This window comes from Coleofasciculus sp. LEGE 07092 (assembly GCF_015207375.1).
GTDB lineage: Bacteria > Cyanobacteriota > Cyanobacteriia > Cyanobacteriales > Coleofasciculaceae > LEGE-07092.
The window spans coordinates 1-81,623 of sequence record NZ_JADEWY010000009.1; the positions used below are offsets into that span (position 1 = coordinate 1).

The window sequence follows — 81,623 nt, forward strand, 5'->3', positions numbered from 1 at the left end:
GGACTTGAAAGGTACGGACAATTAGGTGACTGATAACCGCCTCGGCACCAGCGAGGGGATCTACTCCCTGTCCGTGGCGGTATGCTTCTAGAGCTTCGTTACCGGGATCGTCGGGGAAGCGGGCAACCACTGCGATCGCTTCAGCATTAGCTTTATGAATCAACACCTCCGCCGCTCGTAACAAGCTGCCAGGATTACCAATTGTCCCCCAACTGGCTCCCGATGGAGCAGTTCGCAGTTCCACGTTTAAGGGAGCGTCCGTCACTACATAGTCGGTCAAATTCAGTCCTAAGGTAGCGCGGGTGGCATCTGCTGCTTGCAGGTGTCGCAGCCGCAAGTCGGGTTCAATGCCTTGATCGAGAATCAAACCCACCCGATTTTGATGCACAGGGCGTAATCCCCAGCATTTATCAGCAAATTTGTCAAGTCCATACCCTTCTACATACAGGCTGTTGGGTAAGTTCCAGTACAGTTGAGCACCGTTGAGGACGTTGGGGTGAGTAATCAGGCGATCGCTTATTTTGGCGATCGCTCTGGCTACAGGTAGGGCGTCCCCCGCATACCCACCAATTGACGCTCCTACCCCCGTAGGCACGATTAAAACAACAGTGTAAGGACGCACAATAAGAATTATGATTCAGAATTCATCATTGACTCGGAGTGTTGGTGACAATGGCTTCAATATGAGCCTTTTGCTGCTGGGTATCGACGCGGGTAATCGCCCAGCGTAGGGGTTCTCCTCGTTTTTGCAGTTCGGCTTCAATGGCTTGATGCAGTTGGTTGGGTGTTTCTTGCAGGTCAATCTCAGCAGTAATGAAGTGGGTTGTCATTTGAGAATTCCTCTCGGTGTAGTGGTAGTGTACTTAAATTCAAGGCTGACCGAATTGGCGATCGTAGACCTCATCTTCTTTTTCTGACTCAATCTTCAGGTTAGAGCGGGGATATGCCACACAGAGCAACACGTACCCTTCCTTTTGTAATTCTGGACTGAGTCCCATACCATCGCTCTGGTCTACCTTTCCTTCTAAGAGTTTGGCAGCACAGGTGGTACAAACTCCGGCATTACAGGAACTTGGCAAATCTATGCCAGCCGCATAAGCTGCCTTGAGGATCTGTTTATCCTCTGGGGCTTCGATGGTGTGAGTAGTGCCTTGGTGATTGATTTGGACGGTATAGGTCTGGGGCATTGCGTAAATTCTCAAGCTTGAGACTCCGAACCTTTTATAGTACCTGAACTGTGTTGTGTACCTCAATTGCTGAGGAGACAGCCACGGCGTCTGGCACAGAAATCTATGAGAGTTTATTGGACATCCTCAGGTTGCTTCTCACCAAGCGATAAGCGATCACGTTTGGGCATATCCTCCAGCCACTGGCGTCGGGTGGTGGCAATTTTATAGGGAGCCTTCTGTTTTGTCTCGTCGTAGTAGAATGTCTGTCCTAGCACTGGCTCGTCTGCTTCAAGTTCGACATTAATGACTTAGACCTCATACCAAGCACATTTGCTCCTTACAACATTCGGGAATAGGCAGTGCTCAAGTATTCAGAAACTCTTGAGAGTACCCAGATGATCCCCTAAATGATTAAGAAATCTTCATAAAACACAGGTATTATAGAAATAAATCTTTGAAATCCTCTTCAATAAACATCGTGACTCCACAACCCTTACTGGAAACAAATACGCTTGAAAAGCACGTTTGGACTTGGCAAGGTCATCAAATTCAATACACCCTCATGGGAACTGGCAAACCCCTAGTACTCATTCACGGTTTTGGCGCGTCTATTGGACATTGGCGCAAAAATATCCCCATCCTTGCTGCTGCTGGTTATCGCGTGTTTGCCATCGACCTTTTGGGATTCGGAGGTTCTGACAAACCCCCACTGGACTATTCCCTGGAGTTGTGGCAGCAACAGTTAAAGGATTTCTGGGATACTCATATCAGTGAACCCACTGTATTTGTCGGTAACTCTATCGGGGCGCTGCTAAGTCTCATGATCGTGACGAACTATCCAGAGATGGCGGTTGGTGGCGTTTTGATTAACTGTGCTGGAGGTCTAAATCACCGTCCCGACGAGTTGCACCTACCCCTGCGATTAGTTATGGGCGCGTTTACCAAACTCGTGAGTTCCAAAATTACTGGACCATTCCTGTTTAACCTCATCCGCCAAAAACCCCGGCTCCGCCGCACCCTCAGCCAAGTTTACCGCGATCCAGAAGCCATTACAGAAGAATTAATAGACTTAATCTACACACCCTCCTGTGATTCTGGTGCGCAACAGGTCTTCGCTTCTGTACTTACCGCTCCTCCGGGTCCTTCACCAACAGACTTATTATCCAAAGTAGAGCGTCCCTTACTAGTTATTTGGGGAGAAGATGACCCTTGGACTCCCATTGCAGGTGCGGAAATTTATCAACAGCAGCGTCAGATGGGACGAGATGTGGAATTTTTTACAATTCCCAATGCCGGTCATTGCCCTCACGATGAGAAACCCGATGCCGTTAATTCACTGATTCTTGATTGGTTGAATAAGGCATAGATCTGGGGAGTAGGGAGTAGGGACAGATTGGGTATAATCTGCTGGGCAATTTTGTGATTTTTAAAGGAGAGAGATTACCGACCATCTCTCTCCTTACGGATATTTATCTGGAACCCATTACTTATATCCGTAAATATACGCGCATTTTAGGAAAAATTTATCCAGAAATTAAGTAGTTGCCTCGAAGATTTTACAGCTAAAAATCATCACAATTAAAGGGGAATCAGTCCGATGACTTATCATTCACCTATTCTGGTTGTTGAGAGTCTTATCCGGTTGCATCTAGTAGAAAGCTCCAATGAATATCGAAGACATCGCTCAGTACTATATTGCTACTCCCAACACTGAACTCTCTTCCTCTGTAATTAGGAGTTTTCGCCAATTTATTGTTGATTTAGCGCAAGTTGAACTTCAGGGAATCGATTGTCAGTATGTTGATTTTGTACCCTACATGAAAGGAGCGGAACTCTGTTTAGAAGATATTCATGCTGATTTCAACCAAGGAAAATTACTCATCAGCACTCAGTTTAATAACTCCGATCTTCTCGGTTCAGACGTTAATATGCTGTTCCGCTGCATTCATGAAGTCCATCACCTCAAACTCAATGTTGACTTTGGCTTAGAAGGAGAGTTTGCGACTGCTGCTCATATTATTTCTCTCACCGATAACCTGTTATTCAAGCAACTTTTATTTAGCGAGACATTGGGGCAAATCTCCGTGCGTATTTGTACCGAAAAATTCCCCGATTACCAAAAAGTTATTCTCTTCAATTCAGACGTATTGCGGTGTTTGAATAAAGACTGGAAATTCCTTACTCCTGCAAAAAGCACTCTAAAAAATTAACGCACTTTCAGAGTCCGCAATCGATTTAACGCCGCCGCCAGCTCAAAGCGACGGAATAGAACTAAGTCTCCTTCGGGCAAGTTTGAGAGAATATCCAATCCGTTGGACTCAATATCTGCCATAACACGATTCAGGATCTCTGGCATAGTATGCCGTCCGTTGATACACTGCCGTTTGGCATAGACAATTGCTTGAGCGATCGCTCTTAACTGCCCTTTTTCGACAATCTGTTCCACTGCCGCCACATCAATTTCCTCAGTGCCAAATACCACCTCATCCACATCCCGGACTTTCAACTTGACCTCACGCTGCCCCCGACTCGGGTCAATACTTTCGGGTGAGGGAATGCGGGGGGCAATATCACCAAACTCTGTACCCCCTTCGGCAAGGCGTTCCGTTTTGTGTTGCTCGGCGATCGCTTTGGCTTTTTTGGTAACGTCGTGGGGTTGAAAGTTGTCCATCGCAATCACGGTGTCCGCGACATCAAAATAATCGCCGCTACCACCCATCACTAAGAGAGTTGAAACCCCATAGTCAGTATACAACTGTCGCACCTTATCAATAAACGGGGTAATCGGTTCCTTCTCTTTAGCAATCAATTGCTGCATCCGGTGATCGCGAATCATGAAGTTTGTCGCGGCTGTGTCCTCATCGACTAGTAACAGTTGGGCATCCGCTTCTAGTGCCTCAATAATGTTTGCCGCTTGGGAGGTGCTGCCGCTGGCATTCGGGGTCGAAAATTGACGGGTGGAGCGACCTTGGGGTAGCTGATTAATAAAGGGTGAAATATCGACACTGGCAATACTACGACCGTCTTCAGCACGAATTTTCACGGCAGATGATCGAGTCACGACAAATTCTCGCCCATCTCCAGGAATGTGGTTATAAACACCAACCTCAAGTGCGCCGAGTAAGGTAGATTTGCCGTGATAACCGCCGCCAACAATTAAAGTAACCCCTTCTGAAATCCCCATTCCCGTCACGACTCCCCGATTAGGACAGGTAAAGGTGACACGCAGCGCTTCTGGAGATTGGAAGGGGATGGCATCATCGCGCAAGGGGCGATCATTAACGCCACTCATCCGAGGCAAAATTGCACCGTCAGCAACAAACGCCACTAATTCTCGTTCATCTAGCTGCTGGCGCAACCAGTCGGCATCTTCAACGGTTTCGACGTGTTGTTGAATCGCAGTAGCATCTAGAGATTTGTACTTGAGGGCGTCGTCAACGAGTTGGGGAATATCTTTGCACAGCATCTCCGCCGCTTGCCACCCCGATATACGGCGACCTCGTGCTGGTAATCCGACAACGAACCGTACTTCTACCAGTTCGTCGGTGATGAAGGCGGAGGTACGCTCAAGTACTGATTGTCCCACCTGAGTGATCGCAATGAGTCCGCTGTTGCCTGTGCCTCGGCGATCGCTCATCGTTTTTGCCACTCGGTCAAATTGGCGTGTCAGGTAATCTCGGAGAGCAATTTCTCGGCTGGGGGTGCGATAGAGTTCAGGGGGAAAATCGGCAATGGACTGGGGAATTTGCACTCGCACCTGACTGGGGCTAGCAAAGGGATCGCCTTGGACGCGATCAACAATGAGGGTGAAATGGGGGAACTGGTAACGTCCCTTGATATCTTTGTAGGCTTTGTAGCCGCGATCGTCGAGTTGTAGCAGTAACTGGTGCAGGTTTTCTGAATGGGTCATGGGTCATTCATCGTGGGTCATAGATTGTTCGCGAAAAACTAATGACTAATGACAAAGTATCAAGATTTTAACAAGCTTGCCTAACTTTAAAACGATGAACCCGGTTGCTTCAGGAACTCAGCTTCTGCTGGTGTTGTCTGGCGACCTAAAATTGAGTTGCGATGGGGAAAGCGTCCGAAGCGTTCGATGACTCTAAGATGGCGGTCGGCGTAATTGATGCCGTCAGAGCAGTTGGGATCATCTTTAAGGGTTGAGAACAACTTGACGGACTGATGCTGATCTTTGAGATTCTCGCTGTGTTCAAAGGGCATATAAATGAACCATCGCTGAATGGGAAGTAATTCCTGAGCAAAACCGCACTCAATGGTATGTTGGGCGGTTTCGAGGGCTTGGGAGTCGGTTGCAAAGGCTTGGGGCTGTCCGCGAAACATATTGCGGGGGAACTGATCGAGCAGGATAATGAGTGCCAGACAACTGTGGGGGGCTGTTTTCCAGTTATTGAGTTGACCCCCTGCGGCTTGCTGGTAATCGTGGAGAAAGCGCGATCGCACGTCTTCGTCAAAGGCTGGATTTTTGGTAAACCACTGCTTGCGCTTTTTTCCGTAATCTGCATCATCTGGCTTACCAAACCAAAACTCTAAAATTTCCTTAACTTGTGACATCAATTTGTGTTCCTGTTATTGGCGTTAAAATCAATCCTCAACTAGACTTATTGATCACTAGTCTATATGACTAGATGCACCCATATCGGATAGTATCAATGGAAATCTAACTATCGTTAGGAGACTCCCTTTAACTTTTCAAGAAAAAAGTACACACTTATAGATGTGACAGTGGCATTGCAGTCTATTTGTACCCAATTTCTGTACAACAATTGATAGGCTGAAGAGATTCATCCTGTGTAGATTGGAGTCTCCCTTGTTTTTCAGCGTTGTCATTCCCACTTACAACCGCCTCCCTATTCTGGAAAAGTGCCTGAGAGCGTTGGAACACCAACACCTCAGCAGCGATCGCTCTGTCATTGACTATGAAGTAGTGGTAGTGGACGATGGCTCAAGCGATGGAACCTTAGACTGGTTGGAGTCTCACAAAAGCGAATTTCCCCATGTACAAAGGTTTGCTCAAAATCACTTAGGACCGGCAGCCGCTCGAAATCTAGGCGTTGAGCAGGCTCAGGGGGATACCATTATCTTTATTGACAGCGATTTAGTGGTTACTGAGCATTTCCTGCAAGCCCATGCCGATGCCCTAATGGAAGGACAGAAAAAATGGGGAAGCGATCGCTTCTTCACCTATGGCTGGGTAGTCAATACCTGTAATTTCGATAACCCCACCTCCGAACCCTACAAGCTAACGGATTTTTCAGCGGCTTATTTTGCGACGGGAAATGTAGCGATCGCTCGGAAATGGCTCGAAAAAGCTGGACTCTTTGATACCCGCTTCCAACTCTACGGTTGGGAAGATTTAGAACTGGGTGTCAGACTCAAACAACTCGGCTTAAAACTAATAAAATGTCCGGCTGCTGTCGGTTATCACTGGCATCCCCCCTTTGCTTTAAACCAAATTCCCCCCATGATAGACCGAGAAATCCAACGGGGACGCATGGGGGTTTTGTTCTACCAAAAGCACCCGACGTGGGAAGTACGGATGATGATTCAGATGACATGGCTGCACCGTCTTCTTTGGGGAATCCTTTCTCTGGGTGGTAGACTCAACGAACGGACAATGGCTCCTTTTCTACAATGGTTGATTGACCGAGGCAAGCCCCAGTTAGCATTAGAAGTTGCCCGCATTTTTCTCAACTGGTATAACGTGCAGGGGGTTTATGCCGCGTATTCCCAAATGCAACAGTAAAGATGTTCCAGATAACTCAAGTGGATTTCAGGAGATTCATAGCAGAATGCTTAATCAGTGGAGGTATTAATAATGAGCTTATTTATATAGACTCTACCCTTATCACAAAAAACTTTGATTGTTAGCCTGGAATTTTTGGAAGCTTGAGCTTTGAACTTTGGATTAAAGCAAAGAAACCATTACTCAGTCACATCAGACATCCGTCGCAGATTCAAAATGTCGCTCATTTTTTTAATCTGAGTACAGCTTTGCTGCAACTGCTCGTAATCGCGAATATCAATACACAAGTCAATAATCGCGGGTTTACCGTCTTGAGTTTTCACCTGAGCTTTGCGGATGTTGATGTGTTGGTCGCTCAAGCGAGAGAGGATATCTTTGAAGACTCCCACTCGATCGAGGACTTCAATTTGTAAGTTGACTGGATAGGTTTGAGGGCGTCCATTATCGCTATCCGTTGGATTCCAATTGACTGGGATGAGTCGTTCTCCTGGCACATTTTCCACGTTAGAACAACCTTGACGATGAATCGAAATTCCGCGCAAGCGAGTAACAACGCCAATAATCGCTTCCCCAGGAATAGGATTGCAACACCCGGCAATACGGTGCATTAGTCCTTCTACACCTGCAATGGGTTCATCTTTAGCCGTACCCGAATTGGCAGGCATTTTAGAGACTGAAGCAGTGGATACAAGGGTTTCTTCGATTGTTTCTGTCGTTTCAATCGGTTGTGTCTCTGTCACCTCGCCTCGCAGTCGATTGAGGACTAAGTTGAGAGTCACCTCACCGTATCCCAGCGCCGCTAGTAAATCTTCGACACTGTGGTAATTGCAGCGTTCGGCAACGGAGTTCATGGGTTGAGATTTGAGTAAGGATTCAAAGCCCTTTTTACCGACTTCCTTCTCCAACAGTCCCCGACCTCGGGCAAGATTTTCATCACGATTTGATCGCTTGTACCATTGCCGAATCCGGTTACGAGCGCTGGGAGTGACGACAAAATTTAACCAATCTAAACTCGGATGGCTATTTTTCTGGGTGACAATTTCTACAATATCCCCATTCTTCAATGGCGTATCCAGCACCCGCCACTGACCGTTAATTCTCACACCAGCACAGTGATGTCCCACCTCCGTGTGAATTCGATAGGCAAAATCAACTGCCGTTGCTCCCCGGTTTAGAGCCATCACATCCCCATTCGGGGTGAATACATAGACATCATCCTCAAATAAATTATCTTTAACGCTGTCGATGTATTCCTGAGCATCTTTTAAGTCACTCTGCCATTCCAGCAACTGCCGCAGCCAAGTAAATTTTTCATCTTCCGTGGATAGTCGAATATGGTTCGAGCCACCGCTTTCCTTGTATTTCCAGTGCGCGGCAATTCCATATTCGGCAATGTGATGCATTTCTAGGGTGCGAATTTGGATCTCAATGGGACGCCCGTGAGTCCCGATGACACCGGTATGCAGCGACTGATAGCGATTCGGTTTGGGTAAGCCGATGTAGTCTTTAAACCGACCCGGAATCGGTCGAAAGGCATCGTGAACTACAGCCAATGCACGGTAGCACTCTTCTTTTGTCTTTACAAGCAGTCGCATGGCAGCAAGGTCGTAGATTTCGTGAAATCCTTTTTGCTGCCGCTGCATTTTCTGGTAAATTCCATACAAGTGCTTGGGACGAGCGCTGATATCGAGTCCCTGGATGCCAACCTCCTCAAGACGCTGCCGCAGAATTTGCGTGACCTTTGTTAATCGCTCTTCCCGATCTGAACGTCGTTCAGCTACCAGTGCTTGCATCTGGCGGTAGGCTTGCGGTTCGAGATACTTAAACGCTAGATCTTCTAATTCCCATTTAAAGCGTCCAATTCCCAGGCGATTTGCTAGGGGTGCGAAGATATCGCGGGTTTCCTGAGCGATCGCCCGCTGTTTTTCTGGCTTCAAATGTTCTAAGGTGCGCATATTGTGCAGTCGGTCTGCCAACTTCACCACAATCACCCGAATATCTTTTGCCATTGCCAGAAACATCCGGCGGAAGTTTTCGGCTTGGCGCTCGGTTTTGCTAGAGAAGTTGAATTTAGACAGCTTGGTGACGCCTTCTACGAGCTGCCGTACTTCGCTTCCGAACCAAGATTCAATTTCTTCAAGGGTAACGTCAGTATCCTCCACCACGTCATGGAGCAATCCAGCCGCTATCATAGTACTGTTGCCGCCTAAATCTCTTAATAAACCGGCAACGGCGACTGGATGGGCAATGTAAGGTTCCCCAGATGCACGGTACTGGGTTGAGTGGAGTTGGTAGGCAAATTCAAACGCCCGAACGACTAAAGCCGTGTCGTCAGGCAGGGTTTGTTCGTTGGTTGAGGACGCTGTTGATAAACAGTCCTTTAACCAGTCAGGAACTTCAAGGTTGTAAGTAGACGTTGAAGTTAGAGTCATGGCATCCATAGTTACTTTCCTTAACCGATAAAAAATAGCTGTAGGAGTTGTGTACAACTGTAGGGAGATCTCCCGTGGGGCTGCTTCCCCCCTCGGTTTCACTCCTCCGGCACCTGCTGCAATGATTGAGACGGGATGTTAAACAGGGTTTGACGTTATCCTCCTTGATGAGACTACTCCAAGGTCTTGCCAGATGAGCGATTGAGCAGAACTTGATCGAGAGACAAGGGTTTGCCGATACGACAGTGGTAGAGCGAGGAAGCCTTTCGGTTCATCGCTCCTGGGTAGGAAAAGCTGGTTTTAAGGTTTATGCCTTAGCGCTAGCTTTAATATCAGCAATTACTTTGAAAAAAGAAAAGATTCTTTACATTAATTTTAGACCAACGAGGTCAATCATGTTAGCACCGTCACAAAGTCAGCACTATCAGAAATTTCAACAAGCCCTAGAGCAGCTCTACGATAGGATGGCTTCTCCCGATTTAGAGGTAGCAACCATTCTAGAACCTTTCCAGGCAGTTAAACAGCTCTACTACGACCGAATTGCCAGTCTGAGTGCGGATAACATAGCACCGGACTTTACCTCTCGGTGGCAGTCTGTTCAGACAGAAATTCACAAACAGATACGACTGTTAGAGACAGATATGATGCTATTGCAGGCTTCGCGGAGTTCTGCAACATTTAACTCTAGGGCTTCAGGCATTCGTGATCGCCTCAACACCCTGATTCAGTATTGCCAGAGTTTGCTTCAATTTTAGCGCGATCGCTCCATTCGCAGTAGATTAATAAAATTGGACGCTTTGAGGAAAAATAACCCGTGCAATGTCCCAAATGTAGAACAGTGTCCCTGGTAGACGGCTCCCTATCCGATAAGTTTGCTGTCAAGTCCTGCCAGGAATGCAAAGGCACCTGGATTCCGGCTAACGAGTACGAAGGGTGGCAAGCACGTCAAACCTACAATCAAACCGTATCGGATTTACCTCCCGATTCACTAGATATACAATTTGTCAAGTCTCCTTTTGATACCAAAGCAGCATTATGTCCAGAGTGCCAGCGTTACCTGTCTCGCGCTAAAGTCAACCTGAAAACACCGTTTTATGTGGAACGGTGTCCCCAATGCCGGGGGATTTGGTGCGATAAGGGTGAGTGGGACATTCTGGAACGGCTAGGATTGCACACCACCATTGAACAGCTTTTTACCAATGAATGGCAGACTAAGGCACGAGAACGACAACTTTGGGAAAAAGAACGGCAAGCGACTGCGGACAAATTAGGCAGTGAACTGGCATTCCAGGTATTTGAATTGGCAGAACGGTTAGCGAATCATCCGAATGGAGATTTTGGCGTTGCCTATTTAATGCGGCGCGTTGCAGGTAATGTGCAACCGCAAAATCCTAAAAGTGAGAGATGATTCAAATCTTACAAGCAAGTGACCTTTCGCTTTATGAGGTCGAAGAAAAGTTTAACCTACAGCAAGAGCTTCCTCAATATGCCTTGTCTGATGAGTTCACCATTGCCAATCGAGAAAATGGACTCTATCAGGTCTTGCAGATTTTGAAGCGGCTTAAGGACTTGGCGCAGCAGGACTAGAGGGAACCGTTTGGAAATTGGAACATTTTTGCATAGGATTGAGCAATCAAGTCACCGATGACTCGTTACCTTTTCCCTGTCAAGCATGACTGAAGCCCTTTTTTGCGTCGAAAATTTGCGGATAGCTTATCCCACTCAGACAGCAGCCGTTACCCGATGGGCGGTGGATGATGTCTCATTTACCCTGAATCCTGGAGAACGATTGGGATTGGTGGGAGAGTCAGGGTGTGGTAAGTCAACTTTGGGACGAGCGGCAATGCGACTGTTACCGCCATCTAGTCAGATTGAGGGAAAAGTCTGGTTTGAGGGGCGGTCGGTTTTTGATCTCACAGCGACTCAGTTACGCCAGTTTCGTGGGGAAGTGGTGGCGCTGGTGTTTCAAGACCCGATGACTCGCCTCGATCCCCTGATGACGATTGGGGAGCATTGCATTGAAACATTAAGAGCGCATCAATCCCACTTGTCTCGTAAGGAGAGTAAGGAAAAGGCGATTGAAACGCTAGAAGCAGTAAAGATTCCGGCTAATCGCTGGTCGCAGTATCCCCACGAGTTTAGTGGTGGGATGCGACAACGGGTAGCGATCGCTTTAGCGCTATTGCTCAATCCTAAGCTGATTGTTGCCGACGAACCCACTACCAGTCTGGATGTTACCGTATCAGCACAGATTTTAGCAGAATTAACTCGATTGTGCCGGGAACGGGATATGGCACTGTTGCTAATTTCCCACGACCTGGCAATGGTAGGGGAGTACTGCGATCGCATCGCGGTAATGTATGGCGGCAAGATGGTAGAAATGGGTGCATTTGGGGACATTTTGCACAAACCCCAGCATGAGTATACGCGATCGCTCTTGGCAGCAGCGTTGCACATTCAAGCCGTGGGAGATGAGGAGCGGGGGAGCGGAGGAGCGGAGGAGCAGGGGTGCAGGGGTGCAGGGGAGAGTTTGATTGCCTCACCTTCTTATCTGAACACCTCACCTATACTGCGGGTGAAAAATCTAAAGCAGTATTACACCTTAGAAGGAAATTTTATCGCTCAATTCTTTTCTAAAGAGCGTCAACTTATCAAAGCAGTCGATAATGTCAGTTTTGAACTGTATCCGGGTCAGGTATTGGGACTCGTGGGAGAATCAGGATGTGGCAAGAGTACTCTGTCTCGCACAATTTTGCAGCTTATTGCTCCGACTTCTGGAACCGTTGAATTTCAGGGAACCAACTTAACCCAACTAGATCGAAAATCTCTGCGGGAAATGCGACGGCAAATCCAAATGATATTTCAAGATCCCCATGCTTGTCTTAATCCGTTGATGACGGTGGGACAAAGTATTGCTGATCCACTCTTTATTCACCACATGGCAGATGCTATGGCAGCAAAACGTCAAGTAATTGAGATGCTGGAACGGGTGGGGTTAACTCCGACAGAGGAGTACTACCATCGATATCCAGCAGACTTATCCGGGGGACAGCAACAACGAGTAGCGATCGCACGGGCTTTGATTACTCGCCCAAGTTTGTTAATCTGTGATGAACCCGTGAGTATGCTGGATGCTAGTGTGCAGACGCAGGTACTGGAGTTGATGCGATCGCTGAAGGATGAATTTAAATTAACGTATTTGTTCATTACCCATGACCTTTGGGTAGCGCGGTTCTTTTGCGATGCGATCGCTGTTATGAATAAGGGTAAAATTGTGGAAATGAGAGCAACTGAGGAACTCTTTACCAATCCCCAACACCCCTACACTCAAACACTCCTACAAGCTGCTCCCCTACTAGCAACACATCCGGGTAAGTAGGGGTGCAGAGGAGTTAGTCATTTATTCAATTCCCGTAGGACAGGCATCTTGCCTGTCTCAGCTATTAACTAACTCTTTATTTGTGGGAAAGGACATAAAGTAACCCAATAACAAAGCTGCGTCTCAAGCATTCTCTTGAGACATTTCTGCCAGATACTGTCTCACCCAAGCGCGGAAAGCTTTCTGAAAAATTCTTGGACTTGCACTTATATTTTGTTCAATGAACCCAGGTATTTCTTTAGCCGGAAATGTCCCAAAAGCCAGGCTTGTATCAGTTTCTTTGTAGGTTCCTGATTCAAGCTGATAGATGTGCAGTACAGTCATGTCATAGAGCCAAATTTCAGGAACTCCTAGAGCGGCATAAATGGCTTGTCTTTTGAGGGAAGGGCTGGTATAGTCTACTTCCAGGATCAGGTCTGGAGGCGGGTCTTTAGAAAGGTTGATGTTCGGCTTTATATTCCGAATCGCTGGCTCATTCTGAATATAGAAGCAATTATCAGGCTCTGCTCCCTTCAATAAATCTTTTCGTTTCCAGGTGGTTGAACCGAGAGCCTCGCAATCCATATCCAATTCTTCTGCTAGGTATTTAATCAAATCCCTGATGATTTCTTTGTAGTATTCGTGTTTCTGCGATGGCATTCTAATTTCAAGTGTTCCTCGGTCATAAGCTAATCTTGCAGAACGATTATCGCCTAGTTGTTCTAGAATACTTTCAAACTCTTCCCAACTGACGTTATAGCGTAGTTCTCGTGTTTCTCTGTCTTCCTCGTCGCTTCTCTCCTGAATTAATGCCTGAAAGCGCTCATCTTCTCGAATGCTATCAAAGTCTGAGTCAATTTTTGCATCCTCTCGGTATTCGTCAGGACTCAGATTAAGGGCTTGTTGTAAGTTCTCGATAGCTTGCTCAACATTACCTTGCAAGGCATAGCAGCAAGCCTTGTTGTAAAAAGCATCGGCATAGTTAGGTTGAAATTCTAGGACTTTGTTAAAGCTAGCGATCGCTTCTCTGTAGCGCCCCAAGTTTCCCAAGGCTACACCTTGATTGTACCAAGCGTTGTAGAATTCCTGATTTTTTTTTATAGCTTCCTCGTAGCACGTTAGGGCTTCTTCATCACGTCCTAACTCATCAAGTGCTAAACCCCAATTATTCAAAGCTTGATAAAGGTCTGGTTTAATTTCTAGAGCTTTGCGCCAGCTATAAATTGCATCTTCAAAGTGTTCCAAGTGAAATAGCGTATCACCTCGGTTGTACCAAGCTTCGTAGAATTCATCTTCTTTTCCTTTCAGGGCTTTATCATAGCTCTTGATTGCATCTTCATAACGTCCCAACTGAAACAGTGCATTGCCCCGGTTGTACCAAGCGTCGGAGAAATCTTGTTTTTTCTGTAGGGGTTTTTCGTAGTTTATTATCGCTTCTTCATAACGTTCTAACTTGAACAGCTCGTTGCCCTGGTTATACCATGCATCTTCCTTGTCAGGTTTGATTTCCAGGAGTTGTTCGAGTTTAGCTGTTACTTCCTTATTGCGCTCTAATGTTGCTGTACTCATTGCAGTATTTATTCCATTCAAGTTTTGCCAAATTCGTCATCTAAATTTTAATGCTACTTTCCCTCACTTCTCTTGACATCCCCAATCAACGCCTGAAACCGCTTATTCTTCCGCAACCGCTCCAAATCTGGATCAGTTTTCGCAAACGGCAGGTACTTAGCCGGATTCAGTTTAATCGCCTGTTCAATATGATTAACCGCTAACGTCACATTCCCCTGCATTGCATAACAATACCCCTTGTTATAAATCGCATTTACATGATTGGGATTAACCGCTAACGCCTTATCAAAATTTTCCATCGCTTCCTTATAGCGCCCCAACTTCACCAACGCATAGCCCCGATTGTCCCAAGCTTCATAGTTCTCCGGCATACAGACTAACGCCTTATCATAACTAGCGATCGCTTCCTTCAAGCGACCCAATCGCCGCAGTGTCAACCCCCGATTATTCCAAGCGTGAGTCTCATTAGGGTCAAATTCTAGGGCTTTCTCAAAGCATATCAAGGACTCTTTTTGCTTCCCCAACTTAGACAGCATATTCCCTCGATTAATCCAACTGCCTACATGATCTTGCTTAATTTCTATCGCCTTGCCAAAACTGGCGATCGCCTCTTCAAGTTTATCCGCTACCATCAAGGCACAGCCTCGGTTGTACCAAACTTCCGGGTCATCCGGATTAAGGTAAAGGGCTTTATCGTAACTTTTAATAGCTGTTTGCACGCGACCTAAGTTCGTGAGTACATTACCCCGATTACTCCACGCTTTATAGTAATTTGGGTTAATTTCTATAGCTTTCTCATAGTCAGTCAGCGCCTCTTTATTACGACCCAAAAACGCCAAAGAATTTCCCCGATCGCCCCAAGCCTCGTAATGGTCGGGTTCAATCTCAATCACCTTGTCAAAACTTGCGATCGCTTTTTCATGTTGCCCCCACTCCGCCAGAGCAATACCCCGATTTAACCAAATTCGAGTATCATCCGGCTTCAATTCACTGGCTCGGTCAAAACTAGCAACAGACTCCTCGTAACGCTGCAAATGTCCCAGTGCCAATCCGCGACAAGCCCAAGCATCCACATTTTCAGGCGTTAGCTGAACCGCATCATCAAAAAGGGCAACGGCAGCATCAAAATCTCGCGACTCTAAACAGCGCACACCCTGTTGAAAAATAAATTTAGCAGCGTTTGGGTCAGTCATTGGATTGTAGATTTTAGATTTTGGATTGAGTAGGGAGTAGGACAAAATTTTTACCCCACTCCTTACTCCCTACTCCCGTTCGGCTGACGCTCACGGCGGAAGCCCACTCCCTTTCTCAAAGTTACGGCTTAGAACGCAACTTGGTATAAATACCTTGGGCAAATTCTAAGGCGACCGATAACTTACTGGTTTGTTGCGGATACTCCACGACTGGGCGAGCAATAACCACTAACGGGATACTCAATTGAGCAGCAACGTGCCGTTTCACCGCTTCTCCCCCAGCTACTCCTGATGCTTTAGTTACAACTAACGAGATATTCCAGCCACACCAAAGCGCCTTTTCCAATTCAGCGGTTACAGGGGGGCGTAGGGCAATCAGACGATCAGAACTAAATCCAGCGGCTATGGCGGCTTCTAGGGACGTGACAGCGGGTAAAATGCGGGCGAATAGAGTTGAGCGGTTTTGCCAATTGCGAAACAAGGATAAGGCTTTGTAACCGACTGTGAGTAGTACCCGCTGCTGGTCGAGGTAATCGCTTTCTAACAAAGTCTGAAAACTGTCTAGGTAAATGACCTGTGGGTTATCCCCTTGAGACTCAACCGCTGGACGCTCAAAGCGTAGATAGGGAATTTGCAACGATTGTGCTGCCTGAATTGCCCTCTGAGAAATTTCCACCGCAAATGGATGGGAGGCGTCGAGAATCGCACTAATTTGCTGCTGCCGCAAAAACTGATTGAGCTGGCTGGCATCCAAACGCCCTACCTGCACCTGTAACGTTGGCGTTTTGGGATAAAGTGCCTCGGCTGCTGCTGTGGTGACAGTTACGATACAAGGTAATTTTAAAAAAGCGATCGCCTCGGCTAACTGGGTACTCTCACTCGTTCCGCCAATCAGCCAGAGGCGTCTGCTAATAGGTAACACGCTTTTCAAACAAGCGACGATAGTGCAATAATCAGTGTCCCTTCAGAGCTTTGGTAAAATTTTTGCGATAGGACTTATTCATCACGAGCAAAGCGGGCCACAACAGGGACAAGTAAAGACGATTGGGCAGACTGGGGTTGAAGTTCGTGCGATTGAACCCCTTCCAGAACTTCCAAACCCCGTAGCCGTAAACTCCCAATAGAACCAGAATCAATAAATTTAAAAATGGATTCATTCAATCAACCCCCATGACGACTGAGCGGCGGCTTCCAGTACTTGAAAGCAAAATATAGCATTAGCCCAGCGAGTAGGTAACGCTCATTTCTCAATTTTAACCGCACCTATCCCGTTAGACTGGAGTGACCCAGAACTAGAGCTTGGAGGTTGCATTGCCTTTTCCCAATCTCCAATTCCCCAGATAAGCTCTAGGGTTTGACCCTAGTTCAACAGAATTTCTCAAGTTCTGTCCTCTAGAAAATATCACCCCTATGGGTTGCACCGTAAAGCTTTCAGGCTTTCAGTTCAGCTTTATCCAGGGTAGGTGGAATTGATCCCGGCTACAACTCAAAGTAGCATTAGATTCAGTTCCAGTCTATCGATTGTTCAGTTGTGGGGACACCGTTAGGAGAGAGTGACCAGCTAAATGTTTCTTTTTTCACTTTTTTCATCGGAGACTGTTAAAGACAAACAAACCGTGAATTATACGGCAGCAAAGCCGTAAAGCGCAAGAACTTAGGAGGACTTATGCGAGCAGTGCTGATGGCAGGCGGTTCGGGAACACGTCTGAGACCGCTGACCTGCGATCTTCCCAAACCGATGGTTCCGGTGTTAAATCGACCGATCGCCGAACACATTATCAACCTACTCAAGCGACATCAGATTACAGAGGTCATTGCCACACTGTACTATCTCCCCGATGTTATGCGGGACTACTTCCAAGACGGCAGTGATTTTGGGGTGCAACTGACCTACGCCGTAGAGGAAGACCAGCCGCTTGGCACTGCGGGGTGTGTCAAAAATATTGCCGAATTACTCGATGATACCTTCTTAGTGATCAGTGGCGACAGCATTACTGACTTCGATTTGACAGCCGCGATTGAATTCCATAAAAGCCGAAAATCCAAAGCGACGATCGTTTTGTACCGCGTTCCCAATCCCGTTGAATTTGGGGTGGTGATTACGGATGAGGAAATGCGCATCCGTCGGTTTTTAGAAAAACCTTCAACTAGCGAAATCTTTTCAGATACCGTTAACACAGGCACCTACATCCTAGACCCCTCTGTTTTAGAGTACCTTCCCGAAAACACAGACAGCGACTTTTCTAAAGATTTGTTTCCCTTGCTCCTAGAAAAAGGGGAGCCGATGTATGGCTATGTTGCTGACGGATACTGGTGTGATGTTGGACATCTAGATGCTTACCGGGAAGCGCAATACGACGCTTTGCACAAAAAAGTAAAGCTAGACTATGCCTACGAAGAACAAAGCCCCAACTTGTGGGTGGGGCAAAACACATCCATTGACCCGAGCGCCAAGATTGAAACCCCAGTCCTGATTGGTAACAATTGCCGCATTGGTCCGGGAGCGCGGATTGAATCGGGTACGGTAATTGGCGATAACGTTACCGTTGGCGCTTACGCAGACCTGAAGCGACCGATTCTCTGGAATGGTTCAATTATCGGTGATGAAGCCCACCTGCGTGCCTGTGTTATTTCTCGAGGAACGCGAGTAGACCGTCGCGCTCACGTTTTAGAAGGTGCTGTCGTTGGTTCCCTTTCGACGGTGGGAGAAGAAGCACAAATTGGTCCGAGCGTGCGTGTCTGGCCCAGTAAGAAAATTGAATCGGGTGCCACGTTGAATATGAATCTCATTTGGGGAAATACTGCTCAACGCAATCTTTTTGGTCAACGGGGTGTCCAAGGTTTAGCCAATATCGATATTACTCCAGAATTTGCGGTCAAGTTAGGAGCGGCTTACGGTTCTACCTTAAAACCGGGTTCTCAGGTGGCAGTCTCCCGCGACCAGCGGAGCATCTCTCGCATGGTTTCCCGGTCCTTGATTGCTGGTTTGATGTCCGTCGGCATTCACGTCCAGAACCTGGAAGCAACCGCGATTCCGATCACTCGCTTAGTTGTTCCCACCCTAGCCGTTGCAGGTGGCATTCACGTAAGGGTACACCCCGATCGCCCCGATTACATCCTCATCGAAATTTTTGACGCTAAGGGCATCAATATCTCGAAAGCGAAAGAGAAGAAAATTGAGGGTGCTTACTTCAAGGAAGACTTGCGGCGATCGCCTATTGCTGAAATTGGCAATGTCAACTACCCCAGTCAGTTACTTGACCTCTACAGCACTGGCTTTGAGCGACATCTGAACATTGAAGCCATCCGCAATAGTGGCGCGAAGTTAGTGATTGACTACGCTTATGCGGTTTCCGGTGCTGTTCTGCCGGTGCTGCTGGCTAAGTTTGGTTGTGATGCGGTCGTTCTCAATGCCAGCTTGAACCAAACGTCTCTCTCGTCAGATGAACGGGAGGGATTACTAACTCAGTTGGGTCAAGTGGTCGAGGCACTGAAAGGGAACTTTGGCGTGCAGGTATCTGCCAATGGGGAGCAAATGATTCTGGTGGATGAATCAGGAATGCCTGTACGGGGTGAAACCCTGACGGCACTGCTGGTGAGTGTCATTCTGACAGCACATCCCAGAAGTACGGTGGTGGTTCCGGTACATGCATCCGGTGCTGTTGAACAGATTGCCCGACGGCACGATGGCAGAGTGATTCGCACCAAAGCCAATCCGGCAGCGTTGATGGAGGCATCTCAAACGAATCCCAATGTGGTGCTGGGAGGCTCTGAGGAAATGGGCTTTATTTTCCCGCAGCTCCATCCCGGCTTTGATGCGATGTTCTGCATTGCTAAACTGGTCGAGATGCTGACTATCCAGGAGCGATCGCTCGGTCAGATTCGCAGTGAACTTCCTCGTGTTTGCCATAAAACCTACACGATGCGCTGCCCTTGGACGGTGAAAGGCGCTCTCATGCGCCATCTGGTAGAAACTCACCCCAACGAAAACTTAGAACTCATCGACGGGGTGAAAATTGTCGAACGCCAAACAGACAGTTGGGTGCTGATTCTGCCAGATGCCGGAGAACCTCTGGTGCATATCTTTGCTAACAGTGATGACCGTGAGTGGGTAGACGAAAATCTTCGGAAGTACCGCAACTACGTTCAAGAGTTCGTTGAACAAGAAAGTGGGGCAGAGATTCCTAGAGCCGAAGCTTTGATCTAGGCTATCTGTCACCTGAACGATTGGGTCGTTCCATGGCGACCGGATACTGAATCAAACTGAGTACTTTTGTACTATAATTAAGGAGGATGCTGGACAATTCTAGCAGACTCCTTTTTTTCAGATAGATTTAACTTGCTCATTGATGAAAGTGGCAATGGTACACTAGTTCAGGTGTAGATTTTTTGAAGCTGACTAGAACGTAACACGCGCCACTCGAACAAATAGCGATCGCATTCATCGCCAGGAGACTTGAACCATGAATAGCTGCATCTTGATGGCACAAATCATTCAAGATCCAGAACTCCGCTATACCTCTGACAATCAAACTCCCATTGCCCAAATGCTGGTGGAGTTTCCCGGTATCAAGGCAGAAGACCCACCAACGACGTTAAAAGTAGTCGGCTGGCGCGAATTGGCGCATGACATTAAGGAAAATTATGCAGTAGGCGATCGCATTGTCATAGAAGGTCGCTTGGGGATGAATACGATCGAGCGATCGGAAGGGTTTAAAGAAAAGCGTGCTGAATTAACGGCTTCCCGAATTTACAAACTGGGAGCGGATACTGAGTTAGAACCTCAAGTCTCTACCTCTTCGACAGCGTTGCCGACTCCGGCACCCACATCAACTCCAAAATCAAATAACGTTGTTGTCCCCATGAGGGCGCGTAGCTCACCAGCACCAGCATCTGTTCCTAGCAGTACCGGGAGAGATTATTTATCTTCAGTCGATGAGCCAACCTTTGAACCTCCGGCTACTGTTCCAACGTCAACGTCTGTCACTTCAGAGAGTGAGAAAGACTTGGATGATATTCCTTTTTAATCCCTTTCTCGTTGGGGAGTAGGGAGTGGGGAAGATTGGTGCAGATAGTTTTACGGTTTTGACTCCTCCCCTGTCTAGGAGAGGTGATCAAGATTTCTGGCTTCCCCTTCCAGTGTATGTAGCAAGCAAAGAGCCGAAAGGATTGCTTTTTGTAATCCTTTCTATTAAATTTATCTATAGTCGGTTGTCGAGCTTGTAAAAACTCCCATTGTGTTTCAGCTTCTATATCCACTGGTTCATGCTATAGAGCCTTTTCTGATTCCGGTATGCTTTTGTTTAGCATGGGGATTGGTTGTTCTCTTCGTCTTGACCGTCTGGTCGGCAATGAGAGACAGTGTAGCTAGAGCAAAACGGATGCATCAGATTCCTTGTGCCTACTGCCAGTTTTTCACGAATGATCACCGTCTCAAATGTACGGTAAATCCATCAATTGCCAGTTCTGAGAATGCCATTAATTGTCGGGACTACTGTCCTGTGAATAAACAGATTCCCACAAACCAGAACCTAGCTTGATGCAAAGCTCGCTCGCACCTGTCGGTATTTAAACCCAACTGCTAATTTCCGCCGTTGTGAGGGAACGTTCTAACTTGACATATTCCCGTTTTGATGATTCTAGGATGTGTTTCATCGCCACAGCTTTGCCCTCATCGGCGGCGAGAAAGGCAGCATTCATGGCGATGGAGCGGGTATTGCCGCCTGTAACGCTGAGGTTGCCGAGTTTGGTATAGTTGGGGCTTGCTGGTGGGGGTTTATTTGGGGAAGATGCAAGACCAAATTTCGGCTCGGGATTTGCCGTCGGGGAAGGGGAATTTAACGATAAAGCGGATACGGCGTAGGAAGGCTTGGTCGAGGGATTCTTTCAGGTTAGTGGTGAGGATGGCTAGTACCGCTACCGATGAAAAACCTAATCCCCCAGCCCCCTTCCCTGCGAGGGAAGGGGGAGTAAAAATCTTACTCACCTCTTCTCGGGAGGGGTTAAATGGACAGGACTTACGCAGCACCGCCATCTGGTAGCAGCGTTTTTGTATCAGGCATTAGTCAGCACAGATCAAGCTGTAGCCATTTCCTCACCCTATGTGGCAGCCGTTGAATTTGAGGGAATAGAAGCGGGAGAAGTACGAGAACTCGAAACGGGTAAACCTCAGCGTCAAAACTGCAACCAAGGAATTGGGAATGGTGCAGAAGGTTGCGATCCCGGTAACTCCCGTCCTCATGGCGGCAGTAATGATGAGGGAAGACGGACACCTGGAGGTCGTCGCTAAGGTTTTTTATTTCTTACTCTATCAGTGGCAGGTATTCTTGTACAGGGTGTATTTATCCATTCAAGAGTTTTTGGGATAGACAGCTCATGTTGCCCGAATTTCAATTCAGGGCTTAACTCAGCAACATTCAACTTAAGGGTGATGATTGTTTTGTGGGCGATTGCTAAACTATACCTACACCTATAGATATGCCCATGAATCGATTTTTGCCAGATTCCAATTCTAACTCTTCTCCCTATAAAACTCCTCTAGGAGTTCCTCAACAGAATAAAACTGTACATCCCCCAGAAGATACTGCAACAGCAGCTCCCAAAACAGTTCGCAAAGTCAAGAACATCTACATCATCCTCTTAGTCATTGGCTTAGGTTTGGGGATACTTACCTCTGTGGGGGTTGTCGCTGTTATTGAGCAACTCGGACTGACTGAAGCCCCTGTAGAGGTAGAAAAAACTCTTCCCCAACCCGAGGTGAACTAGAAAGAGGGTGTGTACTACACTGCCTCTTTTCTCTGATCGTCTTTCTGATCGTTTTGTTTCTTTCCCTTCAGAAAGTATGTTGTCATTCTTCCCTTGCCTTTAACCTGAATGACTCCTCGTTCTTCAAATAAATAGCGATCTTTTAAGCGCTTATAAGTTTTTTCCGTTACCTGAATTCGATTGGCTACCCCGTGAGACTCCATCCGTGATGCCATATTCACCGTGTCTCCCCATAAGTCATAACTAAATTTTTTAATTCCAATCACTCCGGCTACTACAGGACCAATATTGATACCCATGCGAATGCTGAGAGAGAGATTATTTTCAATGTTGAATTGGGCAACAATTTCTTGCATATCCAGCGCCATTTTTGCGATCGCTTCCGTGTGATTTTCTTGTGGTGTAGGCAATCCGCCTACAACCATATAAGCATCACCAATTGTTTTAATTTTTTCTAACCCATAGCGTTCGCTCAGTTCATCAAAGGCAGAGAAAATCTGATTGAGTAAATCCACGACTTGGGTAGCAGAGAAGTAAGTTGCCAATTCCGTAAAGCCCACAATATCTGCAAATAAAACTGTTACTTCTTCAAAGCTATCTGCAATAGTCTTTTCAGATTGTTTCAATCGCTGGGCAATAGGTTTTGGCAAGATATTCAGTAGCAGGCGTTCTGATTGTTCTTGTTCGGAATGCAGGGCTTCTAGCCATGCTTTACGCACTGTAATGTCTTCTACTGTGCCTTCATAGTAAATCAGATCACCGTGGCGATCGCGAACTGCCCTTGCCTTTTGTGCAATCCAAAGTCTGCTACCATCTTTGCGATAAACTTGCGACTCAAAATCAGAAACAGAATCGTGCTTTTCCAGTAATTCTATCAATTCGCTATGACGTTTAGGCTGAACGTACAATTGGCGATCAATATTCGTGAGACTAGCGCAAAGTTCTGCCGGTGAGGCGTACCCATAGATATTAGCTAAGGTGATATTAGCACTCATATAACGTCCGCTGGGAGTTGTCTGGAAAATACCCTCAACTGAGTTATCTACAATCCGACGGTATTTCTCTTCTACTTGCTGGATCAGAGCAGCAGATTTTTTTAATTTAATGATAATGTAAATAGAAAAGCTTATGACTAAGATGAGGGTACATAAGTACAACAAAAACCGATAAAATTTACTTTTTTCTAGAGCTTGTTGATAAAATACGTTATAAGTTTGAGAAATTTTTTCACTCCGTTGACTTGCAGGCAGTTCTGCAATCTGCTTCGCCAAATCATCCACCAAGGGTTTATTCTGTAAGACGATTTCGGCATAAGCGATGGCGCGTTCCAAATCAACCTCTGGATAAACTTGGGCTTGTCTTTGTCGAAGTTTCTCGATTTGCTGATTAATTCGGTGAGTTAGATATTGGTTTTTAGGAGACTGATTATATTTGAGGACATTTTTTAGAAGATCATTAAGTTCTAAAACCAATTCATAATCCCCAAGTTCTGTCGATGCTGTCACCAACAAATCGCTAACGGTTATGGGAAAATCGTTCAGAGACTTTTTCAGAATTTTGTTATGAGATTTAAATTCTCGAATGAGTTTTTCTCGGGCTTGCGATAGTTTTATATAAGCTTGCAGATTCTGGGCAATTTCTTCATGTCCGCGCCGATTGATGAAATATGGAATTTCTTTCAAATTGCTTTGCAATTGCTGCAAGTCTTGTAATGCTCTCAAAAGAGAATCATACTCACTGAGCTGTCCCTCGCTTGCTTGCAAAACATCTTCATTGATTTGGCTATTTAGCTTATTGATTTGGCGCAAATTGCTGATATAATAAGCGTGTTGATCCAAATTTATTCCCAAAGCTTTAATAAACAGAAACACAAATACAAATACTCCGCCTGTAGCAATCATTATATTTCGCACAGCGGAGAATTTCATAAGCAGGCTAGTGTCAATTAACTCAACAGAACTTGCGCACGGGGATGCTCCTCTACCTCATTTTCTCCTTTTACTTCCCATAGCTTACTCTTGCGAACAGACTAGAGAGATGGAAAGAAGGTTTTCATGGTTTTGTTGTACGCGCTCTGAGGCATAAATCCCTCAATGGCAATATAAGAGGGTGTTCTTTTCCCCTATTCCCCTGTTTCGTCACTTGAGAAGGAAATCAGGGGAATAAGGGGAAATTTATAAAGAATTTTTGTTACTGAGGTTAAGATTCAAGCTAATCTAACCCTAGACTGATGACAATTGCTGAAATTACTATTACTTCTAATGCAGGAATTCCCCATTAAATCTTGTGGCTAGAGCGGGAGAGACTATCAATTCCAGATCGGTTGGAGATTGAGAACAAATCCGGGCAAGACATTTTCTCCTGATAAATGGGTGGGAAATTTCAAGACTTCAACAATCTGTTCTTGACGGTAAATTTCTACGCTATGGTTTTGGTGGTTAATCAACCATCCCAAACGAACCCCATTTTCTCGATATTCTTTCATCTTCTCTTGAGTGAATTTCAAACTCTCCTTAGCAGACATTAACTCCACGACAAAATCGGGACAAATTGGAGGAATTTTATCTTTTTGTTGGGGTGTAAGAGCATCCCATCGTTCTTGTTCGATCCAAGCTACATTAGGAGAGCGATCGCTACCTTGAGGAAGGTGAAAGCAGGTGGATGAGTCAAAGCAAACCCCTAATTTTGCCCGTCGATTCCAAATACCCAAATCAATGTAAATTTCAAAGTTGAGGTTTCCCGTTTCTCCGCCAGTAGGGAGCATTATTATTAACTCTCCCTTGGCATTGCGTTCAAATTTAACCTTAGGGTTAGTTCCGCAGAGTTGGTAAAACTGGTCGTCGTTTAGTTCGATGATAGGGTTGAAGTTTACAGTGACAGCGTGCATAGTGGTTTTGGCGATCACAGATTGTTAATTAACCATTAGATGTAACGTTTAGCAGAGAAGGGGACTGTATCGAGATAATCCTTAACTACTAACGAAGCTTCGAGTTTACCAGCTAGTCTCACTTAATGGACTCATGCAAGGCGGTATAAGTTTCCCAGTCCTTCTTCTGCTTACCTATCTTTATCTGAACGAGTAGATTAATACTACCACCCGTTACGAAGGAACAATTTTCCTTTCTTTTTCGCCATTTTCGCCGTGGTAAACAACTCCGCAAATGGTAGACAAAAGTAACCACCCAATCGTGTTGACTCGCAAATCAAACAAGGTGACATCAACGGCATTGAATAAGATACAACCCCCAAAAGCGATCAGATAACTGAATAAAATAACTCGGTCTTGATGAAGTCGAGATGACCAGTGGGCAACTAATAAAACCCCTTGAATCAATACCCAGCCAACTAAGCTAAAAAACAAGACTGTGGCTGGTATTCCTGTTTCAGCCGCAAGCATTAGCAGCAAATTGTGAGGATGACCCAGCCACAGGTTCATTTGCTGTTCGTAAAGCGGCGTAAAATTCCGTAAACCCCAACCCATCCAAGGACGCTGCTGGGTTAGAGACATGGCAAAGCGCCACTGAGTCACCCGCATCAACGCCACCGGACGGTCAGGATATAACTGGTCGGTCAGTCTTGCCCAAAAATAGGCGGGTACAATAACTCGTAGCCCTGTTCTTAGGGGTGGGGGACTAAACGCTGCCCCAAGTACAGCAGCCCCTGCCCCTGCAACTCCTGCCACCAAACAGCGCCAGCCTTGGTAAAGGGCAAACGCTAGACTTGCAAAAATTGCTACTCCCCAAGCGTTACGAGAATTGGTTAAAACAAGGGCGATCGCATTAATAATAACCGCTACTGTCAAAAACCCAAGTTTCCAGAAAAACCTCTGTCCCCTGACTGCTGAAACCAGCTCTACCCATAACCCCAGCCCCAAGCTAAAAACAATCACCAAATAAGCTGCCAGGATGTTAGCGTACATAAAAACAGACGCCATGCGACCTGGAGGGTTTCCCTGGGCTTCCAATACCCAACCCAAGACAGCTTGCCACTGCACTGGAGTCGTCCAGCCCCAAACCATCTGCCCAACGCCTAAAATAACTACGGGAATTGAAGAAATAACCAGAATCCAAGAAAGACGTCTTAGTTGCTGCGGGGTTTGCATGAGGACACTAAAGGCAGCAAACAAGACAAAGAAGGGAACGAAATTTGCCAAGCCTGGGAAAGCGTCTAAAGGCTTATCGGCAAAGCTGGATGCCACAATCAGCCAAAGACTCCAAATTGCGAATCCCCAGTTCAGGGGATAGCGGATAATCTGGCGATACCTTTGCCGCCACACCCCGGCTAAACTCAAAAACAATGCCAAAGCTCCCAAAGTTGGCAGTAAGGGGAATATCAGCACCCCTATCTGAGCAACATTCCAAGGGATTTGTAACCTTGGATTGGGATGCCAATCGAAAAGCTTTTGAATTTTTTTAGGGTAGCGGGGCATAGCCCATTTTGAATGCGTGAACTTTAACTTAACTCCTACTCCCCTATGCTTTAAACTGGCTCCCAACATTCACTGCGGGTGAGACGAATTTGCGCTAAGGCAAAGATAGTGGGAATAATGCGACCATAATTCGTGGCGATCGCTCGCCAGCCTATATCCGCAAAGAAATACCCCCATAATATCGGTCCCATAAAAGCAAATAGTGTTCGTGTCGCCCCATATCGTGCGGCGTTTACCGCCATGCCGCGCCGTGCTGCTTGTAGCGCCAATTGACCCTGAAACTGAGTCGCTGCGGCTGCACCGCCTCGAATCAAGGTTTCTTTGGCAACTTGATAGCGAGCAAAATGGAAGGCAACCTGACGGGCAATTTGTTGCAGCAGGAACGGCTTCAACACAGAAGTCACCGCTAAGGCGGAACCCCCCTTAATCAACACATCCATGGGATTGTGCTGAAGCTGAACAGGTAGAGGTTCCGAAGGTTTAACTTGTGCTAGCGATCGCTGCACTCGCACAGTCAGGGATTTCTGTTCTGAGACAGGCAAGCGCTTCCAAGCTCGACCTATCAAATTGAGAAATACTTCTGCCTCTAAATCGGTAGTTGTTAGCTGTTTCGAGTAAGGAATCTTTAGATAGCGACAAACTTGAATAAGAGCTTGTCGATAAGTAAACTCATGGGTGCGCCCTTGCAGTACAGTCATCCCATCTGCCGCCAAAAAGCGAAATCGCTGCTCTATGGCATCTAACCAAGTTTGGCGGTCTTGACTTTGAACGTCAATAGGCTCAGGCGTTTGAACATAATCAAGGGGATTGAATCGACGACGGAATAAAATTTCCGTCAGTTGTTGCAACTCATCTTCAGTTGCTAATTCTAAGGCAGATCTCAGCTCATCCAAATTTTTTGCCCTCCACAACCCCAGATCCATCATTGTCAACTATTCTACTTCTAGAATTCAACTCCAACAGGAACATCTATCGTGTTTGATGTCACTATTATCGGTGCGGGGCTTGCCGGACTCACCTGCGCTCAACAACTCCACCAAGCTGGCTATCGGGTTGTCGTGTTAGAAAAATCCCGTGGTGTAGGGGGACGAATGGCAACACGACGCCTTGACAATACCTGCGCCGATCATGGAATACCGGCAGTAGAGGCACGGGGAAAACTGCTACAACAACTAATCGAACAGTTGAGCGATCGCGGCATCCTCCAACTCTGGACAGATACCGTTAATGAATTTCCTACTCCACACTCATCCGTTACATCCGTTACTCAATCCCCTGCCAAATTCCCCCGGTACGCAGCACCAATGGGAATCACTGCCGTTGCTAAATTTCTGTCTACGGGTTTGGACATTCGGCTCAATCAACGAGTAGAAGAAATTACCGCAACCAAGGAACAAAACTGGCACCTTACCTGTGACTCACCTGATGAACTGACGACTAAGGCACTCGTCATTGCCATCCCCGCCCCCCAAGCTCTAATGCTACTGACACCCTTAGCTGAAACAGGTTTATCAGCAGACTTTCTTAATAGCTTGCATTCTGTAAAGTTTAACCCCTGCCTTAGTGCGATCGCAGGTTATCCTGTCCAACATCAGCACGATCTAGAATCATTGAAATTAAGCTGGAAATCCTTGACCATTCTCCAAGATACCGATTTAGCGTGGATTGGCATCGATAGCAGCAAACGCCCTCATGCACCATCACCCGTCTTCGTCTTGCACAGTACAGCCGCATTTGCCCAGCGTTACTTAGATACCACGGATTTAAAGCCCGCTGGACAACAGATGGTATCCCGTGCTGCACAGTTGCTATTTCCTTGGCTCGAAACCCCTGATTGGTTACAAGTTCATCGGTGGCGCTATGCCTTTCCCAAAACCCCTCTTAATCACAACTGCCTTGCGACTACAGCCCCCTTGCCTCTAGTTTGCTGTGGAGACTGGTGCGGGGGCAATCTAATCGAAAGTGCAATGAACTCCGGTTTAGCAGGGGCTGTCCAAGTCAATAGTCAGTTACAACAATTATCTCTGCCAAGGGAATATTTTTGGGAGGTATTTTCGTCTAGGGAGTAGGGAGTAGGGAGTAGGGAGTAGGGAGTAGGGAGTAGGGAACTCTGGCAGGAGAAAAGTTCATAAAAATTTAACCCAATTATTGCATTCTTCATTGAAGATTTACGAAGAATATTGGAAAGAAGGATTAAATTTAAAAGTAGTAAAAGGCAAGGTCAGTAAATTTACACAATCAGAGCGGGTGCTACAAAACTTCATAGTTAATAGCTCATAGCTATGAACCATGAACCCTTAACGTCTGAATCTCCTACGCTTTTAGATAAGTAAAAAGACTCAAGACCGAGGCTGATAATTTTCCTAGGGAACTACCAAATCATGACCAGCTCGATCCTCAAGAAATACATTGTTACCCCCCTTGTACTCTCCGGAGCCGTTTTCGCTGCCCTAACCCTACCTCTCAATAAGTTTGGCTCCAAACCAATCGTTATCCAAATGCAAGGGGAGCCACTTGCTTTCGGTCAAGTAGAGGAGTTTGCCCCCCTCTACCTGGGAGTAACGGGTATGTTGAGCGCAGGTGTGGGTGTTGTAAGCGTGGCACTAGCGGGATGGCAAGAATCTTCTCGCAAATCGGCTGAGACGCAGAAGAAAATATCACGTTTGATGGAAAATATCCAGGACAAGCAACAACTCCTGGAGTCACTCAAACAATCGCAAGCCGAGTTAAATACCTCCAGTTCAGAGCGATCGCTTGATGAGGAAATTGCCCATCAAAACACTCTAGAATCCCAACCTAGTCATTTCACAAACCCGGTTTCTGTTGCGGAAAACACAGAAATGCCACTGACGCAACAGCAAGATATCGAATTTTTCCGGACTATGGCAGAAGAGTTGCTCGAGGCTACAACCGTCAACCCAGAAAATTATACTCAATTGCAGTCACCTCTAGTAGTGAACTCGGAAGACAAGGAGAATGAGGAAGTCATTGTTCCCTTGCATGAGAGTAAAGTAGTGCGACTCAATTCAGTCACATCACCTCAGGTGCAAGCGATCGCTGCCAAGTTTGCCTCAGCTCAAACCTTCTTCGGTTATACTCAGACGAAGAATTCAGCCCAGTCATTATCTGTGAGTGCGTCTTCAGTCCCAACCGTGGAGGTTGAACAAATTGATGGTCAACTCGAACAACTAATGGAGCGCATTACCTTCATGCGAACAGCTCTGCACTCTGCACCCCAGCCCGTCGCTTCCATCATTCAACCAAACAACGACTCGCCTCCCAACTTTGCGGTAATCAGCAAGAATTGATAAGCTGCGCGGCAAATTGTAAGGCGTCTTCGTAACTGGAAACTTTCCCCTCAATTCTGGCTAGCTGAACTTCAGTCAGTAAGGTTCCGATTGTGGGACTGGGGCGCAAATTCAGGGCTTGCATCAAATCCTTACCAGTCACTAAGGGTGTGGGATGGGCAACTTGGTCATCCGGTGTGAGATAACGGTTTATCAGAGGGGCGATTTCATCTACAGGCGTTCCCTCTGCCACTGCCAAAACTGCCAAAGCTGGAAAAACTGAACCCACGTTTTGAAAGAAAAAATACTGATCTCGCAGGGGCATCTGAGATGATGGGTGAGACAGTAGCTGGGGCAAGTAGTGAAGTGTAATAACAACAGCTCGAACCTCAGCGCGACTGTACTTTAAACGCCACAGGAGTTCTTGTGCAGCTTCTGGTACGGATGGCAACAGATTGGCTAATTTTGCCAGACTGAGTAAGGATGACGATTTACCACTAACGGCAGTTTTCAGTTCTCTGCCTAATTCAGTCCTGTTTTCTGTCAGCATTTCTGCGGCTTGCTCAACGGTTGCCAATTGCCTCACACCTGGTTCTGTGGCATCAGGAAGCCAGGTTTGCAATACGTTATCGTCCCAAGCGGCTATAAGCCAGGGTGTGCCTTGAGGAGACTTGAGGAGATAGTTCAATTCAACTTGCACCCGTTCGGCAGCGACTTGTGCCAGTAAGGGGGCTAGCTGGCAAATCGTTGATCGCGTTGTCGGTTCGATGGTGAAACCGAGTTGGGCAGCTTGTCGGTAAGCTCGCAGCAAGCGTAAGGGGTCATCTTGCAGGTTTTTGGCGGATACCATGCGGATGACTTTTGCTTGGCAATCGGCTACACCTTGTAGGGGGTCGATGATTTGGTTGGTGTGAGGGTTGTATGCGATCGCATTAATCGTAAAATCTCGGCGATGCAAGTCCGTCTCTAAGCTATCTCCTTCCTGTTGAGCCACATCCACCGTTGCCCCTTCAAAAACGACTCTAGCAATTTGTCGCTGGGCATCGAGTACTACAAACCCAGCATTGTAGTATTTGGCTAGGTTTCGCGCTATCTTTACAGCCTCTGCTGGCACGACGAAATCTAAGTCGAGGTACTCTGCACGTCTAGAAAGCAACGCATCTCGCACAGCACCGCCAACTAAGCAAGCTTGGGATGGCAATTGCTCCAAGCTAAAGGGTAAAGTTTGAGGAGAGAGAACACGGAAGTGAAGAGTCATGGATCAGGTGTACGGTGTCAGGTTATATAGCCGAACTCATTTGCCTACACTACACCCTACACCCCATACCCTTTTCCTACTGAGATGTATTGCACTCAACCCATAGAGACGCGACCTATTCCGTCTCTACTTCATTACAAAAATCAACCTAAATACGGGTCAATTTCTGCCTTGCCTGAGCTAGGCTAACAAAAAGGACTTGGAGTTTGTGCAATGTGTATTTGCGTTAACTGCCACTATGTAGATCGCTGTACCACCTATCATGCTGTGGAAACGCAGCATGAGGTGCCGCATTTAACTGAAAACCCCAATTTTGAAGCCATTGAACCTACGATTAACGTCAATATTCGTCCTCAGGAAGATTTTGTGGAGATGGAATGGGATGTTGTTGGTTGTGAAAGCTTCAAAGAGGAACTTGGGAAATGGGTGAAATTGCGTCCGGGTGAGCTAGTGCCGACGTGATGGAAGAATTGAGTAGAGGCGCGGTATAGTGCGTCTCTACACCTGACCAAAGATAATACAGGAGTTTAGGAATTCAGAAGAATTAATGAATTCTTTGTCCCATCCTGTTCATTGACAGACTTTGATTGATTGCGCCAAGATTGTGATCAGAAATAAATTTTTGTAAAGGCTTGACTGGATGTCTTTTGAGCTTCTATCACTGGAGACGATCCAGGAACTGGCAAGACAATACGGCTACTGGGCTGTTTTCTTTGGGATTGCTTTAGAAAATACTGGAGTTCCTTTACCAGGAGAAACGATTACCTTAGTGGGTGGTTTTCTTGCAGGTAGCGGCGAACTGAATTATTGGTTGGTGCTAGGTAGTGCCATTACTGGAGCAGCACTCGGTGATAATTTTGGCTACTGGATCGGTAGAATCGGAGGTTTACCCTTTTTAATGCGAGCGGGACGCTTGTTTCGCATCTCGGAAACCCAACTAACAGAAGCTAAACGGCAATTTAGTGAGAATGCGGCGAGAGCTGTATTTTTTGGGCGCTTTGTTGCACTGCTGCGAATTTTTGCCGGACCGATGGCAGGTATTGCTGAGATGCCCTACCTCCAGTTTTTAGCCTGCAATTTTGCGGGTGCTACCCTTTGGGCATCGGTGATGGTGAGTATCGCCTTTTTTGTCGGACGCATCGTCCCTGTAGAAATATTAATCTCTCGGATAACTCAGTTTGGAATTGTGGCGTTGTTGCTGGTGATTGCCTGGATTGCGATTCGCCCATGGTTGGAGTCTCGTAAAGTTAAGCAGTCATCGGTGAGCGATCACCCTTCTGCATCAGGGGAGTAGATTAAAACTTCATAGGGGAAAAAGGAAAGGAGAAAATTAATTCTACCTTTCTTTTTTTGCATACCCAAATTGTATAAGATTATGCAAAAAATGCTCTATTCTTTCCAGGTGTAAACCTCATTCTCTATAGATTTATTTATTGCTGATATCATTGATGCATCTGTACCCCAATACAATGGTTAATTGTATCTATTTACACCAATTAAAATGTCTACAATTTGTATAGGATTAAGACAAGTCTGAAATCCTAGTGACGACTCCAAACACCAAGTGGGGCTTTCCGCGAAGAAAGCGAACAATAAAGATAGAAATTTTTAGGTCGAGTTGCCGAGCCAGGAGCATCAGTCATTGGTCATTGATTCAGCAAGAGTGCTGCTGAGGAGTTTTATGGTTCAAGCCTATATTGAAAACTTGCAAGAAATTGAGACAACCCGAGAAATCAATGCCGCTGTAATTAACGTCAGTGGTCGGCAGCGTATGCTATCGCAACGTATAGCGCTATTCTGTTTCAGGTTTGTGTGTTCTCAAGACCAAGCTGAACGGCAAATCTGGCGTACTCGTTTAATTGATACCGTCAATTTGATGGAAACGTGCCATGAGGGACTAATTTTCGGTAACTCCAGCATGAACCTACCAGGGATCACCTCTGAAGTTATTCGTAAAATGTATTTTGAACGACCGTTGAAGGTCGATCGAAAGGTACGCCAGTACATTGCCTATGTGCGAAGTTTAATTCAAGTCTCTGAGGTTGAACTCACTTCAGAGAATCCCTATTTTTGCTATATTTTAAAGGCAGCCTCTCATGACTTACTAGAGGTTTTAGATGCGGTAGTTAGTCAGTATGAGAAAGAGAGTAATGCTCAATTACTAGCACTCTACGAAGAGCAAGAAGAACTGTATGAAAAAATTACCAAAACAACAGCATTTGCTCAATCTCAAGCTCAACAGTTAGAAAAATTACTCATTGAACTACAACAGAGTCACTTACAAGTCATCCATACTGAAAAAATGTCGAGTCTTGGTCAGTTGGTGGCAGGGATTGCTCATGAAATTAACAATCCCGTCAATTTTATTTGTTCGAGTTTAATTTTTGCTCACCAGTACGCCCGAGACTTGCTGAAGCTCTTGCAACTCTATACTCAAGACTCTCCCTCACTCCTGCCAGAACTTCAAGCCGAAGCGGAGGCGATAGAACTTGATTATTTGATTCACGACTTTCCTAAACTTTTGGACTCGATGCAAGTAGCAGCGGATCGTATTTTCAATATCGGCAGGACGATTAAGAATTTTTCTCGTGTTGACGAAGCTGAAATGAGTCTTGCAAATCTACACGACGGCATTGATAGTACGCTGGTTATCTTACAGCATCGGCTCAAGCCTAATGGTGAGTTTACAGGCGTTGAAGTGGTTAAAGAGTATGGCGAATTGCCCTTAGTTGAGTGTTATGCTGGACAGCTTAATCAGGTGTTTATGAATCTTTTAAGTAACGCCATTGATGTTTTGGAAACTCAATCAGAGCCACGGATTATTAAAATTAGCACAGACCTTAAACAGTCTCAAGTCGTTGTCCAGATTGCCGATAACGGACCGGGTATCAGTCCAGAGGTGAAAAATAGAATTTTTGACCCGTTTTTTACAACTAAACCCATCGGCAAAGGTACGGGTTTGGGATTATCAATCAGCCACAAAATTGTGGAAGAAAAGCATGGGGGAGTACTGAGTTGTGTGTCACAACCGGGACAGGGAACGGAGTTTTGGATCGAACTGCCGATTCAGAAGGCAAGTTCACGAAGCACGATGGTGAGTGCGGTTGCTCAAAAGGGTAATGGGTGAGCCAGGAACTTGAGTTTGTGGTGATTGTAGCTTCCTATTGTGCAAGAGAAATAGACACTGAGCCTTGGCAATAGCGAAAGTTTTGTGATGTATTGGATTCAGGAACTATGCCGGGGGTGTATCTAGGTAGGAAGGAAAAACGGCACAGTTGCGATCGCCTAATCGGGAACTTTGCAAACTGGGGAAGCTTTATGGAACTGCTACACGCTCCAGGAGATAGTATTGCCCAACGTTATTGCATTTTAAGCACGTTGGGGCAAGGGGGGAGCGGGATAACGTACCAAGCAAAAGACACGCAAACCCGTCAGCAAGTGGCACTGAAAGCCCTGTCCCTCCACCGACTGACGGACTGGAAAATGCTAGAGCTATTTGAACGGGAAGCCCTGGTGCTGGCTAAACTGAATCATCCTGGCATTCCCAAATACTTGGATTATTTTCATACAGATACATCTCAAGACCGCTCGTTCTATATTGTCCAGCAGTTGGCAGAGGGACAGTCTCTTGATGTTTTAGTAAACAAGGGCTGGCGAACTAACGAACGGCAAGTTCGGCAGATAGCCATACAGATACTAGAAATTTTAGTGTATTTGCAGGCATTGAAACCGCCAGTGATTCATCGAGATATTAAGCCACAGAATATTATTCTACATACCTCTCCTCACCAAGGGGGGGCAAAGGGGGGTCAGGTATTTTTAGTCGATTTTGGAGCCGTACAAGATACCTATCACAGTACATTCATGCGGGGCAGTACGATGGTAGGAACCTACGGTTATATGGCTCCCGAACAGTTCCGGGGGCAAGCGGTTCCGGCAACCGATTTATACGGTTTAGGTGCAACCTTACTATTTTTGCTCACCCACCGTTCTCCGGCTGATTTACCAACGGATAGGCTGAAAATTGATTTTCGTTCCCGCGTCCAGATTAGCGAGTACTTTGCTGACTGGTTAGAAAAAATCCTGGAACCCGATGTCAAGGATAGATTCTCCTCGGCACAAGAAGCGTTAGCCGCACTGCGTAGTAAGCGGCGCATTAATACCGAATCGAGTTCCTCTACACCCTGGAAAGCGATCGCAGGCGTGGGAATTGCTACAGTTGTAGCTGTCAGTATTCTCAATCAGTACAAGTATCCTATCCTCAGCGCCATGGGATTTACGCCCAGAGCCCTATACGAGGGAATTATGGGCGGCGATATTGAAACCGTTCGATACTATTTAGACCGAGGCGTTAATGTGAATGCCAGGGAATACCAAGATCATACGCCTCTGCACTGGGCAGTCAGCAATAACAAACCCAACATCGCAGAACTTTTAATCGATAGAGGCGCAGATATTCAGGCTCGGTACGATGAAGATGGTCATACCGTTCTGCACATTGCCGTGCAGCATGACACAAAAGACATGGCAGAACTGTTGATGAATCGGGGTGCAGATATCCATACCAAGGATAACTTCGGCAATAACTGCCTGCACTTAGCTCTCATGAAGTCAGACGTATCCCACTACTACGGCATGGTACTCACAGAAAAGACGCCCTCAATCGAGATAGTAGAACTGTTGATTGAGCGAGGCGTCGATATCCATGCCAAAAACAATCGTGGCGAAACCCCTCTCTATTTTGCGCGATCGCAATCTCAGGAAGCGGCAGAGTTGCTGCAACGTTATGGCGCAACCGAGTAAATTGATGGAACAACTACACCAATCGGGAGACATCATCGCCCAACGCTACCGCATCCTGACTCTGTTGGGACAGGGGGGCGTTGGTACAACCTATGCCGCCCAAGACTTAAAAAACAGTCAAACAGTAGCGTTAAAAGCTCTTTCTCTCCGTCGGATGGCGGACTGGAAACAGATGGAACTGTTTGAACGAGAAGCCCGCATTCTCGCTCAACTCAAACATCCTGCCATTCCCTATTATCTAGACTATTTCCAAGTAGACACCGATCGCGATCGCAGTTTCTACATCGCCCAGCAGCTAGCACCAGGGAAATCGTTGGCGGTGTTGATTGAACGCGGTTGGCATCCTCATGAAGCACAGGTCAAACAGTTAGCGATTCGCCTCTTGAAAATTCTCATCTACCTACACCAACTAACACCCCCTGTTATTCATCGGGATATCAAGCCGCAAAATATTATTCTGAACCGTAAAGGACAAGTATTCCTCGTGGATTTCGGTGCGGTGCAAGATACCTATCACCACACAGTTACAGGTGGCAGCACCATCGTGGGTACATACGGTTACATGGCACCGGAGCAGTTTCGCGGACAAGCGGTAGTGTCTACCGATTTGTATGGGTTGGGAACGACATTGCTTTTCCTGTTAACCCAACAATCCCCTGCTGATTTACCCCAGCGCCAACTCAAAATTGATTTCCGTCCCCACGTTGACATTTCTAGGGAGTTTGCTGACTGGTTGGAGAAAATGCTCGAACCTGTTGTAGATGATCGATTTTCCTGTGCCAGCGAAGCTTTAGCCGTGTTGCAGGGAAAACAGGCGCTAACCCAATCTACCCCACCCAGACTTCGACTTCGCAAACCTCAGAACAGTAACATCCGTTTGACCAAGAATGAGCAGACAATAGTGGTAGAAATGCCCCCGGCTCGATTGCGCAGCAGAATCAGTCAGGTTTTTGCCCTCATCAATCTGATTTGGAACGGATTGTTAGCACTGACCATTTGGATGATTATAGAACTTTCGTTGTTCATGCAACCTTCTAATCTTATCCCCGTGGGTATTTGCGTATTGATTGGATTGTGGCTGCTGACTCAGTTTCTCTATGGCACGTTATCTCGGACAAAACTAGAAATTGATTCTCAGCAATTCCAGTTACAGAAGTGGTTGCTAGGTTCACGCTATCAAAAGGTTAAGGGAAAAACAGCAGAGATTAGTCAGGTAGAACTTAGGGAAATCAGTTTGCCGTTGAGTAAAAATCTGGTCAACTTCTGTGTACTGAGGTGGAAGTGGAAGCCGTTGGGTTTTGGGACGTTTTTGACGCAGGCGGAGAAAGAGTGGTTGGTGAAGGAGATGGGGGCGTTTCTGGAAAAAATACGTTAGTGAGAGGCAATATTAACACTGAAGTAGGATTGTAGCCCCAAAATTATATGCCTTGATTGGTTGGGCTGTCACTGAGAGTTGATAACTGATCCCTTAAACTCCAGCAGGTACACTAACTCCCAAAAACTCCTGCACCCGCTCTAAGTAAACGTCCGGAGCTTCCAGCATGGGGAAGTGAGCTGTCTTAGGAATCTCCAAATACTCAACCTTTTCACTCAATGATGCTGCTGTACGCCCCAGTTCTGGCGGAATAATTTTATCGTATTCGCCAGATATTAATAGAGTGGGAACCGTTAGCCCAGCAAACTTTTCGGGCATCACCTCAGAAGCATACTTGCTCACCGCTGTCAACATTGTCCCCAAGGCTGCCTGATAATCTGCTAGCAAAAAATCTTCTAAAAAGGCTCGCCTCACTTCCCTAGGCAATGGGCGGTGCAGAAATCGTGCCATAAACAGGGAATCGGCAAACGGAATCTGCAAGAACCAGCGAGGACGGAATTTCACCACATAGCCACCAAATTTATGAAAAGCAGCAAAGGCTTTCTCTTCGTATTCAAAAATACCACTACAGGTCAAAATTGCTCGCTCTACGCGCTCAGGATAGCGGTTGAGAAACATCGTCGCCGCTGACGCTCCCAACGAGTGGGCATTGATATAGACACGCTTCAGTTCTAAAGCCTCTAACAATACCGCCAAATCGTCGGCATAGTCTTCCATTTCATAGAGCAACTCTATCGGCTCTTGAGGTAATCGCGATCGCCCGAATCCCCGCAGATCGTAGAGCAGGCAGTTAAATCTATCCGATAGAGCTTTAGCAGTACTTTCCCAGTAACGAGCAGAGCCGCTCCAACCGTGGATGAAAACCATCACCGGCTTTTCTTTAGACTGAGCCGATTGAGGTATCCATTCGTAGTAATGCTCGACACCCCGAACTTGAATGTAAGACATTTTTTGTCCGTTGTCCTTTGTCTTTTGTCCGTGTCCGTTGTTAAAAACCAATGACTAGGCAGGGGATTTGATAACGGATGTAACGGATATTTTAGCGGTGGTCAAAGACCAATGACTAATAACTAATAACCACTAAGCTGATTCTGGCTTGGGTAAGGACGATGGATGAAGCAGTAGTTCTGCCGTTGAGCGCTTCTCGACCATTTCCCGCGTGATTGTGCAGCGAGTCACATCCTTACGGGAGGGTAACTCGTACATCACATCCAGCATCAATTCTTCTACAATACCACGCAGCGCCCTTGCGCCTGTTTTGCGGCGGTAGGCTTCTTGAGCGATCGCTCGAACGGCATCTTCGGTAAACCCTAACTGCACCGAATCCATTTTCAGCAGTTTCTGGTACTGCTTCACGAGGGCGTTACGGGGTTGGGTCAAGATTGCTATCAGCGCTTCTTCATCAAGCGGGTCAACTACAGCCGTCACCGGCACCCGACCAATGAACTCCGGAATCATACCGAACTTCACCAAGTCATCTGGCTCTAAATGCCGCAGAATATCTGCTGTCCGTTTCTCCCGAGACGGATTATCTCCCCCCTGAATAAAGCCCATAGAACGCTTACCAATCCGCTGTTCTACTACCTTATCTAGACCAACAAATGCCCCACCGCAAATAAAGAGAATGTTGCTCGTGTCGATCTGAATGCAGTCTTGATAGGGATGCTTTCGCCCCCCTTGGGGGGGTACGTTAGCAACCGTTCCCTCTAACATCTTCAGTAACGCCTGCTGGACTCCCTCACCAGAAACATCTCGGGTAATTGAAGGGTTTTCGCTCTTGCGGGCAATTTTGTCAATTTCATCAATGTAAATAATTCCCCGTTGGGCTTCTTCTACATCTAAGTCCGCCACTTGCAGCAGTCGCAGCAAGATATTTTCTACATCTTCGCCAACATAACCAGCTTCCGTCAGTGTCGTGGCATCTGCTACCGCAAACGGCACATCCAATACACTTGCTAGGGTTTGAGCCAGCAGGGTTTTACCGCACCCCGTTGGACCCAATAGCAGAATGTTAGATTTTTGCAGTTCTACTGAATCCTCTATTCCTGCCTTACCATTATTTGTAGCTGCCTTAGATTGAATAAAACTCAGGCGCTTGTAGTGGTTATAGACAGCGACCGATAGCACTTTTTTGGCTTCGTCCTGACCGATAACGTGCTCGTCGAGAAACTTTTTTAGTTCTCTCGGTTTGGGCATCTGATTCAGTGACAGACCGGCAGTACGAGTGCGGCGTTTTTGAGGAGGTTCGGAGCGGGGAACTTGCTGGGGAGCCGGGGTGCTGGAGTCAAGCAACTCCTCATCTAAAATTTCGTTGCATAGGTCAACACATTCATCACAGATGTAGACTCCGGGTCCGGCAATTAACTTGCGCACCTGCTCTTGAGACTTTCCACAAAACGAACATTTTAGATGGGAGTCGTACTTAGACATAAGGAGCCTCTTATTTAATAGAAGTGACAGTGGCTTCGCTGGGAAGGTTCTGTCGGGAGATGATCTGGTCAATTAGACCATACTCTTTTGCTTCAGCCGCTGACATAAAAAAGTCTCGTTCGGTATCAGCGGCTATTTTCTCATAGGGCTGCCCCGTATGGTGGGCTAGTAGTTCGCTGATCTGACGTTTGTGAAAAAGAATTTCCTTGGCTTGTATCTCAATGTCAACGGCTTGCCCTTGGGCACCGCCCAGAGGCTGAGAGAGCATAAACCGTGCATTTGGAAGGGATATCCGCTTGCCCGGAGCTCCTGATGCCAGCAGAAACACTCCCATATCAGTTGCTGCACCAAAACAAATGGTAACAACATCGGGGCGGATCTGTTGTATTGTGTCATAAATCGCCATTCCCGCGATCGCAGCCCCAAGTCCCATCAAGGGTCCACCCGGAGAGTGGATGTAAAGCTGAATTTCCTTGGTTGGGTCTTCGGCTTCTAAATAAAGGAGTTGAGCAATAATGGAGTCAGCCACTACATCATTGATTTGGGTTCCTAGGAAAACGATACGCTCTCGCAGAAGCCGTGAGTAGATATCAAAAGCCCGTTCCCCCATACCGGACTGTTCTATCACCATCGGCACCACATTGCTCAAGTTAGCGGAGTCACTCTCCGGGGAACTCAAGCTTTTGATTTCGTAGTCAGGGAACTGGGATTGCAGCATACAACAAATGTTCAACTAGAGTTAACAACCGTGCTGTCTGACCCAGCACTAAGGGCAATCTTTTGTGGTGTGGCAGGGTTTCGCTTCACACGCCAAGGAGATGGTCTTACGATCATTATGCCTTAGCTGTTTAAGGACTAGGGTTGTCAGCTATCGCCAGAAAACTGTTGATAACACGCCCTATGCCTCAACCCTCGGCTTACTTTGACTTGTGGCTGTCTTGACAGGTTCATTCAGTTACCTCTTGAACGGGAGTTTGTTGTTGCTCATTTTCTCCTGCTGCTTCCTCAGTTGGGGCTAAAGCTTCGGAAACAACCTCCTCTGCTGATACTTCAATGGTTTGGGATGATGCATCCCTTGCTTCTGAATCGGCGGTTTCTTCAGGAGTCAGCGACCCTTGAGGAACTAGTTCAATCGTAGCGTGTTCTTCCAACCATTGAATGGCTTTTTCTTTGCGTAAATCAGATGCGACGAACTCCCGCAACCGCTGAAGATCGATATCCTGCCCAGCCAACTGTTTCATCAATTCTTGACATTTAGCTTCAATCGCTTCTGGTTCGATGGTGAGAGATTCACGTTTAGCAACTTCCTGAACTGCCATGGACTGCCGGAGGCGTTCAATTGCATCAGGACGGGTTCGCTCCCGCAATTGCGGCATCATTTCGGGAGTAAACAACGTTTTAATATCCATCCCATAGTTTTCCATCTGGATGGCTGTCTGGGTGAGAATTGTCTGCACTTCCTGCTCAATCAAGCTTTCAGGCAGATCCATTTCCACCTGCGCAAGCAGGGCTTCTAGGAGGGCGTTCTCCTTATTCACTGCCGTTTCTTTCTCGGCTTTTTCAGCAAATTGCTTCCCTAAGGATTCCCGCAATTCTTCCAGACTTTCTAGTTCACTGATTTCTTGAGCAAAGTCATCATCAAGTTCTGGCAACTCTTTTTCTTTGAGTTCTTTGAGGGTGATGGTGAATTGTGCTACCTCACCTGCTAGATCCTCTCGGGCATAATCTTCAGGAAACGTTACAGAGACTTCTTTGGTTTCCCCAGGATTCATCCCGACAATTCCCGCAACGATATCGCCAATAAACCGTCCTTCCTCTAGCTCAATTTGAAAATCACTAGCCTCACCGCCTGAAATTTCGACCGCCTCTTTTCCCTCACCTATCAAGAAACCTTTGTAATCAATCACTGCCACATCTCCCATCTGGGCAGGACGCGATTCGACTGGAATGAGAGTGGCTTGCTGAACGCGACGCTCTTCTAAGAACTTGTCCACGGCATCGGCATCAGGTTGCACTTCCTCAGCTTTAATGCTTAAGCTGCCGTAATCGCCCAAATTGACTTGAGGAGGCACATCTACCGAGGCTGAGAACTTCAGGGGCTCTCCTGGCTCAAAATTACCAATCAACTCCTCATAGGAGGAGACTAATCTGTAGTTTCCCAGTACTTCAATAGTTTCTTGCGCAATTGCCTGCTTGAGCCCCGTTTGCACCAAATCTTCCAGAGCCGCTTCTTTAATACGCTTTAGTCCCAACCGCTGGAGCAAAATCTGACGGGGCACTTTTCCTTTGCGAAACCCAGGAATATTGGCAGAGCGGGCGAGGTTTTGTACGACCTTGTCGTAAGCTTGCTTGGTCGTTTCGGCGGGAATTTCAATTTCCAGACCGATTTGGCTCTTCGGGAGCTTTTCCTGAGTAACTTTCATTGATACTTACAATCGTTTGGAGACAACTTAATCTTAATAGAATAGTAGAGTTTTCTCGTGCTGAGGGATGGATAATTTAACGTCTGAAGATGAGGCTAGGGGGTTTTCGATTTTAGAAGTTAATGCCGCCTCTTGTGGTATGCTAGTTGAGCGACCAACAAGTACAGTATAAGTAGCCAGCCATCCTTTACTACTCGGTAGGAAAGAAACCATCTACATTGTTTGGCATGGTTTCCGTATCTGATGATAGTACATTCAGAGAGAGTGCTGCGTTAGCCAAGCGATTTCGTTAGGGATAGCGTTGCTGGATGCTGGTGACAGAGAAAGCCATTGAGCTGAGATTGCTTTCACGGCTTGGTAGCTCGCGGTTGTCAGATGTCAGGGGGATTGGATTGCTTCCAATCGAGCAAGGCAAAGGTTCTCACACAACCCAGTACGGGTTGGTGTAGCTTTGCTCGTACAGTCAGTGTAGTAATTTCTCTACAATACCTGTAAGGCTGGAACTCTCCCAAGGAAAATTGACGAAAAACTGAGTTGGCTGTGTTAAGACAGGTAGGTAATCGTATTTAATTTGTTAGAGTTCAAGGCATTTTGCAGGAGTTTTGCCGTAAATGCGCCAAAAATATCCGGAAAAGTTAAAAAAAACTTAATTATTTTGACAAACTTGGTTGAGTCACGGTTGGAAATATTTGTTTGTTCAGGAATTGGAGGAAACTCATTTGTCTAGTCAAGTTCGCGTTGCCATATTGGGCGCAACGGGTGCAGTAGGTACAGAGCTACTGGCATTACTCGACAGTCGAGACTTTCCCCTTGCCGGGCTAAAGCTGTTGGCATCCTCCCGTTCGGCTGGACGCACCCTTCCTTTCCGGGGCGAACAGTTGTCGGTAGAAGCGGTAACTGAAGAGTCTTTTGATGGGATCGATTTGGTTCTAGCATCCGCTGGCAGTTCGACGTCCAAAGCTTGGGCTTCCATTGCCGTTGAGCGAGGCGCTGTAGTGATTGACAACTCCAGCGCTTTTCGGATGAATCCCCAAGTTCCCCTAGTCATTCCCGAAGTCAATCCCGAAGCAGCGGCAAACCATCAAGGGATTATTGCCAATCCCAACTGCACCACTATTTTGATGGCTTTAGCCGTTTGGCCCCTCCATCAAGTTCAACCCGTGCAACGTATTGTTGCTGCCACCTATCAATCGGCTAGCGGTGCTGGTATGCGGGCAATGGAGGAACTCAAAGCCCAAGCCCAGGCAATTTTGCAAGGGGAAACCCCACCGACGAAAAGCTTTCCTTATCCGTTAGCCTTTAACTTGTTCCCGCACAATTCCCCCCTAAACGAGCAGGGATATTGCGAGGAAGAGATGAAGATGATTAACGAAACCCGCAAAATATTTAATGCTCCCCAGCTAAAAGTTAGTGCGACCTGTGTCCGGGTTCCCGTACTCCGCGCTCACTCAGAAGCGCTTAATCTAGAGTTTACCGAGCCAATGTCAGTAGCTAAGGCACGAGAGGTGCTATCTCACGCCCCCGGAGTCCGAGTAGTAGAAGATTGGCAGATGAATTACTTTCCCATGCCGATTGACGCTACCGATTGCGATGACGTGTTAGTGGGTCGAATTCGGCAAGACCTTTCTCATCCCTGCGGCTTAGAACTTTGGTTAAGTGGCGACCAAATTCGCAAAGGAGCGGCATTGAATGCTGTGCAAATCGCTGAGTTGTTAGTGGAGCGCAATTGGCTTCGACCTAATCTAGTAACAGCTAGTCATTAGTCATTAGTCCTTTGACGAATGATCAATGACCCATAAGTGAAGAGGAGTGACAAGAGGGTGGTCAATTTTGGACGTGTACTGACGGCGATGATTACGCCGTTTAAAGAAGATGGCAGCGTAAATTACGAGGTGGCAGAGCAGTTGGCGGCTCATTTAGCTGATAATGGCACCGATACGCTAGTGGTTTGCGGTACGACCGGCGAATCTCCTACCCTGGAACGGGATGAGGAGTATGAATTATTTCAGGTGGTACAAAAAGCTGTAGCGGGCAAAGCCAAGGTGATTGCCGGAACAGGATCGAATTCTACCGCAGAAGCGATCGCTGCCACGCAAAAAGCCGCTAAACTAGGATTAGATGGCTCATTACAAGTTGTTCCCTACTACAACAAACCTCCCCAAGCTGGACTGTATAAGCATTTTCAGGCGATCGCCCAATCTACCCCCGACCTGCCGCTAATGCTCTACAATGTACCAAGCCGTACCGCTCAAAACCTTCAACCGGAGACGGTTGTCCGTTTAGCGGAACTCCCCAACATCATAGCCATCAAGGAAGCCAGTGGTGATTTTGACCAGGCTAGCCAAATTCGGCGTCTGACTCCACCAGATTTTGCCATCTACTCTGGAGATGATTCCTTCACGTTAGCCCTGCTAGCCATTGGTGGTACTGGAGTTGTCAGTGTTGCCTCTCATCTAGTTGGCAAATATCTTCAGCAGATGATTGAAGCTTTCCATTCTGGTCAAACGAGTACGGCTCGCGAGATTCACCTTAAACTTTTTCCCCTATTTAAAGTCTTGTTTTGTAGTGCTAATCCTATCCCTATCAAAGCAGCACTGCGGCTTCAAGGATGGGAAGTAGGCTCTCCCCGTCTGCCCCTGTGCGAACTGCAACCTGAGTTAGAACAAGAATTAAAGGCTGTTTTACTAGAACTGTCTCTGCTTTAAATAAGTGCGGATATTACTACTCTAAAGCTCTTGCAATAAGGAAACAAAATCTAGCCGATGAATGACTCATAACTTTAATGTCTCCACCCATCTTAAATTTTTGGGCATTTTAATAGCCAATGGGTAGAGAGGAGAGAAAACAAAACCTAACTATCAAGTATCATTGCCCTCAAGCGAACCTATTAAGACTCGGTTTTTTCTCGAAAAAGTACGGGCAGCTAGGACTAGGGTGGGTGAGAGAGATATTTTTGTCCTCAACGCCGCCTTTTCTGCCACTCCATTGTAGAAATTCCAGCTTTTAAAAGCTATAAATCGAGTTGCTATTAAAGTTTTTTACCAACGAGCAATAGCATCAAAAAATGCAAATTGGTAGTCGGTTTGAATGTTGAACAAAACGAGAACCTTACACCTCAAAGGAGGAAAATGACTAGCACAAAATCCACCCCAGCTCTCAAAATTATCCCCCTCGGTGGGCTGCATGAAATTGGCAAAAATACCTGTATTTTTGAGTTCAATGATGAAATTATTCTATTAGATGCAGGAATTGGCTTTCCCAATGATGAAATGCATGGGGTAAATATCGTTCTGCCAGATATGACCTATCTGCAGGAAAACCGTCACAAAATCAAGGGCATGATTGTTACCCATGGTCACGAAGACCACATCGGCGGCATTCCCTATCACCTCAAACAGTTTGATATTCCCATCATTTACGGTCCTAGGCTAGCAATGGCTCTGCTGCAAGGCAAACTCGAAGAAGCCGGTGTAGCAAACCGTACAGTATTGAAAAGGGTTACCCCCCGTCAAATGGTACGCATCGGCTCCTCGTTCATGGTTGAATACATTCGCAACACACACTCAATGGCGGATAGCTTCACCGTTGCCATTCACACCCCCATTGGAGTCGTAATCCATACAGGAGACTTTAAAGTTGACCATACCCCTGTAGATGGTGAATTCTTTGATTTCCAACGATTGGCAGAACACGGAGAAAAAGGTGTCCTCTGCCTGCTGAGTGATTCCACCAACGCTGAAGTTCCGGGACACACCCCTTCAGAACGCTCGGTCTATCCCAATCTCGACCGAGTCTTCTCCCAAGCACCCGGACGGCTACTGGTGACGACCTTCGCCTCATCCGTTCACCGACTGCAAATTATTCTGGAATTGGCTCAAAAGCACAACCGAGTCGTTTCGGTGGTGGGTCGCTCGATGCTCAACGTCATCGCTCACGCTCGCAACCTTGGATACCTTAAGTGTCCGGACAGCTTATTTGAGCCACTGCACGCTGCCAACAGCCTGCCACCCGAAAAAGTGCTGATTTTAACGACAGGCTCTCAAGGCGAACCCCTAGCAGCATTAACCCGCATTTCTAAAGGCGAACACCGACAACTGAAAATCCGCGCAGGCGACACAGTTGTATTCTCTGCCAACCCCATTCCTGGTAATACCATTGCTGTGGTGAATACCATAGATCGGCTGATGATGCAAGGGGCTAATGTCATTTACGGGCGCAATCAGGGTATCCACGTTTCCGGTCATGGCGCTCAGGAAGACCAAAAGCTAATGCTGGCTTTAACTCGACCCAAATTATTCATGCCTGTTCACGGGGAACATCGGATGCTAGTGCAACATGGCAAAATGGCACAAGCGATGGGTATCCCTGCTGAAAATATGGTGATTACCAATAACGGCGATATTGTGGAATTAACCGAGGATAGCATTAGTGTTGTCGGACAAGTTCCCTCTGGCATTGAGCTAGTTGATCGGAGTGGCATCGTTCATCACGAAGTACTTAAAGAACGGCAGCAACTGGCAGGAGATGGTGTCGTTACTGTGGCAGCAGCCATCAGTTGGGAGGGCAAACTGCTTGCCGAGCCAGAAATTCACCTGCGCGGTGTCGTATCGGCTGTTGAGAAATCCCTCCTGCAACAGTTGGCGATTAAGACCATTGAACGGACGTTGAGCGATCGCTGGACTAACTTTGCCAAGTCCATAGATAATCAACAACCAGAGATTGACTGGGTAGGATTGCAGACGCAAATTGAACGCGATTTAGAGCGCTTATCCCGACGAGAACTCCAAAGTCGTCCCATGGTCGTCTTCTTACTGCAAACTCCAGAGAAGCCACCAGTTAAATCAGTAGGACGTCGCCGCCAGCGCACCGCTGCGAAGGCAGCATCTTAGCGATCTGAGATTGTGAATTTTAAATTATGAATGATGGATGCTAAAACTCTATTCATCATTCATAATTCTTTCCATGAGCCAAGCCAAGGAGCTACACGAGTCTGATGGGTGGCGTCAAAAAAGCCGCACGATTGTAAACTACGTTGTTAGACCGCAAGTGGCAAGTGCGGCACAATTATAAGTTGTACTGCTCTATTCTATTCAAGTAGCAGTAAGCATTATTAGCTATGAGGAGCAAATGCGTGGGTGGCTAAGTTATATAAGCAAAGTCAAGACTGTCGAACAGCAGGTTGAAGCTTACAAGCAACTTAAGCAACAATTAACAAATTACTGTGCTATTAAGTACATTAACTCATTGACAAAAAGTGCGCCTCCTTAACTTGTCAAGAATGAAGCGCTAGACTCAGGAGATGTTAGTACTTGGCGAGTAGAGCGGGATGTTGAGAGCGATCGCATTGGCATCCGAAGCAACAGAGGGGTTGTTCTAGTAAACGTGCTGTGCCACCTTTGCTAGCTGCTGCATCCCCGTTGCAATTTCTCCGTCACTTGCTGTCAAGCTGATCCGAAGACACTGCTGCTTGTGCTGCCACTCTTCGTGCAAACCGGGGAAGAAGGTGCTGCCAGGAACTGCAATCACTCCCACCTGTTTTAACCGCTGATAAAAGTCCCAATCACTAATCGGCAAATCTTGCAGCCACAACCAGGCAAAAATTGCCCCCTCCCCGCGATGCAACAACCAAGGCAAATCCTTGGGCATGGATTGATCGAGGGTATTTTCTACAACATCAAACTTTTTCTGGTAATAGGGACGAATCACGTTCGTGGAACTACTAACTAGTGCGCCAGAGGATATCGCTCGTGCAGCAATTGCTTGTCCATAGCGAGAGGAATGAATGCACAAATTCGTCTGGAATGACTGCAAAATTTCAATAACATCGGCAGAACCAATGGCTATGCCAATCCGTTCCCCTGGTAATCCCGCTTTAGAAAGACTCATGCAGTGGACGATATTTTCACCAAAAATGGGTGTCATTTCTGTAAAGTTTAATGCCGGAAACGGGGGGGCATAGGCTGAGTCAATGAACACTGGCACGTTGTAAGTGGCTGCCATTGCTGCTATTTTTTGCACCTCTTCATCCGTGAGGACGTTTCCTGTTGGATTGCAGGGGCGGGAGAAAATCACGCAACCTGTCTCTTCGGTAATCTTCAGTTGGCTGAAGTTGGGACGATATTTAAAGCGGTGGGCTGTCTCGTCAATGTCAAGGGTTGGTTTGTAGGCAACGACAGCTTCCGGGGTTAAGCTAACTCCGCCATAACCCGTATAGTCTGGACTTAGGGGTAAAACAATTTGTTTTAAGTTCCCCTCGGTTGTATAGCCGCCAAAGGCATTGGCAGCGTAGAAGTAGATGGATTGAGAGCCTGGGGTAATCAGTATATTGCGATCGCTCAAACTTAATCCATAGCGTTGATTAAAATCAGAGACGATCGCTTCAATTAATAGCTGATATCCTTGAGATGACCCATAACGGCAAACTACTTCACCGTATTCAGCACTTTCGAGCAACTGAGCAGTACAATCCCGCCACAGTTGTTCTACCTCCGGCAAAATCACCGGATTCCCAGCACTCAAATTAATAAAATCCTGTCCCTGCCCAGCTTTGAGGGTTTCGATAATATCTTTCATAATTGCCCGGACACCTGTAAGGTTAGACATTTGGGTGCCGAATTGAGTCAGATTCATAGAGGTGAATGTAACAGGTTTTTTAGAGTGTTTTTTTGGTGTAGGGTGTAGGGGAAGAGACGAGGGGACAAGGAGATTTTTGAGGTGTTACTCTTCACTCTAGCTCCCCAGCCATTTTTTTGAACTCTATAATGAATGCGCTAATCTTAGGGTTGTGTACATGCAACCTAGTTACTCCCAGCGATCTCTCACGCTTGGGTTTCTTCCCTAGGGGCTAGTCTACCTGTAGAAGTTGAGCAGATAGCAACGGACTGGGTGTCATCCCGTTAATGTTGCAGAATAAGGCAGTACATAAGCTCACATCTTGCACCATTGTCAGTAAACTCGAAAACCCGCCCAGAGTTCGAACTCCGGGCTAATAGCTCAAGTCCATTTCAATGGACTAAAACTCTTATCCAGTCGTATGCCAGACGAATGCCAGCTATGAGACAGTGGTTAAAACCACTGGCGGGTTGTTGCCACTGCTCCTTCACAAACTTGGCTCCAATCCCAAAGAGGAAGGTGAAAAGATGCTAAACAATGGCAATAATTTCCAAGATAATCAGCCTGGTGTTCTCTACAGGCACGGTGACGTTCTACTCAAGCAGATTGACAGCTTACCAGTTGGTGTTCAAAAGCGAGTTGGGACGACTCTGGCTCATGGTGAACTCACAGGACACAGCCATCGCATTCAGCAATCTCATACTGTTCAGTTATGGGTGCATGGTAATGACCTTTTTCTGGAGGTTAAACAGCCGAGTGCCAAGCTAATTCATGAAGAGCATCAGGCAATTGAGTTACCCCAACGCCGGTGGGGAACGTCAACTTGTCTGCGTTCCCTTTGAAGATGATGAGCCTTTGATGGTTTTGAAAGTTACCTGTCCCTCCACTGGATACACACATATCCTGCGTGTTCCCCCTTACATACAGAGTTGCCATCAAGCGGCTGCGTGGATCGCAGGCTTCGATAACCCCGATGATTATAACCCCCTGATTGAGGCACAAGATAGGAATTAGATTGATTGTAACAAGCGTGCGATCGCTCCCTCCCTATAGGCTTTGCCTTAGAGCAGTTACGCATATCGGCTGCAAAAAATCAACTGTAATGCCAAACTAGTTAGCAGTGATTTATGCTCGGTTAGTGGGAACACTGAGAGAGTAGCGCGATCGCTCTATCCAGTTCTCGGATGTATTGAATGTCTCGCAACGAAGCAAATACTCGAAAAGAAATAATAGATAAGGCATTAGAGAAAGCTGGATGGAGTCTAGATGATTCCAACCAGGTGGGGATGGAAATCCCAGTCGATGGCTATGATGCCGAACCTTGGAATGGGGTGACGGACTACTGCCTCTATCTTCCCAATGGGGAAGTAATTGCTGTGGTTGAGGCAAAGCGACAAAGCCGCGATCCACGGGTGGCAGAACAGCAGGTAAGGCATTATGTAACAGAGATTGAGAAGCACCAGAGTTTTCGTCCCTTTGCCTTTATGAGTAATGGGGATAGGATGTTTTTCTGGGATGTGGGGAATGAAAACAAGCGTCCGGTGGCTGGGTTTTTCTCCCTGAGAGACTTACAGAATTTGCTCTACATCCGCCAGAATAAAATCCCCTTGCAACAGTTGAGTGTTAATTTAGCGATCGCAAATCGCGCTTATCAACAAGAAGCAATTGGGCGGGTTAGCGAACGGTTTGATGAGGGGCATCGACGGGCGCTGGTGGTGATGGCGACGGGGACGGGGAAAACGCGCACGATTATGGCGCTGATTGAAGTATTCCTGAGAGCGAATCAAGCGCGGACGGTGCTGTTTGTGGCGGATAGGGATGCGTTGGTTAGGCAGGCGCTCGATGAGAATTTTAAGGTTTATTTGCCAAGTGAGCCAAGAGATAGAATCCGGACTTACAACGTTGATTACAGCAAGCGGCTGTATGTGGGGAGTTCTTTTGAGCGGTATATGCAGAATGCTGAGTTTAAAGTCAGCAAATCTGCGACGCTGATTGAAGTCTGTAACCTGATTGATGCGCTGAAAATCTCTGAACAGAATCAGGATGTTCAGGGGGATTTGTACGAGTACTTGCTTAGTAAACTCAGCACCGCAGGACGTAACGGACAGTTTCGCACGCCTCGCCATATTATTAGGATGATGGTGCGGATGGTTGACCCCAAACCGAAGGAAAGAATTGGGGACTTGGCGGCGGGGACTTGTGGGTTTCCGGTTAATGCCTACGAGTACATTCTAGAACAGCACAGCGAACCAGATGAGCAGGGGAACCCGCAGTTAATTGGGGATTTGCTCAGTGACGAGGAACGGGAATGTTTACAGACTGAGGCGTTTACTGCCTATGACAATGATGCCGGAATGACGATGTTGCGGATTGGTTCGATGAACCTGATGCTGCACGGCATTAAGCATCCCCGCTTTTTCTACATGGATACCCTATCTAAGGCGTTCAATGATGAGAAAAGCTTGGATGTGGTGCTGATGAATCCCCCGTTTAAGGGGAAGATGGATGAGTCGGATATTAACCCCACCCTGCCAACGAAGTGCAAGAAGACAGAACTGCTATTTTTGCACCTGATTGAGCGGGTGTTGGATATGGGGGGACGCTGTGCGGTAATTGTCCCGGATGGGGTGCTGTTTGGTTCGAGTAAGCAACATCAGGAGATTCGCAAGAAGATTATTGAGACTCATCGCCTGGATGGGGTGGTGTCGATGCCGTCTGGGGTGTTTAAACCGTATGCAGGTGTTTCGACGGCGGTGCTGCTGTTTACTCGTGGCGGTACGACGGATAAGATTTGGTTCTATGACATGGAACACGATGGGTTTTCGCTGGATGATACAGCGGTTTCAGACTCGATGTGATACACCCAAACAAGAGTAGAACATGGCTTTCTCATGGCTACTGTACTACACCGTGTTAGAAAGTGCTGTAAGCGGCAACCTGTAGCGGAGAATGATATCCCGGACATTCTCACCTGTTGGAAGAATCGGTTTAATCCGGATTTCAGGAGTCAAAGAGTACAACGCCTGAGTGAGTTAAAATCTAAAGTTGCGCCGATGAAGGCTGAACGGTTGAAGCTGCTCAAGGAAATCAATCGCCTGACATTTGAGAATGCTGTTGCACCCGCCGATGATGAACCAACTCGTGTCGCTTTGGAAGCAGATAGGCAACGACTGGCACAACTGCACGAGCAAATGGCACCCCTGCAAGCGGAAATCAATCAATTGAATCGCCAGTTTTGGGTGACAAAGGCGCAGGTGAAGGGGAATAAATACGACTTATCAGCGAGTCGTTACCGTCAGATTGAGCAGGATGAGCCTTATTATGAGTCGCCACAGGTAACGATGGAGCGGTTGCTGAAATTAGAGCAGGTGATGGCGGAGGAGGTGCGAGAATTGGAGAGACTATTAGAGTGAGGGACTAAAGATGAGTACAGCCACGCAACCCCTAACTCTGGAGGAGTTCTTAAAACTCCCAGAAACTAAACCCGCCTCAGAGTTTATTAACGGAGAGATTGTTCAAAAACCTATGCCACAAGGGGAGCATAGCCGATTACAGTTTAAATTTTGCGCGGTTGTTAACGAAGTCGCCGAACCTGAGAAAATTGCGATCGCCTTTCCAGAACTACGCTGTACCTTTGGGGGAGACGCAATTGTTCCAGATGTTGCGGTGTTTCGGTGGGAGAGGATTCCGGTTCGTGCTTCTGGGAGAATTGCCAATCGCTTCGAGGTTCATCCCGATTGGTCAATAGAAATTTTATCCCCCGATCAGAGTCAAACGAAAGTATTGGGGAAATTGCTCCACTGCTCCCAGCATGGTACAGAGTTAGGGTGGTTAATCGATCCAGAAGAGGAGACTATTCTAGTTGTGTTCTCCGATCAACGGGTGCAATTGTTAAGGGGGAATGCTCAATTGCCAATTTTGAAGGGAATTAGCTTGGAGTTGACAGTGGAACAAGTTTTTGCTTGGTTAACACTCTAAGACCCAAGATGAAATACTACACACCAGGAAACCCGATCGCACCCGCCGATGATGAGCCAACCCGTCTCGCTTTGGAAGCGGATAGGCAACAATTAGCACAACTGCACGAGCAAATGGCATCCCTGCAAGCGGAGATTAATCAATTGAATCGCCAGTTTTGGGTGACAAAGGCGCAGGTGAAGGCGAATAAATACGACCTTTCAGCGAGTCGTTACCGTCAGATTGAGCAGGATGAGCCTTATTCTGAGTCGCCACAAGTGACGATGGAACGGTTGATGGAATTAGAGCAGGTGATGGCGGAGGAGGTGCGAGAGTTGGAAAATTAAGATCTTGCACCAGTCGCAATAACCCGCCAGGGGTTTAAACCCCTGGCTAATAGCGAAAGTCCTCTTAAGAGGACTAACTCCTCAATTAACCAGGTTTGGAGTCCATTTTAATGGACTTTCGCTATGAGCCGTGGACTTGAGTCCACGGCGGAATATGCTGTTTACTGAGAATGGTGCAAGAGGTGAGATGAGGTATTTTATGAGTCGCCACGGGTAACTATGGAGCGATTGCTGAAGTTAGAGTATGTGATGGAGAGGGAAGCGCAAGAACTAATGCGCTATATAGAGTCCAAGTAACAGTGTTGATAACATGATGACATCGGAGGCGCAGAAACTACCCAAAGGTTGGCAATGGGTGAGGCTAGAAGAACTATGTAATACAACTAGCGGCGGCACCCCTTCCCGCAAAATATCTTCTTATTATGGTGGTGAGATTCCTTGGGTAAAATCTGGCGAACTAGAGGATTGCCTCATCTATAAAACAGAGGAAAAGATTACTCAAGAAGCCGTTAATAATTCTAGTGCTAAAGTTTTCTCATCTGGAACTTTATTAATTGCACTTTACGGTGCCACAGTTGGAAAGCTAGGGATTCTCCAAGTAAATGCTGCTACTAATCAAGCAGTTTGTGCAATCTTTCCAGGAGAGTATATCTATCGAGATTACCTTTACTTCTACCTATTATCACAACGAAACCAACTATTAGAACTTAGTGCTGGTGGTGCCCAAGCAAATATTAGCCAAGAGATTATTCGTAGACTTGAAATTACTCTGCCGCCGTTAGCAGAACAAAAGCGGATTGCTGCGATCGCACAAAAAGCCGACAGACTCCGACGCACCCGACGCTACGCCCTACAACTCAGTGACACCTACCTACAATCCTCAAGCAATACTACGAGTGGATTAAACACTATTAGCACGGGTATCGTAAAACAGTGTATTGTTCCCATTCCACCCCTACCCCTCCAAGAAAAATTTGCCCGAATCGTCCAAAAATTTGAACGCCTCCGCACCCAACAACGGGAAGCCGAACGCCAAGCAGAGTATTTATTTCAGACCCTGCTGCATCGTGCCTTTCGGGGTGAACTGACTCCTCAACACGCCAATGATGAGCCTGCATCCGTCTTATTAGAACAAATTGGCGCAGAACACACACAAGCCGAAGCGGAAGCCAAAGCCGCTACTCAGGCGATGGGTGACGCTGCTGAGTATCTTGGCACGAAAGCAAAACAGCAAGACACAGAACCCATCCAGCTAACGATACCAGGAATGGAATAGGGAGATGAGGGGGACGACGTTTGGATCTGACCCATTTGCTGATTATTTGGGTTTGGTGCTGTGGGGATTGAGTGCAGATGTGGCGAGTCGCAGTTTGAGTAATTTACCGGGGGGAGAGGGAAAAAAGGAGTGAGTTTTTGTTATTCGATTATGGGTGTCAATGCGATCGCTTCAGAGTACAATAGAGGTACTTCTGCCCCTAACTTGGAATCAATAGCTGTAGTTTTATCGGATTTCTTCCGGTTGCAATGAAAGCAAGCTTAGGAATTATCGGCACACCATTATTCGGTTGAAACCTGTTGCCCTTTTAATTCAGCCCAAATATCTTCTAGGCTGAGTGTGTCTAGCCATTGATGGCGATCCCTAGTGTAATTATCTGTTCCAGAATCAAATTGTTTGATAAACCGAACAGCATCGACATAGCCCAAAGCTGCAATTAGTGCTTCAAAACCTTTTTGGTTCAATTCTACTGGGGTCATTTATTTTCTCCTTCTACCTGAGAAATTTCCATAAACCATTGCATAGAATTAGCAACAGTAACGTTGAGTGAAGTTTGATTTACTGATGCTTTCCGCAACAGGCGATCGTCAGTCGTCAAAAAAATATCGACATTAGCTGACTCAGCACAGCTTAAATGAAGTGCATCAAAGGATTTGAAGCCCAGTGCAACAAGCTCTTTTGCCCGCTCTAGCATTGCTACAGTTACGATGATTCTAGTTTCGGCAATCTTCAAAGAAGCCATAACCCGTTGCCTTCTGAGCAAATCGGGAGTTTTTGCAATTTCCGACTCCAAGGCTGTGCTGCTAACAAGTTGCCATGTCTTAGCTTGACACCCAGCCGCAATCTCCAAAACTGCCTCGGCTTCTAGGCGGATACGTGGCTGAGTCCAGTCATCAAATGGACGGTTCAGGCAACAGACATCCATATAAATCCTGTATTGCTGCTCCATAAACTCATTCTATTGAATTGAACCAAGGTTGGGTACAGCAAAAATCCAACTGGGCAATGGGTAAAAGTTGCGATCGCTGATTGTTTCTCGATTTTCGTTTAAGTCCCGCTAATGAGATGACCGTTTGACCCGCATCATTCTGGCTGACTTTAGCAAGACTTAAGGTATCTACGAGACTGACACCATCAGCTAACTCAAGTGTCACCAAAAGATTCTGACCTACCACTGCTCTGAGAGAGTCTAGCTCAATGCTAAACACTTCAGTTGCTTCATCAATGCTCTGAATAAAGTAAAAGTTGCCACTAGCAGCCCTTGCCATGCCGATTAGCAGGTCTTCATTAAACCCTTGGGCAAAACCCAACGTAGTTGTGATTACACCTTCCTCAGCTTTTTGCCCCGATGTCGCCGTGAGAACCTTGGGGTCACTTATGCCCATATTGGCGTGACCATCGGTAAGTAGGAGAACACGGTTGATTTTTTGGGGATCGAGTTGACTTTTGACGTGTTCGCAGCCTTGGAGCCATCCCCCCGATAAGTTAGTAATACCGCCTGCTCTAACCTTGCGTATCGAGTTTTTAATTGTGGTTTTGTCAGCCACAGGCTGGGGGGGTACAACGGTGTCCACTGCATCGTCGTAAACAACGACTGAGAGCATGTCGTCTGGCTCAAGTTGATCCACTACAGACTCAGCAGCTTGAAGCGCGTGACGCAAGGAAGCACCTGCCATCGAGCCTGAGCGGTCAATCACCAAAGAAAGGTTAAGGTTACGTCGGGGAGATTCAGGTATATCAGCACGAAACCTGAGCAGAATACTCGTCTTTAATGATGATCCTGCGGGTATGATAGCCTGATCAAAGTCGTAACTCGTCTGAATCATTTCGTAATACCCCTCCCGGTTGTCAACGATAAGCCACAAGCCCTACAAACCGATTGTAAATCTGTTCGTCCCACTCCCGTCACCCCATCCAGGCGTTGGCGAAGCGATCGCACTTTCAACAACCATCCTTCACCAATTGCTCGAGCGCCTCAGTCTGAGTGGGCAACGCTGCTGTCAGGACTTCACTGCCTTCGGCAGTAACCAACACATCATCTTCAATGCGAATACCCCGCACGTCAGAAAATTGTGCCAAACGTTCCCAATTGACAACCTCTTGATACTTGCCACGTCGTTCAGGGTCGTTTAAAATTGCGGGAACTTGATAAAATCCCGGTTCAATTGTCACCAGCATTCCCGGTTTTAAGGGTCGGTTCAGGCGCAGGAAACCTAAGCCAAAGCGATCGCTCCGGACTCGTCCCTCCTCATATCCTGCTAAATCCCCTAAATCTTCCATATCGTGGACATCTAAACCTAGCAGATGACCAACGCCATGGGGGAAGAAGAAGGCATGGGCATCCATTTCAACTAAATTCGATACCTGTCCCCGCAAAATTCCTAAATCTACCAATCCTTGGGCAATTGTCTCTGCGGCTAACAAATGAATATCTCGGTATTCTACACCAGGGCGAATTTTGTCAATACAAGCATCGTGCGCTGCTAAGACAATATTGTAGAGGTCACGCTGAGTGGAAGAAAACTTACCAGTAACAGACCAAGTACGGGTGACATCCGCCGCCCATCCCATCTCGGTTTCCGCACCGACATCGGCTAAAAGTAAATCTCCCGGTTGCAATGGGTGGTGATACTGTTCGTTGTGCAGTACTTCACCATGAACCGTGACAATACTGCTGTAGGCACAGCTCATATTGTGGGCAATAATAACCCCTTCCATCGCCCCCCGTACTTGGGCTTCCAGCTTGGCGCTAGGGGTTGCCCGCATTCCCGCTTTATGAGCCTCTACAGTAACAGCCGCTGCTTTGCGTAATTCGGATAAGGCATCTGCATCATGGCACAATCGCAAGGAAGCGATCGCTTTCGCTAAATCTCGGTCAATTCCTTCTGGGGCGTTAGCTGGTGCTACGGGTCGATTTAACAGTTGAGCTTGTTGGTTGTGAATGGTAGGATTCTGAACGGCAAGGGTAGCTGCACCTGCTGTCCGCGATGCCAGTTCTGACAGAGGAAAAGCCGCATCTGCCCCCATCGCTTCAGCAATTTCCTCTCGTTTGGGCATCTCTCCATGCCAGAGGCTACTTCCGGGAGGTGCTTCATCCACAAACAGTTCTAACTTCCCGTCCTTGAGGTAAATCGCTGCATTTTCGAGCGGTAAACCTGCAAAGTAGAGAAAGTGACTGCTAGCCCGAAACGGGAAGGAATTTGCCGGAAAATTGCGTGAACTCGAACGTCCCGACCAGAGAATTACAGGAAAATCAACGAGCTGGGCGAGGCGTTGGCGTCGGTCGCGCAGGGTTGTTGCTAGGGAAGTGCGATCATGAATCTCCATAATATGGAGGGTAGCATAGGAACACGCATTAGCCTATGGCGAACAAAGTGACCAGCTACCAATAGTGTACTAGACAAGAGCGTATCGCCATAGCAGTAGATGTATCAAAAAAATAGAAATTTAAGAGCTACTTTTTGAATCAATCTCTTGAAAGACTTCTTTCGCAACAACCATTGCATTAATTGCCTTGGGAAATCCAACATAAGCGGACATTTGTGTAATCAGTTCGACAATCTCCTGACGGGTACAACCGACGTTTAATGCTCCTTGAATGTGAAATTTGAGCTGCGGTTGTGTGTTTCCGAGAGCAGTTAAAGCCGCAACAGTCGCGATCTGCCGCGATTTGAGATCGAGTTCGGAGCGTGACAGGACATCCCCATAAGGGAACTCGATCGCAAATCGAACTAACTCCGGTGATGTATCTGCAAGACTTTCGCGAAATCCTTCATATCCTGTAGAGTTAATCCGCTCAATCAGTGATAAGCCTGCTTGAAATCGGTCTGTATTCATAATTGGGTTTTCCTGAGCGAGAGCGTTTGTAGAAACAGGACTCGATCTGAATGGGAGAAAGTTGCCTATCCAAATCGTTGTAACTAAAGCTATGCCAATTAAGATTGCCGAGATTTTCCTGAGTTTCATCTGAATTACTCAAGCCGTTAATTTTATGTTTGGGGTGTGAGTTTATTCTAAATTAGTGAATAAAATAAGACAATAGCGTTTTAATTCACTACTCTCATGCCAAAAAATCAATAATCCATGAGTCGCCAAGAAGATTTAGAGGTATTTGTTAAAGTTGTCCAAAGCGGTAGCTTGGCAAAAGCGGCTGAAGAGTTGCAACTTAATCCATCAGCGGTAAGTCGTCGCATTAGCCATCTAGAAAAGCGACTGGGTGTGCGATTGTTGAATCGAACGACTCGCAGCCTGAGTCTGACTGAAGTCGGAGAACGCTACTTGAATCGCTGCCTTAGGATTCTTGAAGAAATTGAAGAAGCTGAACGAGAAGCACAGCAACACAGCAACGAACTACAGGGAACGTTGCGTATTAGTTGCTCTACCTATTTTGCCCATCGCTTTTTGCTAGCCAAAATTTCGCGGTTTCTCAAGCAAAACGCACAAGTCTCTATTGAGTTGATGTTGACGGATGATGTCGTCGATCTGGTGAGCGATCGCATCGATGTTGCCATCCGCATTGGAGAACTTGCCGATCCGTCGCTGGTGGCTAAAAAGTTGATTAGCGATCGCCGAATCCTTTGCGCGTCGCCTCAGTATCTTGATCGCTATGGCATTCCTCAAACGCCAGATGACTTGGTACACCACCGTTGCTTGAGTCTAAACGCTCAAAAGACAACACTCAACCAGTGGCGGTTTCGCGATAAATCTGGGTTGCGAGAGATTCAAGTACGAGGAAACTTTCAAGTCAATAGTGGTCAAGCGCTTTACGAAGTATTGTTGACAGGATTGGGTATCGGTCGGGTCACACAGTTTCTAGCTCATCGCGAACTGGCATCAGGTCAGCTCGTGCGTTTGCTTGAAGAGTATGAGGAGGATAACGAGGTGGGGATTTACGCGGTGTTTCCAAGTCGGCATTATCTCTTACCTAAAGTTCAGTGCTTCGTGGAGTTTCTTCAGAAGAGCCTTCTGCATTTTTGCCGCTAGATGCTGAACAGCAAGATATTATCGGGGTATATATCCCCAAAAACGTCCACTTCACCTACCGCAAGATGTTGGGCATAGGAAGGGATCTAATAAAAATAGAGAAGCAGGAAAGGAGTAGTTTATTCGGGGTCATCATCTTCGATTGTGTCCACCCCTTCTGCTTCGTATTTTCTCTCTTTCTCTGTTTTAGGGTCGCTTACTTTTTGGTCGGCGTCTTCAGCTTGGTCTTGTTCAACAGACTGATTATTTACGTCCTGTTCCGTGGATTCCCCCTCTTGCCGTGACTGTCCGCAGGCAGTGAGTGTGAATCCACCACTCATTAGCAATAATCCCAATAAAGCTAAATTGACCCAAATAGGTTTTCTAGAGTTCGGTTTTTTTTCAGACATCAGCTACCGTTAAGCATTGCCGTTAACATTGCCTTGTTAGACGTTACAAATGCTCAAAAGGTTTCTAGTTATCATGTTCTGTGCCGGTAAGCATGATTTCTTAGGTGGCTTAATGCAAAAAAGTAATGTGTGTTACAATTAACGAAAGCTAAGTTTAACCCGCAACTCAATTAAGGCTTGAGATTTTCGCTACAGAACCTACATTACTTAGGCTTTTCAACGGATTTACTAGATTGCGTAGCTTTTGCTGCATAAGTTTTTTTCGGATGCGAAGAAATTACAGGCTTTGCATCAGACAAAAGCGATGCGATGTTTTCGCATATATCCCTATTATGTCAGATTCCGAAAAATGGGGGTCAAATCCTGATTTTTGCGTTAGGTGTAGTTGGCTGTAATGACGGAAATTCGTCAGAATTTCGGAAAGTGACAGAAGAGGGATAGATAAAACCTTACAGTTTCGAGAGGCTTTGAAATTTCAAACAAGTCTCTTGATAATCTGACAATGAATTGAAGAAAATTAGTTGAATGGCAATTATAAAAGAAACAGCTTTAGTTTACTGCGAAAATCAATTTGGTCTAGCGGATGGAAAAACGGCAGCAGGGTTAGTTCGACACTCTGAAATCTATACCATTGTTGGAGTTATTGACAGTTCATTAGCTGGTAAAGATGCAGGGGAAGAACTGGGGGACAAAAAGAGTAATATTCCCATTTTTGCCAATTTAGATGAAGCTTTAGGTAAACTTGCAGAAGTTCCTAATTGTTACATTTATGGAAAAGCGCCCTTAGAGGTCGATATATCCACTGAGGAAAGGCTTTTAATCTTAGAAGCCATGAAAAATGGTATGGATATCATTAACGGCCTGCATCAATTCTTCACTGAAGATAAAGAGTTTGTCTATCGGGCTGTCCAGTGTGGTGTCCAAATTAAAGATATCAGAAAACCTCCAAAAATAAAAGATTTACATATCTTTACTGGGCAAATATCTAAAGTAAATGTTCCTGTAATTGCCGTTTTAGGTACTGATTGTGCTTGCGGGAAAATGACTACCGCAGTAGAACTAAACAAAGCTTTAAAAAGCCTAGGCGTAAAATCGGTAATGATTGCGACAGGGCAAACTGGCTTAATGCAAGGTGCAAAGTATGGCGCATCAATCGACGCTCTGGTTTCCCAATTTGCGATTGGTGAAATAGAAAATGCTGTTGTTGAAGCTTTTGATAACGAAAATCCCGATATTATTTTAGTTGAAGGACAAAGTGCAGTCAGTCATCCCGCTTTTATGAGTTCTGTTGGCATTTTAAAGGGAAGTATGCCCGATGGCATTATCCTCCAACATCCCCCTGCCCGAAAATTCCGGTGTGATTTTCCTCATTTGGCTATGCCTACCCTTAAAAGTGAAATTAAACTAATTGAAGCTATTTCCCAATCTAAGGTTATTGCCATCACGTTAAGCCACGAAAACCTAACAGACCAAGAAATACCGAAAATTATTGCGGATTATGAGAACTGGTTTCGATTGCCAACAACAGATGTATTGAACTACGGGTGCCAAAAACTCATTGAAACTTTAAGTGAGCGTTTTCCCAACCTAAATCAAAAAATTAAACGAGAGAATTTGGAAACAATGCCTGTATTGGCGATGAGATAGACACAAAATGTCTGGATAGATATAGATGAAAGCATTAATGCCAAGAATAGAAATTGCCCTATCTCAAATACGGCATAATGCTCGGATACTATCTGAACTTTATGGGCAGAAAGGAATTTCCTTAATGGGAGTCTCCAAAGCAACACTAGGAGAGCCCTCCATCGCTAAGGCAATGATTCAAGGCGGAGTAAAATTCATTGCCGACTCTCGCCTTGAAAACATTCAAAAAATGAAAAATGCTGGAATTTTGACTCAGTTTATTCTTCTTCGTACTGCTTTTAGTCAGGCAGAATCTGTTATTACAAATGTGGATATTAGTCTCAATACAGAACTAGAGACTGTAACAGAACTTTCTCATTATGCAAATGTACAGAATAAGCTTCATCAAATAATTATTATGGTAGAGTTGGGCGATCTACGAGAGGGAATACTTCCTTGTGATCTTTCCCAATTTGTTAAAAAAACTCTTGATCTATCCAATATCAAAATTATTGGAATTGGTTGCAATTTAGCTTGTTATGGCGGAATTAAACCAGATAACCAAAAAATGAGTGAATTATCTCAATTAGCTAATGGTATCGAAAAAGAATTTCAGATTAATCTAGAAATAATTTCGGGTGGAAATTCGGCAAACTATGAATGGTATGAATCGGCACAACAAGTCGGGAGAATTAACAACCTACGTTTAGGCGAATCAATTCTTTTAGGGTGTGAAACCGTCAATCGAAAAGCTATTCCAGGTTTGTATACCAGTGCATTCAAGTTGATTGCTGAAGTGATCGAGTCAAAAGAAAAGCCATCTTTGCCATTTGGCGAAATCTGCCAGAATGCTTTTGGAAATGTTCCTACATTCCTAGATAGAGGTATTCGTCGGAGAGTTATTATCGCTTTAGGAAGGCAGGACATTCTGGTATCTGGCTTAAAACCTAATAAGGATCTGGAAATATTAGGATCTAGCAGCGATCATGTTGTTCTCGACAGCAATAACTATGATTTAAAGGTTGGAAGTGAAGTGAAGTTTAACCTAGATTATGGTGCGCTTCTTTCGGCAATGACTTCTCCTTTTATTAAAAAACAATTTATAGGCTGTTCTTAAATTGCTCGTATTCAAGCATTACAGAATAACAGCTATCCCTCTTCTGTCACTTCCCGAAATTCTTACGAATTTCCGTCATTACAGCCAACTACACCTAATGGAAGAATCAGGGTTTGACCCCCATCTTTCGGAGTCTGACAGAAGAGGGATATTACTCAACATTCTGACAATGCCAGTGCTTTCTGAGTAAGGATTAACCGCCCCAGTACTTTTCAGCCTCGGAATAGATTATAGTAGTTAACGTTACTTAACATTGGCGGCAACCATGCAGGCAACCCCAGTTGCAGCAAACGTTCTTTTTCCCGGTACTTACTGGCAGTGGCGAGGACAGTCGATTTACTATGTCAAAGCTGGTGAAGGGCGATCGCATCGTCCTCCCCTGCTGTTAATTCACGGTTTTGGAGCGTCTACAGACCATTGGCGCAAAAATATTGCCGAACTACAGAATGATTTTGAAGTTTGGGCGATCGACCTGTTGGGGTTCGGACGTTCAGCAAAACCGGACTGGCAGTATGGTGGTGATTTGTGGCGAGATCAGTTGCACGACTTTATTACCCAAGTTATCGGTCAACCTGTGGTGTTGGCAGGAAATTCCTTGGGTGGCTATTCAGCGTTATGTGTCGCATCTCAGCGTCCCTCCTCTGCTGTGGGTTTGGTGTTGCTCAACAGTGCAGGTCCTTTTACCGATACCAAGGTTCCTAATCAACCTAATCCCTTGCAAAAATTCGTTAAGGATTTGATTCGCTCAACCTTACTGCAACCTTGGGCAAGTTTTCTGCTATTCCAATACGTGCGGCAACGTGCAATGATTCGCAAAACACTCTCTCAGGTTTATCTTGATCAGAGTGTGGTGACAGACCAACTGGTGGACGAAATTTATCGCCCTTCGTGCGATCGCGGAGCGCATAAGGTCTTTGCCTCCGTCTTCAAGTCACCCCAAGGGGAAAAAATTGACGTTCTCCTCGATCAGTTAACCTGTCCATTATTGCTGTTGTGGGGAGACGCAGACCCTTGGATGAATGCCAGAGAGCGGGGGGCAAAGTTCCGTCACTACTATCCTCAACTCACCGAACACTATCTCAGAGCCGGTCATTGTCCCCATGATGAAGTGCCAGACCAAGTTAATGCGCTTTTAAAGGAGTGGGTGCTTACTATTTGCTAAAAATAAAAATCTTGAATGAGTCGGGACACGGGTAGTATCGTAATCCTTGCAAAAACCACTATCGAAAACTGCTGTAGTAATCTGTCCCGGTATCCATGACCCGCAGTTAACGCCGGAGTTTCTAGTCGGGTTGCAGCACTGCGCAATAGGAACTCTACCGAGTGATTGGATGCAGAGAGTATTGGTTTTTCCGGCTCAGGAGTATCCCGCGTATTCAGCGATTCACATTTTGGATTATTTACGGCGTCATATTGATTCTGATGATAGTCAGAGCGATCGCGTAACAACATCCCTTATTTTTATCAGCTTTAGTGCGGGAGTGGTGGGTGCAATGGGTGCAGCGTGGGGATGGCAGGCGTGTGGTGGAACGGTGAAGGCGTTTGTGGCGTTGGATGGTTGGGGTGTTCCCTTGTACGGAAATTTTCCCATTCATCGGCTCAGTCACGATTATTTTACTCACTGGAGTTCAGCACTATTAGGAGGAGGGGAGGATAGTTTTTATGCCGATCCCGCTGTTGAGCATTTGGAGTTGTGGGGAAAACTGCATAATTGTCAGGGGTGGTGGGTTCATCGGGTTGAAGGGGGTGTGGAACGACGGTACATTACGGCGGCTGAGTTTATTGTGCAGTTGTTGGAGGGGTGTGGAGTGTGGTGAGAAGAAGACTTCAAAATACAATCAATAAGGACAATGCTCTTTCCCCAATCCCTACCTTCAGTCAGTGAGTTCATCCACACCTTCCTATGATGGAGTCGATTAATAAGCTTCCTCGCCAGTTCAGTATCGGGTTAATGTTCCCGATTCTCTTTCTGAACGTTTGGCTTCTACTTCTGTTGGCTCGGCAGCTACAACCTCTGTCCAGCATTCTAATCACAGCGACTTTGATCGCATTTTTGCTAGATTATCCTATTCGTTTCCTGCACCAACAGGGAGTCAACCGAGGCATAGCGGCGGGATTGGTGTTCCTGCTGTTTTTGCTAATCTTAAGCACCTTGGTACTATTCTTGGGACCTCTCATTTTACAGCAAGCCAATGAACTGTTAACCCGGCTCCCGGAATGGATTAAGTCAGGTCAGCAGCAACTTCAAAGCCTTGAAAGTTGGGCAATTGCTCAACAATTACCGATTGATTTGAGCAACACCTACAATCAGCTAATTGGACGATTAACTAGTGTACTTCGCTCTCTTACCAGTCAACTGATTAGCTTAATTTTCAATACCATTGGCAGTATTGTTAATGTTTTCTTGACGTTAGTGTTTTCCATCTTCCTGGTTTTGCGAGGAGAAAGCCTCTGGAATGGCATTTTGAGCTGGCTCCCTGAGCAATGGAACCGTCAAATCCGCCAATCTCTGCCGTACAATTTCGAGCGGTTTATTGCCGGTCAAGTCATCTTGGCAACAATAATCGGCGTTGCTCAGACAACGGCACAGTCAATATTGGGTATACCATTAGCTGAACTCTTTGGATTTGGAATTGGAGCAGCGAGTCTAATTCCCTTTGGTGGCACTACTACCATTGTTGTAGTGAGCTTGCTGCTTTCGCTCAACAACTTCTGGTTGGGGGTTAAGGTTTTAGTGGTAGCGATCGCAATTAATCAAATCTGCGAAAATGTCTTAGGTCCGCGCATTGTGGGGGAACTGACAGGACTCAATCCTGTATGGATGCTGATTTCCCTAGACCTTGGAGTTAAGCTTGGGGGAGTTCTCGGATTGCTCGTTGCTGTACCAATCGCCAGTTTTATCAAGGCAACCTTTGACACTATCCGAGCTTCTACATCTAGAACCCAGCCTACACTCATAACCGCAGAAATTGCCCCAGACGCTGAAGGGAGTAATCAGACTCAAAGCTCAAGTTACAATTCACCAAATTAGTAGAGATGTTGCAAGCAAAGTCTCTAGGTTAATTCCTAAGTCTTACCCTATTGATTTCAGTCGTGCCGCCATCGCTTAACCGCTTCTTGCAATCTTAGGGGCAACCCCCTGTCATATTGAGGATAAACAGGCAGGCGCGGCACCAATTCCCACCCCGCAGGTTCTAAGATTTCCTTTAATTCCTGAATGTGGAGATGGGAATAATCGGGATTCACTTCATCTTTGGGTACAATTCCCCCCAAATCCCTAACTCCGGCATCCAAACAGGCAAGTAACCCCTGAGAGTCTGAGACTAAGTTTGGCGGAATTTGCAGGGTAATGTCTGATGGCAAAATGTGACGTGCTTTAGCAATAACATCGGGTAGCTGATGGGAGTTAAAGGCAGAAGCATCCCAGCTTTGCTGACTGCCGGGACTGTGAGGTTGTAGGATAACTTCTTGGATGTTACCGTATTCAGAATGAAATCGAGCGATCGCCTCTAAGGTATCCCACCAATCCGCAGGTGTTTCCCCAATTCCCAGTAATAACCCTGTGGTAAAGGGAATTTCCAATTCTCCTGTCCAAGCTAGCTGTTGCAGACGCACCTCTGGTATTTTACTAGGAGCGTGACGGTGAACGGTTTGTAGCAGTTGAGGTGTGAGCTGTTCCAGCATTAACCCCATGGATACATTCACCTGTTTGAGCGATCGCATTTCCTCAAAACTCAACGGTCCGGCATTAGTATGGGGTAGAAATCCCATTGATAGCGCCAGTTCGCACAAGTCATAAATACGCTGAAACCAAGACTGACGCTGGGGTGAGTTGGGATGCACTTCACCACTGAGAATGAGAATTTCGCAGATACTCTGATTCTGAAGCAGTTTTAATGTCCGTTCAGCATCTGTCAACGTCAACCACGGGCTTTGACCTGGATCAGTGCGAAAATTGCAGTAGGTACAGCGATTAAAGCATTCGTAGGTGGGAACGAGGGTATAGGCAGGGCTGTAGGTAACGGTTCGGGAATCGGAAATGGGCTGGGGACTCTTGTTTTTCAACTTATTGAGATTAGTTGAGATTAGTGAAAGATGTGAATTGAAACGGACTAAAATTCTTATGCAGCCGTCATTCGACGACTTTAACTATGAGACAGTGGTTTTAACCACTGGCAGACTTCTGCTTTCTGGCTGCTGCCAACTTTGGCAACAAATTCTCCCCCAAATGCTTCAAATCTTTATGTTGACATTGAAGCCTATTCATGTATAGCGATTTGAAAGTCCTGAGAACGACTTCTGTCTTAGTCGCCTCCTTACTCAGTCTACCAATCCCCAGCGCTTTTGCCTTTTCTGACACTCAAAGCCATTGGGCAAACAATTGTATTAATCAGATGACACCGCGCCAGCTCGTGAGTGGTTATCCAGATGGTAGCTTTCGCCCCAACTCCACCATTACCCGCGCCGAATTTGCCGTTTTGATGCTGAATGCTTTCCCAAATGCCCCAGTTAAGCGCAGTGGGATAGCCTTTAAAGATGTACCGTTTGGTTATTGGGCGCATCGGGCTATTCAGGAAGCTTATCAACGGGGCTTCTTCTCTGGTTATCCCGGTGGAGTTTTTCAACCCAGCCAGCCGATTCCGCGAGTGCAGGCAATTGGGGTTCTGGCAGGGGCGAAGAATTACTCGATTCCTGACAACGCTCAAGGAACCCTACGGCAGTATTTTAATGATGCATCCCAGATTCCAGGATATGCCACGAATGCGATCGCGGCAGCGGCGATTAATGCTATGGTTGTCAACTATCCCAATCTCAAGCAACTTCGACCGAATGAACGCGCCACGCGGGGAGAGGCAGCGGCGTTAATATGTCGAGCGTTAAATATCTATGCCGTACCGCCTCAGTATATTGCTGGTGTTGAGATACATCCCCAAGAAGTACGGACGTTACCGGGAGGACTTAATAGTGTACCTACCTTTAACAGCAACCATCCAGAACTGGTAGAAAGCGAAGGGATTTTGTTATCTACGTTTCCCTCAACAGGAATGCGAGTTCCCTCTGCTCACCTCAATTTTCCCTTTCAGGGACGATTCGATATCTTTAGCCATCACCTGGCTAGGGCGGAAACTCAGGCACAAACCCGTCCCTTTTACCAGGGAGTGATTGTCCATAATCCCAGCAGCAAACCTGTCACGGTGGAGGTATTACAAGCGGCAAGCTATCTCGGTAATCCTGATGCCCCGTTTAAGGATTTGCCGGATATGGTAGATAATGCCAATGGCACAGTCTATTCCGGTCCCGGTAGTCGCACGGTGAGTGATGTGCTACGGGGTATCCGCCATGAAAGTTTCCCTGCCAAGTTGGTACTGGAACCGGGACAAAGCCAAATGTTAATGAACCAGCCCATTCCAGTTAAACAGGCACCCGCATCGAATGGTCGTTCTACCCTGATGCGATTACAGAGTGACGGTGCGGTTTATGTCGCCAACTTAGCGATGAAAGCCCCCCAAACTTCTGATGGCATCTACCGAACCCCCACCTTAGAGGAATGGCAAAAGCTTTTATTAGAAGGGGAATTAGCCCAACCCCGTGGACTCAAACCCACTCCCCTCGATCCACCCAAAGAACCGACGATATTTGGTCGGGTGGCGGGTGTTTCTCAAGGAGCACAATGGTTGGCGCAGATTACGGATACATTGGGTTCTGATAATCTCAGAATTCCTCAACCAGGAGAATCGTTTTCCTACGTCCTAGGTACGCTGCATCTCGTTACTCTGAGTACGGGTCAAATTCAAAGTGCTAAGATGCTAGCCCGCTATCCCGATAGTGCTTACTATGCCCACAGCAATTACGGGGTGGAATACAATTTGACGCTGCCGCTGAAGAATACCACAGGTCAACCCCAGACGGTGACAGTATCGTTACAAACACCATTGAAGGATGAGGGGGGTACAGATAGATTGCTGTTTTTAAATCCTCAAGTTGACCAAGTATTCTTTCGAGGTACGGTGAGGGTAAGTTATGAAGATGACTTGGGAGAAAAACAAACCCGTTATGTGCATTTGGTACAACGGCGGGGACAGCTTGGTAAGCCGTTAGTGACGCTGAATCTACCTCCACAAGCGCGGGCAGAGGTGAATGTTGATTTTATTTATCCGCCGGATTCGACTCCACCGCAGGTTTTGACGGTGAAGACATTAGACAGGGAATAAATGCCCTGGCGGATTATGAGTGAATTATGAATGAATGTCACTGACTTAAGGATGGTGGGCAGTGCCCACCCTACGAATTTCCAAGGCTTTCAGCTATCATTTGACGCTTATTTCAGTGCCATTCAATTATGAATGACTATCAGGCTTATCCTTCCCTGAGTCGTGATTAGAAACGACCAACTCCAGCGTTGTGCGATCGCGGTCGGGATTAGCCCCTACACTGGGTTGGAGAGCAGAGTTGCGAAACATTAAAGTATAGATATCGGTCGGCATTTCAACACCTGCCTCTTGTAGCGCTTCTTTGATTGCCTGAACCACATCAGAGGTCATGGTTAAAAAGCCTAATCGTCGTGAGTCTACCCAAAAGCGCACTTCTAAATTCACAGTGCTGGGTGCTAATTCCTGTACAAAAATTTCGGGAGATGGCTCTTTTTCTAACCCGTTGAAGGATTCAAGAGTGCTTTTAATCACTTGTTTGGCTGAGGAGATATCGGCATCGTAATCAATGCCCACCATAATAGAACTGCGGCGACGGGGTGATGCGGTGTTGTTGATAATGCTGGCAGAAAAAACTTCTTGATTGGGAATATAGACCAACCGCCCATCATAGGTTCTCATTGTGGTTGCCCGTAGGTCAATCTGAGCGATCGTGCCTTCATAATCACCAATAACCACTTGATCGTTAATCGCAAAGGGTCGGGCAGCAAGCAAAATTACACCAGAAATGTAGTTACTCAAAACATCTTTAAGACTAAAACCAATTGCCACGCTGGTAAGTCCCAGTGCTCCCAACAGTGCGGCAAAGTCAAGTCCTAAGACTCCCAAGGCAATCACCGAACCTAGCACCCAGACACCCCCATAGCTGAGGCGTCCAATTAAAATTTCCGTGCTGCGATCGCCTTCTGTCCTTTGCGCCCATGTAAATGCGGCAAAACGTACCCCTTTCGCTACTCCCCAGGTAATGGCAACTACCACCAATGCCCCTAACAAGGAAGGCAGGTTGGTTACAGTATCCCGCAAGAGTTGCCGCACCTCTCCGTAAAGGCGCTGTCCCACATCAATTGCTAGAGGTGGTTTTTCAATGGCTTGATTGAGTTGATTGCCCCACCTCTCAGCTAACGCTTCCAGTGATAAACCAAAGTCTTCGGCATCTTGCTGAGTGACTGTCATCAAAACTCGGTTATTCAACCGCAATGTAGCGACTTGGCGGGGGTTGTCCGGTTTAACCACTACCCGTCCCAAGGTTTCAGATTGAGCTAAGAGACTGTTAATACGCCGATTGATAATGCTTGCCCGTTCTCTTGCCGTCAAGTCTTCAACGCTACCTACTTGAAAAATAGGTCTACCTCTGACTAAAACATCAGCAAAATAGACTCCCGTATCTGACTCACTTTCAGGGGTTGCACTCTGAGCCGCAGGCATCGGCAGTGCCTCTTCTTGGGCTATGCCCCTCGGAACAGCAACGAAAAATAGTCCAGTTACGCAGATGAACAGGGCAAACCAACGGGAATGTTTCCCTCGCCAGTGGTGAAGCAGGATTGTCATAGGATTGTGAGTTTTAGCCTTGTGATACAAGTTTCGTCTCGTGGACGTATGTAGAGTAAGTTATCCACTACTGGTCTGACTTCTGGCTAAAGAGGTGATTACTCAAAACAGTAACCTAGACTTGCCGAACTCACAAAACCGCTCATCGGTTTTTCAATTGGCACCCAACCATTGACTCCCTCATTAGCAATATAAACCGTTTGATTTTCCTCTAGGCTTCCTACTATATCACCATTGGGTTTCGCTCTAACAGATAGGTTAGGAGAAATTACCTGACGACAGTTACTGCCAGGTACGCTAGAAACTTCATTACTTCCTGGTGTAGTTGGCGTTGTTTCCGTCATGGATTGGGAGGGGGATGCTGCTCCAGTACAGTAGTTCAAATATCGGGCAAAAACGTAGCCATTCATAGGCGAGTCAATCCTTACCCATCCATCGACTGGTTCACCAATAATATTGACATTTTGTTCATCATCCAATGTGCCAATTACCTGTGCATAGGGTTGCCGTCGGACATTCAAACTTGTATTGACATCTACCTCCCGGCAGTTGTCAGTCTGCTGTGCAATCTGATAACTATCCGACTTCTGTAATGATGGGGGTTGATTGGCATTGGCAGTCTTAGGAGTGGTTAAGAGTGCGAGGGAAGATAAAACCGTCAATCCTAGGATTTGCCAACTAGTTTTCTGGGAGTTCATTGAACTTGCTCCTCTAGTGCTTCTATGTCACCTCCTATTTTCTTGAAGATGGAAATTATCTCATCTATCTTAAGAGTTAAGAAGAAGACTTAAACACTCCTGAAGGGTTCTCTTGTCTATGGCACGCCGATTAAAAAGACGCTCGTTTTTAGCCTTGAGCCTGACGGGTGCAGGGGCGGTTTTGAGCTATAAATGGCTAAAACCAGCGGTTGCCCAAAGTCATACTCTACCCATCGTTTCGCAAGTGGGAGATGTGACTGCCAACAGTGCTATTATCTGGGCGCGGGGCGATCGCATTTACCGCCTTTTGGTAGACCTTTCCACGTCCGCTAACCTCGATAGAGCCGTCCAAACTGTAAGTGGTTCCCAGGTGAGTGAGGAAAGTGACTTTACTGGTACTGTAGACGTTAAGGGATTGCGTCCGAACACAACGTACTATTACCAGACGTACTTTGATAACAACGATAACTTGAGGAATCCTCAAAAAGGAGCGATCGCTCTGTGGAGTGGGTAAGGTGGGAGCGATCGCTCATCAATCAACGAACATTTCCCCAAAACAGTATCTTTGTAGTATTCGAGGTAATATCATCATGCAAATCACAATCGAACTCCCCGACGACATTGCTAACAAACTGCAACTGCAACCTGCTAACCTCTCCCGCCGAATAGTAGAACTCATTGCGGCTGACAACTATCGGCAAGGAATCATTGGAGCGGCTGAAGTCCGCCGAATGCTCAACTTTTCCTCCCGTTGGGAAACCTACGAATTCCTTAAGCGTGAAAAAGCCTATCTGCCCTACACTGAAGATGACCTAGAACAGGATGCACAAGCGATTGGCAATTACTCTATGAAAATTTAAAGCAAAAATCTCATCCCGCATCCCTGCAAGAGCAACTGATGTTGATGATGAAACCTAGCTTACGTCAAGAGTTTGCATCATACATCAGCCAGCAAGCTGCGATCGCAGGTTACAAAACCTTAGTCCCGGCAAATCTGGAAAAAGCCTCAAACTTAGCCGTTGCCAACCTCTATTGGTATTTCAAAGTCAGAGATGAATCAGAAGAAGAGACAGGAAAAATTGTCAAAAATACGTGACATTTTTTATTCATCATTAACGCTTGATTTGCCACATTTATTCTGAAGTATCCGCTAACTCAAATAGACGTTTTAACCATTCAACAAACTTGTTCGCGATTTCAGCATTACAACTCAGTACCTGTGCGGTAATGGCTTGTCCCATTGGCATTCCCGGCGTTTCTTGCCAAGCTAACCACGTATGAATTAAGGCTTTGGAATGATGAATTGGCGTGTAACGATTCAATTTAAACTGTTCAATCTCTTGCACAATCGCCTCAGCTTTTGGACGCAAACTATCATCAGTCGGAATTAGAAGGGTAACAAAATCTTCCAACATTCCAGAAACTTGATTATCAGGCATTAACCAAAAGCCTATTTTGGGTTTGTCTGGTTGTGTATACACCCAGCCATCTGGGGGAGGTACTGTCGGAATCGTCTGATATCCACTCTTCATGAGTCGATTTCGTACAGCTTGCCATCGTGCCCGTAAGTCTTGATCTGCATCAACGACAATTCCTAATGTTTGTAATTTGGGTTCATCAATTCTAGCTGGTAATCCCGCTAAAAGTGCTTCTATCCCCTCTGTTCCTTTTTCTTCCGCTACTTCTACAGAAAATGTTTCTGGCAACTGATATTGATTACACAAAGCCCAAATTACATGGCGATCATTTTTTCCTTCAACCAATAGCTGATGAGGTTTTGGTTTTTTTGGCATCAGCGCACCTCAATACTTTGACGCACAGCAACACCCAACTTTTCAGAATCGTATTCAACCGGACGTATCTCTTCACCCTTACGACTCAATCGAAATAATTTGCCCATTGATGGATCATCTAATTCATCCAAAGCTTCTTGAAACGCACAAATACAGTCCCAACTATGAGTTGTCGCAAAAATTTGTATGTTTAACTGCTGTGCTATTTCTAACATCAAGCGCCACATATCTGTTTGAGACTCATAATATAGACCTGTCTCGATCTCATCGACGAGTAAAAAACCATTTTCAACTGTCACGGCTGCCATCGCTAGGTTGAGTATTCGTCCCATTCCTTCGCCCATGCTACTTAAAGGAAGCGGCTCTGTTTTACCTTCAACTTTAAGCAAAATATCACTGTAAAAATTTTGGTTGCTAGTAAAACTAAGACGTTGTATATTTGGAGCTAATGTTTGCAGAGCCTCTATTACTTTATCTTCTTTAGGAGTAAGAATAATTTTATCCCAAAGACGAGCCAAATCTCTAACTTCTGTTAATTCATTTGTAACCCATATACTTTCAGAACTTGAACTTGGTAAATGCAATATTGATTTTTTGTAAAAATTTTGATGAGAAAAACCGTCACTTGAAATAGGAAAAGGATTGTAGCTTTTGTTATCGTATAAAACGGCAAGACATTTACGACTTAATTCTGTCTCTAAATCTAAGTCCCTTTCGTCGATAGTCGGATTATTTGAAGAAAATTGTGCATTATGTACCTCAGCAACTTGAATAATTATTTTTTTAGTTGAACTAGATTGAATAATAATCTTTTTTTCTTCAGTAGTCTGGTTTTTATAAAATAAACGATATATCGGGTATTTATATTTTATTTTTAATAAACTGCTATCTGTAGAAATATTTGAGTCTTTAATGTTTACTTCTCCACGGTTTATCATGACGCCAAATAGATAGATTGGATTGCCATGATTAGTTATTAAATATACAGCTTCTAATAAGGTGGTTTTGCCAACATTATTCATGCCCACGAACAGATTAACCTGTGCCAACCCGTCGATATGAAAGTTATTGAAGCAGCGATAATTTTGTATAGTGAGATCACGTAACATAAATTCTTGGCTAAAGGAGCAGTGATTATCTCTTATCTTAGAGGCTAATCGTTAGTGTGGTCATAGCTGGGTGATGATGAGGCGAGGAATACCCTGGAATTTATCGAAGAATTAGGAAACGCGATCGCATGGAAAATAGTGGTAAGATTTACGCCAAACCTCCATTTTTGTGTCCTAACCTACAAGCGATCGCACGTTGATCTGTCATCGTCTGGTTTGCCTTGGTTAAGCCAGATTTGTCCGTCAAAAGTGACGCCACCAATATTGTTCTAGGTGGTAAGCTTGGCGCAGGTGTTGTAAGGCGGCTGTTGAGAGCAATCCTTTCACCAGAGCAACAAATTGTCCCCACGCTAGCAATTGCGACTCGCTTTTGGCTCGGTTGAACTGATATCTTATGTGTTGATAACATAGAAATTACATCCCATGTAATGGGACATTAGCGCGATCGCTTCCCCCATCCGAACTCAAACAGCTTCAAAGTGCCGACTTCAGCAACTCAGAAGCCACAGCTAACCAAGAAGCAAGTAGACATACAACCGCCTTGGCAGTACCACCAGAACAATTACTCTATGAGAACTTAAAGCAAAAATCTCATCCCGCATCCCTGCACGATCAACTGATGTTGATGATGAAACCTAGCTTACGTCAAGAGTTTGCATCATACATCAGCCAGCAAGCTGCGATCGCAGGTTACAAAACCTTAGTCCCGGCAAATCTGGAAAAAGCCTCAAACTTAGCCGTTGCCAACCTCTACTGGTATTTTCAAGTCAGAGATGAATCAGAAGACGAAGCAGTAGCGGTGTAAAAGTGAGAATCTAAAGAGCGATCGCTTTCGGTATCAGCAAAATCCTGTGACCTCCTACACTAAAAAGAAGTTAGGTCTTAAATCAATATGCTTTGCCGTTGGTTAACTCGTTGGCGCACGCTCTCTCTAGCAGTCACTCTATCACTGGTTTGCCTGTTGACCCTTACAAGTTGCAGCCCGAGCCAGTTTAAAACTGAGGCAGCTCAAGTCTCACAACTGGTTTTCGTTTCCCCATCTGACCCGTCCACATTTAATCCTCCCCTGAATGACTCCTTATTTAGCCGTATTGTCTACGGCTTGATTTACGACGGACTCATTAATGAAAATGGTCTGACAGCCGAACTGGAACCCGGACTCGCTGAATCGTGGGAAATCTCAGAGGATAAGCGCCGGATTACCTTTACCCTGCGCGAAGGGTTGAAGTGGTCGGACGGGGAACCCTTCACAGCAGATGATATCGTCTTTACCTACAACGATATCTACCTCAATGAAAAAATTCCCACGGGTATCAGAGATATTCTTCGCATTGGTACTTCTGGTGCTTTTCCCTCTGTCAGAAAACTCGATGAACGGCGGGTTGAGTTTACTGTACCAGAACCCTTTGCACCATTTTTAAGATATGTCGGTGGTATTACTATTCTGCCCAAACACGTCTTGCAAAACGCAGTGCAAACGACCGATGCTAATGGAAATCTCAAGTATCTCTCGACTTGGGGCACTAATACTGACCCACAAAAAATTATCGGTAATGGTCTCTATGAAATGGTCAGCTATACTCCCGCTCAACGAATCATTCTTCGCCGTAATCCTTATTACTGGCGCAATGATGAGGAAGGGAATACCCAACCCTACATTGAGCGCATTATTGTGCAAATTATCGAAAACACCGATAACCAGTTGGTGACATTTCGTTCTGGAGGACTAGATAGTTTTGAAGTGACGCCCGAATCTTTTAGTTTGCTCAAGCAAGAAGAAGAACGAGGAAACTATAGTATTTATAACGGTGGACCTACATCAGACACAAGATTTGTGGGTTTCAATCTCAATAAAGCACGCAATCAAAAGGGAGAACCCTTTGTAGACCAGATTAAATCTCGTTGGTTCAATACCTTGGCATTTCGGCAAGCTGTCGCACATGCAATTAACCGCGAGGCGATGAAAACCAATATTTATCGAGGATTGGGTGACTTACAACATTCACCCATTCCTGTCCAAAGTCCTTTTTATTTATCTCCCGAAGATGGATTAAAAATCTACAACTACGACCCACAAAAGGCAAAGCAACTGCTATTAGATGCAGGGTTTAACTACAATTCCCAAGGACAACTACTGGACTGGGATGATAACCCCGTGCGATTTACTCTGCTGGTAAAAGCGGAAGAAAAATCAAGAGTTGATGCGGCTGTTCAGATTCAACAAGACTTGAAAAAGCTAGGAATTCAAGCTGATTTACAGGTGATCAACTTCAACGTCATCGTCCAAAAGCTCTTAAATCGGGATTGGGAAGTGTATGTGGGGGGATTTGGTGGTGGTGGAGTAGAACCGCACAGTGGCTTTAATATCTGGTACTCTCAAGGTTCATTGCATCAATTCAATCAAGGTTTTATGGCGGGAGAACCCCCGATTCAGGGTTGGGAAGCGTCAGATTGGGAATTGGAAATTGACCGCCTATTTGAGGCGGGTGTGAAAGAATTAGATGATGAAAAGCGCAAAGAGATTTACGGTCAGTTTCAGAAAATTGTCGCTGAACAATTGCCGTTCATTTATCTGGTGAATCCGCTAGCGTTCGAGGCAGTACGCGATCGCATCCAGAACGTCAAGTACTCGGCTTTAGGTGGAGCCTTCTGGAATTTATATGAACTTGAGGTGACGGCGAATTGAGCAAGAGTTTTACTCTGGCTTTCGTAGTCTATTAACTCAGATCTTGCAGCCCTGATAATAAACTCAAAGATACTGTAAGGTGGGCAAAAGTAACTGTATATTTTTCAGGTTAAATTGTATGACAGACTCCGGTTCAAATGACAACCCCGAATTACTCTCTGTCGCTCAAACTGTCGAGCTACTTGGCGTAACTCGTCAGCGTATTCACGACCTAATTAAGAATGGTCAGATTGTAGCTCGCAAACTTGGGCGTTACTACTATATAGAAGCTGGTGAGATAGAGAGATACAACAATCAACCTACTGGAAAACCCTATCAGCCACGTAGTACAACATCTCACCCAAATTCTATTGACAATTGACAATAGAAATTATAAACTCAAGCTATACTAACGTACTAAAGGTTAAATGGATGCTCCCGTTTCAACTGATTCCTACTGATGTTGCAACTCAACAAGGACTGCAACAGGTTTACGTGAGTAAGCATGGCATCCTTTATCAAGGAGATTGTCTTAAACTTCTGTCAGCTTTGCCTGATGAGTCTGTAGATATTATATTTGCCGATCCACCCTTTAATCTTGGCAAAAAATACGGTGAAGGTGTAAGCGATCAGATGGAGGTAAATAAGTATTTAAGTTGGTCAAAACAGTGGCTCGGTGAAAGCATTCGATTGCTTAAACCTGGTGGAAGTTTATTTGTATTTAATCTGCCTAAATGGTGTATAGAATACGGTGCATATCTGAATCAACAAGGGATGTGGTTTCGGCATTGGATTGCTTGCAGAATGCCAAAAGCTTTTCCTAGAGGTAAAAGAATGTCTCCCGCTCACTATGGACTAATCTATTACACTAAGGGGGAACCATTAGTCTTCAATAAAGTCTACACACCCATTCAAGTTTGTCGGCATTGTGGTGGAGAAATCCGTGACTATGGTGGGCATCGAAAAAAACTTAATGAAAAGGGTATTAATTTAATGGATGTCTGGGACACGTCAGACGATGTTTGGGAGGATGCCCCCGAAGCTGATGCCAACGAAGTTTTATGGACATTGACAGAGGAAATGTGGGCTGATATTCCACCAGTTCGGCATCGTCGCCACAAAAAACGAGTTCCAAATGAACTTGCTCCTATTATGCTAGAACGAATTATTGCAATGGCATCTAATCCGGGTCAGATTGTGGTTGATCCTTTTGGGGGTTCTGGCACTACATTTTATGCAGCAGAAAAATTACACCGTTACTGGATTGGGTCAGAAATTGGAGACACAGCTCCAGCAGTAGAACGATTGACTGATCTGACAAATGGAATCATAGAGCAATGGGAATCGGCAAGGGGAAGTAAGAAATTGAAGCAACCCGAAACAACTGCGTTGCAACTATCGATTCCTTACTCTACATAGCACACCCTGCATGAAACTTCAGACCAATGCACGACCATCTGTTCCTTTGATAATCGTTGGTACATTGTTATCTACTTGGTCGTGTTCAATTACGAAGATAGCCAGAAAACCTTCTTCAATCCGGATTGCTCGCTAAACATCAAAGTATGGCTCTAGCTCTTCATAATTGCCAATCCGATCAGTTAAATAAGGGTAAAGTTTCCTACTTGGGAGTACCAAGGCAGCACCTAGAAAAACACCACGCAGCAGTCCAAGAACCATTTTATTGATTGCTCGATGACTTGAGGAGATATTACCCGTTTCCCATTCGAGAGCAAAAAGATAGTTGTCAATGACTTTTGTTGCATCGACCTTTCCGGGTGATCGGGTTGCATAGTTAATCTGAGTTTCCAATCTCCATCCAAATCTATCCCTCAATGCAATCATGCAAGCTTCTTTAATTGGCTTGACACCATTACCATGCTTTATCGGATTAATTGTAAAGCTGGATGTACCAGGAGGATGAGCAATGAGAGAGATGGCATCACGAATTTCAGCCCGAATGATAGACCAATCACTTGATTCTTCAAAATTTCCAACACTGAGCAAAGAAATCTCTCTGACAATCTTCATACTGATTGCTTATCCCTCTTCTGTCACTCTCCCTAGAGTAAACCCTGAAAGCCTTACACAGAGAGACTTTTACTCTATGAGATTAAGTCATGGGTTTCTGTTAGGCAAGCGATCGCTCTATTGTCCATGAGGTTTGACTTTCATCCGTTGGCTGCAATTTTTATTTTCCCAGAGTGACAGAAGAGGGATAGGTGACATCCTCGTCACCGCATGGTAACGAACTCTTCGGCGGTAGAAGGATGGATACCAACAGTTGCATCAAAGTCGGCTTTCGTGGCTCCCATTTTCAGAGCGATCGCAACTCCTTGAATGATTTCGGCAGCGTGGGCGCCAACCATGTGAGCACCTAGCACTTTATCAGTATTTTCGTCAACTATTAACTTCATCAGGGTGCGTTCATCCCGACCGCTCAAGGTATGGTACATCGGTTTAAATCGGGCGCGGTAGATTTTTAGAGCCTCGCCGTATTTTTCCCGTGCTGCGGCTTCTGAAAGACCAACGGTAGCAGCTTCTGGGGTGCTGAATACGGCAGTCGGTATATTGTCGTAAACCATGATCCGAGATTTGCCGCCAAACTCCGTATCAGCAACGGCACGTCCTTCGTTAATGGCAACGGGGGTGAGATTTATGCGGTTGGTGCAATCACCTACAGCAAAGATATTCTCTTGGGAGGTGCGGCTGTATTCATCAACGGCGATCGCTTGCTGGTTAATTTCTACCCCAGCATTTTCCAAACCCATATTCTTCAGATTCGGCTTACGACCGGTAGCAGCAAGTATAACATCAGCCATTACTGTTTCATCAAAGCTGCCTTTCACCGTGACCTTCAGCCCGTCTGGTGTCTTTTCAATGGCTTTGGCTTCACTGCCGCAGAGTATTCGGATGCCGTGCTGTTCCATGGCTTCTTCAATCAAGAGGCGAAGATCGTCATCAAAACCGCGCAAAATGTGATCGTAGCGATGAATTAATGTCACCTCAGAACCAAAGCCATGCATAATGCAGGCAAATTCCACACCAATATAACCCCCCCCAATAATCGTGATGCGCTGGGGTTGTTCCTGGAGGTGGAACATACCATCGGAGGTAATCGCGTGTTCTCTCCCTGGAATATCAGGCATGAAGGGATGCCCTCCAACTGCAATCAGCACTTTATCTGCCGTCACTTTCCGGGAAGCGGAACTCTCACCGTTAGCCGATTCTGCAATCTCCAGGGTATGGGAGTCGAGAAACTTGGCATAACCTCGCAAAAGTTCCACACCTGAGTTATCCAACATTCGCTGGTATACCCCATTGAGCCGTTCGACTTCCTGATTAACGACGGTAATCATCTTCTGCCAATCGAGGCTGCTTTCTACAGCACTCCAGCCATAGCCTTGGGCATCTTCCATCAGATCAGGAAAATGAGAGGCATAAACCATTAACTTCTTAGGAACGCAGCCGCGATTGACACAGGTGCCTCCCAAGCGGTTAAATTCTGCAACTCCGACTTTTGCGCCATATTGAGCTGCCCGTCTTGCAGCAGCAATTCCTCCAGAACCAGCACCGATAACAAATAAGTCGAAATCATAACTCATGCAATCAACTCCCTTCTTACAGCACTTCTAACTATTACAATAAGAATTACAAGCAACAAGCAAAAATCTCTTTTCCCCACTCCCCATCCGTTACATAATCCGCTGCCACGCTCCCTATTTTTTCGGTGGATTCGGCGGCGGACGCAATCCAGAAGCACCGGGAGCATCTGTCTCAGAGGAAAGTCCAGGTTGGACATTGTGATGCAGTTGCTGACGCCCGTTGCGAATTACCCTGAGCATATCAGTGAGTTGTTGCTCGATACTAACGAGAACCGCATCAGCATATTCATCAGCACCACTTTGAATATCCTCGCATTCTTCTAAAGCGAGTTGGCGTAGTTGCACCAGTTCCTGCTGGGCTTGCAGGCGCATCCGCTCGATCTCAGTACGGGTTTGCTCTTGAATCATTTCGCACTCTTGCTGAACCCGCTGACGAATTTGGTTGGCTTCCAGTTCAGCTTGCTGAATAATACCCAGATCATCAAGAAGTTGATCAGCACGTTGCTCTGCTGCATCCATGACTTCCTGGGCATATTCTTCAGCTTGCAAGAGAATGTCTTCCCGTTGAAGGATTAGTTTTTCGGCTTTTTCAAAAGCATCAGGCAGATTTGCCCGCACTAAATCCAGTTGAGCCAAGAACACGTCCTCATCAACTATTGTGCGCCCGGTGAAGGGAATATGGAACCCTTCGACGATAAGCATCTCCTCCAGTCGGTTGAGTTCTCGCTGGATATCTACACTTCCCGATCCAGGGGGATGGGGTTCTCGTGGCGGGTTGAGTTCGTCGCGTTCTTCGGGATCGCTTCGGGATGAGTCTCTGCGTAACATCGGCAAATATCTAGGGCAACCTGCTGAGGAACAAGATGAGCAACAGAGCCGCCAAAGCTGGCAACTTCTTTCACTACGCTACTACTTAAGAAACTGTACTCGTTAGAGGTGGCGAGAAAAACGGTTTCTATCTCATCCCAAAGGGTTTGATTGGTGTGAGCCATCTGGAGTTCTTTTTCAAAGTCTGAAAGCACCCGTAGTCCTCGTAGCAGCACTTGAGCATCTCTCAGTTTGGCATATTCCACGGTCAAACCAGTGAAACTGTCTACTTCTACATTAGACAGATGCTGGGTACAAACGCGAATTTGCTCGATTCGCTGTTGTATCGGGAATAAGGGGGATTTGCTAGGATTGCGCAAGACGGCGACAATCACCTTCTCAAAGAGCCTACAGCCACGCTCGATGATGTCGAGGTGTCCTAGGGTAATTGGATCGAAGCTGCCCGGATAAATTGCAATCACGAGGTAGAAATTTTGGAAAGTTACGCAGGCATTATAGTCGGGAATGGGGAATAGGGAGTGGGGACAAGGGGACAAGGGGACAAGGGGACAAGGAGACAAGGAGATTTTTGAGGTGTTACTCTTTTCCCCAGCTCCCCAGCTCCCC

The 81,623-nt window shown here is 46.2% G+C and carries 79 protein-coding genes and 3 pseudogenes; 44 read left to right on the top strand and 38 right to left on the bottom strand.

Translation table 11 applies throughout. The features are described 5' to 3' along the window. The 4 genes from IQ257_RS03600 to IQ257_RS03615 all read right to left on the bottom strand — a co-directional run. A partial coding sequence (locus IQ257_RS03600; RefSeq protein ID WP_193932934.1) for a DUF3326 domain-containing protein occupies window positions 1–625 on the bottom strand: 625 nt, incomplete at its 3' end. A 22-nt stretch (window positions 626–647) separates the two neighbouring features. Further along, complete coding sequence (locus IQ257_RS03605) at window positions 648–830, bottom strand: hypothetical protein (RefSeq protein ID WP_193880080.1); 183 nt, start codon at window positions 828–830, stop codon at window positions 648–650. Between the two features lie 39 nt (window positions 831–869). Continuing rightward, window positions 870–1,187, bottom strand: a complete 318-nt coding sequence (locus tag IQ257_RS03610; protein WP_193880083.1) for a 2Fe-2S iron-sulfur cluster-binding protein — start codon at window positions 1,185–1,187, stop codon at window positions 870–872. A gap of 113 nt (window positions 1,188–1,300) precedes the next feature. After that, on the bottom strand, window positions 1,301–1,444 hold the full coding sequence (locus IQ257_RS03615) for a hypothetical protein (RefSeq protein WP_193880085.1): 144 nt from the start codon (window positions 1,442–1,444) through the stop codon (window positions 1,301–1,303). A gap of 203 nt (window positions 1,445–1,647) precedes the next feature. Here IQ257_RS03615 and IQ257_RS03620 point away from each other — a divergent pair, with 203 nt between their 5' ends. Next, a complete protein-coding gene (locus tag IQ257_RS03620) occupies window positions 1,648–2,535 on the top strand; it encodes an alpha/beta fold hydrolase (protein WP_193880088.1) in 888 nt (295 codons plus the stop codon). Window positions 2,536–2,833: 298 nt separating this feature from the next. Next, on the top strand, window positions 2,834–3,379 hold the full coding sequence (locus IQ257_RS03625; RefSeq protein WP_193880090.1) for a hypothetical protein: 546 nt from the start codon (window positions 2,834–2,836) through the stop codon (window positions 3,377–3,379). On the opposite strand, the gene IQ257_RS03630 is transcribed toward IQ257_RS03625, so the two are convergent. After that, entirely contained in the window at window positions 3,376–5,079 is a 1,704-nt protein-coding gene (locus tag IQ257_RS03630) for an ABC-ATPase domain-containing protein (protein ID WP_193880092.1), read from the bottom strand. The genes IQ257_RS03625 and IQ257_RS03630 overlap by 4 nt on opposite strands. Window positions 5,080–5,165: 86 nt before the next feature. Then, window positions 5,166–5,741 carry a DUF924 family protein gene (locus IQ257_RS03635; RefSeq protein WP_193880095.1) on the bottom strand — a complete coding sequence of 192 codons (576 nt, stop codon included), beginning with the start codon at window positions 5,739–5,741 and terminating at the stop codon, window positions 5,166–5,168. 256 nt (window positions 5,742–5,997) lie between these two features. Between IQ257_RS03635 and IQ257_RS03640 the strand changes: the two genes are divergently transcribed. Continuing rightward, the gene (locus tag IQ257_RS03640; RefSeq protein WP_193880098.1) at window positions 5,998–6,933 is read left to right on the top strand and encodes a glycosyltransferase family 2 protein; all 936 of its coding nucleotides are present in this window, start codon (window positions 5,998–6,000) and stop codon (window positions 6,931–6,933) included. A 179-nt stretch (window positions 6,934–7,112) separates the two neighbouring features. Here the strand turns inward: IQ257_RS03640 and IQ257_RS03645 are convergent, their stop codons facing one another. Then, window positions 7,113–9,374 carry a RelA/SpoT family protein gene (locus tag IQ257_RS03645; protein WP_193880101.1) on the bottom strand — a complete coding sequence of 754 codons (2,262 nt, stop codon included), beginning with the start codon at window positions 9,372–9,374 and terminating at the stop codon, window positions 7,113–7,115. Between the two features lie 203 nt (window positions 9,375–9,577). Here IQ257_RS03645 and patD point away from each other — a divergent pair, with 203 nt between their 5' ends. The 4 genes from patD (at window position 9,578) to IQ257_RS03665 (ending at window position 12,744) form a co-directional block, all read left to right on the top strand. Then, window positions 9,578–10,120, top strand: coding sequence for a heterocyst frequency control protein PatD (gene patD / locus IQ257_RS03650; protein ID WP_228060399.1), 543 nt, complete (start codon window positions 9,578–9,580; stop codon window positions 10,118–10,120). A 59-nt stretch (window positions 10,121–10,179) separates the two neighbouring features. Further along, window positions 10,180–10,773 carry a zf-TFIIB domain-containing protein gene (locus IQ257_RS03655; RefSeq protein ID WP_193880104.1) on the top strand — a complete coding sequence of 198 codons (594 nt, stop codon included), beginning with the start codon at window positions 10,180–10,182 and terminating at the stop codon, window positions 10,771–10,773. Next, window positions 10,770–10,952 carry a hypothetical protein gene (locus IQ257_RS03660; RefSeq protein ID WP_193880107.1) on the top strand — a complete coding sequence of 61 codons (183 nt, stop codon included), beginning with the start codon at window positions 10,770–10,772 and terminating at the stop codon, window positions 10,950–10,952. Before IQ257_RS03655 ends, IQ257_RS03660 begins: the two co-directional genes overlap by 4 nt. Window positions 10,953–11,037: 85 nt before the next feature. Then, entirely contained in the window at window positions 11,038–12,744 is a 1,707-nt protein-coding gene (locus IQ257_RS03665; protein WP_193932932.1) for a dipeptide ABC transporter ATP-binding protein, read from the top strand. A 123-nt stretch (window positions 12,745–12,867) separates the two neighbouring features. On the opposite strand, the gene IQ257_RS03670 is transcribed toward IQ257_RS03665, so the two are convergent. The 4 genes from IQ257_RS03670 to IQ257_RS03685 all read right to left on the bottom strand — a co-directional run bounded on the left by IQ257_RS03670 (window position 12,868) and on the right by IQ257_RS03685 (window position 16,642). Further along, entirely contained in the window at window positions 12,868–14,292 is a 1,425-nt protein-coding gene (locus IQ257_RS03670) for a Uma2 family endonuclease (protein ID WP_193872681.1), read from the bottom strand. Between the two features lie 53 nt (window positions 14,293–14,345). Next, entirely contained in the window at window positions 14,346–15,485 is a 1,140-nt protein-coding gene (locus IQ257_RS03675; protein WP_193872680.1) for a tetratricopeptide repeat protein, read from the bottom strand. Window positions 15,486–15,606: 121 nt separating this feature from the next. Then, entirely contained in the window at window positions 15,607–16,407 is an 801-nt protein-coding gene (locus IQ257_RS03680) for a cobalt-precorrin-6A reductase (protein ID WP_193872679.1), read from the bottom strand. A 31-nt stretch (window positions 16,408–16,438) separates the two neighbouring features. Then, window positions 16,439–16,642, bottom strand: a complete 204-nt coding sequence (locus IQ257_RS03685) for a hypothetical protein (protein ID WP_193872678.1) — start codon at window positions 16,640–16,642, stop codon at window positions 16,439–16,441. Window positions 16,643–17,151: 509 nt separating this feature from the next. On the opposite strand from IQ257_RS03685, the gene IQ257_RS03690 reads away from it, so the two are divergent. The 3 genes from IQ257_RS03690 to IQ257_RS31030 all read left to right on the top strand — a co-directional run bounded on the left by IQ257_RS03690 (window position 17,152) and on the right by IQ257_RS31030 (window position 21,025). Then, entirely contained in the window at window positions 17,152–19,692 is a 2,541-nt protein-coding gene (locus IQ257_RS03690) for a mannose-1-phosphate guanyltransferase (protein WP_193872677.1), read from the top strand. A gap of 256 nt (window positions 19,693–19,948) precedes the next feature. Then, on the top strand, window positions 19,949–20,512 hold the full coding sequence (locus IQ257_RS03695; protein WP_193872676.1) for a single-stranded DNA-binding protein: 564 nt from the start codon (window positions 19,949–19,951) through the stop codon (window positions 20,510–20,512). Window positions 20,513–20,866: 354 nt separating this feature from the next. Next, window positions 20,867–21,025, top strand: a complete 159-nt coding sequence (locus IQ257_RS31030; protein WP_322744170.1) for a hypothetical protein — start codon at window positions 20,867–20,869, stop codon at window positions 21,023–21,025. A gap of 28 nt (window positions 21,026–21,053) precedes the next feature. On the opposite strand, the pseudogene IQ257_RS31355 reads toward IQ257_RS31030, so the two are convergent. Further along, window positions 21,054–21,396, bottom strand: a pseudogene (locus IQ257_RS31355) (ATP-binding protein); the annotation flags it as partial. A 138-nt stretch (window positions 21,397–21,534) separates the two neighbouring features. On the opposite strand from IQ257_RS31355, the gene IQ257_RS03710 reads away from it, so the two are divergent. Then, window positions 21,535–21,774, top strand: a complete 240-nt coding sequence (locus IQ257_RS03710; RefSeq protein ID WP_193872673.1) for a hypothetical protein — start codon at window positions 21,535–21,537, stop codon at window positions 21,772–21,774. A gap of 188 nt (window positions 21,775–21,962) precedes the next feature. Further along, window positions 21,963–22,250, top strand: coding sequence for a hypothetical protein (locus tag IQ257_RS03715; protein WP_228060400.1), 288 nt, complete (start codon window positions 21,963–21,965; stop codon window positions 22,248–22,250). Between the two features lie 14 nt (window positions 22,251–22,264). Here IQ257_RS03715 and IQ257_RS03720 read toward each other — a convergent pair whose 3' ends face one another. The 4 genes from IQ257_RS03720 to IQ257_RS03735 all read right to left on the bottom strand — a co-directional run bounded on the left by IQ257_RS03720 (window position 22,265) and on the right by IQ257_RS03735 (window position 27,572). Beyond that, on the bottom strand, window positions 22,265–24,178 hold the full coding sequence (locus IQ257_RS03720; RefSeq protein ID WP_193872671.1) for an adenylate/guanylate cyclase domain-containing protein: 1,914 nt from the start codon (window positions 24,176–24,178) through the stop codon (window positions 22,265–22,267). Window positions 24,179–24,558: 380 nt separating this feature from the next. Next, on the bottom strand, window positions 24,559–25,137 hold the full coding sequence (locus tag IQ257_RS03725; RefSeq protein ID WP_193872670.1) for a Uma2 family endonuclease: 579 nt from the start codon (window positions 25,135–25,137) through the stop codon (window positions 24,559–24,561). A gap of 213 nt (window positions 25,138–25,350) precedes the next feature. Continuing rightward, window positions 25,351–26,679: an O-antigen ligase family protein gene (locus tag IQ257_RS03730; protein ID WP_193872669.1), complete on the bottom strand. Its 1,329-nt coding sequence runs from the start codon at window positions 26,677–26,679 to the stop codon at window positions 25,351–25,353. A gap of 50 nt (window positions 26,680–26,729) precedes the next feature. Continuing rightward, the gene (locus tag IQ257_RS03735) at window positions 26,730–27,572 is read right to left on the bottom strand and encodes a YaaW family protein (protein ID WP_193872668.1); all 843 of its coding nucleotides are present in this window, start codon (window positions 27,570–27,572) and stop codon (window positions 26,730–26,732) included. An 81-nt stretch (window positions 27,573–27,653) separates the two neighbouring features. Here IQ257_RS03735 and IQ257_RS03740 point away from each other — a divergent pair, with 81 nt between their 5' ends. Together IQ257_RS03740 and IQ257_RS03745 are read left to right on the top strand one after the other, a co-directional pair. Continuing rightward, window positions 27,654–28,748: an NAD(P)/FAD-dependent oxidoreductase gene (locus tag IQ257_RS03740; RefSeq protein ID WP_193872667.1), complete on the top strand. Its 1,095-nt coding sequence runs from the start codon at window positions 27,654–27,656 to the stop codon at window positions 28,746–28,748. Between the two features lie 312 nt (window positions 28,749–29,060). Further along, window positions 29,061–29,987, top strand: a complete 927-nt coding sequence (locus IQ257_RS03745) for a hypothetical protein (RefSeq protein ID WP_193872666.1) — start codon at window positions 29,061–29,063, stop codon at window positions 29,985–29,987. Here the strand turns inward: IQ257_RS03745 and IQ257_RS03750 are convergent. Further along, complete coding sequence (locus IQ257_RS03750; protein WP_193872665.1) at window positions 29,974–31,224, bottom strand: CCA tRNA nucleotidyltransferase; 1,251 nt, start codon at window positions 31,222–31,224, stop codon at window positions 29,974–29,976. The two genes, IQ257_RS03745 and IQ257_RS03750, sit on opposite strands and share 14 nt — an antisense overlap. A 213-nt stretch (window positions 31,225–31,437) precedes the next feature. Between IQ257_RS03750 and IQ257_RS03755 the strand changes: the two genes are divergently transcribed. From IQ257_RS03755 to IQ257_RS03775, 5 genes are all read left to right on the top strand, one after another. Then, window positions 31,438–31,686 (top strand): Ycf34 family protein, encoded by a 249-nt coding sequence (locus IQ257_RS03755; RefSeq protein WP_193872664.1) that lies wholly within the window; start codon window positions 31,438–31,440, stop codon window positions 31,684–31,686. Between the two features lie 178 nt (window positions 31,687–31,864). After that, on the top strand, window positions 31,865–32,518 hold the full coding sequence (locus IQ257_RS03760; protein WP_193872663.1) for a DedA family protein: 654 nt from the start codon (window positions 31,865–31,867) through the stop codon (window positions 32,516–32,518). 387 nt (window positions 32,519–32,905) lie between these two features. Further along, window positions 32,906–34,351 (top strand): ATP-binding protein, encoded by a 1,446-nt coding sequence (locus tag IQ257_RS03765; protein ID WP_193872662.1) that lies wholly within the window; start codon window positions 32,906–32,908, stop codon window positions 34,349–34,351. 191 nt (window positions 34,352–34,542) lie between these two features. Beyond that, window positions 34,543–36,027, top strand: coding sequence for a protein kinase domain-containing protein (locus IQ257_RS03770; RefSeq protein ID WP_193872687.1), 1,485 nt, complete (start codon window positions 34,543–34,545; stop codon window positions 36,025–36,027). 4 nt (window positions 36,028–36,031) lie between these two features. Next, window positions 36,032–37,402, top strand: a complete 1,371-nt coding sequence (locus tag IQ257_RS03775; protein WP_193872686.1) for a serine/threonine-protein kinase — start codon at window positions 36,032–36,034, stop codon at window positions 37,400–37,402. 93 nt (window positions 37,403–37,495) lie between these two features. On the opposite strand, the gene IQ257_RS03780 is transcribed toward IQ257_RS03775, so the two are convergent. The 4 genes from IQ257_RS03780 to tig form a co-directional block, all read right to left on the bottom strand. Further along, window positions 37,496–38,350 carry an alpha/beta fold hydrolase gene (locus tag IQ257_RS03780; protein ID WP_193872661.1) on the bottom strand — a complete coding sequence of 285 codons (855 nt, stop codon included), beginning with the start codon at window positions 38,348–38,350 and terminating at the stop codon, window positions 37,496–37,498. 132 nt (window positions 38,351–38,482) lie between these two features. Next, on the bottom strand, window positions 38,483–39,832 hold the full coding sequence (gene clpX, locus IQ257_RS03785; protein WP_193872660.1) for an ATP-dependent protease ATP-binding subunit ClpX: 1,350 nt from the start codon (window positions 39,830–39,832) through the stop codon (window positions 38,483–38,485). Between the two features lie 10 nt (window positions 39,833–39,842). Further along, a complete protein-coding gene (locus tag IQ257_RS03790; protein ID WP_193872659.1) occupies window positions 39,843–40,550 on the bottom strand; it encodes an ATP-dependent Clp protease proteolytic subunit in 708 nt (235 codons plus the stop codon). Between the two features lie 229 nt (window positions 40,551–40,779). Continuing rightward, the gene (tig, locus tag IQ257_RS03795; protein WP_193872658.1) at window positions 40,780–42,255 is read right to left on the bottom strand and encodes a trigger factor; all 1,476 of its coding nucleotides are present in this window, start codon (window positions 42,253–42,255) and stop codon (window positions 40,780–40,782) included. 719 nt (window positions 42,256–42,974) lie between these two features. Between tig and IQ257_RS03800 the strand changes: the two genes are divergently transcribed. The 3 genes from IQ257_RS03800 (at window position 42,975) to IQ257_RS03810 (ending at window position 47,144) form a co-directional block, all read left to right on the top strand. Further along, window positions 42,975–44,018, top strand: a complete 1,044-nt coding sequence (locus tag IQ257_RS03800) for an aspartate-semialdehyde dehydrogenase (RefSeq protein ID WP_193872657.1) — start codon at window positions 42,975–42,977, stop codon at window positions 44,016–44,018. Between the two features lie 57 nt (window positions 44,019–44,075). Then, window positions 44,076–44,960 carry a 4-hydroxy-tetrahydrodipicolinate synthase gene (gene dapA / locus IQ257_RS03805; RefSeq protein ID WP_193872656.1) on the top strand — a complete coding sequence of 295 codons (885 nt, stop codon included), beginning with the start codon at window positions 44,076–44,078 and terminating at the stop codon, window positions 44,958–44,960. A 423-nt stretch (window positions 44,961–45,383) separates the two neighbouring features. Then, window positions 45,384–47,144, top strand: a complete 1,761-nt coding sequence (locus tag IQ257_RS03810; protein WP_193872655.1) for a ribonuclease J — start codon at window positions 45,384–45,386, stop codon at window positions 47,142–47,144. 484 nt (window positions 47,145–47,628) lie between these two features. Here IQ257_RS03810 and IQ257_RS03815 read toward each other — a convergent pair whose 3' ends face one another. Further along, window positions 47,629–48,885: a valine--pyruvate transaminase gene (locus tag IQ257_RS03815; protein ID WP_193872654.1), complete on the bottom strand. Its 1,257-nt coding sequence runs from the start codon at window positions 48,883–48,885 to the stop codon at window positions 47,629–47,631. A gap of 431 nt (window positions 48,886–49,316) precedes the next feature. Between IQ257_RS03815 and IQ257_RS03820 the strand changes: the two genes are divergently transcribed. The 8 genes from IQ257_RS03820 to IQ257_RS30640 all read left to right on the top strand — a co-directional run bounded on the left by IQ257_RS03820 (window position 49,317) and on the right by IQ257_RS30640 (window position 54,699). Then, window positions 49,317–49,709, top strand: a complete 393-nt coding sequence (locus tag IQ257_RS03820) for a hypothetical protein (RefSeq protein WP_228060402.1) — start codon at window positions 49,317–49,319, stop codon at window positions 49,707–49,709. A 351-nt stretch (window positions 49,710–50,060) separates the two neighbouring features. Beyond that, a complete protein-coding gene (locus IQ257_RS29760) occupies window positions 50,061–51,725 on the top strand; it encodes an N-6 DNA methylase (RefSeq protein WP_228060403.1) in 1,665 nt (554 codons plus the stop codon). Between the two features lie 33 nt (window positions 51,726–51,758). Further along, the gene (locus tag IQ257_RS29765) at window positions 51,759–52,280 is read left to right on the top strand and encodes a hypothetical protein (protein ID WP_228060404.1); all 522 of its coding nucleotides are present in this window, start codon (window positions 51,759–51,761) and stop codon (window positions 52,278–52,280) included. Between the two features lie 10 nt (window positions 52,281–52,290). Continuing rightward, on the top strand, window positions 52,291–52,845 hold the full coding sequence (locus IQ257_RS03835; protein WP_193872653.1) for a Uma2 family endonuclease: 555 nt from the start codon (window positions 52,291–52,293) through the stop codon (window positions 52,843–52,845). A gap of 8 nt (window positions 52,846–52,853) precedes the next feature. Beyond that, window positions 52,854–53,171 (top strand): hypothetical protein, encoded by a 318-nt coding sequence (locus tag IQ257_RS03840; RefSeq protein WP_193872652.1) that lies wholly within the window; start codon window positions 52,854–52,856, stop codon window positions 53,169–53,171. 310 nt (window positions 53,172–53,481) lie between these two features. Beyond that, window positions 53,482–54,447, top strand: coding sequence for a restriction endonuclease subunit S (locus IQ257_RS03845; RefSeq protein WP_193872651.1), 966 nt, complete (start codon window positions 53,482–53,484; stop codon window positions 54,445–54,447). A 4-nt stretch (window positions 54,448–54,451) separates the two neighbouring features. After that, window positions 54,452–54,580: a hypothetical protein gene (locus IQ257_RS30635; RefSeq protein ID WP_265584446.1), complete on the top strand. Its 129-nt coding sequence runs from the start codon at window positions 54,452–54,454 to the stop codon at window positions 54,578–54,580. Then, window positions 54,577–54,699 carry a hypothetical protein gene (locus tag IQ257_RS30640; RefSeq protein ID WP_265584445.1) on the top strand — a complete coding sequence of 41 codons (123 nt, stop codon included), beginning with the start codon at window positions 54,577–54,579 and terminating at the stop codon, window positions 54,697–54,699. Before IQ257_RS30635 ends, IQ257_RS30640 begins: the two co-directional genes overlap by 4 nt. Before the next feature lie 29 nt (window positions 54,700–54,728). Here the strand turns inward: IQ257_RS30640 and IQ257_RS03850 are convergent, their stop codons facing one another. From IQ257_RS03850 to IQ257_RS03870, 5 genes and pseudogenes are all read right to left on the bottom strand, one after another. Continuing rightward, on the bottom strand, window positions 54,729–54,926 hold the full coding sequence (locus IQ257_RS03850; protein ID WP_193872650.1) for a hypothetical protein: 198 nt from the start codon (window positions 54,924–54,926) through the stop codon (window positions 54,729–54,731). Continuing rightward, the gene (locus tag IQ257_RS03855) at window positions 54,923–55,396 is read right to left on the bottom strand and encodes a PIN domain-containing protein (protein ID WP_193872649.1); all 474 of its coding nucleotides are present in this window, start codon (window positions 55,394–55,396) and stop codon (window positions 54,923–54,925) included. The genes IQ257_RS03850 and IQ257_RS03855 overlap by 4 nt, the downstream gene beginning before the upstream one ends. Before the next feature lie 100 nt (window positions 55,397–55,496). Next, window positions 55,497–56,273: pseudogene (locus IQ257_RS03860) on the bottom strand (vWA domain-containing protein); the annotation flags it as partial. 115 nt (window positions 56,274–56,388) lie between these two features. Further along, a complete protein-coding gene (locus IQ257_RS03865; protein ID WP_193872648.1) occupies window positions 56,389–57,774 on the bottom strand; it encodes an aminopeptidase P family protein in 1,386 nt (461 codons plus the stop codon). A gap of 120 nt (window positions 57,775–57,894) precedes the next feature. Next, window positions 57,895–58,284 (bottom strand): carboxymuconolactone decarboxylase family protein, encoded by a 390-nt coding sequence (locus IQ257_RS03870; protein ID WP_193872647.1) that lies wholly within the window; start codon window positions 58,282–58,284, stop codon window positions 57,895–57,897. Between the two features lie 246 nt (window positions 58,285–58,530). Between IQ257_RS03870 and IQ257_RS03875 the strand changes: the two genes are divergently transcribed. Further along, window positions 58,531–59,430, top strand: coding sequence for a LysR family transcriptional regulator (locus tag IQ257_RS03875; protein WP_193872646.1), 900 nt, complete (start codon window positions 58,531–58,533; stop codon window positions 59,428–59,430). Window positions 59,431–59,549: 119 nt separating this feature from the next. Here the strand turns inward: IQ257_RS03875 and IQ257_RS03880 are convergent, their stop codons facing one another. Beyond that, window positions 59,550–59,819 (bottom strand): hypothetical protein, encoded by a 270-nt coding sequence (locus tag IQ257_RS03880; RefSeq protein ID WP_193872645.1) that lies wholly within the window; start codon window positions 59,817–59,819, stop codon window positions 59,550–59,552. Window positions 59,820–60,344: 525 nt separating this feature from the next. On the opposite strand from IQ257_RS03880, the gene IQ257_RS03885 reads away from it, so the two are divergent. From IQ257_RS03885 to IQ257_RS03905, 5 genes are all read left to right on the top strand, one after another. Continuing rightward, window positions 60,345–61,466 (top strand): DUF1611 domain-containing protein, encoded by a 1,122-nt coding sequence (locus tag IQ257_RS03885; RefSeq protein WP_193872644.1) that lies wholly within the window; start codon window positions 60,345–60,347, stop codon window positions 61,464–61,466. Window positions 61,467–61,491: 25 nt separating this feature from the next. After that, window positions 61,492–62,562, top strand: coding sequence for an alanine/ornithine racemase family PLP-dependent enzyme (locus tag IQ257_RS03890; RefSeq protein WP_193872643.1), 1,071 nt, complete (start codon window positions 61,492–61,494; stop codon window positions 62,560–62,562). 265 nt (window positions 62,563–62,827) lie between these two features. Then, complete coding sequence (locus IQ257_RS03895; protein ID WP_193872642.1) at window positions 62,828–63,724, top strand: alpha/beta fold hydrolase; 897 nt, start codon at window positions 62,828–62,830, stop codon at window positions 63,722–63,724. Window positions 63,725–63,770: 46 nt separating this feature from the next. Then, complete coding sequence (locus IQ257_RS03900; protein ID WP_193872641.1) at window positions 63,771–64,379, top strand: hypothetical protein; 609 nt, start codon at window positions 63,771–63,773, stop codon at window positions 64,377–64,379. An 86-nt stretch (window positions 64,380–64,465) separates the two neighbouring features. Beyond that, a complete protein-coding gene (locus IQ257_RS03905) occupies window positions 64,466–65,593 on the top strand; it encodes an AI-2E family transporter (protein WP_193872640.1) in 1,128 nt (375 codons plus the stop codon). 56 nt (window positions 65,594–65,649) lie between these two features. On the opposite strand, the gene cofG is transcribed toward IQ257_RS03905, so the two are convergent. After that, window positions 65,650–66,627: a 7,8-didemethyl-8-hydroxy-5-deazariboflavin synthase subunit CofG gene (gene cofG / locus IQ257_RS03910; RefSeq protein WP_228060406.1), complete on the bottom strand. Its 978-nt coding sequence runs from the start codon at window positions 66,625–66,627 to the stop codon at window positions 65,650–65,652. A 200-nt stretch (window positions 66,628–66,827) separates the two neighbouring features. Between cofG and IQ257_RS03915 the strand changes: the two genes are divergently transcribed. Further along, window positions 66,828–68,774: a DUF3370 family protein gene (locus tag IQ257_RS03915; RefSeq protein WP_193872639.1), complete on the top strand. Its 1,947-nt coding sequence runs from the start codon at window positions 66,828–66,830 to the stop codon at window positions 68,772–68,774. Window positions 68,775–68,900: 126 nt separating this feature from the next. Here IQ257_RS03915 and IQ257_RS03920 read toward each other — a convergent pair whose 3' ends face one another. Then, the gene (locus tag IQ257_RS03920; protein WP_193872638.1) at window positions 68,901–70,319 is read right to left on the bottom strand and encodes a mechanosensitive ion channel family protein; all 1,419 of its coding nucleotides are present in this window, start codon (window positions 70,317–70,319) and stop codon (window positions 68,901–68,903) included. Window positions 70,320–70,417: 98 nt separating this feature from the next. Next, window positions 70,418–71,017: an SH3 domain-containing protein gene (locus IQ257_RS03925; protein WP_193872637.1), complete on the bottom strand. Its 600-nt coding sequence runs from the start codon at window positions 71,015–71,017 to the stop codon at window positions 70,418–70,420. A gap of 118 nt (window positions 71,018–71,135) precedes the next feature. On the opposite strand from IQ257_RS03925, the gene IQ257_RS03930 reads away from it, so the two are divergent. The 3 genes from IQ257_RS03930 to IQ257_RS03940 all read left to right on the top strand — a co-directional run bounded on the left by IQ257_RS03930 (window position 71,136) and on the right by IQ257_RS03940 (window position 72,113). Further along, window positions 71,136–71,531, top strand: coding sequence for a PhoD-like phosphatase N-terminal domain-containing protein (locus tag IQ257_RS03930; RefSeq protein ID WP_193872636.1), 396 nt, complete (start codon window positions 71,136–71,138; stop codon window positions 71,529–71,531). 76 nt (window positions 71,532–71,607) lie between these two features. Continuing rightward, complete coding sequence (locus IQ257_RS03935) at window positions 71,608–71,877, top strand: UPF0175 family protein (RefSeq protein WP_193872635.1); 270 nt, start codon at window positions 71,608–71,610, stop codon at window positions 71,875–71,877. Between the two features lie 44 nt (window positions 71,878–71,921). Further along, window positions 71,922–72,113, top strand: a complete 192-nt coding sequence (locus tag IQ257_RS03940) for a hypothetical protein (RefSeq protein WP_193872634.1) — start codon at window positions 71,922–71,924, stop codon at window positions 72,111–72,113. Between the two features lie 37 nt (window positions 72,114–72,150). On the opposite strand, the gene IQ257_RS03945 is transcribed toward IQ257_RS03940, so the two are convergent. The 3 genes from IQ257_RS03945 to IQ257_RS03955 all read right to left on the bottom strand — a co-directional run bounded on the left by IQ257_RS03945 (window position 72,151) and on the right by IQ257_RS03955 (window position 74,328). After that, the gene (locus IQ257_RS03945) at window positions 72,151–72,810 is read right to left on the bottom strand and encodes a DUF3226 domain-containing protein (RefSeq protein ID WP_193872633.1); all 660 of its coding nucleotides are present in this window, start codon (window positions 72,808–72,810) and stop codon (window positions 72,151–72,153) included. Further along, window positions 72,810–73,919 (bottom strand): AAA family ATPase, encoded by a 1,110-nt coding sequence (locus IQ257_RS03950; protein ID WP_193872632.1) that lies wholly within the window; start codon window positions 73,917–73,919, stop codon window positions 72,810–72,812. The genes IQ257_RS03945 and IQ257_RS03950 overlap by 1 nt, the downstream gene beginning before the upstream one ends. Window positions 73,920–74,067: 148 nt before the next feature. Beyond that, window positions 74,068–74,328, bottom strand: coding sequence for a hypothetical protein (locus tag IQ257_RS03955; protein WP_193872631.1), 261 nt, complete (start codon window positions 74,326–74,328; stop codon window positions 74,068–74,070). 132 nt (window positions 74,329–74,460) lie between these two features. Here IQ257_RS03955 and IQ257_RS03960 point away from each other — a divergent pair, with 132 nt between their 5' ends. The 4 genes from IQ257_RS03960 (at window position 74,461) to IQ257_RS03975 (ending at window position 78,003) form a co-directional block, all read left to right on the top strand. Next, on the top strand, window positions 74,461–74,724 hold the full coding sequence (locus IQ257_RS03960) for a hypothetical protein (protein ID WP_228060407.1): 264 nt from the start codon (window positions 74,461–74,463) through the stop codon (window positions 74,722–74,724). An 87-nt stretch (window positions 74,725–74,811) separates the two neighbouring features. Continuing rightward, window positions 74,812–76,605, top strand: a complete 1,794-nt coding sequence (locus IQ257_RS03965) for an ABC transporter substrate-binding protein (RefSeq protein WP_193872630.1) — start codon at window positions 74,812–74,814, stop codon at window positions 76,603–76,605. Window positions 76,606–76,723: 118 nt separating this feature from the next. Next, complete coding sequence (locus IQ257_RS03970) at window positions 76,724–76,966, top strand: helix-turn-helix domain-containing protein (RefSeq protein WP_193872629.1); 243 nt, start codon at window positions 76,724–76,726, stop codon at window positions 76,964–76,966. Between the two features lie 50 nt (window positions 76,967–77,016). After that, window positions 77,017–78,003 carry a DNA-methyltransferase gene (locus IQ257_RS03975; protein ID WP_193872628.1) on the top strand — a complete coding sequence of 329 codons (987 nt, stop codon included), beginning with the start codon at window positions 77,017–77,019 and terminating at the stop codon, window positions 78,001–78,003. A gap of 18 nt (window positions 78,004–78,021) precedes the next feature. On the opposite strand, the pseudogene IQ257_RS03980 reads toward IQ257_RS03975, so the two are convergent. The 4 genes and pseudogenes from IQ257_RS03980 to coaD all read right to left on the bottom strand — a co-directional run bounded on the left by IQ257_RS03980 (window position 78,022) and on the right by coaD (window position 81,478). After that, window positions 78,022–78,615 (bottom strand): annotated as a pseudogene (locus IQ257_RS03980) (restriction endonuclease). A 203-nt stretch (window positions 78,616–78,818) separates the two neighbouring features. Beyond that, on the bottom strand, window positions 78,819–80,189 hold the full coding sequence (gene gor / locus IQ257_RS03985) for a glutathione-disulfide reductase (RefSeq protein WP_193872627.1): 1,371 nt from the start codon (window positions 80,187–80,189) through the stop codon (window positions 78,819–78,821). 114 nt (window positions 80,190–80,303) lie between these two features. Continuing rightward, entirely contained in the window at window positions 80,304–81,017 is a 714-nt protein-coding gene (locus IQ257_RS03990) for an ATP synthase F0 subunit B (RefSeq protein WP_228060409.1), read from the bottom strand. Continuing rightward, window positions 80,924–81,478: a pantetheine-phosphate adenylyltransferase gene (coaD, locus tag IQ257_RS03995; RefSeq protein ID WP_193872626.1), complete on the bottom strand. Its 555-nt coding sequence runs from the start codon at window positions 81,476–81,478 to the stop codon at window positions 80,924–80,926. The genes IQ257_RS03990 and coaD overlap by 94 nt, the downstream gene beginning before the upstream one ends. Between the last annotated feature and the right edge of the window lie 145 nt (window positions 81,479–81,623).

Excerpts from the sequence above, each read along its gene's own strand:
- IQ257_RS03835 (WP_193872653.1), top strand. The coding sequence starts at position 52,291 with ATGAGTACAGCCACGCAACCCCTAACTCTGGAGGAGTTCTTAAAACTC.
- IQ257_RS03720 (WP_193872671.1), bottom strand. The coding sequence starts at position 24,178 with ATGAAATTCTCCGCTGTGCGAAATATAATGATTGCTACAGGCGGAGTA.
- IQ257_RS03665 (WP_193932932.1), top strand. The coding sequence starts at position 11,038 with ATGACTGAAGCCCTTTTTTGCGTCGAAAATTTGCGGATAGCTTATCCC.
- IQ257_RS03975 (WP_193872628.1), top strand. The coding sequence starts at position 77,017 with ATGCTCCCGTTTCAACTGATTCCTACTGATGTTGCAACTCAACAAGGA.
- IQ257_RS03670 (WP_193872681.1), bottom strand. The coding sequence starts at position 14,292 with ATGAGTACAGCAACATTAGAGCGCAATAAGGAAGTAACAGCTAAACTC.
- IQ257_RS03890 (WP_193872643.1), top strand. The coding sequence starts at position 61,492 with ATGAAAGCATTAATGCCAAGAATAGAAATTGCCCTATCTCAAATACGG.
- IQ257_RS03940 (WP_193872634.1), top strand. The coding sequence starts at position 71,922 with ATGATGAAACCTAGCTTACGTCAAGAGTTTGCATCATACATCAGCCAG.
- IQ257_RS03675 (WP_193872680.1), bottom strand. The coding sequence starts at position 15,485 with ATGACTGACCCAAACGCTGCTAAATTTATTTTTCAACAGGGTGTGCGC.
- IQ257_RS03770 (WP_193872687.1), top strand. The coding sequence starts at position 34,543 with ATGGAACTGCTACACGCTCCAGGAGATAGTATTGCCCAACGTTATTGC.
- IQ257_RS03905 (WP_193872640.1), top strand. The coding sequence starts at position 64,466 with ATGATGGAGTCGATTAATAAGCTTCCTCGCCAGTTCAGTATCGGGTTA.
- IQ257_RS03955 (WP_193872631.1), bottom strand. The coding sequence starts at position 74,328 with ATGTTATCAACACATAAGATATCAGTTCAACCGAGCCAAAAGCGAGTC.
- IQ257_RS03895 (WP_193872642.1), top strand. The coding sequence starts at position 62,828 with ATGCAGGCAACCCCAGTTGCAGCAAACGTTCTTTTTCCCGGTACTTAC.
- IQ257_RS03935 (WP_193872635.1), top strand. The coding sequence starts at position 71,608 with ATGCAAATCACAATCGAACTCCCCGACGACATTGCTAACAAACTGCAA.
- IQ257_RS03605 (WP_193880080.1), bottom strand. The coding sequence starts at position 830 with ATGACAACCCACTTCATTACTGCTGAGATTGACCTGCAAGAAACACCC.
- IQ257_RS29765 (WP_228060404.1), top strand. The coding sequence starts at position 51,759 with ATGGCTACTGTACTACACCGTGTTAGAAAGTGCTGTAAGCGGCAACCT.
- IQ257_RS31030 (WP_322744170.1), top strand. The coding sequence starts at position 20,867 with ATGCATCAGATTCCTTGTGCCTACTGCCAGTTTTTCACGAATGATCAC.
- IQ257_RS03845 (WP_193872651.1), top strand. The coding sequence starts at position 53,482 with ATGATGACATCGGAGGCGCAGAAACTACCCAAAGGTTGGCAATGGGTG.
- IQ257_RS03965 (WP_193872630.1), top strand. The coding sequence starts at position 74,812 with ATGCTTTGCCGTTGGTTAACTCGTTGGCGCACGCTCTCTCTAGCAGTC.
- IQ257_RS03920 (WP_193872638.1), bottom strand. The coding sequence starts at position 70,319 with ATGACAATCCTGCTTCACCACTGGCGAGGGAAACATTCCCGTTGGTTT.
- IQ257_RS03840 (WP_193872652.1), top strand. The coding sequence starts at position 52,854 with ATGAAATACTACACACCAGGAAACCCGATCGCACCCGCCGATGATGAG.
- IQ257_RS03630 (WP_193880092.1), bottom strand. The coding sequence starts at position 5,079 with ATGACCCATTCAGAAAACCTGCACCAGTTACTGCTACAACTCGACGAT.
- IQ257_RS03815 (WP_193872654.1), bottom strand. The coding sequence starts at position 48,885 with ATGAATCTGACTCAATTCGGCACCCAAATGTCTAACCTTACAGGTGTC.
- IQ257_RS03810 (WP_193872655.1), top strand. The coding sequence starts at position 45,384 with ATGACTAGCACAAAATCCACCCCAGCTCTCAAAATTATCCCCCTCGGT.
- IQ257_RS03625 (WP_193880090.1), top strand. The coding sequence starts at position 2,834 with ATGAATATCGAAGACATCGCTCAGTACTATATTGCTACTCCCAACACT.
- IQ257_RS03645 (WP_193880101.1), bottom strand. The coding sequence starts at position 9,374 with ATGGATGCCATGACTCTAACTTCAACGTCTACTTACAACCTTGAAGTT.
- IQ257_RS03745 (WP_193872666.1), top strand. The coding sequence starts at position 29,061 with ATGACCAGCTCGATCCTCAAGAAATACATTGTTACCCCCCTTGTACTC.
- IQ257_RS03725 (WP_193872670.1), bottom strand. The coding sequence starts at position 25,137 with ATGCACGCTGTCACTGTAAACTTCAACCCTATCATCGAACTAAACGAC.
- IQ257_RS03775 (WP_193872686.1), top strand. The coding sequence starts at position 36,032 with ATGGAACAACTACACCAATCGGGAGACATCATCGCCCAACGCTACCGC.
- IQ257_RS03790 (WP_193872659.1), bottom strand. The coding sequence starts at position 40,550 with ATGCTGCAATCCCAGTTCCCTGACTACGAAATCAAAAGCTTGAGTTCC.
- IQ257_RS03715 (WP_228060400.1), top strand. The coding sequence starts at position 21,963 with ATGCCCATGAATCGATTTTTGCCAGATTCCAATTCTAACTCTTCTCCC.
- IQ257_RS03875 (WP_193872646.1), top strand. The coding sequence starts at position 58,531 with ATGAGTCGCCAAGAAGATTTAGAGGTATTTGTTAAAGTTGTCCAAAGC.
- IQ257_RS03690 (WP_193872677.1), top strand. The coding sequence starts at position 17,152 with ATGCGAGCAGTGCTGATGGCAGGCGGTTCGGGAACACGTCTGAGACCG.
- IQ257_RS03780 (WP_193872661.1), bottom strand. The coding sequence starts at position 38,350 with ATGTCTTACATTCAAGTTCGGGGTGTCGAGCATTACTACGAATGGATA.
- IQ257_RS03990 (WP_228060409.1), bottom strand. The coding sequence starts at position 81,017 with ATGTTACGCAGAGACTCATCCCGAAGCGATCCCGAAGAACGCGACGAA.
- IQ257_RS03870 (WP_193872647.1), bottom strand. The coding sequence starts at position 58,284 with ATGAATACAGACCGATTTCAAGCAGGCTTATCACTGATTGAGCGGATT.
- IQ257_RS03880 (WP_193872645.1), bottom strand. The coding sequence starts at position 59,819 with ATGTCTGAAAAAAAACCGAACTCTAGAAAACCTATTTGGGTCAATTTA.
- clpX (WP_193872660.1), bottom strand. The coding sequence starts at position 39,832 with ATGTCTAAGTACGACTCCCATCTAAAATGTTCGTTTTGTGGAAAGTCT.
- IQ257_RS03885 (WP_193872644.1), top strand. The coding sequence starts at position 60,345 with ATGGCAATTATAAAAGAAACAGCTTTAGTTTACTGCGAAAATCAATTT.
- IQ257_RS03685 (WP_193872678.1), bottom strand. The coding sequence starts at position 16,642 with ATGAATCCATTTTTAAATTTATTGATTCTGGTTCTATTGGGAGTTTAC.
- IQ257_RS03635 (WP_193880095.1), bottom strand. The coding sequence starts at position 5,741 with ATGTCACAAGTTAAGGAAATTTTAGAGTTTTGGTTTGGTAAGCCAGAT.
- IQ257_RS03660 (WP_193880107.1), top strand. The coding sequence starts at position 10,770 with ATGATTCAAATCTTACAAGCAAGTGACCTTTCGCTTTATGAGGTCGAA.
- IQ257_RS03760 (WP_193872663.1), top strand. The coding sequence starts at position 31,865 with ATGTCTTTTGAGCTTCTATCACTGGAGACGATCCAGGAACTGGCAAGA.
- tig (WP_193872658.1), bottom strand. The coding sequence starts at position 42,255 with ATGAAAGTTACTCAGGAAAAGCTCCCGAAGAGCCAAATCGGTCTGGAA.
- IQ257_RS03930 (WP_193872636.1), top strand. The coding sequence starts at position 71,136 with ATGGCACGCCGATTAAAAAGACGCTCGTTTTTAGCCTTGAGCCTGACG.
- IQ257_RS03750 (WP_193872665.1), bottom strand. The coding sequence starts at position 31,224 with ATGACTCTTCACTTCCGTGTTCTCTCTCCTCAAACTTTACCCTTTAGC.
- IQ257_RS03915 (WP_193872639.1), top strand. The coding sequence starts at position 66,828 with ATGTATAGCGATTTGAAAGTCCTGAGAACGACTTCTGTCTTAGTCGCC.
- IQ257_RS30635 (WP_265584446.1), top strand. The coding sequence starts at position 54,452 with ATGAGGGGGACGACGTTTGGATCTGACCCATTTGCTGATTATTTGGGT.
- IQ257_RS03610 (WP_193880083.1), bottom strand. The coding sequence starts at position 1,187 with ATGCCCCAGACCTATACCGTCCAAATCAATCACCAAGGCACTACTCAC.
- IQ257_RS03945 (WP_193872633.1), bottom strand. The coding sequence starts at position 72,810 with ATGCCAAAAAAACCAAAACCTCATCAGCTATTGGTTGAAGGAAAAAAT.
- IQ257_RS03950 (WP_193872632.1), bottom strand. The coding sequence starts at position 73,919 with ATGTTACGTGATCTCACTATACAAAATTATCGCTGCTTCAATAACTTT.
- IQ257_RS03850 (WP_193872650.1), bottom strand. The coding sequence starts at position 54,926 with ATGACCCCAGTAGAATTGAACCAAAAAGGTTTTGAAGCACTAATTGCA.
- IQ257_RS03755 (WP_193872664.1), top strand. The coding sequence starts at position 31,438 with ATGTGTATTTGCGTTAACTGCCACTATGTAGATCGCTGTACCACCTAT.
- IQ257_RS03765 (WP_193872662.1), top strand. The coding sequence starts at position 32,906 with ATGGTTCAAGCCTATATTGAAAACTTGCAAGAAATTGAGACAACCCGA.
- IQ257_RS03925 (WP_193872637.1), bottom strand. The coding sequence starts at position 71,017 with ATGAACTCCCAGAAAACTAGTTGGCAAATCCTAGGATTGACGGTTTTA.
- IQ257_RS03855 (WP_193872649.1), bottom strand. The coding sequence starts at position 55,396 with ATGGAGCAGCAATACAGGATTTATATGGATGTCTGTTGCCTGAACCGT.
- IQ257_RS03865 (WP_193872648.1), bottom strand. The coding sequence starts at position 57,774 with ATGGAGATTCATGATCGCACTTCCCTAGCAACAACCCTGCGCGACCGA.
- gor (WP_193872627.1), bottom strand. The coding sequence starts at position 80,189 with ATGAGTTATGATTTCGACTTATTTGTTATCGGTGCTGGTTCTGGAGGA.
- IQ257_RS03970 (WP_193872629.1), top strand. The coding sequence starts at position 76,724 with ATGACAGACTCCGGTTCAAATGACAACCCCGAATTACTCTCTGTCGCT.
- IQ257_RS29760 (WP_228060403.1), top strand. The coding sequence starts at position 50,061 with ATGTCTCGCAACGAAGCAAATACTCGAAAAGAAATAATAGATAAGGCA.
- IQ257_RS03730 (WP_193872669.1), bottom strand. The coding sequence starts at position 26,679 with ATGCCCCGCTACCCTAAAAAAATTCAAAAGCTTTTCGATTGGCATCCC.
- IQ257_RS03695 (WP_193872676.1), top strand. The coding sequence starts at position 19,949 with ATGAATAGCTGCATCTTGATGGCACAAATCATTCAAGATCCAGAACTC.